Here is a 115343-nt window from a genome sequence, read left to right as displayed (position 1 = left end):
ACGTACTGGCAACATGATGCAGCCACAACTGGCTGAGAAAATTGCTAAGCGTACTCGTAAAGAGTATCCAGACGGCATTGAAGCACACGGTACTGATGCCCTGCGCTTTACCTTAGCGGCACTGGCATCAACGGGTCGCGATATCAACTGGGATATGAAGCGTCTGTCCGGTTACCGTAACTTCTGTAATAAATTATGGAATGCGAGCCGCTTCGTTCTGATGAACACCGAAGGTCAAGATTGCGGTCAAAACGGCGGCGAAATGAGCTTCTCATTAGCGGATCGCTGGATCATGGCGCAGTTCAACCAAACCGTAAAAGCGTACCGTGAAGCGCTAGATACCCACCGTTACGATATCGCCGCGGGCATTCTGTATGATTTCACATGGAATGAATTCTGTGACTGGTACTTAGAGCTGTCTAAACCTGCGGTTCATAAAGGTAATGAAGCCCAAGTTCGTGCGGCACGCTTCACCCTGATTGAAGTACTGGAAGGCTTACTGCGTCTGGCTCACCCAATCATTCCATTTATCACCGAAACCATCTGGCAGCGCGTGAAAGTGGTGAAAGGTATTGAAGCTGATACCATCATGCTGCAAGCATTCCCAGAGTTCGATGCGGCGAAAGTGGATGAGCTAGCACTGAGCGATTTAGAGTGGATTAAAGAAGCGATCATTGCTGTACGTAATATTCGTGCAGAAATGAACATTGCGCCGGGTAAACCACTGGATGTCATGTTACGTGGTGCGTCAGCTGATGCCGCACGTCGCGTTGCAGAAAACGAAAACTTTATCCGTTCTATGGCGCGTTTAGCGAGCATCCGTGTCCTAGCTGAAGGCGAAGAAGCCCCAGTTTCTGTGACTAAATTAGTCGCAGGCGCTGAAGTGCTGATCCCAATGGCTGGTCTGGTTGATAAAGACGCTGAGCTGGCTCGTTTAGATAAAGAGCTGGAAAAAGTGGTAAAAGAAATTGATACCATTGAAAGCAAGCTGGCAAACGAAGGCTTTGTAAGCCGTGCCCCTGCTGCCGTGGTTGAGAAAGAGCGCGCGCGTTTAGCGGAAAATATCGAAGCGAAAGCGAAGATTGAAGCGCAAAAAGTGACTATCGCCTCTTTATAATCATTACGCTTTAAATCTCTAGCCCTGACTCGTCGCCGATGAGTTAGGGCTTTTTTGTATTCTGAGTATTGAAAAGCCTAGGAAGATACTCAATATCATAAATATTGCACCAGTAAATAGTGCAATTAAAAATATAAATAATACAAATAGAAAGAGATATTCTTATGACAACAAACACAACCTCAACCGTTCAAGTTCGTTTAATTCAACCTCAAGATAACCCAGGGATCGCCGCTGTTATTCGTGAGGTTTCCGCTGAACATGGGCTAACCGCAGATAAAGGTTTCGCAGTTGCGGATCCTATTTTAGACACGCTGTATGAAGTGTACAGTAAGCCTCGTAGCGCTTATTGGGTGGTGGAAATGGACGGTAAAGTGGTTGGCGGTGGCGGCATTTCACAAGTCGCCGGTGGTGATGAACACACCGCTGAATTACAGAAAATGTATCTCTCTTCTGTGCTGCGCGGAAAAGGTTTAGCCAAGCAAATCGTCTTAATGTCTTTGGAATTCGCTAAGCAGCAAGGCTACACCCGCTGTTACTTAGAAACCACCAAAGAGCTACAAGCTGCGATTAAACTGTATGAAAAATTAGGTTTCGACTTTATCGACGAGCCTTTGGGTAATACAGGGCATAGCGACTGTGAAATTCGGATGCTGAAAACCCTGTAATTCTCACCGCCTCATTATTCAACATCAAAGAGATATCGCAGCCAATGACGTCACTGTATGAAGATGCACTCTATGAAGACCCGATGCTTGCCCGCTTCTATGATCTAGACAATAGTTTGCAACGGACAGATTATGCGGTCTACCTTAACCGTGCATCTTCTGCACAGCATATTTTAGATTTAGGCTGCGGTACTGGCACGTTACTCACCGCCATTGCGGAGCAATATCCACATACTACTTTGGTCGGTGTCGATCCCGCGCAAGCGATGTTGGATATTGCTCAACAAAAAACAAGTCGCGTTCGTTGGGTAAACAGTACTGCCGAAAAGCTCAATCTGGACATGAAATTTGATTTGATCATTTTATCTGGTCACGCTTTTCAAGTTTTTTTGACTCAAGAACAACGAATTTCCGCATTGCAAGCCATGCAGCGACATCTCACTGCCGATGGCACGATTGTATTTGATAGCCGCAACCCAGCGGTTGAAGAGTGGAGAGAGTGGACGCCTGAATTATCTCGTGAATCCCTCACGACCCAAGAATTTGGCGAAGTCACTCTTTGGAATGATGTTGCTGAGCTGAATGGCATTGTCCGCTATCAAACATTCTACCAACAAGGTGAGAATGGCCCGATATTCCGTGCTGAATCGGATATTGCCTTTCCGACACTCAGCGACATTGCTCAGGCCGTTGAATTTTGTGGTTTACGTGTTCGTTATCTTTACGGTGACTGGCAGTTGAATGCTTTTCAAGAGAACTCCCCTGAAATGGTGTTTACGCTTGAGCATGCCAGCCCTTCTTCGGTGAGCTCATAATGGCCAACTTAATAATCAATCACGACCCGCTCGTCATTGAACCTTTAGAGGAAGCAAGCATTGATAGTGCTAACACGCTATTTTATGAAGCCTTTTCCTCTAAATTTAAAACCATTAGCGATATGCCAGAAGCCCAGCGTCAGGGGGTGTTATCTCTATTTTGGCAGCGCGGTCTGAGTGACCCCTATGATAGGCACTTTCAGGTTAAATTAAATGGCAATCTAGTCGCAGTTTATGGTATCACTTACGGCGTAAAACGCGTTCAAGAACAAGCACCTACTCCCGTTTCATTAATGCAAATCCTGCGTAAAGCGGGCTTCTTCCGCTTTATGAAGATCAGCCGCATTTTTCAGTTATTTGTACACAGACCAAGACCAGATACCGCCTACCTTTCTTACTTATGTGTCGATAACAAGTTACGAGGTATGGGAATTGGTAATCGCGTGTTAGATCACATTGAAAAACAAGCAGCCGCAGATCCTAAGCTCACCCGAGTTTCTTTGTATGTATCTGATTTGAATACCAAGGCAAGAGAACTTTATTTACGCCGTGGTTATACCGATGAGAAATATGAAACGTCTCGCACCACATTACGCTATATGGATATTTATGGATGGCACTATATGGTACGAGAATTAACTGAATGACATAAAAACAAAAAAGCACTGACGATATTCTCGTTCAGTGCTTTTTTATTTTTCAATCTGGCGAGATTATCACCGATTGAAATTTGAAGAATCAATTAGTGAACACGATTTTCGGACTCATCATCCCCTTCGTCGTCACCGTCTTCATCATCATATTCTGCGTCTGGATCTTCAAAATAGGTGCCCCAACCATCGTAGTTCACACCCATTTTTTCGGCTAATTTCATTAACTGTTCAACTTGTGCGTCGATCAGTTCTGCATTTAGCGCACTTTCACTGATGACATCGCAACACATCAGGGTTTCACCTGTTTCAATTTCCAGTTCTTCCGCATCAGTGACTTCATAGCCCAGTTTGAATGCTTCAACAGCCGCTTTTTCTAACAATTCAAAATTGTTTGCAGAAAAGTGATGCTCAATTGCATACAGCGCATCAGGATCACTTCCATCTTCCAGTAACTCTTCAATGATCAGGCGAGTTTCTTCGTACTGCGCATCAAATTCAGCTTTATCTACCATCTCCACACCCCTTATTCCGTGGTATTAGTCTCTGGCTCATTCTCCCATAGGGTCAAGAGTGAAACCATACCTAATAAAATAATTTCTTTTGCATGAGGGGTTGATTTTGAATTTTTATGACTATAAATTGAATATTAATTCAATTATAAAAGGCTGTAATTTATGAACCCCCTACACGGAAAGCATTTTTTAAGATTATTAGATTTCACCTCTAACGATATTCATGCATTATTAAAACTCTCCGCTTGGCTAAAATTAGCCAAAAAATCTGGTACAGAGCCACCTTTATTAGCCGGTAAGAATTTTGCGCTGATCTTCGAGAAAGATTCCACACGGACGCGCTGCGCATTTGAAGTCGGCGCTTTCGACCAAGGGGCAAGAGTTACCTATCTTGGGCCATCCGGTAGCCAAATCGGGCACAAGGAGACCATGAAAGACACCGCCAGAGTATTGGGTCGGATGTACGATGGCGTGCAATATCGGGGTTATGCACAAAGCACCGTCGAAACATTAGCTCAGCATGCGGGAGTGCCTGTCTGGAATGGATTAACTAACGAATTCCATCCCACACAGTTATTAGCCGATTTGCTTACCATTCAAGAACATAAACCCAATACCCCACTTTCACAAATTAAATTTGCTTACTTAGGGGATGCACGCAATAACATGGGAAATTCAATGTTAGAAGCAGCGGCATTAACAGGCATGGAGCTGCGTTTAGTGGCACCAAAAAGCTGCTGGCCAGAGGCTGAATTAGTTGCAGAGTGCCAGAAAATCGCTAAAACCACTGGCGGAAAAATCATTCTGACGGAAAACGTGGCAGAAGGCGTTAAAGACGCAGATTTTCTGTATACCGATGTGTGGGTTTCGATGGGAGAACCTAAAGAAGTCTGGGCGCAACGCATTGCTTTAATGAAACCGTACCAAGTGAATATGGACGTGATCAAACTGACGGGTAACCCAGACGTGAAATTCTTACACTGCCTGCCGGCATTTCATAATGAAGACACTACATTAGGCGCTCAGCTTGCCAAAGAGTTTAATCTTTATGGTGGACTGGAAGTGACGGAAGAGGTGTTTGAATCCCCTTACAGCATCGTCTTCGACCAAGCGGAAAACCGCCTGCATACCATTAAAGCGGTGATGGTGGCGACGCTCGCCCCTGAATTACCAATAAATATACTCTAAATTCATCGACCAAGTAGGCGACCCTACTTGGTCAAACTAACCTGAAACTTATGGCTTCTCACCGTTTGCCAGTCTGCCGTTGATTTCGTCAATCACTCGAGGAAGATCGGACAAGGTATCAATCACATAATGGGCGCCCGCCGCATACAGTTTGTCCGCAGCTTGCTGACGTAATGGAGAAATATCTTCTTGGCTCATGCCTTGATATTCATCCCATGTTTTACCAAATTCATTACCTGAAATCGCTAATCCAATGCTCCACATTCCCGCATTGCGCCCCTCTTCAATTCCCGGTACGGCATCATCCACTTTCACACAATGGGAGACGGAATTGACCGCCAGTTCAATCACATTTTGCAGCGCCATCCACGGCCCTGGACGTCCGCCAGCTGCTAAATCATCACTGGCAATCCAGTAATCGGGTTGATACCCCAATGTGGCCGCCGCTGGAACCAACTTTTCCATCACTGCTCTTGGGTAGCCTGAACAGGAACCAATTTTAACTCCTTGCCCACGCAGCGTTGTAATCGTGCTAACAACCCCATCAATCGGCGCTGCAAAATCAACCACTTTAGCAATCTGTAACGGCATAAAAGTTTGGTAAATAGCATCGATATCTTCGCTGGTCATTGAGCGTCCAAACCTTGCCTGCCACATCGCATCAATCTCTGGTAGTTTTCCTAACGCTTCAATATGCTGCCATTTACCTAACCCCATCGGGATACGGGCTTGAGCCAAGGTGATATCAATATCGAATGCGGATTTAAACGCCTCAATAAAAATTTGAGTGGGGGCGAATGAGCCGAAATCTACCGTCGTTCCCGCCCAATCTAAAATAACAGCTTCAATACGGTTCATCATTAATCCTTCTTTTCCCAATACATCGCATTTTTTATCGCAACCAATAAGGCATCGATATGATGCGGATACACTTCACCAATATTACCAATGCGGAAACAATCGCTCTTCGAAACTTTACCCGGATAGATTACAAAGCCTTGTACTTTGAGCTGCTGATAAAATTGGTTGAACTGATAATCTTCGGCATCTGGCGAATAAAATGCCGTGATAATCGGCGATTGTTGGCTATCATCTAATAATGTGCGAAAGCCCAATTGGCGCATACCTTCCACCAGCTTGCGCTGATTCTGTTGATAACGCTGGAAACGAGCGTTCACGCCGCCTTCTTGCACCAGTTCCTTCAATGCTTGTGCAAAAGCCAAAACAGTGTGCGTTGGGGAAGTAAAACGCCATTTGCCATGGAACTGCTCCATACAGTGCCACTGGGCATAGAGATCAAGTGAAAGCGAGCGAGAGCGCCCTGCGCATTTCTCCAGCTCACAAGTGCGAGCAATCACAAACCCAAAACCCGGCCCCCCTTGAATACACTTGTTTGCAGAGCTGATCAGAAAATCAATATTCATCGCCCCCACATCCAGAGGGATCCCCCCAAAGCTACTCATCGCATCCACGATATAGCGTTTTTGATACCGCTTAGCTAATTCGGCGACTCGCTCAATTGGATTCAAAATACCCGTAGTCGTTTCGCAGTGCACCATAGCGATATGACTAATTTGGCTATCTTGTTGGAGTAGTTGCTCAATCTGTGACACATCAGGTAACGCCACTTCTCCACAATCATAAACATGATGGGAAATACCCATTAATTGCGCCATTTCAGCCATTCGGGCACCATAAGCGCCATTACTCACAATCAAGATTTTATCTTGAGGCTCTAGCACTGAACCCAGTACAGCTTCGACTGCATAGCTGCCACTTCCTTGGAGTAACACACTGGTATACCCCGCTTGGGTTGTCGCCAATTCCACCAGCTGTTGGCGAATACGCTGCACCACGCCTAAGTTATAGTCATCGTCCCATGTGCAGCTATCAAATAGCATCGCCTCTTTTACCGTTTGCGACGTGGTCAAAGGTCCCGGTGTTAACAGCAGATATTGATTCATTGTCATTTAAATTCACCATTGGTCTATACCAGATTAATATTATAATGACGGCAGATGAACAAGAAGGTCAAAGGAAAAGACGCCCTGCAACAAAAAATTCATATTGGCGTGTATAATGGATAAAAAATTTTGCGACGAAAAACGGATACATTATCGATGGATGAACAGCCGCAGTACCTCCTCATCAAAGCGCAATTACAAGCAAGAATTCAGAGCGGCGCGCTGAAAAGTGGCGATAAACTGCCCTCTGAGCGAGAGCTTTGTACCATTTTTAATACCACCCGTGTGACTATCAGAGAAAGCTTGGCACAACTGGAATCCAGTGGCGCAATTTACCGTTCTGAGCGCCGAGGCTGGTTTGTGACGCCCGAGCGTTTATGGCTCGACCCAACGCAAAATACTAATTTTCATAAACTGTGTTTAGAGCAAGGCCGCCAACCAAAAACTACGCTGTTAGAGGGCAATGTTGTGACTGTCCCCGTAGAGGCAATGGCGCCGCTGCAATTACAACCTTTTGAACAAATTTATCTGCTCACTCGCCTACGCTATGCAGATGACCGCCCCGTTTGTTACTCGGAAAACCACTGTCTTCCTGCTCGTGTTCCTGAGTTATTAAGCCACGATCTCAATGGTAGTCTCACCGAAGTGTATGAGCATCAATATGGGCTGATTTATACCAGTATGCATTTGTCTTTTTACCCAACAGCAATGCCACCGCAAGCCGCCAGCGCACTCGGCGTTGCAGTGGGTCGCCCCGCACTGTTACTGCAACGTTTAAACTACGATCAATATGGGCGTATTCTGGATTATGATGTGGAATATTGGCGTCATGATAGCCTGCGTATTGAGGTTGATACTCTCTGATCTTCATTCTTAAAAATAAATTTTTGGTTTCTCGAGCAATTTCATTTTTCTGTCACATAAACCCGTTAGCGTAAAAAATACTGGTATATACCAGATAACTTTAACGACTAACTGGAGATCTGGAGATGAAACGTAAAATGAAGCCTACCCCTCTTGCCGTATTGCTTCTTGCAGCCCTAGGTTCGACCTCGGTTTGTGCCGCCCCTGTCGTCACGGTTTACTCCGCAGATGGTCTCCATGATGGCAATAACAGCTGGTATCAGGCTCAATTTGATGCCTTTACTCAGCAAACAGGGATTAAAGTACAGTACGTCGAAGGCGGCTCCGGTGCCATCGTTGAGCGTTTAGCCAAAGAGCGCACTAACCCACAAGCGGATGTGCTCGTCACCGTTCCCCCGTTTATTCAACGTGCGGCCAAAACCGAATTACTGGCAAAATTCACACCAGAGTCTGCGGTAAGCATTCCTAACTCAACCGAGTATTACACCCCCATTGTCAATAACTACCTGACCTTTATCTATAATGACAAATTGCTAAAAAACCCACCAGCAACGTGGAATGAACTTCTTGATGCCCGTTTTAAAAATAAGCTGCAATACTCCACACCAGGGCAAGCAGGTGATGGCACCGCTGTTATGCTGCAAGTGTTCCATAGCTTTGGTGGCAAAGATGCAGGGTTTAATTACCTCGGTAAGCTACAAGCTAATAACGTCGGTCCATCTGCCTCAACAGGAAAACTCACCGCATTAGTCAATAAAGGTGAACTGTACGTTGCAAACGGCGATTTACAGATGAACCTTTCCCAAATGGAACGCAATCCAAACGTCAAAATCTTCTGGCCAGCCGATGAAAAAGGCGAACGCAGCGCGCTGGTTCTACCTTATGTGGTTGGCTTAGTAAACAACGGTCCTGAAACTGAAAATGGCAAAAAGCTGATTAACTTTCTGTTAGACAAACAAGCCCAAAGCCACGTTAGCGAACTGTCATGGGGAATGCCTGTACGCTCAGACCTGACACCAAACGATCCGCAATTCCACAAAGCCACCGAAACCCTCAAGGGTGTGAAAACTTGGCAACCAAATTGGGATGAAGTTGAAATATCCCTCTCGGATGATATCAGCCGTTGGCACAAAGTCACCGAAAGTGAGTGAGCAGGTTATGTTGATGAAAAGAAATAAAGAAACTCCAAGTCAGCGCACTGAGCATTCCGGCATTGTGCTGGAATCTCTGCGGGTTTCTTACCATAACAATGTGGTGCTTAAACCGTTATCCTTAACTATTGAGCCGGGTGAAATATTGGTACTTATTGGACCTTCAGGCTCCGGGAAAACCACCGTGTTACGGTCCATTGCAGGTTTCGCACAACCGGATAGCGGACGCATTTTAATGGGTGATACGGATATTACCCAGCTTCCGCCTTATCAACGCGGATTGGGCATGGTAGTGCAGAACTACGCCCTTTTTCCTCATATGAAAGTCGAGGATAATGTTGCCTTTGGTCTGCGCGCTCAAAAACAGCCTAAAGCACTAATTAAAGAGCGAGTGGCTGAAGCATTAAACATTGTCGGCATGAGCGACTATGCCGCCCGTTACCCGCATCAGTTATCTGGCGGTCAGCAACAACGCGTCGCTATCGCCCGTGCGATTGCTGTGCGACCCAGAGTGCTTTTGCTTGATGAGCCGTTATCCGCTCTCGATGCCCAGATTCGCCATAATATGGTGGAAGAAATTGCGAGACTACATCGTGAACTTCCTGAGCTCACGATTTTGTACGTCACTCATGATCAAACCGAAGCCCTCGCGCTGGGGGATAAGATTGGCATCATGAAAGATGGCTACTTGGTGGCTCACGGGGAGAAAAATGCACTGTACCATCGCCCACCGAATCGCTTTGCTGCTGAGTTTTTAGGACGCGCCAATATTCTGTCGGCGACCGCTTTGGGCTTTTCCTCCATACCTGCTCAAGTCAGTGTGAGCTGTGGCGGTACGCTCATTGAGGCACAAACTCAAGGTATGCAGAACAACAGCCACAAATTAATCTGTATTCGCCCGCAGCATATTAGCCTCACCCCGCGAGCAGATACCTCAAACCAGCTACACGCCACTTTGCGATCTATCCGCTGGCAGGGGGATATTACCCATTTATTGTGTGATGTCGCAGGGGAGAATGTCACGGTCGCTGTTACCCATTTATCACCGTTACCGCAAGCAGGCGATAAACTCACGCTGTGGTTTTCTCCTTCTGATACTGTGTTGATTGAGGAATAATATGTCGGTTATTCACCTGTCTAAGCCATCATCCATAAACCTAAAACCGTTTTATTGGATAGCACCACCGCTGCTCGTTCTAGCGACGTTATTTTTCTACCCACTGATGCTGATTGGCGAACAAGCCATTCAGAGTCCCACTGGTGGCGTAAGCTTAGAAACGTTCTGGCAAGTAATTGAATCTCGTCGGTTTATTAACGGGCTATTCAATACGCTACAAATTGCCTTTTTTGCCACTCTCGGGTGCTTAGTGCTTGGCTCGGTATTATCGCTGATTTTGGTGTTTATTCCGTTTCCCGGAAGCCGTTTTATTACCCAAGTCATTGATACTTTTATCGCACTGCCGACATTTCTGATCACCCTCGCGTTTACCTTTATTTATGGTTCGGCGGGGTTACTCAATGGCACATTAATGGCGCTGTTTGATTTTGAACTGCCTCCTGTGGACTTTTTATACTCGATTAATGGCGTGATTCTGGCGGAGATCACCGTCTTTACTCCGCTCGTGATGCGCCCGCTAATGGCAGCGCTGCGCCAAATCGATAAAAGCCAATTAGAAGCTGCCAGTATTTTAGGGGCGCACCCTGCCCGCGTTATCAGCCAAGTGATTTTTCCTGCGGCACTTCCTGCATTACTCGCAGGCGGCAGCCTGTGTTTACTGCTGACCACCAACGAATTTGGCATCGTGCTGTTTATCGGGGCAAAAGGAGTAAATACCTTGCCGATGATGGTCTACAGCAAAGCCATTTTGGAATCTGACTACAGCGTCGCGTGCATGATAGCGTTAATTAATATTTTGCTGTCTGTGGGACTCTTTAGCCTGTATCGCATGGCAACAACCCGTTTCGGAGTGAAAAAATAACCATGTTAATTTGGTCTAAAACTGGGCGAGCCATTTCAACCGCCATCGCCATCACGCTATTTTCTTGCCTATTTTTGCTGCCATTAGTGATGATTCTCATGTCCAGCTTTAGCCAGCAATGGAATGGTATTTTGCCCTCCGGCTTTACCTTCGAACACTTTGTGAATGCGTTTCTGGGTCCAGCATGGGAAGCCATTTTATCCAGCCTGATTATCGGCTTTTGCGCCAGTCTGTTTGCACTGTTTTGCGGTCTGTGGGCAGCCCTAGCCTTACGTCGCCATAGTGCCAAAGTACAAAAATATCTGGGTATTGTGTTCTATTTGCCGAGTGCTATTCCTTCGGTGTCGATAGGTTTAGGGATCTTAGTGGCATTTAGCCAAGGCTATTTGCAAATGAATGGGACGTTCTGGATTGTTTTTTCCGCTCATTTTGTTCTGATTTCAGCGTTCACCTTCAGCAATGTCTCCACTGGGTTAACCCGCATTTCCGCTGATATTGAAAATGTGGCATTCAGTTTAGGGGCTTCTCCGTGGTATCGCTTGTGCCATGTCACCCTACCGCTGTTGATGCCATGGATGATTTCAGCGCTAGCACTGAGCCTGTCCTTATCCCTCGGCGAGTTGGGCGCCACAATGATGCTGTATCCCCCAGGTTGGGCGACATTGCCAGTGTCCATTTTCAGCCTGACCGACCGCGGAAATATCGCCGATGGCTCTGCCTTGACTATCGTCCTCGTCGCTATCACGCTGTTATTAATGATGAAGTTGGAGAGAGTCGCGAAGAGATTGGGGCAGAGGTAAGGCAAAGATAAGATTATAAGTAAAAATTTTTCATTTTTCTGTTCGCAAACGCTTGCGCCGTGGAACTACACGCGTATAATGCGCCACAATTTGCCGGGAGAAACCATGAACGCTGCTGCTCTATTTTTGAAAGAGAACACCGACACCGCATTGCCATCACGCGGTCTGGACAGCCTGTTTTTTCCCGCCGTATTGATAAAAAAGCCCCTCATTGAGGGGCTTTTTTTTGGCCTACTAGATAGCAAGTCTTGCTGATACAGGAGAATCACGATGCCGAATCCGTTATATCACCGCGACATAATCTCAATTAACGATTTAGATAAAACCGACCTTGAATTAGTTCTTAAAGTGGCCGCTTCATTAAAGCAGCAACCTCAACCCGAGTTTCTGAAGCATAAAGTTATCGCCAGCTGTTTCTTCGAAGCATCGACGCGTACCCGTCTGTCATTCGAAACCGCCATTCATCGTTTAGGGGCATCTGTCGTCGGCTTCTCCGATAGCGCCAATACCTCATTAGGTAAGAAAGGCGAGACTCTTGCAGACACCATTTCCGTTATCAGCCAGTATGTTGATGCGATTGTGATGCGCCACCCACAAGAAGGTGCCGCGCGTTTAGCTAGCCAGTTCTCAGGTTCTGTCCCAATTATCAACGCTGGCGATGGCTCTAACCAGCATCCAACGCAAACCCTGTTAGACCTGTTTACTATCCAAGAAACTCAAGGCCGCTTAGAGAACCTGAAAATCGCGATGGTCGGTGACCTGAAATATGGCAGAACGGTGCATTCACTGACTCAAGCGCTATCGAAGTTTGAAGGTAATCACTTCTACTTTATTTCCCCAGAAGTGCTGTCGATGCCACCTCATATCCTGAATATTCTGGATGAAAAAGGGGCCACTTACAGCCTGCATAACAATGTTGATGATGTCATTCCAGAAGTGGATATTTTGTATATGACTCGCGTTCAAAAAGAGCGTTTAGACCCATCAGAATACGCCAATGTCAAAGCTCAGTTCATCCTGCGAGCCCAAGACCTGCACAACGCTAAAGACAATTTAAAAGTGCTGCACCCGCTACCACGCATTGATGAAATTACCGTGGATGTCGATAGCACTCCTTACGCGTATTATTTTCAGCAAGCAGGCAATGGAATCTACGCGCGCCAAGCGCTGCTGTCTCTGGTATTAAATAAAGAACTGGCAATCTGAGGAGAACACCATGACACACGACCATAAATTACAAGTTGAAGCCATCCGTTGCGGCACTGTCATCGACCATATCCCTGCTCAAATTGGATTCAAATTGCTAAAGCTGTTTAAGCTCACCAAAACCGATGAGCGCATCACTATTGGGCTGAATTTACCCTCCAGCAATATGGGCAAAAAAGACATTATCAAAATCGAAAATACCTTTTTAACCCCAGAACAAGCCAACCAATTGGCGATGTATGCGCCAGAAGCTACCGTTAATCGTATCGAAGATTATCAAGTGGTGGAAAAATTAGACCTGAAATTACCAGAACAAATCGACAGCGTGCTGGTGTGCCCTAATAGCAACTGTATTAGCCATAATGAGCCAGTTTCCAGCAGCTTCCGCATTAAACAACGAGCAAAACATGTGGCATTAACCTGCAAATTCTGTGAAAAAGAGTTCGATAGAGACGCCGTGATCAATAATCAGTAAGGTATTTAGGCGTAGACTGCGTCTTTGTATGGATGCCGTTCCGTGTCTATAATAGCGTCCAAACCCTTTTTTACGTGATAAACGGAGAAACTATGTCATACGAAATCAGCACTGAAAATGCACCAGCCGCTATTGGTCCTTACGTTCAAGGCGTCGATTTAGGCAGTATGGTTATGACCTCAGGTCAAATTCCTGTTGATCCAAAAACCGGTAATGTACCTGAAGATATCGCAGCACAAACCCGTCAATCACTGGCGAACGTGAAAGCGATTTTAGAAAAAGCAGGTTTGGGCGTTGCCAATATCGTAAAAACGACCGTTTTTGTGAAAGATTTAAATGACTTCGCTACCGTTAATGCCACTTATGAAGAATTTTTCAAACAACATAATGCGCCATTCCCAGCGCGTTCTTGTGTTGAAGTGGCTCGCTTGCCAAAAGATGTGAAAATCGAAATCGAAGCTATCGCGGTGCGTAAATAGTTTTATTCAGTTTCAGATTGTCAGTCTGATAGCCTGCTAACACATTGTCAGCAGGCTTTTTTTATTAGCTTCATTCTAAATATACTTATCAACTTTCAGGTTATTCACTGTATCTCAAGGCGATTTTCTTCTCTTCGTCACGTTTTGCCACGATAGCCCCTTGGATATATCCGCCACCTAACCTTATGGCTCACTAAATTATCGAACGCACAATTTAATTACTGCCTGCACTTTTGATATTCATACAAATTATTTTTTTCCTTGTTTTAAATCAAATTACCGTCAGCTAAAAAAAGGCAATATCCTACATATTGTGCTTTAATTAATTCACTAGACACTACATGTAGTAAAAATTCACATTTCTTTCACAGGGATGCCCCATACTGATAAAAGATAATGGACGCTATCGCCAGTCCTGTGAGGGATTTAATAAGGAGTATGACAGTGAAAACGGTGGTTATAAAACGAGATGGTTGTCAGGTCAATTTTGATCTCCCGCGCATTCAAGAAGCGGTGCGACGTGCAGCCGCGGCGGTAGATGTCAAAGATGATGATTATTGTCTGCAAGTGGCTACGGTTGTTTCTGAACAACTGTGTCATCGAGAAAAAGTGGATATCGCCGAAATCCAAGATGCTGTCGAAAACCAGCTGATGTCTGGACCTTATAAAGATTTGGCACGTGCCTATATTGAGTATCGCCATGATAGAGATAGCGAACGCGAAAAGCGCAGCCAACTGACTCACGAAATCCGCGGCCTAATTGAGCAAAGTAACCTATCTTTACTCAATGAAAATGCGAATAAAGACAGTAAAGTGATCCCAACCCAGCGTGATTTATTAGCCGGGATCGTCGCTAAGCATTATGCCAAACAGCATATTTTGCCACGCGATGTGGTACTTGCTCATGAAAAGGGTGAAATTCACTATCATGACCTCGATTATGCCCCTTTCTTCCCGATGTTTAACTGTATGCTTATCGACCTTGATGGCATGTTAACCAACGGCTTTAAGATGGGAAATGCTGAAATTGAGCCACCAAAATCCATTTCGACTGCCACTGCCGTTACAGCACAAATTATCGCTCAAGTTGCTAGCCATATTTATGGCGGTACCACTATCAACCGAATTGATGAAATTTTGGCGCCTTACGTGGCTATCAGCCATGAAAAACACCTAAAAGTCGCCAAAGAGTGGGGAATTGCTGATGCCGAGGCTTATGCCCAAAGTCGCACTGAAAAAGAGTGTTACGATGCTTTCCAGTCCTTAGAGTATGAAGTGAATACACTGCATACCGCAAATGGGCAAACCCCCTTCGTCACCTTTGGCTTTGGGTTAGGCACATCCCAAGAAGCGCGACTTATCCAGCAATCTATTCTCAAAAACCGCATTGCGGGACTGGGCAAAAACCGTAAAACCGCCGTTTTCCCAAAACTCGTGTTTGCCATCAAAGATGGATTGAACCACAAATACGGTGATCCTAACTACGACATCAAACAGCTAGCTTTAGAATGTGCGAGTAAGCGCATGTATCCAGACATTCTTAATTACGACCGAGTGGTTGATGTCACGGGCTCCTTTAAAACACCGATGGGCTGCCGCAGTTTCTTGGGCGTCTATGAAGAAGATGGCAAACAAATCCATGATGGTCGCAACAACCTCGGTGTCATCAGCCTAAACTTACCGCGAATTGCGCTGGAAGCCCAAGGTAACGAAGATGCATTCTGGGCACTACTTGATGAGCGTTTAGCTATCGCTAAAAAAGCGCTGATGACTCGCATTGCCCGCTTAGAAAATGTCAAAGCCCGTGTCGCACCTATTTTATACATGGAAGGCGCCTGTGGCGTTCGCTTAAAAGCCAATGATAGCGTGGCCGAAATTTTCAAGCATGGGCGTGCTTCTATCTCATTAGGCTATATTGGATTACACGAAACTATCAATGCCCTATTTGGCATCGATACCCATGTGTATGACAGTGAGCAATTACGCGAAAAAGCCGTGGCTATCGTAAACCGTCTGCGCCAAGCTACCGATGAGTGGAAAGAGCAGACAGGCTATGGCTTCAGCTTATACAGCACGCCGAGTGAAAACCTGTGTGACCGTTTCTGCCGCTTAGATACTGCCGAATTTGGCGTCGTGGATGGCGTGACAGACAAAGGCTACTACACCAACAGCTTCCACTTAGATGTCGAAAAACAGGTAAATCCTTACGATAAAATCGATTTTGAGCAGCCGTACCCAGCACTCGCTAACGGCGGTTTTATCTGTTACGGCGAATACCCAAATTTACAGCACAACCTCAAAGCTCTTGAGGATGTATGGGATTACAGCTATCAGCATGTTCCTTACTACGGGACGAATACCCCTATCGATGAATGCTATGACTGTGGTTTTTCTGGGGAGTTTTCTTGTACGAGCAAGGGCTTTACCTGCCCGGCTTGCGGCAACCACGATACTAACCGTGTTTCGGTGATCCGCCGCGTATGTGGCTATTTAGGTAGCCCAGATGCACGACCATTTAATGCGGGTAAACAAGAAGAAGTGAAGCGCCGTATCAAACACTTAGGAAATGGTCAGCTTGGTTAATGAACGCATAGGTTAATTTCGGACAAATGGTATGAATTATCACCAATATTATCCTGTGGATGTGGTTAATGGACCCGGTACACGCTGCACACTGTTTGTCGCAGGGTGTGTCCACCAATGCCGCGGCTGCTATAACCAAAGTACGTGGCGAGTGGACTCTGGCATTCCCTTTACCCAAAAAATGGAAGACCAAATTATCCAAGACTTGCAGGATACGCGTATTCGCCGACAAGGACTTTCTCTCTCAGGAGGCGATCCTTTGCATCCCGCTAATTTGCCAGCCATCTTGCGGTTGGTGAAGCGAGTGAAAGCCGTCTGCCCAGACAAAGACATCTGGATGTGGACAGGCTATAAACTTGATGAGCTAACACTGGAACAGCAGAAAGTCGTCAGCTTTGTGAATACGCTGATTGATGGAAAATTTGAACAGGAACTGTATGACCCCGCGCTGTTATGGCGCGGTAGCAGCAACCAAGTCATTCATCGGCTACGTTAAATATCTTGCGACCAATGGAGTTTGGTACCAAACCCTAATGTGTTATCCACCATTTTCACTGTCTGTAACTGGAGCTGCCACATCGGCAGCTTCGCCTCTATGGCAATAGGGAATCGCCGGCAATAAAATGCTTTCTGCGCATCAGCCTCTTCACCGTCAAATTGGCGAATTTCCCCAACAAATTGAACACCTTGAATTTTGCCCACTTGCTTAGTTTGTGCAGAGATCGTTCCTGCGACACGAGGGTTTGCTTGCATGAGCTGACCATGTTGTGAATCTGGGGATGTCATGAAAATTAAACGCATATTTTGGCGATCAAACGCGTAGTAGCAACTGGCAGCCCAAATATCATCTTGGTAGGAGGTAAACAGGGAAAAAACGTGTTGGCGAGCAATATAGCGCTGGATATGTAGTAAGGTGCTTTCGGGTGTCATTGCGAATGTCCATGTTAGACCGTTCAGAACACGCCCATAAAGATGGCTGGGCGTGCTTAAGCTGTTCTGAACGTTATCTGTACTTAGTTCGCACTACTATAACTTACTCATTCGAATTGCACCTAACATAAGGTTCTATATCAGCAATGCTAGCACTCGAAGCTACTGCTCAAAATCGACCATACTTCCCTTTTAGTTCCTCCTCTCCTCCTCGCTTTTACTCTAAATAATTCGAGTTGTAGCTAGGCGGCAAGCGAACGAGTCGCTAGGATCATACACTAGTATCTGACTAGTGGGAGTGAACGCAGCCAACAACGCTGCGGCTCGAAGTATGACGAGTAAATCTGACGAGTAGAATTATTTGTAGATTGCTGCTGTACCACTCATCTCATTCTCACCGCTTGCAGAAATCACACGGAAAGATTTTGCGCCAGCTTCATCAGCTTTTTTGGCTAATTGTGCAGTCAGGTCATTGACGCCAGCAGCACCACTTACAGTCACATAACCCGCAGCAGGCTCACTAGATTGTCTAACTTCTTCAGCCGCCATTGAACCAAATGATAAAGCACCTAAAGCTAAAGCAGCAGCAAATAATGTTGATTTTTTCATGGTAAACTTCCTCATTGTATGTTTGAAATTAACAGGGGTTTTTCGTGTTTCCCTGTGATATGGATCATACTATGCGCTTTATTTAGAGATGAAAATTAGCTAATTTTGCTATAGTTATTCAAATTTTTTGAATGCAAACCTATATTGAGGTTGCAAATTTGTGACAGCTTTATATCATTTTTTATTTATAATTTAGTATGTTATAAACATTAATGTTCACGAGAAAATTCGCTGCAAGCCAACTGAATTTCCCTTATAAATCAGCACAGAATGCTAAATTTAATCGCAAGAAAAACGAAATGACATCGCGTAATTGGTCGCTTTACTTGATTCGGCAAAAAAATAACGCCTTATATTGTGGGATTACTACGGATGTTCCGCGGCGATTTAAACAACATGAATCGGGGATAGGGGCTAAAGCGTTAAAAGGCAAAGCCCCTTTAACGTTAGTGTTTCATTGTACAGCAGGGGATCGCGCTGAGGCGTCTCGGTTAGAATATCGTGTCAAACAGTTGAGTAAACAGGCAAAAGAAAGGCTGGTCATTGACCAGCCTGATGATTTGCAACATTATTTAGCGGCTTACACGCTATCAAAGTGCGATGAGTAAGTGACTTCGCCTTTATGTTGGTCAATCGCGCCATTTTCGAGTCCATAGACTAAAAAGTGTTTTTGCAAGCTTGGCCATTGGCAACGCAAATCATGATTTGAAGCGGGTTCAAAACCAAAACGTCCGTAATAGCCTTCATCGCCTAATACCACAACAGCACCATAACCAAACTCGTTGAGGCTATCTAACCCCTCATAGACCAGTTTTTCCGCAATACCTTGGCTTTGGTACTCTTTTTTGACGGCTAATGGCGCGAGTCCCACCCATTGAACATCTTCACCATTGACATCGACAGGTGTAAAACCAACATAACCAATCACTTCACCGTCATCGTTGGTTGCTACGACACCGAGGGTTAATAGCCCATCTTCACGAAGATGCTGAACAAGATCAGCCTCCCCTTCAGTGGGAAACGTTTCACGCAATAGCGTGTCGATACCCATGGCATCAACCGGAATTTCTACACGGATTAGCATGAAGTTAACGCTGGCGTTTTATGCTCTGCGTCCTCATTGTCTTGTACGGTTTTAATCACATCAGCGAGTTGCAGTAAGCCGAAACGCAATGGTGCTGGCATATTTTCAAGTTCAAAGGCATCCATTAAGTTTTTAACGTATAAACCTAATTCAGTATCCCCTTCAATAACCAAGCGGCGCTGGAAAAAGAGCGTATCTGGATCCTCTTTACGTGCCGCGATCAATACGAGGTCATTCGCATTGCCGCTGACACTCACATCAGGTTCAGCCTGTTTTTGAACCACCAGCTGACCCTCTTGTAAGCTGATAAACCAAACCAGCTCTAAATCCCGAACCTCAACTTTCAGCCATTTCCCTTCCAGAAAATCGAGTTCGCCTTCTTTGACAGACTCACGAAACTGCCAACTTAATAGTTGTTCGAGTATTTGACGCTGTACGACAAATGGGGTCACTTTCAAAGGAAACTTCAAAAATGAAGGACCTTGGGTGATCAGTTGAGAACGAATTTTACCAAACACAGTGCTAACTCCCGTATCAATTATCTGTCCATTGGGCATTGCTACTGGATAAGTAGCCGCTTGGGCAATTTTAATACCTATAATGTGGACGATTATAGATAACATTGATGTGTAGATATAAAGATATACAGAGATATATCGCCATTTATCCGATATATGGACATATTTTGCCAAAAAATAACGTGATGATACCGATCCTATATCAATCTTTATCCATCTCGCCAATATTTATTTTCAATAATTCCTACTCTTTTATAATAGTCACGAAATAATCATCTTGCCTGCAACATTCCAAGCTTCTCTGCGCTAAATCAAAACCTCAATCTGACCTGTTGACTAGAATGACCAATTGCTAAATTTTTATACAGAGACAACGCGAATGGAATTACTCTGCCCAGCTGGGAATTTACCTGCCTTGAAAGCGGCCGTTGATAATGGTGCCGATGCGGTGTACATCGGTCTAAAAAATGATACCAACGCACGTCATTTTGCAGGATTGAATTTTACAGAAAAAAATCTGCATGAAGCAGAACGTTATATTCATCAACGTAAACGTAAATTACATATCGCAATTAACACGTTTGCCCACCCTGATGGCTATCAACGTTGGCAGAACTCCGTGGATTTAGCGGCTGATTTAGGCGCGGATGCACTGATCCTCGCCGACATTGCGATATTAGAATATGCCGCCAATAAATACCCACATATTGAACGCCATGTCTCTGTACAGGCATCCGCCACGAATACTGAAGCTATCCGTTTCTATGAACGCAATTTCCAAGTTCACCGCGTGGTGCTACCTCGCGTACTGTCGATTCATCAAGTGAAGCAACTCGCCAAAACCAGCCCAGTTCCCTTAGAAGTATTTGCTTTTGGCAGCCTGTGTATCATGGCTGAAGGTCGCTGCTACCTTTCTTCCTATCTCACAGGGGAGTCACCTAATACTGTTGGAGCTTGCTCTCCCGCCCGTTTTGTTCGCTGGCAGCACACTGATAAGGGTATGGAGTCGCGTTTAAATGAGGTACTGATCGACAGCTACCAGAAAAATGAAAATGCGGGTTACCCAACGCTGTGTAAAGGGCGCTATTTAGTGGATGACCATAAATACCATGTTCTGGAAGAGCCCACCAGCCTCAACACGATTGAGCTATTACCAGAGCTAATGCGCGCCAATATTGCGTCAGTGAAAATTGAAGGACGCCAACGCAGCCCCGCCTATGTAACTCAAGTCACTAAAATTTGGCGTCAGGCAATTAACCGTTATAGAACCAATCCCGAGGGTTTTGTAACCGATCCTAGATGGCTTAAAGCCCTTGGTGACCTTTCTGAAGGCAGTCAAACAACCCTTGGCGCTTATCATCGTAAATGGCAGTAACGGATGCGCATTATTCACCAGCATAGAGAATGGGTAAGACAATGAAATATGCATTAGGCTCAGTGCTTTACTATTGGCCAACATCAACCTTACATGATTTTTATCAGCATGCGGCAAACAGTGAAGCAGACATTATCTATCTCGGGGAAACCGTGTGCAGCAAGCGCCGAGACATGAAACCCAATGATTGGATTGACCTTGCCAAGCAACTCGCAGGAAGTGGAAAACAAATTATTCTCAGCACGCTTGCTCTACTACAAGCGCCATCTGAACTTAAAGAAATCAGTAAGTTAGTTGATAATGGTGAGTTTATGATTGAAGCTCACGATTTTGGCGTCATCAACATGCTAACGGAGCGTAAATTGCCATTTGTGGCAGGTCATGGGCTCAATTGCTATAACGCCCCTTCCCTGAATATTTTGCTGCGTCAAGGGATGGTACGTTGGTGTATGCCTGTTGAGCTCTCCCGTGATTGGCTGGTGAATCTGCTCAATCAATGTGAAGACCTTGGTATTCGCGATAAATTTGAGATTGAGGTTTTCAGCTACGGTCATCTGCCCCTTGCCTATTCTGCCCGCTGTTTTACGGCTCGCTCTGAAAACCGCCAAAAAGATGAGTGTGAAACCTGCTGCATCAATTATCCTCAAGGGCGCAAAGTGCTGTCACAAGAACAGCAGCAAGTTTTCACACTGAACGGCATCCAAACTCTGAGTGGCTACTGCTATAACTTAGGTAACGATATTTCATCAATGCGAGATTTGGTGGACATTGTGCGCGTTTCCCCAGAAGACCTTGAATCCCTTAATGTGATTAAACAGTTTAAAGCTAATCAACACGGGCAATCCCCCCTGACTATCCCAGAGCAAAGCTGCAATGGCTATTGGCGTAATATTGCCGGATTGACGCTAGCAGGATAATACTCTTGATGGGAATGAGGGCGGTCTGATCAACGCGGCTTCATTCCCACCGTCAATTAGCTTTCATATAATGGCTAATGACTTCCCATTCCGTATAGCCTCAATAATAAGCCTATAACCTGAATATGCCCCAAAGATATACGGAGTTATCTCCTTTGAATCTGATTGCACTGCTGTAGATTAGATAAGCAATCAAACTCACAGACCTATAAGGAAATGCCCGTGATAAAACGCACCCTACTCGTTATGACAATCTTTTTAGCAGGATGCTCAACGTCCCTTGAATACACCAAAGCGGATCTCGAAAAAAATCAAGACGTCAGTTATTCCGACTCAGGCTATTATCGTGTGGTATTTAAAGGTAAGAAAATTATTGCAGTGCCTGAAAATGCACATATCGTAGCAGGAACCCAAGATAATGCGGTTGGCAAACTAGACAAAGAGAATAAAACAGGTCCATTTGTTATTGCAGGACTCGCTGCCAAAAGTAATGGCAATATTCATTCCCAAATCGGCGGAGATGATTACAACCTGAGCTTCCTCTTAACCGATGAAAATGATTTGCCCCTCTCTTCAGTCAACTACATCATTATTAATGACTGCAACGGTGAAGCCTATCACGGCACCACCAATGCGAATGGACGGACATACTCTGTTTCAACACCTGAAGAGTGCAATTTAAGCCTCAGCCTCGCCGAGGAATAATGGCATAAAAAAAGAGGTTGGAAACCAACCTCTCTTTGACTATTTATGAAGATGTTTGCGCCAACGATGTACAGTCTGGCTAATGTGGCGTAGTTCGCCATCTCGCAGCATGCCAATGAATACCCCAATAAATGAGTAAATCACACCAAGAATTAACATCATCACAATGTCCATCAAGATATCGCTAAACGGTAGCCCCATTTGGTTGATACCTGCCATGGCATTCGTCGCCCATGTGGATGGCAGCGCAGACGCTATCATTCGCACCCAGTCAGGCATTGCTTGTAACGGCCAAATTGTTCCTGACATATAAAACACCGGCGTGGTAATAAATGCCAATGTCAGGTAAATCATTTCAACACTGCGTAGACATTCTGTCACAAGCTTACCTAAACCAATGACTGCGAGTAAGAATGGGAAGGTCAGCATCCAAATTTGGTACAGCGGTGCTTCTTGCCGATAACCCAATATCCACGGCCACAGTGCAAAGAATACGGTCGAAAGAAACAACCAGATTGGCACCAGCGCAGACAAAGCGCCCAGATAGACTGCCAATGGTGGCTTACCTTTTGGTGTAGAACGAATGGCGATGCTGACCCGCACACAAGCAATCAGCAAGGAGTGCTGTAACAGCATCACTAACAAGCCAGGGAAAATAATCGCGGCAAAACTAATACCGGGGTTAAACAATGCCTCCGTTTCACTTCTGACCGGCGCAATAATCACTTTAGCCTGTTCGGGACTGAAACCCGCATTCTCCAATAACTGGGTATTATACGCACTCAGTAAGGTTTGATAGGCTTTCGATAATTCTTGCTGAATTTGCCCACTGGCAAGACGGTTTGTCGCATCGCCGTAGACAGGTACGGTGATGTTTTTCCCACTCAACAGATGCTTTTCAAAATCTGTTGGAATAATCACGATCGCAAATAGCTGCCTTGCAATCATATCCTGCCGAGCTTGCGCTAGATTATCATAGCTGTGTAGCTGCACTTTGGGTGTGGCATCCAAATCGCGGATCAATTCACGGCTCGCGCCAGAGTGATCCATATCGATGACCGCCACCGGTAAATCCCACAGAACAGGACGCGCGTAGACCAAACTCATGATGCATAAAGACACGAGTAGCAACAGCCACATCGGCTTTTCCAGCATCCCTAAAAGCACCTTTTTAAACGTCGCGAAATAGACCGTCATCATACGATACTTCCTTGGGTTTCCAGTCGTTTGACTAGACGCTTACGAATCAAAAATGCCGTGAGTAATGGGTAAATCAACAAAAACAGACAAACTTCGACAATACGTTCAAACGAAATTTCCCGTAAGAATATATCAAACATTGCATTTAAGGTGTGGGTGAGCGGCTCCGCATTAGAAATGATTCGTGCAGGTAACACCATGGAAAGTTCCGGTACTGCCATCCCCGAAAAGGCTAGCGCGATACTCACCAACATCCCGATTAAGCTGTAAGCCATAATGGCACTGGAGGTAAAACTAAATAGCAGTAACCCGATGCTTTGTGCTGCAATCACATAGAAAAAGCCCACCAGCATCATATACAACGGATTCCCAACAACTTTTGCATCAAAGATAGAGACTAACGCTGCTAGCTCCACTATCAGTAATGTCGTGAAAAATAGCGTATACGGTGCCATTTTACCCAGCAACGCCATAGAGAAAGGCTTCACACTCTGTAAGATGGTTCCCCGCGACATCGTATAGATAGTGGCGGTCACGACAAATAATTGCAGCATATGAATGGTAGCAGCAAATTGCTGGTAATAAATATAGCTACCACTTGGGTTAAATAAACTATCGTAAGACAATGTGACCTGTGCCAATGGCGGCAAAGCTTGCCCCATTGATTTCGCCATTTCTTGGCGGTATTTTGCGTTAAGCTCCGCGACTAACCCACTAAAATCTTGAATCGCGTAACTGCCGGATGCATAGAATAATGCATTGTAATACATACGTAATTCAGGTTGACGTCCACGCAGTATATCTTCTTCAAAATTATGAGGAATGTACAATAGGGCATAATCTTTCGCGCTACCCAACTGCTTGATAGACGTCACGAGGTTGCCATCAATCGCTTTCACATCCGCATGTGGACCAGCATCAAGGTCACGAATGATCTGACGCGAAATAGGGCTGTTATTGTTATCTACCACGGAAACAGGGACATCCATCAGGGTCCCCTCTGAAAAGTTAGCACTGACTAACGTGAACAGCATCAAGGGAAATAGCCAGCTCAGCCAGTGAAAGACTGGGCTGCGGATCGCCATTTGAGTTTCGCGGCTAAAGGCATGTTCGAATCCATGCCAAGCGAATTTTAATTTCATGGCGTCACCTGTTATTTATCCCAATGCCACAAGACACTCATCCCCGGTCGCAGTCCTTCAATCGGTTGTTGTGGATAAAGACGAACTTCAAAGGTTTTTAAGTCGAAGTCACCCGTTGCTCGAGTCGCACGCTTGGTCGCGTAATCCCCTTTTGGTGCAATGTAGCGAACTTCTGCTTCAACCGTTTTGTCCCCTAAGGCTGGTACGGTTAATTCGATTTTATCCCCTTTTTTCACACCCACTAAAATGTCTTCACGTAAGTTATACACAAAGTATGCTTGAGGAAGACTAATCAGTGAAATTAATGGGCTACCCGCATTAAATAACTCCCCTATTTCCGCAGGGATTGGTCCCACTTCGCCATCAACAGGGGCTTTAACTTGCAAATCATCCAGTTGGACTTGGAGCTCAGCCAGCTTCTGTTCGGCTTGATTTACCGCAGCTTCATATTGTTGACGTAGCTCAATACGATCACCATTTTTCCCCTCTTCCAAACGCGCTTTTGCACTTTGAACTTGCTGGAAAGCCACCTCTTTTGCTTTACGGGCTGTATCCAGTTCATTCGCTGAAACATAGCCTTTACCAGAAAGGTTACTTAAACGCGTAAATTCGCGAGCTGCATTTTGGTATTGGGAGTTGGCTTGGGCTAATGCCGCTTGCAAGTCTCGTAGGGTCTCTTCACGAGTACCATTTAAGGATTGATCGAGTTGCGCTTGAGCTTGATCTTTCGCTGCTTTTAATGCCGCATATTGAGCTTGTAGCTCAGGGCTCTCAAGTGTGATGAGCAATTGCCCTTTTTTCACATCGTCCCCTCGTTCTACATGGCGTTCCATGACTCTACCTTTGGCTTTTGAAGTCACGATAACTTCAGGCGCATCCACTTCCCCTTGCAATAATAAAAATTGATTATGGGAATGAAAAAGTGCCGCAGCAGCAATTAAGATCAGCATAAGCAAGATCAGTATGATGGTTCTTTTTTTCATTATTTATGTGGGCCTTGAATAATAACGGAGGAAACTACTTTTTTATTATGACAACAAACTCACACGAGCGTTAATAAATTTGTGCGCAAAATCACGCTTCTGAGGTCATTTTTTTAGTCTGAGGGGCTTTTGGCTTTATGTCAAATAATGATGTTTTACTAATTATTAAATGACGATTACTTAACCAGCCCAATAAGATACAATATCCCCCAAAAGTATATGGCTAAATCGACCAAGAGAAGATACCTCTAGGAGCATACACAAGTACGTGACTAGAGGGGCTGAACGTAGTCAACACCCCCATAATGTGAAATATGACGAGCCATGCTCTAAATAGTTCGCATTGTGGGTAGGCGACAAGAGAAGATACCTCTAGGAGCATACACAAGTATGTGACTAGAGGGGCTGAACGTAGTCAACACCCCCATAATGTGAAATATGACGAGCATGTACGAATTCGATCTAATATTACTCCTCTTACAACAAATGTGCGTCTACCTCGTCATCGCTTGGGCGCTCAGCCGCACGCCACTTGTCACCCCACTTCTTAAGGTGACCATTCGCTTACCTCATAAAGTGATGTGCTACCTGATTTTTTCCGTATTTTGCATCATCGGTACTTATTTTGGTTTACATATCAATGACTCCATAGCTAATACTCGTGCTATTGGTGCTGTACTTGGCGGATTGTTAGGCGGTCCTGCGGTAGGTTTTGCTGTCGGGTTTACTGGTGGGCTCCACCGGTACTCTTTGGGTGGGATGAGCGCTTTCGCTTGTATGATCTCTACTATTATCGAAGGCTTAATTGGTGGGCTGGTGCATCGCCACTATATGAAACGGGGGGAAATTAATAAAATTTTTAACCCTGTGACTGCCAGCTGCGTGACGTTTTTCGCTGAAGTCATCCAAATGCTGATTATTTTACTCATTGCTCGCCCTTTCGATGAAGCCTATGAATTAGTAAAAAATATTGCTGCGCCGATGATTATTGCCAATACCGTTGGTGCCGCGATGTTTATCCGCATTTTGCTCGACAGACGCGCTATCGTTGAGAAATACACCACCGCATTCTCTGCTCAAGCCTTAAAAATTGCTCTGTGTACCGAAGGGATTCTGCGTAAAGGCTTCAATGCTGATAACAGCATGAAAGTGGCAAAAATTATTTACCAAGAGTTAGATATTGGCGCTGTCGCCATTACGGATAGAGAAAAAATTCTCGCTTTTATCGGGTTAGGCTCCGATCACCACATTCCCGGCACACCTATCTCATCCATCCAATCACGGCAGGCTATCGATAATAATGAAGTGGTTTATGCCGATGGTAATGAAACCCCGTATAAATGCTCGTTAAGCCCTTCATGCAAACTTGGCTCAACCCTTGTGATCCCCCTGCGAGGTGAGAATCAGCGGGTCATTGGAACCATCAAATTATACCAAGCCAAAAATAGCTTATTCAGTTCCATTAACCGTACCCTCGGTGAAGGGATCGCCAGCTTATTTTCCGCACAAATTTTGGCTGGGCAATACGAACGCAACAAACAATCCTTGCTGCAATCGGAGGTCAAACTACTCCATGCCCAAGTCAACCCGCACTTCTTGTTCAATGTACTGAATACATTACAAGCCGTGATCCGCAAAGATAGCCAGCAAGCAGGTCAGTTAGTGCAATATATTTCGACCTTCTTTCGCAATAACTTAAAACGCCCAGAGCAGAATGCGACATTAGGGGAAGAGATTGAGCACATCAATGCCTACCTGCAAATTGAAAAAGCCCGCTTCCAAGAAAATTTGCAGATCCATTTAGACATCCCTGATGAAGTCAAACAGGTAGAATTGCCGGCATTTACGCTGCAACCCATTGTCGAAAATGCAATAAAACACGGTACTTCACAGTTATTAAATACCGGATACATTACAATACGCAGCTATATTCGCAGTGAACATGTCTATATTGAAATCGAAGATAATGCCGGTTTATACCAACCAAGCGGGCAATCTGATGGCTTAGGAATGGGCTTAGTCGACAAACGCTTGCGCCTGAAATATGGTGAAAAATATGGGATCGGCGTGGAATATGAACCAGAAAAATTCACCCGCGTGAAAATTCGCTTACCTTACATGTCCACCTAATAACATTGCACATAATAAATGATTATAACGCTATGAATGTATTGATCGTTGATGACGACCCCCTAGCTCGCGAAAACGTGCGCTGTTTACTTGAGGAACATGACGATATCGAAATTATTGGCGAGTGTGCCAATGCGATAGAAGCCATTAGTTTAATTCACAAAAAAAAGCCTGATGTGGTGTTTTTAGATATTCAAATGCCTCGCGTGACTGGGCTGGAAATGGTACGTATGCTGGATCCTGAAGAGCGCCCACATATCGTCTTTCTGACCGCATTTAATGAATTTGCGATTCAAGCCTTTGAAGAACACGCGTTCGATTACCTCCTCAAACCTCTTGAACCCGAAAGATTAGCAAAAACCCTAGCGCGTTTACGACAAGGCAAGCACAAACAAAACTTAGAACTACTGGATAATAACGAGCCACTCAAGTTTATTCCTTGTACCGGGCACAGCCGAATTTATCTAATGAAATTAGAGGACGTACAATACGTTACTTCACGTATGAGTGGTGTCTATGTTATGAGTACCCAAGGGCAAGAAGGATTCACTGAATTAACGTTACGGACCTTGGAAATGCGCACACCGTTAGTTCGGTGTCATCGCCAATATTTAGTCAATATGACACAGCTCAGTGAAATTTTATTTGGCGATAATGGGCAAGCTGAATTAGTGCTATGCTCAGGAGAGCATATTCCGGTTAGTCGCCGTTATTTAAAACCATTAAAAGAAGCACTAGGATTGATTTAGCGAATCGTACAGGAGAAGAGGTTATGGCTGATTTTTACCTGCAAATTCGGACAAACTCGATGACGTTGAAAAACCTTGAGACTCACGAGGAGCATAGTGCTACCGGAGAGTTTTCAACCCAGCGAATGGTCGTCGGGGATTTTTTTAATGCTGAATCAGTCCTGTATCAATTGGTGTGTGATATGGGACTAAATGTCCGTCGCCCTTTCGCTTCTCGGCATCGTGTATTGGTACAAGCCCTTGAAATTATTGATGGGGGTGTCAGTCTGGTCGAAGAGCGCCTATTTACAGAAATGGTCTATGGGGCGTTTAATCGCCGCATTAAAAAAGTACTCGTCAGTCGCGATACTCTCCCCATGCCTCAGCGGCAAGCAAAAGCCTTATTAGACTCATAAAAAAACCCGCATTTAAATGCGGGTTTTTTGTGTTTATCTCAGCCACATTTACGTGGCTGGATAGCGCTATTATGCGTTGTGGCTGCTGCTACGACGACGTGGTGCTGCATTGTTACCTTCTTGGCGTGGCGCTGAGTTACCACGCTCACCACGGTTAGCACCATCACGATTTCCACCACGACGGTTGCCGCTGAAACCTTCACGGTCTCCACCGCCACGACGACCATCACGATCGCCACCACGGTCATTGCGACGACCTGCACCGAAGCCACCTTCGCTACCACCTTCACGACGTGGGCCACCACGACGCTCACCGCCACCACGGCGTTCAAATGGCTGAGCATCACCGATCAGTTGCATTTGAGTTGGTTTGTTCAGGATACGTGCACGGCTTAAGTGAGTTAACACGTCAGCTGGCATACCTTTTGGTAATTCAATTGTAGAGTGAGTTCCGTACAATTTGATGTTACCAATGTAACGGCTGCTGATATCCGCTTCGTTAGCAATCGCACCAACGATATGACGAACTTCAACACCGTCATCACGACCCACTTCGATACGGTACATTTCCATATCGCCAACATCACGACGTTCACGACGAGCGCCACGATCACCGCGTTCTGCACGGTCAAAACCATTACCGTTGGTGTTACGACGGTCATTACCACGACGGTCATCACGGTCGTTGAATTCACGACGTGGACGACGCGGTGCATCTGGTGGCAGGATCAGAGCGCGTTCGCCTTGAGCCATTTTCAGTAATGCTGCTGCTAAGGTTTCCATATCAACATCTTCCGATGGAGACATTTTCGCTAACAGTGAACGGTACTGATCTAAGTCGCTGCTTTCTAATTGCTGTTGAATTTGTTCAGCAAATTTAGCCTGACGACGTTGGCTTAACAGATCTGCATCTGGCAGCTCAACTTCAGGAATAGTCAGCTTCATCGTACGTTCAACGTTACGCAGCAAGCGACGCTCACGGTTTTCAACAAACAGTAATGCGCGACCCGCACGACCTGCACGGCCAGTACGACCGATACGGTGGACGTAAGATTCTGCATCCATTGGGATGTCGTAGTTAACGACTAAGCTGATACGCTCAACATCCAGACCACGTGCTGCAACGTCAGTTGCGATCAGGATATCTAAACGACCGTCTTTTAAACGCTCTAATGTTTGCTCACGCAGTGCTTGGTTCATGTCACCATTCAGTGCCGCACTGTTGTAGCCATTACGCTCAAGAGTTTCTGCAACTTCTAACGTTGCGTTTTTCGTACGAACGAAAATAATCGCTGCATCGAAATCTTCAGCTTCTAAGAAACGCACCAGCGCTTCATTTTTACGCATACCGTAAACAGTCCAGTAGCTTTGAGCGATGTCTGGACGGGTAGTAATGCTCGCCTGAATGCGGATCTCTTTAGGATCTTTCATAAAGCGACGAGTAATACGACGGATTGGTTCTGGCATTGTTGCCGAGAACAGCGCAGTTTGGTGTTCTGCTGGGATTTGGCTCATGATGTTTTCAACATCTTCAATGAAGCCCATACGCAGCATTTCATCAGCTTCGTCTAATACTAAGCCTTTCAAGTTAGAAAGGTCTAAAGTACCGCGCTTCAGGTGGTCAAGCAGACGACCCGGAGTTCCTACGACCACTTGTGGTCCTTGGCGTAATGCGCGAAGCTGAACGTCATAACGTTGACCGCCGTACAGGGCAACCACGTTTACACGGTTCATATGTTTAGAGAAATCGCTCATTGCTTCAGCAACTTGTACTGCCAACTCACGAGTTGGTGCAAGAACTAAAATTTGTGGCGCTTTTAGATCAGCGTCGATGTTGTGCAGTAATGGCAAGCTGAATGCAGCGGTTTTACCACTACCAGTTTGTGCCATACCTAATACATCGTTACCATCCAATAACAATGGAATACATTGCTGCTGGATTGGAGATGGTTTTTCGTATCCCAGGTCGCTTAGTGCGTTCAAAATAGATGCTGATAAACCTAGATCAGCAAAAGACATATCGGTCTCAGTCGTCATGTAAAGGTGCCTCATACTTAATGGCGGCCAGTTTACATAACGGAGCGAAAATCATTTCGGTCATTATCATTTAAAATGTGAACTGGCTCAAATTGTGTTATTAAACGAACAAATAAACCCTCACCCATGATGGATGATGGTTTAAGAATTGATAGAGAAATGTTCGTCAGCTATTGCTGGCCCGATTCTAATAGGTCGTCTTGTTCTTGGCCTAACAGCGCCAATTCCAACAATGCGTAGCGGTGCTCAACAAAGCTGTGTGCGTTGTTAGCTACCGTCAGTTTGAATAACGCAGCCGCGCTATCCTTATCCCCCAGACTTAGGTAATGCTTACCTAAATAGAAGTTAGTTTCACTGAGATGCTCAGCGAGCGAAGTGTTATCCGTAGATGTCTCTTTCAAACGCTCCATCAATGTTGTTTCATTGATATTGCCAAGATAGAATTCTACGATATTCCAGCCCCATTGCCCTTTCTCCGCTTGATTGTAGCGGGCTGCAAGATTGTCTTGCGCCATACGCGGGTCTATGTCTTTTTCTACGAGATAAAGCCATAGAGTACGAAAAGGATCATTTGGATCTATCTGATAATACGCCAGCAGATCATCCTGCGCTAATTTGTATCGTCCACCGTAATATAATGCGATGCCACGATTCATACGCGCGAAATTGTAAGTTGGATCAAGCTCTAAAACAGAATCAAACGCTTCATAGGCGGCATCATAGTTGCCAGCCTGCGTAAAATATATTCCTAAAAAGTTAAAGATTTCAGGAATATCCGGACGGATTGACAACGCAGTTGAAAAATCATTACGTGCCAGCGCCCTTAAACCGAGACTATCATACAATACTCCGCGCTCATATAAAAGCTGCGCGTATTCATCATCGGTTAAAGATCGGCTCGCAAGGATTTGTTCCATACGAGCCAGAATCACTTCTTGTTGCAATGAAGGCTGCAATGGAACCGCGAAAACCTCGTTTTTACGCCAATCTTTATTACTACATCCAATAATAATAAAAAAGATAAACGCCGATAGCACACGAACTAAGGTGCGACTATCTAAAAAACGAAAGTTAATACAGTTCTGCATACTACGCCCTTACATTACCACTAGTCAGCAAATTTAGGCTGATAGCGCCCAAGTTTATCAGGCGCTACACTTTAGGTCAGCTTATTCTGCTGATTCCTGCTGTACTGGAGCTTCTTCACCAGCGACAGCTTCTTTCATGCTCAGGCGAATACGGCCTTGACGGTCGATTTCTAACACCTTAACAGGAACTTCTTGACCCATTTGCAGGTAATCAGTCACTTTCTCTACACGCTTGTCAGCGATTTGAGAAATGTGAACCAGACCTTCTTTACCGCCACCGATAGCAACGAATGCACCGAAATCAACGATACGAGTCACTTTACCTTGGTAAATACGACCCACTTCAACTTCTGCGGTAATGTCTTCAATACGACGAATCGCTTCTTTCGCTTTCAGACCATCAGTCGCAGCGATCTTCACAGTACCATCATCTTCGATCTCGATCGTTGTACCTGTTTCTTCCGTTAATGCACGGATTACAGAACCACCTTTACCGATGACATCTTTGATCTTGTCTGGGTTGATGCGAATGGTGTAAATACGTGGAGCAAATTCAGAGATCTCTTCACGCGGGCTATTGATTGCTTGTTCCATTGTGCTAAGGATATGCAGGCGCGCACCTTTAGCTTGGTTCAGAGCAACTTGCATGATTTCGCGAGTGATACCTTCGATTTTGATATCCATTTGCAGTGCGCTGATGCCGTCACGGCTACCCGCTACTTTAAAGTCCATATCACCTAAGTGGTCTTCATCACCTAAGATGTCAGACAGGACAACGAAATCGTCACCTTCTTTCACCAGACCCATTGCGATACCCGCAACAGCAGCTTTAATTGGCACACCAGCATCCATCAGAGCCAGAGATGCACCACATACCGATGCCATTGAAGAAGAACCGTTAGATTCAGTGATTTCAGAAACCACACGTACAGTGTACGGGAATTCTGCTTGTGAAGGCATAACTGCCAGCACACCACGTTTCGCTAAGCGACCGTGACCAATTTCACGACGTTTAGGTGAACCAACCATACCAGTCTCACCAACAGAGTATGGAGGGAAGTTGTAGTGGAATAAGAAGCGGTCAGTGTATTCGCCCATTAATTGGTCGATAACCTGTGCATCACGCTCTGTACCTAATGTTGCAGTAACCAGTGCCTGAGTTTCACCGCGGGTGAACAGTGCAGAACCGTGAGTACGTGGCAGAACACCAGTACGAACGTCTAATGCACGAACCATATCTTTTTCACGACCATCAATACGCGGCTCACCACGGATTACGCGGCTACGAACAACTTGTTTTTCTAAGTGAGCAAGAATGTCTGACACTTCAGAAACATCAACGTTTTCGTCTTCAGCAACCAACGCGCCAATCACTTCTTCTTTGATCAAGTCAACTTGAGCATAACGCTCTTGTTTTTCAGTGATACGGTAAGCATCGCCCATACGGCTTTCAGCCAGTGCAGCAACACGGTCGTGCAGAGCTTGGTTAACTGGCTCTGGCTGCCAATCCCACTTCTCTTTGCCCGCTTCTTTCACTAATTCGTTGATATTCTGGATAACAACTTGTTGTTGGTCATGACCAAATACAACTGCCCCCAGCATTTGTTCTTCGCTTAACAGTTCAGCTTCAGACTCAACCATTAATACTGCGCTGTCAGTACCTGCTACCACTAAATCCAGACGGCTTGATTTTAATTCGTCTGCAGTTGGGTTCAGAACGTATTGGTCGTTAATGAAACCAACACGTGCAGCACCGATAGGACCATTGAATGGAACACCAGACAGTGCCAGTGCAGCAGATGCACCGATCATCGCAACGATGTCAGGGTTAACTTGTGGGTTAACAGATACAACGGTAGCAATGATTTGGATTTCGTTCAGGAAGCCTTCTGGGAACAGAGGGCGTAATGGACGGTCAATCAGACGCGCAACTAAGGTTTCGCCTTCACCAGGACGACCTTCACGACGGAAGAAACTGCCTGGGATACGACCCGCTGCGTAAGTACGCTCTTGGTAGTTAACAGTTAAAGGGAAGAAATCTTGCCCTTCTTTAACTTTTTTCTGTGCCACAGCAGTCACGAATACTGCGGTGTCATCCATGTTTACCATCACCGCAGCCGTTGCTTGGCGTGCGATCATGCCGGTTTCTAATGTAACGGTATGCTGGCCATACTGGAACTTACGAACAATAGGATTTAACAAAATATTACCCTTTTTGTAAGGCTACGAGAGATTCTCACGTAGCATGGTTTATTTTCTGACTACAGCCTCGCGACTAATGAGAGGATTGATATTCCAATCATCAATCCTCTCATTAGCCGCGCGAATCGGATGTAGTTTTCAGTGGTTTTAATTAAAACAGTCAATTATCGATAATAGCTTAACATTTTAGTTAAGTATAATTCGAGTATTACTTCAACTTTCAACTAACTTTTAGAAGAAAAGGGGCCATTTGGCCCCTTTCCTCTGAAACTGACAAGATTAACGACGCAGACCCAGACGCTCGATCAGCGCTGTGTAACGTGCGATATCTTTACCTTTCAGGTAAGCTTGTAAACGACGACGCTGAGCAACCATACGCAGCAGACCACGACGGCTGTGGTGATCTTTTTTGTGCTCTGAAAAGTGGCTTTGCAGATGGTTGATTTGAGCAGTTAACAGAGCGATTTGAACTTCGCTTGAACCCGTGTCGTTTTCACCGCGGCCGAATTCAGCAACGATTTTCGCTTTCGCTTCAGTACTTAGAGACATAATAAACTCCAAAATAATATAAATTTAAGTGATGAGAGCCAATCTCTAATTTAGCATCTCAAGATTTAGCGCCGCCATTCTACGCTGCTTAAGACAGCAAAGCAATAAGCGCCATTATGCGGACGGTTCATTTTCAACGACCAAACGCTTTGGTGCAATACGTCCATCTTCACTAATCAGAGCAATACCGATAAACCGCTGCTCTGAACCGCAAGTGACACGAATCATATCGCCTTCTGCAAGGTCTTTGACATCACCACGCACAGGCTGACCCTGTTTAAAATACGCAGCCGTTTCTTCAGTGATATTCACCGCAGGAAAATGAACCACAGCGGTATCCATTGGCAATAATAGGGAATCGAGTAGGGATTCAAACGAACCTTCACCCGCATCCACTTTTGCCCGTAAAGCAGCTAATTGCTCCAAAGTGACCATACGATCGTAAGGATAATTTGCCACTTGTACACGACGCAGATACGTCACATGTGCACCACATCCAAGCATTTCCCCTAAATCGTCAATGATAGTACGAATATAGGTGCCTTTAGAGCAGTGAATTTCCAGTTCTAATTCATTGTTATCCCAACGAATAAACTGAAGTTCATACACCGTGATAGGACGCGCTTCACGCTCTACCGTAATTCCTTTTCTCGCATATTCATACAGTGGGCGCCCTTGATGTTTCAGCGCAGAATACATAGAAGGAACTTGCAGCGTATCACCACGAAAATGCTCTAGAGCCTCTTCGAGTTGCTTCGCGGTAAAGGTAATGTCACGCTCACAGATAATTTCGCCATGGGAGTCGGAAGTGTCCGTTCGCTGTCCAAGGCGCGCAATCACCCGATAACGTTTATCTGAGTCGAGTAAAAATTGTGAAAATTTCGTCGCTTCACCAAGACAGACCGGCAGCATACCCGTCGCTAACGGGTCAAGTGCTCCCGTATGCCCTGCTTTATTCGCGTTGAAAAAGCGCCGCACTTTTTGCAGCGCATCATTTGAGGAAATATCGGTGGGCTTATCTAACAGCACAACGCCGTCAATATTGCGCCCGCTACGACGACGCCCCATTATTTTTCCTCTTTACTATCTGTACCAGCACGACGTTCTTCGTCACTACGGATCACGTTTGAGACTAAGTTAGACATACGCATACCATCAACCAATGAGTTGTCATATTCAAACGTTAATTCAGGAATAATACGTAAACGCATCGCTTTCCCCAGTAATGAACGAATGAAACCTGATGCTTCATTTAAGGCTTTGATACCGTCAGCCACCATCTCTTCTTCACTTTTTTCATTCGCAAAGTTAAAGAAAGTAACAAAGACTTTACCGTATGCCAGATCCCGTGACAGCTCAACACCAGAAACGGTTGCCATTCCAATACGAGGATCTTTGATCTCACGCTGCAAGATAATCGCAATTTCTTTTTGCATTTCTTGCGCTACGCGCTGAGAACGACTGAATTCTTTTGCCATCGTTATATCTCCTGACAATAAAGGGGGCAATCGCCCCCTCATCAATACTATTTTGTCACCACAATCTCTCGTGGGTACTCACAAAATTAACCGTCGATTGAACGCTTAACTTCGATAATTTCAAAGACTTCGATCATATCGCCGGTACGGACATCGTTGTAGTTCTTAACACCGATACCACATTCCATACCGTTACGAACTTCACTAACGTCATCTTTAAAGCGGCGCAGTGATTCCAGCTCACCTTCGTAGATAACCACGTTATCACGCAGAACGCGAATTGGATTATTACGTTTGATGGTACCTTCAGTAACCATACAACCAGCAATTGCACCAAATTTCGGTGATTTAAATACATCACGGACTTCTGCAAGACCCATGATTTGCTGTTTGTATTCTGGTGCCAACATACCACTCATCGCTTGTTTGATTTCATCAATCAGGCTATAGATAACTGAGTAGTAACGTAAATCAACACTTTCGCTTTCAACTACACGACGAGCAGATGCATCCGCACGGACGTTAAAGCCAAGAATAATCGCATTAGAAGCCGCTGCCAGAGTTGCGTCAGTTTCGGTGATACCACCCACGCCTGAACCAATGATTTTAATTTTAACTTCATCAGTTGACAGTTTCATCAGAGAGTCAGTGATAGCTTCACAGGTACCTTGAACGTCAGTTTTCAGTACAATATTCAGTTCAGAAACTTTACCTTCTTCCATGTTAGCAAACATGTTTTCCAGTTTAGATTTCTGCTGACGAGCTAATTTCACATCACGGAATTTACCTTGACGATACAGGGCAACTTCACGCGCTTTCTTCTCATCACGAACCACGGTAGCTTCATCACCGGCAGAAGGAACACTGGACAGACCCAGAATCTCAACTGGCATTGAAGGCCCCGCAGACAGCACTTCCTTACCTAATTCGTTGCGCATTGCACGAATACGGCCATATTCAAATCCACACAGCACGATGTCGCCTTTGTTCAATGTACCTTCTTGAACTAAGATTGTAGCAACTGGGCCACGACCTTTGTCTAGGTAAGATTCAACAACTACACCGCTTGCCATGCCTGCATAGACTGCTTTCAGTTCTAAAACTTCAGCTTGCAGTAAAATAGCATCTAACAGTTCATCGATACCGGTACCGACTTTCGCAGATACACCGATAAACTGAGTGTCACCGCCCCACTCTTCAGAAATAACGCCGTACTGAGACAGCTCATTTCTGACGCGATCTGGGTCAGCTTCTGGTTTATCCATTTTGTTTACCGCAACAACGATTGGCACACCCGCTGCTTTCGCATGCTGGATAGCTTCGATTGTTTGAGGCATAACACCATCATCCGCAGCAACAACCAGAACAACGATATCCGTTGCCTGAGCACCACGAGCACGCATTGATGTAAACGCGGCGTGACCTGGGGTGTCTAAGAAGGTGATCATACCTTTGTCAGTTTGAACATGGTATGCACCGATGTGCTGAGTAATACCACCTGCTTCACCTGATGCCACTTTCGTTGAACGAATGTAATCCAGTAAAGAGGTTTTACCGTGGTCAACGTGACCCATGATAGTAACAACTGGCGCGCGAGGTTCTCTTACTGCGGAGCCAGTGTCACGGTCATTCATTACCGATTCTTCTAACTCATTCTCACGACGCAAAATAACTTTGTGACCCATTTCTTCTGCAACTAATTGTGCAGTTTCTTGGTCAATCACTTGGTTGATGGTTGCCATTGCGCCCATTTTCATCATCGTTTTAATGACTTGAGAGCCTTTAACCGCCATCTTGTTCGCTAATTCGCCAACAGTGATAGTTTCGCCGATAACGACATCACGGTTTACTGCTGCAACAGGTTTGGTGAAGCTTTGTTGTAAAGAGCTACCTTTACGTTGCTTACCTTTAGAGCGACCTGAACGACCAGCTGCGCGTTCTTCTTCGCGATCCGCTTTTTCAGAAAGTTTATTACCTTTCTTTTGACGAGGTGCTTTTGCGGTACGGTTACGTGAACGACGACCTTCTTCTTTCTCATCACTTTCATCTTCTGCCGCACGAGCGTGAGTAGATGTCGTTGTATGATAGTCGCTGTCTTCTTCAGATTTACTCTCTGAGTTCCAGTCTCCCGCTTTTTCTTCAGCCATTTTACGGGCTTCTTCAGCAACACGACGCGCATCAGCTTCAACTTTACGTTGAGTTTCTTCTTCCGCTTTGCGTTTCAGTTGGGCAGCTTCGGCTTCAAGACGCTGTTTGTCAGCGTTACTTTCTGTCGCCGCTTTGCTTGGTTTTTGATTTTCGCTTTGTTTCACTTTTTCTCTTTCCGCTACTTCGCGCGTAGCTTTATCAGCTGCTTCACGTTTTGCTTTCTCTTCGGCTTCACGTTTTGCGTTAGCTTCAGCGTCACGTTTTGCAGCATCTTCCGCTGCACGTTTCGCTTCAACTTCACGTTTTGCCAGTTCCTCAGCTTCGCGCTGTGCTTGCTCTTCCGCTTCACGCTGCGCCTGCTCTTCCGCTTGCGCTTCTTCAGCGTCGCGGTTCACATAAGTGCGTTTTTTGCGGACTTCAACATTTACCGATTTGCTTTTGCCACCGGTGACTGGAACACTCAGCGTACTACGAGTTTTACGCTGCAGTGTTAATTTACTTGGCTGACCCGCTGCTCCGCCTTGTTCACGGTTTAAGTGGTTCAGTAAAGTTTCTTTTTCAGTCTGGCTAACAGAGTCATTCGCACCTTTCGTGATCCCTGCTTCAGCAAATTGCTGTACCAGGCGTTCAACTGTGGTTTGAATTTCCGTTGCCAGTGATTTTACAGTTTCTGTCATGCCGTTCCTTCCTGCTACAGTGTTTACGCATCGTTTCCGAACCAGCAAATATTACGTGCTGCCATAATGAGTTCACCTGCTTTCTCATTATTCAGACCTTCGATATCAATCAGGTCGTCGATGCCCTGCTCAGCAAGATCTTCCAGTGTACAGATACCGTGAGTAGCCAAATTATAGGCCAGAGTACGATCCATACCATCAAGATTCAACAAATCTTCTGCTGGCTGATTATCACCCAAACTCTCTTTTTGAGCTAGTTCAATTGTGGTGAGGGCAGCTTTTGCTCTTTCACGTAGAACTTCAACGGTTTCTTCATCAAGACCGTCAATTTCCAGAAGTTCTTTAATAGGCACGTAAGCCAGTTCTTCTAATGTCGAGAAGCCTTCTTCAACAAGTGTTGTAGCAAACTCTTCATCAATATCTAGATGCTTAGTGAATGTTTCAATAGAAGCGTGTGCTTCTGCCTGATGTTTTGCATTCAGCTCTTCCGCTGTCATGACATTCAGTTCCCACTTGTCATCACCACGGTGGATTTTCAGTAACTGAGCCGCTAAGCGAACGTTTTGTCCATTACGTCCAATTGCTTGTGCTAAGTTACTGCTTTCAACGGCAACATCCATCGTACAGTTGTCTTCATCAACCACAATAGATGCCACATCTGCCGGAGCCATAGCATTAATAACGAATTGCGCTGGGTTATCATCCCATAACACAATGTCGATTCTCTCGCCGCCTAATTCACTAGAAACCGCTTGAACTCGAGCACCGCGCATACCAACACAAGCTCCAACTGGATCGATACGCTTGTCGTTCGTTTTTACTGCGATTTTTGCACGAGAACCGGGATCACGAGCCGCAGCTTTGATCTCAATGATTTCTTCGCCAATTTCTGGTACTTCGATGCGGAATAATTCAACCAGCATCTCTGGACGAGAACGAGTTACAAAAAGCTGTGCGCCACGAGCTTCAGGGCGAACATCATACAGGACTCCGCGGATACGGTCACCAGGGCGGAAGTTCTCGCGTGGTAGCATATCTTCGCGCAGGATCACAGCTTCTGCATTATTACCTAAATCTAAGGTAATGTTTTCACGGTTAACTTTTTTAACCTGAGCAGTGATGATTTCACCTTGTTGCTCACGGAATTGGTCAACCACCATCGCACGCTCAGCTTCACGAACTTTTTGTACGATAACTTGCTTAGCGGTTTGCGTGGTAATACGGTCAAATACAACTGATTCGATTTGGTCTTCGACGTATTCACCTAGCTGCAATGCAGGATCTTCAAATTGTGCAGCTTCCAGTGTAATTTCACGCGTTGGCATTGTGACTTCGTCAACAATCACCCAACGACGAAACGTATCGAAATCACCCGATTTACGATCGATTTCTACGCGAACATCAATCTCTTGCTCATATTTCTTTTTCGTTGCTGTCGCCAGCGCAGTTTCCAGAGCCTCGAAGATTTTTTCACGAGGGAGGGATTTTTCGTTAGAAACCGCTTCAACAACAGCCAGAATTTCTTTGTTCATCCTAGTTGCCTCATTGAACTTAATTAAAAGTGTGGTACTAAGTTAGCTTTCTGGATGTTGCCGAGGGCGAACACCTCATCCTTACCATCTACAGTAACCGTAATCATTTCACCATCAACGGCTTTGATAATTCCTTGCCATCTACGACGGTTCTGCATCGCTATACGCAGTGACAGAGCCACTTCTTCACCCATAAAACGCTCATAATGAGCGATGGTGAACAGTGGACGTTCCATACCCGGTGACGATATCTCAAGGTTATAAATCACAGAAATTGGATCTTCGACATCCAATACTGCACTCACTTGATGGCTGACATCAGCACAGTCATCAACAGTGATGCCTTCTTCACTATCAATGAAAATACGCAGTGTCGACGTACGCCCGCGAACAAATTCTAAGCCTACAAACTCAAAGCCTAGTGCTTCCACTGGTGCCGAAACCATCTCTGTTAATTTTTGCTCTAATGTGGACAAGCCCACCCCCAGACATAAAAAAAGGGCATAAAGCCCAGTTAATTCGATTGTCAAATAACAAAAAACCCCGAAATTCGGGGCTTTTGTAACTGGACCCATAGTGCATGGGTTTACCGTGCTCTTAGTATACCTTGAAAATCTAGATAAATCGATGAGAAATTACGATAACGATATCTGATATTGTTGCTGCAAGATATGTTTGACTAAGAGAAATGGTTGCGGGAGCTGGATTTGAACCAACGACCTTCGGGTTATGAGCCCGACGAGCTACCATGCTGCTCCATCCCGCGTTCGAAACGTGACTATTTTACACTGACTATTGTGACTTCACAAGTCGTCTAAAATAATGGTGCCGAGGACGGGACTTGAACCCGTACGCCCGTTTTGTAGGCACTACCACCTCAAGGTAGCGTGTATACCAATTTCACCACCTCGGCACTGAGGCGAGGTTACTAATTTATCAATCAATAACCTCAAATTTTTAACTTCTTACTACGTTACTGCTAGTTGAGACTACATTGATGAGAACACAATGCGGTCATCCGGAATCTTTCACACTTAACGAGGAATATCGCTCGTTGGTGTTGCTGGTGCTGCCGGAACGTCTGTTGGTTGCTCGACTTTTGCCGGTTCGCTAATGTTTTCCCACTTACTACCTGCACCAGTTCCATACTTGTTGGCAGTCATGTTGCCAAGAATTAAACTGATAACGAAAAACACAGCAGCCAAGATTCCAGTCATGCGGGTCATGAAGTTACCTGAACCCGATGAACCAAACAGTGTTGCAGAAGCGCCCGCACCGAATGATGCACCCATGTCAGCACCTTTACCTTGCTGTAACATGACCAGACCAATCAGGCCGATAGCCGCGAGCAAGAAAACAACTAAAAGAGCTATATACATTTGAGTTACCTATTCAGTTACGGCGCATAGCCTATGCTATGACCCTTATACTGCACACCTACTCAAAACACTATTACGGAATTGAGCAGGTGCGAATACTAACCAAAGCTGAGCTGACAAGCAAGTCTATTTTGATTTCATTTGACTAATTGAAGAAAAAAACAGCAAACCATCGAAATATCATACTCAGCTTAGTAATTTCTCTCCCTTAGGTCAGTTTTTATCCGCGATAAGGGAGAATGTGCAACATTAACCGGCCGCTTTAACTGCATCGGCAATGCGGTTTGCCATTTCAGTGACAACGTCTTCGTTTTCACCTTCAACCATGACACGGATCAGAGGCTCAGTACCTGACTTTCTCAGTAACACACGCCCTTTACCCGCTAACTCTTTTTCAACTTGTTCATTCGCAGCAACAACCGCTTCACTTTGCAAAGGATCGTGTTTGCCTTTAAAGCGCACGTTAACAAGAATTTGAGGTAGAAGCTTCATACCGCTACACAGGTCATGTAAGCTCATGTGGTTACGAACCATTGCACTTAACACTTGAAGACCAGCGACAATACCGTCACCTGTGGTGGTTTTATCTAATAAAATCACATGACCGGAGTTTTCAGCCCCCATACGCCAGCCTTTTTCTTGTAATTTTTCGAGCACATAACGGTCTCCCACTTTTGCACGCTCAAACGGGATACCTAACTGTTTCAGGGCTATTTCCAGACCCATGTTGCTCATTAGAGTACCGACAACGCCACCTTTTAACTGACCTTGACGCAGCGCTTCACGAGCAATGATATACAGTATTTGGTCGCCATCGACTTTATTACCTTGATGGTCGACCATAATGATCCGGTCACCATCACCATCAAACGCTAAGCCCACATCTGCCTTTTCTGCAATCACACGCTCTTGTAACTTACGAACGTCAGTAGCACCACACTCTTCGTTGATGTTGATCCCATTAGGATCACAACCCATAGTGATGACTTGAGCACCTAACTCACTGAAAACGTTTGGTGCAATATGATAAGTGGCGCCGTTCGCACAATCTAAAACCACTTTAAGGCTGTTTAAGCTCTGTTCGTTAGGGAATGTCCCTTTGCAGAATTCAATGTAACGCCCCGCCGCATCAACGATACGGTTCGCACGACCAAGTTCTGCTGATTCAACGCAAGTGATCGGTTTTTCCATTTCAGCTTCAATGGCTTCTTCAACTTCGTCAGGCAGTTTAGTTCCGTCAATAGAGAAGAACTTAATCCCGTTATCATAGTAAGGGTTATGAGAAGCTGAAATCACAATCCCTGCCTCTGCACGGAAAGTACGAGTTAAGTAAGCCACAGCTGGTGTTGGCATTGGGCCTGTAAATGATGCGGATAACCCTGCCGCAGCTAAACCAGCTTCTAATGAAGACTCCAACATATAGCCAGAAATACGCGTATCTTTACCAATGATAATTTTACGTGAACCGTGACGAGCCAGCACTTTACCTGCGGCCCAGCCTAATTTTAAAACAAAATCAGGAGTAATTGGGCTGTCGCCTACTTTTCCACGAATACCATCAGTACCAAAATATTTACGGTTACTCATACGCTAATTTTTCCTTTTCTGACAGAGTCATCTGAACGACTTGCATTGCTTGTACAGTCTCTTTCACATCATGAACTCGGATAATTTGTGCCCCTTGCATTGCCGCAATGGTGGCACAAGCTAAGCTGCCCGCAAGACGTTCTTGAGGTGGAACATTTAATAATTGTCCAATCATAGATTTCCGTGACAGTCCTGCCAAGAGCGGTAGTCCGAAATCATGAAATTGATCTAAATGCGCTAGTAGCTGGTAATTATGCGACAGGTTCTTGCCAAAACCAAAGCCTGGATCGAGGATTATTTGCTGTTTATCAATTCCCGCCGCCACACAGCGTTCAATTTCACCGGCAAGATAATCTTTAACGTCTTTGACAACATCCACATAATTTGGTGCATCTTGCATTGTTCTCGGCTGACCTTGCATATGCATAATACACACTGGTAGCCCCAGCCTTGCAGCCACTTCAAGGGAACCTGCTTCATGTAGTGAACGAATGTCATTAATAATATGCATACCTACTTTTGCGGCTTCATCCATAACTTGAGCTTTCGAAGTGTCGACAGAAATCCACACATCAAAACGCTTTGCAATAGCGTCTACCACGGGTACAACACGATCGAGCTCCTCACTAATCGAAACTTCAGCAGCACCTGGTCGAGTTGATTCGCCGCCGATATCAATAATTGTTGCGCCGGCTTGGACCATTTTAGCAACATGGTCGAGGGCATCATGATAACGATTATGAGTGCCACCATCTGAAAATGAGTCAGGAGTAACATTCAGAATCCCCATCACTTGAGGGGTTGATAAGTCAAGGAGGCGACCTCGGGCTTTAATATGCATGATTATTTTTCCTTAACGTAAAAAACCCCAGTAACCTGGGGTTTTTAATTATTCAACTTATCACGACAGCTTATTGTGGCTTGCTCTCGTTATTATCGGATGAATCGTTTTCATCTGATTTTTCAGTTGGCTCTTCTGGTTGAGTCTCAGCTGGCTTTGCTTCAGGTTTTGATGTGCTAGCCGCAGCACCAAATGAACCTGTAACATTGTTCACTTTTTTATCCTCATCCCAGCCTGCTGGCGCGCGTACTGGACGGCGATTCATCAGGTCATCAATCATTGGCATATCGATTGTTTCATATTTCAATAATGCATCTTTCATCGCATGCAGAATATCCATATTGTCGGTTAAGGTTTTATGTGCAACCTGATAACCACGGTCGATGATTGCTTTAATTTCTTCGTCAATGATACGTGCAGTTTCATCAGAGTAAGTTGAGCTCTGCCCTGAACGACCTAAGAATGCAGGACCCTCTTCTTCAGAATATAACACTGGACCTAACTTGTCAGAAAAGCCCCACTGAGTCACCATTTTTCTCGCAGTGCTGGTTGCTTGCTGAATATCACCTGATGCGCCAGTTGAGATTTTGTCATAACCGTAGATCAGTTCTTCTGCAATACGACCACCGTATGTACTTGCGATATTTCCTTCTAACTTCTGGCGGCTCGCACTGATTTGGTCGCCTTCAGGTAAGTAGAAAGTCACACCCAGAGCACGGCCACGAGGAATAATTGTCACTTTATGCACAGGGTCATGCTCTGGCATTAAGTAACCAACGATTGCGTGTCCAGCTTCATGATAGGCTGTCGATTCTTTCTGCTCTTCAGTCATCATCAGTGAGCGGTGCTCAGCACCCAGCCATACTTTATCGCGTGCTCTTTCGAATTCAGCCATGGTAACAACACGTTTATTTTCACGCGCTGCAAACAATGCCGCTTCGTTCACTAAGTTTGCTAATTCCGCACCCGAGAAACCAGGGGTAGCACGAGCCAGAATCGTAGTATCAACTGCTGGATCGATTGGCACACGACGCATATGAACTTTTAAGATTTGCTCACGACCACGAACATCTGGCAAACCAACCACAACTTGACGGTCAAAACGACCTGGACGCAGTAATGCAGGATCCAGAACATCAGCACGGTTAGTTGCCGCGATCACGATAATACCTTCATTACCTTCGAAACCATCCATCTCAACCAGCATTTGGTTCAGTGTCTGTTCACGTTCATCGTGACCACCACCTAAGCCTGCGCCACGTTGACGACCAACAGCATCGATTTCATCGATAAAGATGATACAAGGAGCCGCTTTTTTCGCTTGTTCGAACATATCACGAACACGGGAAGCCCCCACACCCACAAACATTTCCACGAAGTCAGAACCAGAAATGGTAAAGAATGGGACTTTTGCTTCACCCGCAATAGCTTTAGCGAGTAATGTTTTACCTGTACCCGGCGGTCCTACCATCAGGACACCTTTCGGAATTTTACCACCGAGTTTTTGGAAACGAGCTGGTTCACGTAGGAAGTCTACGATCTCACCCACTTCCTCTTTCGCTTCATCACAGCCCGCAACATCAGCAAATGTTGTTTTGATCTGATCTTCTGTCAGCATACGAGCTTTGCTTTTACCGAATGACATCGCCCCTTTACCGCCGCCACCTTGCATTTGGCGCATAAAGAAGATCCAGACACCAATCAACAGCAGCATTGGGAACCAGGAAATGAAAATAGATGTCAGTAAGCTAGGCTCTTCTGGTGGTTCACCGACGACAGTAACATTCTTGTTTAACAAGGTGTCTAACAACTTCTCATCCTGCATAGGCAGATAAGTAGTGTAGCGGCTGTTATCCGCTTTTCTGACGTTCAATTCACGACCTGTGATACGAACTTCACGTACCTGATCCTGGGCTAACTCATTGATAAACGTTGAATAATCAACTCTGCGACTATTCGAATCGCTTGGGCCAAAACTCTGGAACAAGGACATCAGAACAACTGCGATGACTAACCAGAGAATTAGGTTTTTCGCCATGTCACTCAAGGGATTAACCTCACCTTACAACTGTGTTAACAAATAACGCTCAGGGTACTATAGTTTTAGTCCTGTCGCTACAATGTATACTTCACGCGATCGTGCCCGCGAAGATTCGGGTTTACGAACTTTAACCTTCGTAAACAGGGAGCGGATATCCCTAAGGTATTCGTCAAAGCCTTCTCCCTGAAATACTTTAACGATAAAACTTCCCCCAGGAGCCAATACCGCACGGCACATATCCAATGCTAATTCAACCAGATACATAGAGCGGGGAATATCCACTGCGGGTGTTCCGCTCATATTTGGGGCCATGTCAGACATAACCACTTGTACTTTTTTATCGCCCACTCGCTCTAACAAAGCAGCTAGCACGGCATCATCACGAAAATCCCCTTGAAGGAAATCCACGCCGACGATTGGATCCATTGGTAGTAAGTCACAAGCAATAATACGACCGTTGTGACCAATTTGACCAACAACGTATTGTGACCATCCACCAGGGGCAGCACCTAAATCAACAACGGTCATACCTGGTTTAAAAATCTTATCACTTTGCTGGATTTCATCCAGTTTAAACCATGCACGCGAGCGGAGCCCTTTCTTTTGTGCTTGCTGAACATATTTATCACTAAAATGTTCTTGCAACCAACGACTGGAGCTTGCTGAACGTTTTTTATTGGCCATTGCACTTTCCAACTATACTAATAGAAATACATTTCCCGACATTCTTCAAGTTACAGAGAGTTAGCTTCATTTTTTCTACCCAAGTCACATAAATAACGCTGTTTACTGGGAAAGTGTTAACGCGCTGCCAACCTGTTACTGGATTACTTTCGGGTAATCATTAGCTGCTTCATTACCATCAAACAAGATTAATAGATGGTGATAGTAATCAGATGGCGGTAGAATATGCCATTTTCAATACTAACCAAGCAAAAAATCGATGAATCTTAACAAAAAACAAATTCAACACCTAAAAAGTCTCGCTCATCACTTAAACCCAGTTGTTATGATTGGCAACAATGGTTTAACTGAGGGTGTTTTGGCTGAAATCGAAGTCTCATTAGCACACCATGAGCTTATCAAAGTCAAAATCGCTGGCGAAGATCGTGAAACTAAAAATTTGATCGCTGAAGCGATTGTTCGCGAAACTGGTGCAGCAAATGTTCAAGTTATCGGTAAAATTCTTGTTCTCTATCGTCCATCAGTAGAGCGCAAAATTAGTTTACCTAAATAATAACTACTCATTTATATAAAAATGCCATTGAACGCATGTTTTATATGACGAAAAAGGCCGCCAGCGGCCTTTTTCTCTAAATCAGTAAAATAATATAACCAATTCAGGGAAATAGGAATCAGATATACTCAACTTTAAGAATTTCGAATTCAACATCTCCGCCCGGTGTCTTAATTGTCACGACATCATCAACTTCTTTACCCACTAACCCACGTGCAATCGGTGAGTTCACTGAGATTAAGTTCACTTTAATGTCAGCTTCATCATCACCTACGATTCGATAGGTTAACTCTTCGTCAGTATCCACATTCAATACAGAAACCGTCGCACCAAAAATGACTCGACCATTATTTGCCATTTTTGTCACGTCAATCACTTGAGAATGAGAAAGTTTAGATTCAATCTCTTGAATACGGCCTTCACAAAAGCCTTGTTGCTCACGCGCAGCATGATATTCCGCGTTTTCTTTTAAATCGCCATGTTCGCGAGCTTCAGCAATCGAAGCAATAATTTCAGGGCGACGGACAGATTTCAGATACTCGAGCTCTTCTCTTAGCTTGTTAGCACCAAATACCGTCATTGGAATCTGTTTCATTTGATAAATACCTCTAATTCAATCCTATCTAAAAAAGTATCTTCCTGATTTTGTAACAACAGTACACCGAACACCAGGGTATGTAGGGGGTGTTCAACAACTTAGGGTGTCAATAACTCAATCAGACCAACTTAATGACTTATCTTATCATACTGTTCGCTATTTTAACTGAGAGTTAATAGCGGATCATCGTTTACTTTATTGGGCATTACACTTTAGTATGTGCACTATGTCTACCCTAATGCGTGAAATATATGTCGCTACTAACATCAACCAGAAAATTAATCTTCACTTTAGGGCTTGCCTTCATCACGTCGCAAGCTTCTGCTATCCCTATCGATGATTACAAGCAGTATCTCCCTGACGGCACTAACCTTGCTCTGGTTGCGCAAAAAGTAGGAAGTAATACCCCTCTTATCGATTATAACGCTCAACAGATGGCTCTGCCCGCCAGTACACAAAAAGTTGTTACTGCCCTTGCTGCATTATTACAACTTGGTCCTGACTACCGTTTTGTGACTAACTTTGAAACCAATGGAAAGTTGAATAACAATACATTGTCTGGGGACTTGGTGATCCGTTTTAGTGGAGACCCAACCTTAACGCGCCAGCAAATTCGAAATATGGTCAATGCCTTGAAACAAGTTGGCATACATAAAGTCGATGGTGACCTTATTGTCGATATTTCAGCTTTTGCTAGCCATGATAAAGCACCTGGCTGGGTATGGAACGACATGACACAGTGTTTTAGTGCTCCGCCGGCTGCCGCAATTATTGATCGAAACTGTTTTTCTGTTTCCCTTTACCCATCAGATAAAGCTGGGGAGATGGCATATATCAAAACAGCGAGTTTCTACCCCGTTAATATGTTTAGTGAGGTCAAAACCCTCGCTAAAGGCTCACCAGAAGCTCGTTACTGCGAGTTAGACGTTGTTCCTGGCGAATTGAATCGCTATACCTTAACAGGCTGCTTAACCCAACGTAGCGAACCCTTGCCACTCGCATTTGCTGTACAAAATGGTGCCAGCTACTCAGGTGCTATCGTCAAAAATGAACTGCAGGTTGCAGGTATTGAGCTATCCGGAGCGGTTAAAAAACGAACTCAACCAACGCCTCAGTCTCAAGTACTCGTCAAAACAGAATCCAAGCCACTGCATGATCTATTAAAAATCATGCTGAAAAAATCAGATAACATGATTGCTGATACTGTTTTTAGAACCATTGGTCGGGATTATTATGGTGTACCGGGTACTTGGCGCTCAGGCTCTGATGCGGTTAGACAAGTTCTCAAACAAAAAGCAGGTATTGATTTGGGCAACACAGTAATGGTCGATGGTTCTGGTTTATCTCGCCATAACTTGATCACCCCTGCGACAATGATGCAAGTTTTGCAATTTATCGCGAAAAATGATCAGCAGCTCGATTACATTTCAATGCTGCCACTTGCAGGGCATGACGGGACATTACGTTATCGTGGTGGCTTGGATGAGGCTGGAGTCAATGGCAAAGTATCAGCGAAAACAGGCGCACTACAAGGCGTTTATAACCTCGCGGGCTTTATTACGACTGCGAGTGGCGAGAAAGTGGCATTTGTTCAGTTTATTTCTGCTTATGCAGTTCCACAAAGTCAATACAACAGCCGCCGGGTACCATTGGTTCGTTTTGAAAGCCGCCTTTATCGCGATCTCTATCAGAAGAACTGATCCTATCAAAGATCCTTTTAGGATCTAGATAATAAAAAAGGCACAACCTTCGCAAGTTGTGCCTTTTTATGTGACTTAAGCATGCTTATTTTTGATAAATGAATTCGACACCTTCGTCGTCATCTTCATCCCAATCATCATCCCAGTCGTCATCAAGATCTTCAGCACCAGAAAGCTGCTCTTTGTGGTAATCATCCCACATGAATTCAACTTTTTCTGGTTGGCTATTTTCATCTTCAACTGCCATATTACGCGGCTGAGTATTCATGAACTCCATGATATCCCAACACAGTGCTTTCACACCTTCGTGGTTCACCGCAGAAATCATATAATACTTATCTTCCCAGCCCATACCTTTGGCAATTTCGGCTGCACGTTTTGCAGACTCTTCTTCACCTAAGATATCCACTTTGTTGAAGACTAACCAACGTGGTTTTTGTGCCAGTTTTTCGCTGTATTTCTCTAATTCACCCACGATGATCTTGGCATTTTCTACTGGATCCGATTCGTCAATTGGGCAAATATCAATAAGATGCAGTAATACACGACAGCGTTCTAAGTGCTTCAGGAATTGAATCCCCAGACCCGCACCTTCTGCCGCGCCTTCGATCAACCCAGGAATATCTGCAACTACAAAGCTTTGCTCGTTATCCATACGTACCACACCCAGGCTTGGGACCAAGGTAGTAAATGGATAATCTGCAACTTTTGGTTTTGCAGCTGATACGGAGCGAATAAAGGTGGATTTACCCGCATTCGGCATCCCCAGCATTCCTACGTCCGCAAGTAACATCAATTCTAATAAGATCTCACGCGTTTCACCTTTTGTTCCCATGGTACGCTGACGCGGAGCACGGTTAACAGAAGATTTGAAACGGGTGTTACCAAGCCCATGGAAACCGCCTTTAGCGACCATGTGGCGTTGATCGTGACGAGTCATGTCACAGAGTACTTCGTTGGTGCCAAGATCGCGTACACGCGTTCCTACAGGGACTTTTACCGTGATGTCTTGACCACGTTTACCTGTACACTCACGGCTTTGACCATTTTGACCACGTTCTGCACGAAATGATTTTTCAAAACGATAGTCAATCAGCGTGTTAAGGTTTTCGTCTGCCTGTAAGTAGACATCTCCACCGTCACCACCGTCACCACCGTCAGGTCCACCTTTCGGGATATATTTTTCACGGCGGAAGCTGACACAACCATTGCCACCATCTCCTGCCACGACCAAAATTTTGGCTTCATCTACAAATTTCATAATTCTTTCTCCGTCTGCTGGCCATTATAGTGCCGAATGGCGGTATTACCCAGAGATGGCGTATTCTGAATATAAAAAGCCCCGCAAAAGGTTTTTGCAGGGCTTTAATTCAAAAATTAAAAGTCAGAAAACTTATTCAGCTTCGATGCTGATAAATTTACGATTGTTAGGACCTTTAACTTCAAATTTAACTTTACCGTCCGCTAATGCGAACAGAGTGTGGTCACGGCCACAACCAACGTTGTTACCTGCGTGGAACTTAGTACCACGTTGACGAACGATGATGCTACCTGCTAATACAGCTTCACCACCAAAACGTTTAACACCTAAACGTTTTGCTTCTGAGTCACGACCGTTACGAGTCGAACCACCAGCCTTTTTGTGTGCCATTAATCTGCTCTCCTAAATCTTAAGCGATGACAGTGATCTTAACATCAGTGAACCACTGACGGTGACCTTGCTGTTTACGGCTGTGTTTACGACGACGGAACTTAACGATTTTAACTTTATCGCCACGACCGTGTGCAACTACTTCCGCTTTCACTTTAACGCCTTCAACGATAGGAGCACCGATTTGGATCTCATCGCCATTAGCAACCATCAGAACGTGATCAAATTCAACAGTTTCACCTGTTGCGATGTCCAGCTTTTCTAGGCGGACAGTTTGACCTTCGCTAACTCGGTGTTGTTTACCACCACTTTGGAAAACCGCGTACATATTAACTCCGCTTTCCGCGTACTCGCTAAATATTTCAATTCCAGAGCACGCTATAAAATATTCACAATAGGGCGCGAATTCTACGCAAAAAAGCAGCAGAATACAAGCCTATAATGCAGTTAGATTACAAAAAATACGACTTTTTTATCAGTCATATCTTTTTCCAGCTGATTTATCAGGAATATCTTGAATTGTTACTTATTTAAACATTTTTTGCATTTCACCCGATAATCTTATTATTAATAGTGTTATGCTTACGTCATTACTGTGATATCGGTTTTCCCATTTTTGACTTAGGGAATTCCCCAAAAACTAATAATATGAATATATTACAATGAATTTAGAATCTATCGTTGAACTGACAGCCGAGGATATGTCAGCAGTAAATGAAGCGATCCTCAGCCAATTAAACTCAGACGTAGCATTAATCAATCAATTAGGTTATTACATCGTGAGTGGGGGCGGAAAAAGGATCCGTCCGATGATCGCGATCCTTGCGGGACGATCCCTTGGCTATTCTGAACACAAACATATCCAAGTCGCTGCATTAATCGAATTTATCCATACAGCCACTTTATTGCATGATGATGTGGTCGATGAATCGGATATGCGTCGCGGGAAGCAGACAGCTAATGCGGTATTTGGTAATGCTGCAAGCGTATTAGTGGGCGACTTTATTTATACACGATCCTTCCAGATGATGACGGATCTGGATTCGATGCGTGTTCTAAAACTCATGTCTGAAGCCACCAACGTGATCGCAGAAGGTGAAGTTTTACAGCTGATGAACTGTAACGATCCTGATATTACTGAAGAGAGCTATATGCAGGTGATCTACAGTAAAACTGCGCGCCTATTTGAAGCGGCATCCCATGCCTCCGCTATTTTAGCTAATGCAACACCTGAGCAAGAGAAAGCATTGCAAGACTATGGTCGCTATATTGGTACGGCATTCCAATTAGTTGACGATCTTCTGGATTATGATGCTGATAATACTCAATTGGGTAAAAATACAGGTGATGATCTTGATGAAGGGAAACCAACGCTCCCACTATTACACGCAATGCAACATGGTAATGAAGAAGAGTCAGCTCTGATCAGGCAAGCTATTGAGCAAGGTAATGGGCGTCATCTGTTAGAAACCGTTCTTAGCACAATGAAACGCTGTGGCTCCTTAGAATACACATACCAACGTGCGCAAGAAGAGGCACAAAAAGCCATTGATGCTTTAAATGCGCTTGAAGACTCTGTTTATAAAGAAGCCTTGATTGGCTTAGCACATGTGGCAATTCAGCGTCATTCATAACCATAGATAGAGCACGACACAAACAATTAAAAGGGTGAAAGTGATTTCACCCTTTTAATTTCCTACTCTTCTTCAGGCTCAATTTTAGCCAATAATGACGATAGCCCGTGACGAAGAATATATTTTACGAACGTTTTCCGCTCAGCTTCAGTCAATTGATAATAAGCTTCAGACCAAATTTGTAGCGCATCAATCCGCTGCACTTGATAAGGTGTCGATGGCTCGTGAAGTGAGAGTTGCCTTTGGATCTCATTTGGTAAACTTTCTACATAGTATTCAACGGCCTTCCCTTGAACGCCTCTTTTTCGTCGATTTTTCCAACCTTCCCTTCTTGCCATCAAGTTAATGCCTTGAGGTGAAGATGGAAGACCTTCTAACCCTGCTAATTCTTTCGCAGTGAACCACAATTTTTTCATAATATCACTTTTACGCTTAGCTTATATTTTGCAACCTGCTTTTGTCGCTATACCAAAGTTATTTTTCTAAAAATTTATTCGATTCAATACAGTATGTAATTTACATGTGATTATTTTGATTAATAAGATCAATTAACGCTAAAGCACCTTTACGCATAATGAAGGATAAAACTGCCACTCGCTCATCATGGGAAAGCTGGTTATACGCTTCTTGCCAAATATGTGCATGCTCATCACGTTTAACGTGATAAATCCTTGGAGCTTCATACATCACGGTTGGTTCTTCGAGATCAATGGGAATCGAACTAATATGGTATTCAAGTGCTTTACCTTGAATCCCCCTTCGCTTTCGACTCAACCAATTTTCTCTCCTTGCCATCGCATTTATTCCCTGAGTACTTGATGGAAGCCCCTGACGACCAACGAGTTCTTTTGCTGTTAACCATTCTTTAATCATTATCGACGCTCCTTGTCATTACGATGACGACTTCGATTAACTAAAAACTTTCCTTATTTTCTTAATCATTTCAATACCTACTTTTAATATTAAAAATAATTGTTACTAAGTTATATAGATATCGGTATTTTCTGTTTTATATCAATAGACTTATAGTATGGATTAAGAAATTCATTCTTTTTAAATAATTCAATACATTATTAAGAAATATAAATCTTCGCGATAAAGAGAATAAATATAAGAAATTATAAAAAATAGAGAGCTAACCACGATGAGTTATTTTTATTTTCAATGCGTTAGCTAAACTCACAATAATTATCTAAATCTTTCTACTATTTTCATAAAAATAACGACAGTTTCATAAAAATGAATTTTAAGAAAAAATTAGAAATTATTATTGGGAAATTCTGTTATTTTATTTCCAATAACAGAACAATTGTACTGAATGTACCACAATATTCTGTTAGATGTACCACTAACTCTACATGATTCTGAGTGAAAAAAGGATTAAAAAATGATGTTACGGAAATCAAACTGGCACCCAGCAGATATCATTGCGGCATTACGCAAACGTGGAACAACTCTTGCCGCTATTTCTCGTGAAGCGGGGCTTAGCTCATCAACTCTCGCGAATGCACTATCGCGACCTTGGCCAAAAGGTGAATGGATCATCGCAAACTTTTTAGGTATTCACCCATCCGAAATTTGGCCTAGCCGCTATTATGACCCCATGACGGGTGAACTCTTAGAAAGAAGGATTCGAGATAAACCAAGAAAAGTCACAGAAATAGGAGAAATAGAAAACAGGGAGCCAACAGAGGAAAACAGTTAAAATTCGTCTTCATTCCTATTCAGCGCTGAAAGATAAAATATATTATTTCTCTCATTAATAATGAGCGGTATTACTCTATTACACCTTCGGGGGATTTCCCCTTATTTTGATAAGTGAAAACTTATAAAACATGAAAATAAAGGGCTGAATTGCATCAAACAATTCAGCCCTTATTTAAGCGTTAAATCTTAACTAGCATTAGCTGTTAATGAATTTTTCACCTAATTCGATATCTGCTTTCAGTACGCCTAACATCTCTTTCAGCGCTTTCTCTTCAAATGCACTTAACTTACCAATTGGTAAATGTTTTTCGATACCGTTTTTACCTAATACAACAGGTTGTGCGAAGAAGCGAGCGTGTTCACCTTCACCTTCTGTGTATACGCATTCAACCACGTTGCTTTCGCCTTGAAGACCACGGACCAGAGATAAGCCCAGACGAGCTGCTGCTTGACCCATAGATAATGTTGCTGACCCGCCACCTGCTTTAGCTTCAACCACTTCAGTGCCCGCGTTCTGAATACGCTTAGTCAGTGCAGCAATTTCTTCATCAGTGAAGCTAACACCTGGAATTTGAGACAATAATGGCAGAATTGTCACACCTGAGTGCCCACCGATAACCGGCACTTCGATTTCGTGGGTTTTCTTGCCTTTTAATTCAGCAACAAACGTATTTGAACGGATGATGTCCAGTGTGGTTACACCAAACAGACGGTTTTTATCATATACGCCCGCTTTTTTCAGGACTTCAGCCGCGATAGCCACGGTAGTATTCACTGGGTTAGTAATAATACCAACCAGTGCTTTCGGGCAGGTGACCGCGATTTGTTGAACAAGGTTACGTACAATGCCTGCGTTCACATTAAACAGGTCAGAGCGATCCATTCCTGGCTTACGTGCAACACCCGCAGAAATTAATACAACATCTGCCCCTTTCAGTGCTGGTGTAGCATCTTCACCCGCGAAACCAACAACTTTAACGTCTGTAGGGATGTGGCTTAAATCAGCAGCAACACCCGGAGTGACTGGCGCGATGTCGTAGAGGGAGAGTTCTGAACCTGCTGGGAGCTGGTTTTTGAGAAGAAGGGCGAGAGCCTGACCGATACCACCTGCTGCACCTAGGACTGCAACTTTCATTCTAAAACTCCTTAATTGTACTTTAAAATATATGAATTCATCTGACTACGCACTAAACATATTACTTATAAAAAACAATTCTTTAACAGTTAGAGAGAAGTGTTAACGCAAGATAAATCACCAACACAATAGGGCTATTCTAAACAAATTCCTTATCTGTTAATGAGATAACGGGCACTTTTTTAACAAATAGTTTTTATTGCTATTGCATTTAACATCAAATGTAATTTTACTTGATGCTTTATTAATCACCGATTAATAATTTAACATTTTTTTCACAGCAACTTATTGTTAAACCAAATTATTTTTAAACTAAATTTCAAACCAACAATTTAAGATAATCACGCGCTTCCTACCAGAAAAACCGTATCTTAAATCGCTCATTAAACCATCAAAACTCAATTATCTTGCATAAAAATGCACTTTTCCACATAATACAGCTCAGTTTAATACCAAAAAGATGGGTTAATTATGCGCACTATGTCGAAACAAGAAGACTTGGTAAAAGCCTTTAAAGCACTCCTTAAAGAGGAAAAGTTCAGCTCCCAAGCAGAAATTGTGATTGCGCTTCAAGAGCAAGGCTTCGAAAACATTAATCAATCTAAAATTTCCAGAATGTTAACGAAGTTTGGTGCTGTACGTACCCGCAACGCAAAAATGGAAATGGTGTATTGTTTACCTACCGAGCCAGGTGTCCCAACTGCTACTAGCCCATTGAAAAACTTAGTTTTAGATGTTGATTACAACCACTCTGTCGTTGTGATCCGTACCAGTCCAGGGGCAGCACAGCTCATCGCCCGACTGCTAGACTCCCTCGGCAAAGCTGAAGGTATCTTAGGCAGCATCGCTGGTGATGATACGATTTTCTCCACACCAACGAATGATTTTACGACTCGCGAACTGTACGAAGCCATTCAGGTTCTCTTTGAACAAGAACTTTAGTCCTTTCCCGTCGCTTTATATATCTAAAAAGAGGGAACTGAGTTCCCTCTTTTCATTTTTGGCACTATAGTGACCCGTCTTCCACTGATTCTTATCGAGATAAACCTGTGTTATTTGAGATCTTAAGAAACATCGTTCACTACGGTTTCCATTTTTTAGTGCCTTTTTTATTTGGCTATTTATTTTGGCGAAAAAATTGGAAGCTTGCTGGATTATTAATGGTCTCAACGATGGTTATCGATCTCGACCATCTTCTTGCGGATCCTATTTTTGATCCTGATCGTTGCGGTGTGGGTTTCCATCCTATGCATACAATTTGGGCGGCAATCGCTTATGTTGTGCTGTTCTTTTTCCCATCTTGGAAATTAAAAGCTATTGCTGTCGGATGCCTGTTCCATCTATTTACTGATTCTGTAGATTGTTATTTAGGCAACGTGAAGAAAGAGATACAGGGTACGGTATTAAGCTGTTCAGGTCCTCCTGCTTCAGCAAATACCGAAATTCTTCAGCAACTATAAAAAAGCCCCAACAAACTGTTAGGGCTTTTATGTGAAGTTTTGATATTACTCTTCCGGTTTTGCTTCCGCTTTACGCTTCAATCCAGCGAGTAGCTTTTCATGGATCCCACCAAACCCGCCATTACTCATGACTAAAATGTGGTCGCCAGGTTGAGCTGTCTCAATCACCATGTTGGCGAGAGCATCAATATCAGCGTGCCAACGCGCTGGCTGCACACAATGCTCCGCAATTTCCGTTACCATCCACGGAATATTGGCGGGTTGGAATAAAAAGACCTCATCCGCACGACCTAAAGCTGGCGCGATATCATTCTTACTGATCCCCATTTTCATGGTATTTGAGCGAGGCTCCAGCACAGCAATAATACGTGAAGTACCACCAACTTTGCTACGTAATGCCTCTAACGTCGCTAAAATTGCCGTTGGATGGTGAGCAAAGTCATCATAAACACTAACCTCATTCTCAACACCGCGTAGCTCAAGACGGCGACGAGCATTAATAAATTTATCCAATGCTAAACAGGCTTCTTTCGCAGGAACCCCAACATGGTGAGCAGCTGCAATTGCCATCAAGCCATTTTGAATATTGTGATTACCCACTTGGGACCAGTTCACTTCACCCACTTTTTCTTGCTGGTAATACACTTCAAACTGGCTACCATCATGATTGAGTTTCACTGCATGCCATTCGCCGTTTTCTCCCACCAGCTCCTGTTCACTCCAGCACCCCATGTTCATGACTTGTTTGAGGTTACTATCATTACTAGGCATAAAGATTTTGCCACTACTAGGTACAATACGAACCAAATGATGGAATTGCTTTTGAATCGCTTCTAGATTTTCAAAAATATCCGCATGGTCAAACTCAAGGTTATTCAAAATCAGAGTTTTAGGGCTGTAATGAACAAACTTGGAACGTTTATCAAAGAATGCACAATCGTACTCATCCGCTTCAATGACAAAGAAAGGACTCTTACCAATTTGGGAAGAAACATCAAAGTTCCCCGGAACACCGCCAATCAGGAAGCCAGGTTCATAGCCACAATCTTGGAGGATCCACGCAAGCATCCCCGCGGTTGTTGTTTTACCGTGAGTACCTGCAACCGCTAATACCCAACGCTCAGGAAGAACATGATCATGGAGCCATTGAGGCCCTGAGGTATAAGGTAAACCGCGCTCTAATACCGCTTCAACACACGGATTTCCACGGGTCATCGCATTCCCAATCACCACCATATCGGGGATTGGCTCTAACTGTGCGGGATCAAATCCTTGAATTAGTTCAATGCCTTGTTTTTCAAGCAATGTACTCATCGGTGGGTAGACGTTTGCATCAGACCCAGTCACTTTGTGCCCTAAAGAACGAGCCAAAATGGCTAAGCTGCCCATAAAGGTTCCGCATATGCCTAAAATATGTATGTGCATTCTTTTCCATCCAATAGCATGAGGTTTGTCACTATTCTACTATTCTACTCATCAATCACCGGTTTATAAATGTATTAGCCTATTAATCTTTTCTTTATTTAGATAAACTCTCCGCCCGAGGGTACAATAAAGACCCGCAAATTTCTGTCAATTTTATTCAGGACCTTCGTCATGAAAACATTAGGCGAATTCATCGTCGAAAAGCAACAAGATTTTCCTCATGCAACAGGTGAGCTGACTGCATTACTGTCAGCGATTAAACTGGGCGCTAAAATTATCCATCGTGATATTAACAAAGCTGGACTCGTTGACATTCTCGGCACTAGTGGTGTGTCGAATGTCCAAGGTGAAGTTCAGATGAAGCTTGACCTGTATGCAAACGAAAAACTGAAAGCGGCTTTGAAAGCGCGCGGAGAAGTTGCCGGTATCGCCTCTGAAGAAGAAGATGAAATCGTCATTTTCGAAGGTGATCGTGCAGAAAACGCGAAATATGTTGTTTTAATGGACCCACTAGATGGTTCTTCGAACATCGATGTAAACGTTTCCGTTGGAACTATCTTCTCTATTTATCACCGTATTACTCCAATTGGTCAACCGGTTACAGAAGCTGACTTCTTACAACCTGGTAACCGCCAAGTTGCTGCGGGCTATGTAGTTTACGGTTCATCAACCATGTTGGTCTACACCACAGGTTTCGGTGTTCATGCTTTCACCTACGACCCATCATTAGGTGTATTCTGTCTGTCTCATGAAAAAGTCATGTTCCCAGCAGAAGGTAAAATGTATTCCATTAACGAAGGTAACTACATCAAGTTCCCTATGGGTGTGAAGAAATACATTAAATATTGCCAAGAGCAAGATGAAGCAACCCACCGCCCATATACCACTCGTTATATCGGCTCTTTAGTGGCAGACTTCCACCGTAACCTGCTCAAAGGTGGTATTTATATTTACCCAAGCACCGCAAGTCACCCTACGGGTAAACTGCGCCTTCTGTACGAATGCAACCCAATTTCATTCTTAGCGGAACAAGCTGGCGGTAAAGCAAGCGATGGTACTAACCGCGTGTTAGACATCGTCCCAACTAAATTGCACCAACGTGTGCCGTTCTTTGTGGGCACGAAAGCCATGGTTGAAAAAGCGGAATCCTTTATGCGTGAGTACCCTGACGCAGAATAATCAACATTCCGTTTGACCTGAAGGCGAGGCTCTCTCGCCTTTTTTGATCGAATTTCTCTCCAACTAGTGAGTTTTACCTCTCTTTGCGGCTATAATGTCCCCCACGTTATTTTAAGCACTCATAAGGATACATTTTAATGGGCCTGAACAATGTACCGGCAGGTAAAGAACTGCCTGAAGATATCTACGTAATTATCGAAATTCCAGCTAACGCTGATCCAATCAAATATGAAGTTGATAAAGAATCTGGCGCATTGTTTGTAGACCGTTTCATGTCTACTGCGATGTTCTATCCATGCAACTATGGTTACATCAACAATACTCTGTCTTTAGATGGTGACCCTGTTGACGTTTTAGTACCAACTCCATACCCATTACAACCAGGTTCAGTTATCCGCTGCCGTCCAGTTGGCGTGCTGAAAATGACTGACGAATCTGGTGAAGATGCAAAATTAGTTGCAGTACCACACACTAAACTGAGCAAAGAATACGACCACATCAAAGATGTGAACGATATTCCTGAGCTGCTGCGTGCACAAATCACTCACTTCTTTGAGCATTACAAAGATTTAGAAAAAGGTAAGTGGGTTAAAGTTGATGGTTGGGAGAATGCGGAAGCTGCTAAAGCTGAAATTATCGCTTCTTTCGAACGCGCTGCAAAAAAATAATTAATCCCTTCCGTGGATAGAAAAAGCACTGGTTTTTGCCAGTGCTTTTTTTTATCTCAATGTTTATCACGCAAGCTGGCTGTATTTCAAAAAAGAGAATTCAATACGATGAGCCACGCTTAGTGCATATGAAAAAACGCCGGTCACTGATACAGTGCCGGCGTTTTTTTATTACGGATTCACTACGGATTACTCTTCTTCATTGCGCTTTAGCCAATCACCACTTTTGATGCGGGGAAGACCTTCAACTGAATGTTTATAGAGATAAATCCACGCATTACCATAAGGTGTCGGGATTAACTCGCGCTCGTAATCTTGCGAATTTTTCTTTAATTCGTCTAACTCAGTTAAGATAGAGGGATTAATGCGATAAACTTCGCATTCAATCGTGCCATTCCCTCGAACAACCGCTGGATAATATCCAAGGTCATACAGTTCATAGCCTTCTAGCTTATGCTCACCTAGCAGCTGAGCATAAGTCATCCAGTGATGATTCCCTTGCTTGCGTCTTAAACTGCCATAAACAATGATACGCATATATTAAAACTCGAATTGGTAAAGCAGGTCTAAAGCCTGATTAACGCCAGAAATTGCTTCTAAATACAGTTTCGGCATGACTCTATAGCGTAAAGTGAGCGTCGCTAGAGAATCAAATATGCCAACTCCATACTTAACTTGCAAGTCGTTCGTAATTTTCCCACTCACAACTACTTGCGAGCTATCACCTACGCCTTGCGTATCAACTGCTAAATCTGACACGCCAAATGTTTCACCAATTTTACCCACTAATTGACCACTTTGAGCAACGCCCAACCCGATCAACATTGAAGTCATTTGTGACCCATTCGCATCCCCGCTATCAAGCCCTTCTCCTCTTAACAGATAGGAAAGTGCTTCTTGCTGTGTTTTTGCGGGCTCAGAGAATATCTCAACTTTCGGCTTATCGGCAAGTCCTGTAACTTTGACTCCAGCGATAACATCATCGGCTGTATTATCTGGGTTACGAATTGCTTCTAAGTTTAAGAATGGCTGATCCGCAGGTCCAGAGAACTGAATTTGCCCTTTACGCACAATCAAATCTTGCCCATAAGCACGGAAACGCCCAGAAGGAATATCCACTTGACCGTTTAAGCTTAACCCCTGCTTATTCTGAACAACTTTTAATAAGCCTGTTAGTTGAGCTTTCAAACCGAACGCATCCAGACGCACATCATGACCAATATTAATATTTAAATTCGTTTGGATTGGGATCGAGGGCTGTTTCGGGTTAATTGGCTTTAATTGATCATCTAACATGACGACATCAGAAGAAGCGCTAACTGCTGACTCAGGCAGTTCTTGTACAGTAATTCGTGCCCATGGAATGGTCACACTCCCATTTAATGTTAGCAACTTCGGTGAAGCCTCTAAAATGAGATCAGGTTGCACATCAATTTTGATCATCGGTGGCAGAGAAACACGTAAATTGTTCCCTCTTGCCAATATTTTTGCTCGCCACGCATCGATATTTCGCCAATCGGCATCACCATCGATATTGAGGTAACCTTCTGGGGTCTTAATCTGACCGACCATCACCGAACTGGTGCCATTAAAGTTAATCGCTAGTTGGCTATTTTGAATATCAAACGGAATCAAACCAGATTTAATTTCTAGGCCAGATAACGTGACATTACCGTTCATTAATGGATTATAAGCCGAGCCACCTACGCGTAAATTTGCATTCAAATTCCCATTTGCAATGTCTTTTTCACCCAGCAGTGGTTTGATTAAGCCCAACGTAATGGCATTGATTTCGATATTACCGGAAAGGAGACGCTTTCTTTCTAGGTCAGAAATTTGTACATTTCCTTTGAATTGCCCATTGTTAGCAATCTTCAATAACCAATTCAGATCCGCTCTACCATTTTTAAGACCAGCATTTAATGTCAGCGTATCAAACTCAATAGGTAAACGCGCACCATCAACAAACTGCACGACTTTGACGCCATCACCATTCAGGTCGACTTTCACCTGTGGCAGGCTACCATCTGCTTTCCAAACTGCGTTCGCTCGCCCAGTAAATACGCCTGTAGCCCGTGTATCACTAGGCATGAAAGGTTTGATCATCGCAAGATCAAAACGCTCTAATACAATATCTGCGCTACCGCTTTTACCGGCCTTAACAGGCTTAGGTACACACAAGCGCGCATTTGGATTTACCCAGCAATGGCTACCAATCAACACTTCTTGCGTGGTGTTGTTGTAGTTCAAGGACATTGCTTGATTAAGACGCCATTCTCCAACTTCAGTATCAAACAAAGTGTTACTTAAATTACCTTTCCAAACCTCAGTCTGGCGATCGAAGCTACCCGCGAGAGCAAGCTGCCCTGAAACCGGTTTTCCCGTTACATTCAATTTTAAGGTGTGCTGTTTTTCGCTACCTTTGGCATCGAGTGTCAGATTGCTAATCGCGAGATCCCCTTGATGCAATCCACGAACTATTACAGACAAGTCACCCTTAATTTGGTCACCTGTTGCGACATTACCTTTAATCGTTGTGGTCTCCACGGTGAGATCTTGCCATCTCACATTGCGAGCCGTTAAATCTGCAAGTGCTTGTGGCGCCTGTAAATCACCGCGAAGTTTCAGATCCCCAATGATTACACCACCTAATCCAGGTAGCAAACCATTGAGTGCTGGCGCATTTATCTTGGCATCGAGATTCCATTTATCTGCCAAGGAGCCTTTTACATTCACGCTGTTCTTACCCAGCATGAGGTTAAAATCTGGAATATCCCATTGCCCAGCCGCATTCCCTTTCGCGTTACCTCGAGCCTTTAAAATATGCGATTTAACATGACCATCTAAAGTAATTTCAGGAATTTCTAGTTGCCAACTTCCGCCATACATACTGCCTCGCGTGGCAACTTTTCCTTCAACTTTTGCAGGCCATTCTGGATATTGTTTTGCTGTATTGATACCCGATAACGTCAGTACCATATTCCAGCTGATGGCTTTACTCCAATCAGCAACACCAGAAAGGTCGGCATTACCTTGCAATGCGGATAAGCGCAGGCGTGTTAAATCAATTTTCTCTTCATTACCTTTTGCATCTAACAACAGTTTGGATGGTGGTAAATCTTTGCCTGTAATGGCTGAACGTAAAGAGAGATCATAACTGGAAGGACGACCATTCAAACGTAGGCGGGTATCATCAAGCTTATATTGGCTTTCCCCCACCAGCGGCCACGTTAATTTTTTACTTTCTAAGGTCAACTCAATTGGAAAGTCAGCTTGTGCTAAATCAGTTTGAGCTTCTAATGTTGCGGTAATTGGACCATTTAGATTCAGTGCCAGCATCAGCTCATCCATCAGCCCACCTTTAAGCATTAAATCGACTTTTTGCCCATTTAAATCTTCAAAGCGGCTTTCACCAATCACAGACAATGCGACAGGCCATTTTTCTTGCAGTGAAATGGATCCTGAAACGGCAACATCCCCTTGAGGTGCATTTACTTTCAGCTGTTTCAATAAAACATTTTGCCCTGTGTTTTCTAACTGCAAATTCAGGCTGTTAATCGTAATGTCCGTATCGCCTTTCAACTGGAAATTAGAGGCATGGATCCCCTCAACGTTCAAATCAACAGGCAGGATAATTTCAGGAAGATCCGCTAATAACGGTTTAGAGAATAATGCCTTAAGCTGATCACCAAGTGATTGCTGCTCACCTTCAGGTACGACAGGTTCAGCAGGTTTGACTTCCGCAGCTGGTTCACTCGGAGGCAGGCTTATTGCTAAATTAATAATATCAGTCGGGGTGATTTCAATGGCTCTTTTTTGCCATGTAATCCCTGTCGCGAACTTGTCGAGGTCAATAACGGTGCCATCTACATTAACATGGGTATCAACCAGTGCCAGTTGCATAAGACGAATCGTCAAAGGTGCGTTTAGCTCAGTTAAAGGCTCTGATGGTGGAGTCTCTTCCGAGGGAGGAAACTGGCTGGTATCTACATTGACCATCACACTTTCTGTTGATAAATCATCGATACAAACTTCACGGCTGGTCAGGCATTTCAAACGTAATGCTAGGTGGATCTTTTTCGCATCCACATCCACACCTGGCATCTGATATTTTACGCCTGAGAGCGTTAAATCATTAATATCACCCTCAATCGAACCGATAGTGAGCTCAGGCACAAAACGCGTGGCTGAATTCAATGCAAAATGCAAACCTGACCTTGTTCCTAATACCCAATATAGAGCGCTAACGACCAGAACTAACAATAATAAAAGGGTGATTGCAATCCATTTTAGCCACTTCATCCATTTCATAGTTCTGTCCCCAATCCGATGTAAAACTGAATTTTATTATTATCTGGATCGCCAATAGGCTTAGCTAAATCCAATTTAATCGGTCCAACTGGAGATACCCAACGGATACCAACACCTGCACCCGTTTTAAAATCACTGTTTTTAAAATCATCAACCGCTTCACCACTATCGATAAACGTGGCTCCCCACCAATTTCCGGTGAAGTTATATTGATATTCAACGGAACCGACGGCTAGCTTGGATGCCCCGGTTAACTTGCCACTACTATCTTCTGGAGAAATCTTTTGATAGCCATAACCGCGAACACTACCGTCACCCCCTGCGAAGAAACGTAAGTCAGGTGGAACTTTGTCAAAGTTGTTAGTTTCAATCCAACCCACATTACCGCGCACGATAAATCGATGCCCTTCCCACGGCGTTCGAATCCACACATTTTTGGCTTGTAAAACGAGGAAGTCGATATCCGACCCCCAGATTTTATTCGAATAATCAATAGAATAACGTTGACTATCCCCCCACGTTGGCATCACGCCGCCTTTCTGGCGAATTCGGCTCACATTTGCGCCCGGATACAGCAACATGGTCGTATTGGTGACATCGGCTTGAGTAAAGTTACTGAGCATCCAGCGCATATTCACGCCATATTGCCATCCGCTTGAATAATCCCAGTTACGCGAAACGTTCAATGTCGTGGTGTTGGCTTGCGTATCATTTAAATCCGTACGTTTAAAGCCCCCTTGAACCGCATAATACTGTTCCAGAGGATTCGCTTTGAGTGGGATTTTATAGCTAGCATCAATAACTTGTTCTGGCTGTGACAGGCTAATATTCGATGTTAGGCTTTGCCCGCGAGAGTTAATCCACGGCTTATTCCATGTTGCTTTGACACGAGGACCAACATCCGTCGCATAGCCACCACCGAGCTCTAAGAAGTTTTGAGCTCTAGGGCTCATGATGCCTTCCATTGGTAATAAATCCGTGTGTTCCTCACGCGCTTTTTGAATATTCGGGGTCACTATTGCAGAGCTAAACCATCCCGTAGAAGCCAACCGTTGATTATACTCCGCAAGCTGTTCAGAAGTGTAATATTCCCCTTCTTTAAAAGGAGACAGATTTTTGAGGTAATCCTCGCGGATTTGAGAGCCTTCAAAGGTTAATTTACCAAAGCGATAGCGCTCACCACTGTTAAAATCAAAATCCCAATACGCGGCATGATGATCAACAGAAATGCCTAGCTGACTTTTTTCCATCATGGCATCGAAATACCCTTTACGGATAGCTAAGCTGCTAAATTTACCTTTGAAGTCTTCATACTCACCATCATTTTGGATGATGCCATATTTAGGTGTATTTTTTTTAATCATACTGGCGTAATCAGGATCTGTTTTCGCCCCACCTTCGAGTACCACATTAACCCCTTGAAGAAGAATGGGTTCACCTGGCAACACCTTAGCGGTTAATATTGAACGAGCCGGTGGCGTTTTTTCTTCATAACTAAATTCCACCGTAGGATCATAATAACCCAGCGGTTTTAACCCTTCACGAATCGCTTTTTCTACTCGAGCACGAAAACGCCCATTTGCAACCACTTCATCTTGTGAAATATTAGAAAGTTGAATACGGACATTCTGATTGAGTTGCCCTTCAAGCCCTTCAATATTAAGGCGTAGGTTCGCAGAAAATGCTGCGGGTACCGCCGTTGTTAGGCATACTACACAAAGGGTAAGATATTTCGACACGCCTGCTCCTAGGGTGATAGACAATTTGACTTATTACTCAGCAACGACTTATTTTGAGTAAAATAAGCCACTGATACAAGTTTTTATCCCAATTTTTACTTTATTTCTATACTGAGTGTATTTAGGAATCGTTATGACTTTTAATCAATTTCAGCCCGATAATGAATTTCAGGCACTGCCTGGTCGTCACACATCAATGGAAGTGTCACCTTATCATGCGGTGACCCATCATTCGATTGAGATTATTCCTAAGAATATGGAAATTGCTTATTTTGCAATGGGTTGCTTCTGGGGCGTAGAGCGATTATTTTGGCAACAAACGGGAATTTTCTCCACATCCGCAGGTTATAGTGGCGGCGTAACTCTGAACCCAACCTATGAAGAGGTGTGTACTGGACTAACAAGGCATACTGAAGTCGTACGGGTGGTTTTTGATCCGCAAATAATCAGTTTTGCACAATTGCTCGCACTATTCTGGGAAAACCACGATCCGGCACAAGGTATGCGCCAAGGTAATGATATTGGCACGCAATATCGTTCTGCTATTTATACGGTGTCAGATGAACAGTACCAACAAGCGGTACAAACTCGTGATGCGTATCAACACGCTATGGCTGAAAAGCAGGACCATCGCCCAATCACAACAGAAATTCGTCCACTTGATACATTCTATTTTGCGGAGGATTACCACCAGCAATATCTGTATAAAAATCCAAATGGTTATTGTGGGCTGGGAGGGATTGGCGTCTGCTTACCTGCCTAAATAATTTTATAATGACGAATATATAGTCATATAAAATAGGCTAGTGCTATACTTAGCGCGATACCCACCGCGCTAAGGCGCTAATTAATATTGAAATGGAATACCCTTACATTGCCTTTAGGATTTCAATAAGTGACGATTCACTACCTAGAGGGTTGGATAATTTATGCTAAACAGTTTACTGATCGTTCTTTTACTATGTGCAATTAGCGCATTTTTTTCGCTGTCTGAAATTTCATTGGCAGCCTCTCGCCGCATTAAATTAAAATTAATGGCAGATGAAGGTAACGTTAACGCAGCTCGCGTTCTCAAACTCCAAGAAATGCCGGGCATGTTTTTTACCGTAGTGCAAATTGGTTTAAACGCCGTCGCAATTTTAGCCGGTATTGTTGGTGAGTCCGCATTCTCTCCAGCGCTGCAAGAGCTATTTATCAAATTCTTATCCCCTGTATGGGCACAGCAAGCTGCATCTATTCTGTCATTTACCATCGTTACCAGCTTATTTATTTTAGTCGCTGACTTAACACCAAAACGCATTGGCATGGTGAAGCCTGAAGCAATTGCGATACGTATTGTTAACCCAATGCGTTTCTGCCTAGTCGTTTTAAGCCCACTCGTGTGGTTCTTTAACGGCTTAGCTAACTTAATTTTCAAACTGTTTAAATTACCGATAGCACGTAACGAAGACATTACCTCTGATGATATCTTTGCTGTTGTAGAGGCTGGTGCCGTCGCTGGGGTTTTACGTAAGCAAGAACACGAGCTGATCGAAAACGTATTTGAGCTTGAGTCACGTACTGTGCCTTCCGCGATGACCCCGCGAGAAAGTATTATTTTCTTTGATAAAGATGAATCAGAAGAGAGCATCAAGCATAAAATTTCCACACAGCCACACTCGAAGTTTTTAGTTTGTGCTGGGGATATTGACCATGTGATTGGTTATGTAGATTCCAAAGAGCTACTTAACCGTGTATTGAATGGTCAAAGCCTGAGTTTACGTGAAGGCGTGCATATCCAAACCACATTAATGATTCCGGATACCTTATCACTGTCTGATACCTTAGAAGCCTTTAAAACCAGTGGCGTTGATTTTGCCGTCATTTTGAATGAATACGCCTTAGTGATGGGGATTATCACCATCAATGACGTGATGATCACCCTGATGGGCGACTTAATTGGTCCAGGTCAAGAAGAGCAAATTATTACCCGTGATGAAAACTCATGGTTAGTTGACGGAGGTACGCCGATTGAGGACGTGCAACGTATCTTGGATATCGACGAATTCCCAGATTTCAGCAACTATGAAACCATCGCTGGCTTTATGATGTACCGCTTAAGAAAAATGCCGAAGCGGACGGATTTTGTAAAATACGCAGGCTACAAATTTGAAGTGGTCGATATTGATAACTACAAGATTGACCAACTGCTAGTAACACGTATTACAAATACGCCATCAGCAGTTGTGATTCAGCCGGGGACTGAAAACAATAAAACGGCTAACGATACATCACACTCATCAGATAAACACTAGTCGCCAAGCCGTTTTTGTTACTTCTACTTTAGAACGAACACGCCACTGAATGTGGCGTTGTTATTCTACAGTGCTTGAAAATCATTAGCCGAACACTTAACTAGCTAATCTCTTTTCTAGCCCAACTCAGCTCGTAATAGCACCACTTGCTTGTTCACTTCATTCATTACATTGTAATGGGTTTTATCGCTCACTTTGGGTGGTAAAATTTTTCCATTATTGAATTCGAAAGCTCCAAAATCCTTAATGTAGAGCCTACCTCTGAATAATGTTTTCACATAAAGAGCAATTTTCGATGGGTTATAATGCTTAAAAATTTTCATTAGAACGAATCTCCATGTTGTTCTGACGATATCCCACTGCATACCGTTCAGTAATCATAGACTAGAAAATTTTTTTTGGTTCTAGAATTGCAATTTTATTCAAAATGCTGACATAACATGACATTGTCAATACTCTGTTAAATTCACCCAAAACCTCCTTTTTATGCTGAATTTTATCAGTTTGTTAATTTTTGTCTTACTACTCATCCGATGAGCTATGCTATAACTAGCAACACCTGAAATCCCCACCCTACACAACAACGACAATGATTTCTAAAGGTACTTTTTATGATCAAAAAACTGTTCTTATTAGCCTGCTTACTCGGTTTATCTTCAACAGGATTTGCCATTAACATTCAATTAAACCAACCCGTCCCTGCCGTGACCGTTACAGATAAAGGTGAACTCCTGTTAGATAACGCAGGTAAGTTCGATTATCAGCCATGGAAGAGCCAACAACTTGCGGGCAAAGTCCGCACTATCCAACATATCGCTGGACGGTCGTCAGCCAAGGAGCTCAATGCCCCGCTTATTGAAGCTATTAAGCAAGCTAAGTTCCCTCATGATAAATACCAAACCACCAGCATTATCAATACTGATGATGCCATGTTCGGTACAGGTGTTTTTGTCAAAAACAGCGTAGAAGACAGTAAAAAGGAGTTTCCTTACTCCCAATTCATAATAGACAGCGATGGCGTAGTGAAGAATGCATGGAGCCTTGCACCAGAAAGTTCTGCCATTATTATTCTCAACAAACAAGGTAATGTTTTATTTTATAAAGATGGCGCGCTCACTCCACAAGAAATTAATAAAGCGATTAGCGTAATTGTCGCAGAATTAGGAAAACAATAAGTGAACCGATAAGGTTTTGTGTATCATAGGCATGCGATATTTTTCTGTGCGCAAAGATGAGCCTGCGCACAGAAACTTCGTTTATCATGATCAAATTTCAGTGGATATTGCCGCAAAATCACATCCCAACAAGATGTAACAATAGTCGATTATTCCGCAGCAATTCCATGCAGCATTACGCATAAAACAAACAAAATTATTCATTCCAATGAATAGTTACACAGAATCCACCTTCGGTAACATTATTAAATGTCACATTAAAATGGTGCAGCTGAGCCACACGTTTAACAATTGATAAGCCTAAACCACTGCCTGTTTTTTCTTGTCCCGGCGGTCGATAAAAACGTTCACCTAAACGAGCCAGCACTTCAGAAGATACCCCAGCACCATCATCTTTTACTTCTAAATAATGGCGATATAAGTTGATCTCCACCTTACCCGATGGCTTACCATAACGAATGGCATTATGAAGCAGATTTCTTAGCAATACGGACAGTAAAAGCGCTTGCCCCTTAAAAGGTGGCGGTGTTTCGATAATCGATACATCCAAAGTCACCTGATTTTGCTGCGCTTCCCGCTCACTCTCTTTTACCGCTTGCTCAATTAAGTCTGACCAGCTCACCTCCCCCACATTGTCCAACTGGTTAGACGATTCTAGGCGAGATAACGTCAATAGTTGATCGACCAGTCGAGTTGCTCGATCAATACCTTCCGAAAGATTCGCGACCGCATGCTGACGAATAGCCTCATCGCTTCCTGCAATTTGTACCACTTCCGTTTGTACTTTCAGTGCAGCAAGCGGGCTACGTAACTCATGGGCAGCATCAGAGGTAAACTGCCGCTCACGCACAAACATTTGGTTTATTTTGGCAAATAATCCATTAAGGGAATCCAAGATTGGCTTAGCCTCACTGGGAATCGTCGGTACCATGACAGGGCTCAGCTCATCCGGCTTTCTTAGTCGTAACTGTTTTGCTACATCCCGCAGCGGTTTTAATGCTCGAGTGAGCAACCACAAAAAGACTATCAACATAATAGGTAATGCCACCAGCCACGGAATTAACTGGGAAAGCATAATACTGTTAGCCATACTTTGGCGATATTCCCATTCTTGCCCAACTGCAATAATATATTGATTATCTATAGATTTTAGCCAAACAAAACGCCACTCATCATCACTACCTTTCAGTGTGCCTTCACTGAATCCTTCACGAGTAAATTGGAACTCAATTTTGCGTCCATTATCTCCATCATTCAGGACCATCTCGCCACTTGGTGTAAAAATCGCAAATGCCAGCGCGTCATCATCTTGGCTACCTCGATTTTTTCGTAATAATCGCTTAGTTTTACTCAATGATGCTTGGGGTAAATCGATATCCGTTGGTAGCACTGACAAGCGTTTTGCAAATACCATTTGTTGAGTATCAAATAATTCGTTAATGGTTTTATAGGTTTGATACCACGCAAGAGAGCTCGCAATTCCCCATGTCATGACGGCAAGGAGCAATAACATTAACGTCAATTTGAGTCTTAAACTGAATGTTTTCATTCTTCATCACCCAGTCGATAGCCAATACCATGAACTGTTTGAATAAATTTGCTGCCTAATTTACGCCGTAAATGGTGAATATGTACCTCAACTGAGTTGCTAGATACTTCCTCATCCCAGTTATATAACTTTTCTTCTATTGCACTACGGGACAGTACCTTTTTCGGGTTATGTAGAAACAGAGACAATAATGCCAGTTCTTTACCCTTTAACTGTACGGGTTTTCCTTGATAAGTCACGGTCATCGCTAAAGGGTCCATCTCCACATCGCCATGCACCAAGGTTGGAGAGAGCTGCCCACTGCGCCGACGAATCAGTGCTTGTAAGCGAGCAGCAACCTCTGCCAATGCAAAAGGCTTACACAGATAATCATCTGCTCCCTGTTGTAGTCCATTCACCCGTTGTTCAAGCGCATCGCGAGCCGTTAAAATCAATACAGGTTCATCGCGCCCTTGCTTACGCCAAAATTTCAAAATATCCATACCATCGATATGAGGAAGAGAGAGATCCAGTACTACGGCATCATAAGGGGCATCAAACAAAGCTTGCTGACCTTGTTTACCATCCATAAACCAATCGAGGGTAAATCCCAATTGGGTTAAACCCACCTTTAATCCATCGCCAATAAGTCGATCATCTTCTATTAATAAAATACGCATAGTTAACCTCCACATCGAATATTGTTATATTTATCTTATTCAATTCACGATGACCAGTGGTGATTGCCCAAATTAAAAATATATTTAATTAATTTGAGTTCTTAAGATCCTGTTAAGATTTACTTGGTTAAATACATCCCATAGACCAAATTTCTGGTTACGCATGGAGAAACAAAAATGAAAAAATTACCTTTAATCACCTTAATCGCTGCACTTGCTACTGCCCCTGTTTTCGCTGCTACTGGTGGTTTTTCAGGTCCTGGTGAAATTGCCAACACCACCAACACCGACACCATGAAAACCCAAGATGGCGGATTTAGTGGTCCTAATGCAAGTGAAACTACCGTCGCTAAAGCGCTTGAATTATCAGACAATAGCTGGGTTGTTTTACGCGGAAACCTCGTCAAACAACTGGATAAAAAACATTACGAATTTACCGATGGTACTGGCACCATTACCGTCGAAATTAGCCAAAAACGCTTCAATGGTGTGAATGTAACACCGAAGGATAAAATCGAAATTCGTGGTGAAGTTGATAAAGATTGGAACTCAAAAGAAATTGATGTGAAACAGCTGCAAATCATTAAATAATTTACCCCCACAAAAAGCCAGCAAATAAACCTTGCTGGCTTTTTGCTATTTGATGCCTATTTCCCCTCTCTGTTTATAGTGCTAGATTATCTTTACCTTGTCTCTGCTTGCACTTATTTATGAAACAACCTCACGTTAGGAATATCAGCGAAAAATTACTGTCAGATAACTGGTATATACTTAAAAAATATACCTATGAACTACAGCGACACGATGGCACTTGGCAGAAGCAAGAGCGTGAAGTGTATGATCGTGGTGATGGCGCCGTGATCTTGCTATATAACAAAGCCAAAAATAGCATTATTCTGATCCGCCAATTCCGTATGCCGATGTACGTTTCCGGATATAAACAATTACTTATTGAAGCCGCAGCGGGGTTACTGGAAGGGTCATCTCCAGAAGCCAGAATTATTGCTGAAGCAGAAGAAGAAACTGGCTATAAAATCGATAATCTCGAAAAAGTATTTGAAGCTTTTATGAGTCCCGGTTCAGTCACTGAAAAACTGCATTTTTATATTGCACAATACAGCGATAAAGATCGCCAAAGTGAAGGCGGTGGGCTGGCTGATGAAGGTGAGGATATTGAAGTCATGGAATGGTCATTTCCTGATGCACTTGCTGCCATCAAACATGGGGAGATCATGGATGGTAAAACTATCATGCTTATTCAACATCTTGCTTTAAGCGGAATTCTAAATCCAAAAAGTAATTAATCCGTAAAGGGTAAAAATATCCTTTTTACCCTGACTATTTTAGAGAGCACTATATAAACATCACTAAATGACTTCTTTACCCTTTATTTTTCTATTTTATTCATTTATTTTTTATACATTACAATTTATTACACTCTCTATTGTTGAGCATCACAACATGATAATAAAAAGAATAAAATAGAGTTTATTTAATCAAAAAAGTATTATCTTTTATCGTATTGATTTTAATCAAAAATATATCAAATCAACTCATCCAAAAACAATCATCAAAAAAAAATCAAAATAGTGTTTTTTCAATAAAACTCTTCAACTTAAAAATATTAACTTTGACCTTATCATTAAAAAACTTTAGATTTGAAGACATCATATTTTCTAAATTTAACTATTTTTTCTCGTTAAGGTAAAAATCGAAACACTGAACATTATCTTAGTTATTACGCAATATTATTAGGAGCTAAATAAGATGATCCGTTGTATTCGTATGTGGACAGGTGAAGATGGTAATTCTCTATTTGAAGAAGGCACTGTTGAGCTTAATGGTGTCGCTCGTGGAGATGACCAAAGCCCTGTCATTGCCGTCAATGAGCTCACGTTTCGTGAAACAGTTTCGGGCGGCTCTTGGGACTGGCACAAAGACCCCGTTCCTCGTTATGTCATCACGCTCACGGGCACATTAGAGTTCGAAACTAAAGATGGCTCAACATTTATTATTAAGCCAGGCGATATCTTGCTGGCTCAAGACAATACTGGAACAGGGCATAAATGGCGTCTGATTGGTGATGAACCTTGGAGACGCGCCTATGTGGTGTATCAAGAAGGCACCGATTTGTGTTTCACTCCCAATAAAAAATAGGTATTTCCATGACAAAACCCATTGCAGAAAATGTTGATATCGCGCTAATTGGCGCTGGGATCATGAGTGCAACACTCGGTACGTTTCTTAAAGAGTTGGAGCCTAATCTCACTCTTGCTGTATTCGAAAGACTGAATGACTGTGCGCAAGAAAGCTCTCATCCATGGAACAACGCAGGCACAGGTCATGCTGCAAACTGTGAAATGAACTATACGCCACCAAATCCTGACGGAACGGTTGATATCAGCAAAGCCCTTGAAGTAAATACCGAATTTGACCTGTCTCGCCAGCTGTGGTCCTACTTAGTCACCAAAGGAAAAATTAAAAATCCACGGGACTTTATCCACCCATGCCCGCACATGAGCTTTGTGTCTGGTGCAGACAACATTAAATTCCTACAGCAACGCTTCCGCCAGATGTCTGCCCATCACTGCTACCAAAATATGGAATACAGCGATGATCTAAAACAGATTGATGAGTGGGCGCCATTAGTCGTCGAAGGTCGTGATCCTAATGACAAAATTGCAGTCACTCGCGTTATCACAGGGGCAGATGTCGATTACGGCGCCTTAACCCATTTACTGATGGCACAATTGAGTGAACAGAGCGGGTTTTCTCTCCACTATAAACATGAAGTTATTGATGTGACACAGACGCCTGACGGGCGCTGGAATGTCGAAGTGAAGAACCTTCTGACTCACGAAAAAACCATTACGTCCGCAAAATTTGTGTTTGTAGGAGCCGGTGGTCGCGCCATTGAGTTACTGCAAAAATCCGGTATTCCTGAAGGTAAAGGCTATGGCGGATTCCCTGTGAGTGGAATTTGGCTACGCTGTGACGATGAAAAAGTGGCGGCTCGCCACCATGCCAAAGTCTACGGGAAAGCCGATAAAGGCTCACCACCGATGTCTGTACCGCATTTAGATACCCGCATCATCGGCGGAAAACGCTCTTTACTGTTTGGGCCATATGCTGGTTTCTCGAGTAAGTTCCTAAAACATGGATCTTATCTGGATCTGTTTGATTCTATCAGACTGAACAATATTGAACCGATGCTTGCCATCGCGAAAGATGATTGGTCGTTGGCTGAATATCTCGTGGGGCAAGTACTGCAAACGTCTGCTCATCAATTCTCTATGCTGCAAAAATTCTATCCTGATGCGCAGCGTGAAGATTGGAAAGAAGTTGTCGCAGGCCAACGCGTTCAGATCATTAAACCGGATCCGGTGAAAAAAGGCGTATTGGAGTTCGGTACTGAGCTGATTACGAGTGCAGATAAATCGTTCACCGTATTAATGGGTGCATCACCAGGTGCATCGACTGCTGCGTTTATCGCCCTCAACGTACTGAAGACCTGCTTTGCAGATCAACTCTCTGCGGATGGTTGGGAAGCTCGCCTGAAGACCATCATTCCAACTTATGGAATTGATTTAAAACAGGATGCAAAAGCGTGTTTAGATATTCGTACTGCAACGGCTAAAGTGCTGCAATTAGATAACTAAACATTAAATCATGTTATTCAAGTCGGGTAAGTGAATCACTAGCTACCCGACTTTTTACTATCTTGCTATTTTCGTGGTCTTAGCGACATTCAAAACCAGGGTTCAAAAAAGACTCTCTCGGTGAATAATCCAGTGTATTTCCCTGCCAATCCACCACGCTCGCCCCTGCTCCTAATGCCACTGCATGTCCTGCGGCTGTATCCCAGATATTAGTCGGTCCAAAACGTGGATATAACTGAGCGCGACCTTCAGCGACTAAACAAAATTTCAGTGATGAACCAATCTCGACCGTACGGTGCTCCGGCAATTGAGATAAGTATGCTATCAATTGAGGATCTTGATGAGAACGACTGATAACAACCACTGGGGGGATCGTGGGTTTAACGTGAATACGCTGTACTTGTCCATTCTCTTCCTTCCACGCTTGTTCCCCTTCGGCGTAATACATCAGCCCTTTTGCCGGAGCAAAAACAACCCCCATGACAGGAATACCTTTTTCGATCAAAGCAATATTGACCGTGAAATCGCCATTACGATTAATAAACTCTTTTGTTCCATCAAGAGGGTCAATAAGCCAATAACGTTGCCAGTGGCGACGTACCGACCATTCAGGTGGATCCTCTTCAGAAAGCTGGGGAATATCCGGAGTCAAACGCAAAAGCCCCGCGTTGATAATTTGGTGAGCGGCAATATCCGCAGCCGTTACGGGAGAATCATCTTGCTTATGTTCAACTTGCAATGGTGCATGACCATTGTAGATATTCATGATGGCATCACCCGCTTCTCGGGCAAGGTTACATAGCTGCTGACGCATTTTATTTCCCCTTATGACATGACGTTATCAAGAGTAACAAGGGCTGAATACTTACGCTAATAAAAAAGCCTCATTAGCTATGCCAAAATAGCAAACTAATGAGGCTATTATTCTTTTCTGTAAGTCGGTCAGAAAATTATAAAATTTCCAGTAACTCAACTTCAAAAACGAGGGTGCTGAACGGAGGAATAGATGCACCAGCACCACGCTCACCGTAAGCTAATTCATGAGGAATGTATAATTCCCATTTAGATCCTACAGGCATCAGAGTCAGTGCTTCAATCCAACCAGGGATTACACCGCTAACAGGGAACTCTGCAGGTTGACCACGTTGTACGGAACTATCAAATACAGTACCGTCAATTAAACGACCAGTATAATGCACGCGAACACGATCAGAACGTGTAGGAATTGCACCTTCACCTTGGTTGATCACAGAGAATTGCAAACCAGATTCAGTGGTTGATACGCCATCTTTCTTTTGATTTTCATCTAAGAATTTTTGACCTTCTACTGCCAGCTCTTTTTGGCGCTCTTGGCGAACCGCGTCTGCACGCTCGTGCATCTCACGCAATGCTTTGTGCAGTGCTTCGACTGGCACTGAAGGCATATTACCTTCTAAAGAATCAGTCAGACCTGCTAAAATTGCGTCTGGAACTAAACCTTCCAGTCCTGATTCTAATAACTGCTGTCCAATTTGTAGACCAATGCCGTAGCTCGCTTGAGCTTCTACTGAATCAAAGTTTTGGTTTGCCATGAAAATACCCATTTCATTTTTTGAGAAAAACCAAGGATAACAGCCCATCTCTTATGGGTAAACCTAAACCCGATAACAGAAGAATAAAACTGCATAAATTATTCAGTGTTCTCCTAAATTAACCTTTAACTTGTTAAGTTACTCATAAATAGTGCTAGTATGCGTTAAAACGTCTGTGATTTATTATTCCTCAAATATAGGAGGGGTCATGCTGAGACTATCCACTTTTCATCGTTATGGAATTGCGATTTTAGCGCTCATTATTATCGCTGCCATCTTTTGGCCAGCTAGCGATAAGCCTAATACAGTGCACAACAAGGATGGCAACATACCAAACCAGCCTATTGTGATTCCTCCAGCTTCACAGTCTAATCCAATACCTGATACGGTTCTGTCACAACCTGAGCAATCGGCAGCCACCTCTACCAATAATTCGCCATCACTGCCCAGTGAACCTGAAATTATTCAAGAGCAGCCAGAAACAGCTCAATCTACACAACAAGCCTCGACAACTACACCGCCAGCAACACAGTCTTCACAACCAACAGCAACTCGACCTTCTGCCAATGAATGGCAAAATTATCGCGTTCAAAAAGGGAAAACCTTAGCTCAGCTATTTCGTGATAATAATTTGCAGGCAAATGATGCGTTCATCATGGCAAAAGTTGAAGGTGCAGAGAAACCCCTTAGTAACTTACAACAAGGGCAAAAGGTTCGTTTAAAAGCGAATACAAAAGGTGAAGTTCAGCAGTTGGAGATCACCGCCGCCAATGGTCAAACGTACAGTTTTACGCGCTTAAGCGATGGAAGCTACTACCGAACACCTTAATTTATCTTTTAACGTCGGTAATTTTATACAATACGCCGACTTTTCTTTTATTTTCAGAATAAAAATTCAATGGAGACGTTATTTGATGACGTCTCTCACCATAAACTACGTATAATCACTGTTCTTTATTACACTTAATGGTTAAACAGGGAAAAGAACAGGAAAATCTATGCAGAAAAATAACAATACCTGCAAAAAAAAGCTGATAAAAATCATTGGCGCCATCATTTTACTTCTCCTTCTTGGAGTCATTGGTTACATTTCATGGATTAAATACCACGCCGATGGGCTGTGGAATATCATTAACCAACAATGTATTGCTATCGATAACGCCGAACAACGTAATCCATCTTGTCTAAAGGTTGATTTAGACCAGCGCTATGTTCTGTTCAAAGATAAAAAAGGTCCAGTGCATAATTTGGTACTGCCAACCGATAAAGTCAGTGGTATCGAATCCCCTTTATTACTTGAAGACAATAGCCCTGATTATTTTACGCTCGCTTGGAATGAGCGTGAGAGTGTTAGCCCTGCGGGTCAACCCGCTATTAGCGATGATAAACTCGCCTTAGCGATTAATTCACAATATGGGCGTTCCCAAGATCAACTTCATATCCATATTGCTTGCCTAAAACCGCAGGTTATTGAGCTAGTTAACCAACATGCGGATGCGATTAAATCTGAGTGGCATGTTTTTCCAGTGCAATTGGAAGGGCATGAATATTGGGCGAAAAAGTTAGATAAGCAAACAAGCCCTTTCAAGCAGTTAAATGAGTATGTGCAAGCGCACAACGATAGCATGGGGAACTATGGACTGGCGGTGACGGAGCTGAAAGATGGTTCGATGGTATTATTAGCGAATCGTATGGATGTTTGGCAATTGAATTTAGGCAGTACGGGGGAGTTACTGGATTATCAGTGTTCGGTAAATCAGTAAGTTCTTCAAATTCTAGATATAAAAAAACACCGGATTACCGGTGTTTTTTTGTGCCACCGAATTAACGATGGCAACTATCATCATTATTGATTACTCAGCAACGATGATAACGTTCAGCTCTGCGAACACATCGCTGTGTAACTGGAAGTGAACTTCGTGGTCACCAGTAGTACGCAGAACGCCGTTTGGCAGGCGAACTTCGCTTTTCGCAACTTTAACGCCAGCCGCAGTAATTGCGTCAGCGATGTCACGAGTACCGATTGAACCGAACAGTTTACCTTCGTCACCAGCTTTAGAAGCCAGAGTAACAGAACCCAGAGCAGTAATAGCTGCTGCACGAGCCTGTGCTGCTGCCAGAACGTCAGCTAATTTAGCTTCCAGTTCAGCGCGGCGAGCTTCAAAGAATTCAACGTTTTTCTTAGTCGCAGGAACAGCTTTGCCCTGTGGTACTAAGAAGTTACGAGCGTAGCCCGATTTAACGTTAACTTGGTCACCCAGGCTACCTAGGTTAGCTACTTTATCAAGCAGAATAACTTGCATTACCTTATCCTCTATTAGTCGTTAATGGACTGTACCAATTACTGATGACGATCAGTGTATGGTAACAGAGACAGGTAGCGAGCGCGCTTGATAGCACGAGCGAGCTGGCGTTGATATTTTGCACGAGTACCGGTGATACGGCTTGGTACAATTTTACCACTTTCAGTGATATAGTTTTTCAGCGTTGCGATATCTTTATAGTCGATCTCTTGAACGCCTTCCGCTGTGAAACGGCAGAACTTGCGACGACGGAAATAACGTGCCATATGGCTAGTCTCCAGAATCTATCAAATCAATCTGCTCGGCATGTAAGACTAATTTACTGATTCCATTACGTCCCTGATGGGTACTAATAAAACCTGTAACAGTAATCAGACTGCCGACCGTTATACTGTGAGTATGGGTTTGTAAGGTTTGTCCGCTGGCAATGACGGGCATTCTGCACCATGCTTGCCGTGACATTCCTGCTTCCTGTTGTCCAGAACGATGTTCTAAAACAAACTGGCAATGAGGAATGCCGGACGGACTCACTTTTCGAATCAGCGCTTTACAGACTGTGCCTGTCAGCACCAGACGATTAGTGATCACCTGAGCAATTACTCTTCAGAATCCCCAGTTTCTTCTGCTTCTTCGTCTTGATAATCATCAGACATGTCACGGCCACGACGTTCGTCTTTGGCTTTGACCATTGGAGAAGCTTCTGTTACTGCGTGTTTTAAGCGCATAACCATGCTGCGGATAACGGCATCGTTGAAGCGGAAGTTAGTTTCCAGCTCATCAATCGCTTCCTGTGGAGCTTCTACGTTCAGCAGAACATAGTGAGCTTTGTGCAGTTTGTTGATTGGGTAAGCCAGTTGACGACGGCCCCAGTCTTCCAGACGGTGAATCTGACCTTGTGCGTTAGTGATAACAGCACTGTAACGCTCGATCATGCCCGGAACCTGTTCGCTTTGGTCAGGATGGACCATAAAAACGATTTCGTAATGACGCATTAGTAGTTGCTCCTTACGGATTATTAGCCTCCTGTCTGGGTTAACCGCGGCCCGCGGAGGCAAGGAACTTGTTGAGTGCGGCTAAAAAATTGACGCGTAACTATACCCATCCCAGATAAAAAACTCAAGAGATGGGGACAAATTAAGCAAAAATTATTTTGTGATGCGTTGACGCACTGCTTCAAACAGGCACACGCCCGTTGCCACCGAAACGTTCAGGGAGGATACTGAACCCGCCATTGGAATGCTGATTAACTCATCGCAATGCTCACGGGTTAAGCGACGCATGCCTTCCCCTTCAGCGCCCATCACTAACGCAACTGAACCAGTCAGTTTACTTTGATACAAGTTATGGTCAGCTTCACCAGCAGTACCCACAATCCACACGTTATATTCTTGCAACAAACGCAAAGTTCTTGCCAAGTTAGTTACGCGGATCAACGGAACATTTTCCGCTGCGCCACACGCCACTTTCTTTGCAGTCGCATTCAGCTGAGCAGATTTGTCTTTCGGGACAATCACTGCATGAACGCCCGCAGCGTCTGCACTACGTAAACATGCGCCCAGATTATGGGGATCAGTAACACCATCGAGGATCAGCAAAAATGGCGATTCGGTGCTTTCCAGTAAATCCGGGAGATCCCCTTCCTGATACTGTTTTCCCGGTAACACCTTCGCAATGATCCCTTGGTGAACCGCACCTTCTGTTTGTGTGTCCATCCATTGGCGATTTGCTACTTGCACCACAATTCCCAACGCTTCGATTTCATGAACGATAGGCATCAGGCGGCGGTCTTCACGACCTTTTAAAATATAGACTTCTTTAATACGTTGCGGAGAACGCTCAAGCAGGGCTTTCACGGCGTGAATGCCATAAATAATTTCGCTCATAAATATCTTTTAGGTTGAGAACATTAAATTGGTTGAAAATCAAAAGGTGACGATCACCGCCACCTTTTATCATGAAACGCACTTATCCCTCTTGTTTTTGGGATTTTTTAGCCACGCGTTTTGCTTTTAACTTGGCACTGATTTTTTTGGTTTTATCTGACGGCTTTTTGCTTTTAGCTTTACCGTTTCCGTTTCCTTTTCCATTTCCTTCAGGCTTTGCGTCTTTTTTGCCTTTCTTCTCTGAACGACGAAATGCAGAATCAGGTTCGAAGTTTTTCTCTTTGCTCACATCCCCTTTCCGACGAGCGGAACGTGTCGCATTTTTAACTTCTTTCTTCATCTTATCACGGGTGGTTTTACCTGGATTTTTTGCTTTGCGCGTCGTTGAGATTAACGCGAAATCAATCGTGCGCTCATCCATGTGAACTGCTTCTACACGGATTTCAACTTCATCACCAAGGCGATAGGTTGTATTAGAAGACTCACCAATTAAGCGCTGTCCAACCGCATCGTAACGGTAATAATCGTTATCGAGGGTAGAAATGTGCACTAAACCATCAATAAACAGGTCATTTAAACGAACAAAGAAACCAAAACCAGTAACGCTCGTGATCAAGCCCGTAAATACTTGACCCACTTGGTCTTGCATAAAGTCACATTTTAACCAATCTGCCACATCACGGGTAGCTTCATCTGCACGGCGCTCGGTCATTGAACAGTGCTCACCTAATTGGAGCATACTGTCCATATCGGAATGCCATCCCCCCGTTTCTGTCCAGCGCTTATCGCCATGACCATGCTCTTTTGCCAGTAAGTATTTAATACCACGGTGCAAAGTTAAGTCAGGATAACGACGGATTGGCGAGGTAAAGTGCGCATAGGATTTCAGACCTAAACCAAAGTGACCGCGGTTTTCTGGATCATAAATCGCTTGTTTCATTGAACGTAAAATCATGGTCTGTAACAGTTCATGATCAGGACGCTCAGCCACTTCGTTCATCACTTGAGCATAATCTTTTGGTTCAGGCTTCATCCCGCCAGGTAATGTTAAACCTAACTCGCTGAAGACAGAACGTAAGTTCATGACGCTTTCTTCTTTCGGACGATCATGCACTCGGTATAATGCAGGTTCTTCATTTTTCTCAACAAAGCGCGCCGCTGCAATATTCGCTAAAATCATGCACTCTTCAATTAATTTATGTGCATCATTACGCTCAACTGGCTCAATACGCTCAATGCGACGCTCGGCGTTGAAGATAAACTTAGCTTCCTCAGACTCAAATGAGATAGCACCACGCTCAATACGTGCCGCATCTAAGGCTTTGTATAATTGGTGCAAATGCTCAATATGCGGAACCAACGCTTTATAGTGCTCGCGTAACTCTTCGTCCCCTTGCAGTATTTTCCATACTTTTGTGTAAGTTAAACGCGCATGGGAGCTCATAACGGCTTCATAGAATTTGTACGACGACAATTTTCCTGATGCTGATACAGTCATTTCGCACACCATACAGAGGCGATCAACGTCTGGGTTCAGCGAGCATAATCCGTTAGACAGGACTTCCGGTAACATCGGAACAACTTGGGATGGGAAGTAAACGGAGTTACCACGGCTACGAGCTTCCGTATCCAAGGCTGTTTGTGGGCGTACATAATAACTCACATCCGCAATCGCTACCCATAAGCGCCAGCCACCACCTTTTTTCGGTGCGCAGTACACGGCATCATCAAAGTCACGAGCGTCTTCGCCATCGATAGTCACTAATGGCAAATCGCGCAGATCCACACGCCCTTTTTTCGCGGACTCGGGGACTGTCTCGCTGAAATCCGCAACCTGTTTTTCAACTTGTGGTGGCCAAGAGTGAGGAATTTCATGCGTGCGCAAGGCAATTTCCACCGCCATACCCGTCCCCATGGTTTCTCCGAGGACTTCAATCACATTACCAACAGCTTGAGAACGGCGTTGCGGTCTCGACACCAATTCAACCACAACCACGTTCCCCATACGGGCTCCGCAAGTTTGGTCTTTCGGAATCAAAATATCAAAGCTCAGACGGCTATCATCAGGGACAACAAACCCCATACCAGCTTCAATAAAATAGCGACCTACAATTTGGTTATTACGCGGTTCTAATACACGCACCACACGCACTTCGGTACGACCTTTACGGTCTTGCCCATAAGGCTGGGCTAAAATAACGTCGCCATGTAAGGCGCGTTTCATCTCGTCTTGAGATAAATAATAATCTTCTTTTTTGCCTTCAACACGTAAGAAACCATAACCATCACGGTGGCCAATAACTTTACCTTTGAGTAAGTCAAGGCGTTCTGGCAGTGCATAACACTTACGACGAGTGAAAACTAACTGACCATCACGTTCCATCGCGCGTAAGCGACGACGTAATGCTTCCAATTCATCTTCGGTAGAGAGATTGAGTAGCTGTGCAATTTCTTCACGATTTGCGGGAGCTGTTCGCTTAGATAAAAGATCTAAAATAAACTCTCGACTTGGAATTGGGGATTCATATTTTTCTGCTTCTCTTTCCTGAAAAGGATCGTTTGACATTGTTACCTCCATTGTCATCAGAGTGATAAATGACTGAGACATTAATCGAGCAATAATTGGTACAGCGGGCTATTGTCTTTCACCATATCCGCTAGCGTATATTGATCTAGTTCTTGTAAAAATTGTTGTATTGCCTTTTGCAAAGCGCCTTTAAGGCGACAAGCTGGCGTAATATGACAAAATTCTCCACTACAATTGACTAGAGTGAGTGGTTCTAATGCACGGACCACATCACCGATACGAATAGATTCTGCCGGTTGACCTAGCGCGATCCCGCCATTTTTACCACGGGTAGCTTTAACATAGCCAAGGTGACTCAGCTGATTAATAATTTTAACCATGTGATTACGAGAAACCCCATATACCTCAGTAACTTGAGTTATACTCGTCATCTGCCCTTTTTCTAGGGCGGCTAAATAGATTAGGGCACGTAACCCATAGTCAGTAAAACTTGTCAGCTGCACAATCACCTCAAAATTTTTGGCGCTACAAATATGTTGTGAAATACTTATCTGCCATTTTCGTTATATTTGTTTTCTGGCTACCATATAAAGTACATTTTTAACGATTTTCTACAGTATATCGCCTTAGTTTCAGTCTAGCCCATCCTTGCCCGTAAAGATGCTTACAATGGCACAGAATGTTCAACTTTATAGGTATTATGTGGAAATTTTAGCGTTTTATCAAAAGGGAATTTATCGGAAGGAAACATGGAATGCTAAAAAAACAGCGCCCTAGTGAGCGCTGTTCATGTGATTACTCAACGTCAAACGGATCACGCAGGATCATTGTTTCTGAACGGTCTGGACCCGTTGAAATAATATCAACTGGGATACCCGTCAGTTCTTCAATACGTTTGATGTAATCTAAAGCCGCTTGTGGCAATAACGCTCTTTCTTTAACACCAAAAGTCGTTTCGCTCCAACCAGGCATAGTTTCATACACTGGCTCTAAGCCTTCCCACTCATCAGCTGCTAAAGGTGTAGTTTCTAACACCGTACCATCTTTACGACGGTAACCTACGCAGATTTTCACTTCTTTTAAGCCGTCTAAAACATCCAGCTTAGTTAAGCAGAAACCTGACAGAGAGTTAATTTGTACCGCGCGGTTGATAGCCACGATGTCTAACCAACCAGTACGACGCTTACGACCAGTAGTTGCACCGAATTCTTGACCTTTCTCACGCAGGAACTCACCAGTTTCATCGAACAGCTCAGTTGGGAATGGACCCGCACCAACACGCGTTGAGTAAGCCTTGATGATACCCAGTACATAGTTCACATAACGTGGACCTAAGCCTGAACCCGTCGCAACACCACCAGCCGTTGTGTTTGAAGAAGTTACATACGGATAAGTACCGTGGTCGATATCCAGCAGCGTACCTTGCGCACCTTCAAACATCACTAATTCATTCTTCTGATGTGCTTTATAGAGCAAATCAGAAACATCAATTACCATGCTAGTCAGCAGATCAGCAACAGACATGATGTAATCTAATGTTTGCTGGTAATCAACCGCAGGTTCTTTGTAATAGTTAACCAGTTGGAAGTTATGGTAATCGATGATTTCTTTTAATTTTACAGCGAAGGTTGCTTTATCGAATAAGTCGCCAACACGCAGACCACGACGAGCAACTTTATCTTCGTATGCAGGACCGATACCACGACCCGTTGTACCAATCGCTTTTGCGCCACGCGCTTTTTCACGCGCATTATCTAATGCGATGTGGTAAGGCAGGATCAGAGGGCATGCTTCAGAGATGCGTAAACGCTCACGAACAGGAACACCGCGATCTTCCAGTTCTTTCATCTCTTTCATTAAAGCATCAGGCGCAAGAACAACACCATTAGCAATAATGCTGATGACATTTTCACGAAGAATACCGGATGGAATTAAGTGGAGAACGGTTTTTTCACCGTTTACAACAAGAGTATGGCCAGCATTATGGCCGCCCTGATAGCGAACTACATATTTAGCACGCTCTGTCAGCAAGTCAACGATCTTGCCCTTCCCTTCGTCACCCCATTGGGTGCCCAGTACGACAACGTTCTTACCCATTTCGAAATACACTCGGTTGCTTAAAAATGAATTCTACCATCAAAAATGAACTGTTCCAGTGATATTTTGGCATTACAAAAATTTTTTTCTAGAAAGCAAGTAAAATGGTAGTTTTATTTCTGTCGTAGACTCAAAGTGAATTGCCTCAACCTGAGCAGCTAAAATTTTCCCTGAAAAATCCGCAACTTAAAACGACAGGCGAAAAAAAGCCCACCGAAGCGGGCTTTTCTTTATTAGATTAACAGTAATTTAAGTTCGTTGCACGTAACTTAAGTTGTTTATCATTTAATCCGTTGCACGTAGCTTAGTCGGTGCTTTCATAAAGCGGAAGAAGTCAGTGTCTGGGCTAAGCACCATCACGTCATCACCACTTTTGAAGCTTTGCTCATAAGCACGCAGGCTACGAATGAACGCATAGAACTCAGGATCTTGGTTGAATGCATCAGCAAACAGTTTTGTCGCCATTGCATCACCTTCACCTCGCAGGGTCAGTGCAGTACGCTCTGATTCTGCCAGTGTCTCTGTTACCGTCTTATCCGCTACCGCACGAATTTTAGTTGCTTCTTCTTGACCTTGTGAACGATGCTGACGTGCTACCGCTTCACGCTCTGCACGCATACGTGCATAGATGGCTTCAGAAACTTCATTTGGTAATTCAATACGCTTGATACGTACGTCGACAACTTCGATACCTAACGCCGCCATACTGTTCGCATTCACAACCAGTGGCTTCAGGTTAGTCTCTTTTTCAACGCGCGCCGCAGCATCTGCAATCGCTGCATCTGCTTCTTTAGTCGCTTCGTCGGTTGCCGTACCTTTGTTCAGTGCATCACGAACATCAACAGTTAAACGACCACGAGAATCAGTGATGATGTCTTTAACACTTAAACGACCAAACTCAGAACGTAAACGGTCACTGAACTTACGTTTCAACAGGGTTTCTGCTTGGAATGGGTTACCACCACCAGTCGCTACATAGTAACGGCTAAAGTCAGTGACACGCCATTTCAGGTATGAATCTACCATTAAGTCTTTGTTTTCACTTGTCAGGTAACGGTCAGCTTGGATTTCTAATGTCTGAATACGTGCATCTAACATTTTCACAGTTTCAATAAATGGAACTTTGAAATGCAGACCCGGCTCATAAACGATCGGTTTGTTTTCAGAATCACGCAGAACTTTACCAAAGCGTAAAACGATGCCACGCTCAGTTTGTGGAACAATAAAGATTGATGCGTAGGCAACTGCCAAAACAGCAATCACTATAAAAATAAACGACTTACGCATGATTATTGTCTCCCTACTCTAACTGCATCACCACGCACAGGGCTGTTTGGCTGTGCAGGTGCTGAACCCACGGATGATGAACCATTATTGGAGTTCGTCATTCTTGCCGATGATGGATTCGATTTTGACGCAGGTGCGACGTTACCATTGGTTCCACGCATGATCTGGTCCAGTGGCAGCACTAACATGCTGTTACTCTTATCGTTCGCAATGACTTTACGTGTATTACCTAATACGCGTTCCATCGTTTCGATGTACAGACGTTCACGGGTAATTTCAGGTGCTGCACGATATTCAGGTAACATTTTCGCAAAGCTTGCGACCTCACCCTCGGCTTTAAAGACGACGCTCGCCTTATAAGCTTCAGCTTCTTCGATCATACGCTGTGCGTTACCTTTCGCGAGAGGTAGAACTTCGTTTCGATAGGCATGCGCTTCACGAATCGTTTTTTGTTCTTCTTCCCTTGCGGAGATTACATCATCAAATGCCGCTTTTACATCTTCTGGCGGACGAGCCGCTTGGAAGTTGACGTCCAGCAGAGTAATACCCATTTTGTATGGTGCAATTGTCGCTTCAAGCTCTTTCTGTGTCACATCACGGATAAAGGCTCGATTCGTAGTCAATACTTGCTCCATGGCAGATTGACCAATAACACCACGCACAGCACTATCTAACGCTTGGCGCAGGCTGTTGTCAGGGTTCGTCACACTGAACAAGTATTGAGCTGGGTCAGTCACACGGTACTGAACGTTCATTTCAACGCGAATCACGTTTTCATCAGACGTTAGCATCATGCCGTTAGTTGCTTGCTCACGAACAGTTTCAACGTTCACAGGAACAACTTGGTCGATAAACGTTGGTTTCCAGTTCAGACCTGGTCCGACGATGCCACTATATTCACCAAAACGTAATACTACGCCACGGTCACTCTCTTTGATGGTATAGAAGCCAGAACCGGCCCATACCACGACAACCGCTGCAAGTGCTAACATACCTAAACGACCGCTGATTGGTGATGACTGTTTATTATTGCCTTCACCACCACCTTTGTTCCCGCCGCCGCCAAGCTTGCTGCCTATTTTACGAAAGAGATCGTCGAGATCATAAGCCCCAGGTTTCCGACCACCTTTGTTCCCGCCAGAGTTGCTGCCTTTATTGCCGCTTCCCCACGGATCGCGGTCTTGTCCGTCATTACCGGGCTGATTCCACGCCATGTTTTAGCTCCATTCTTTATGATTGATTTTTAGGGCTAAGAGCGATATTTCTCATCGTTCATTTCACCAATTGGCGTCTTGAATCACACTGAGGATATTGGGCTCTTAATATCAATTCCATTGCCTAACTGTGTTGCGGTTAATTCAACCAATCGGCTGTTTTAACCTCATCTTTAAACAACATAGTTAGGTAATTGCTGCTCTTGTTTGCATAAACGTCGCCAATCCACCATTGGCATACGCACCTCAAGTCCAATAGTGCCGTCTTCTTCTTGCCATTCACGTTCGATGGATTGAAGTTGATAAAAACGGCTCCGTAAGCGACCTTCATTCGGTGGTAAACGCAATTCAACATGTGCGATCTCACCTGAAAGACGTTCCGTTAATGCTTGGAGCAACAAAGGGATACCTTCGCCTGTTTGCGCTGAAACCCAGACACGAACTGGCTTGTTATCCTCATCTCTGTCAATACGCGGGACAAAATCGTCGAGCATATCAACTTTGTTCATCACTAAAAGTGTTGGAATTTCATTCGCGTCTATTTCTTCCAATACACTGTTAACTGCTTGGATGTTTTCATCTAGACGAACATCAACTGCATCAATCACATGGAGCAATAAATTCGCTTCACGGGTTTCCTGCAGAGTCGCTTTAAAAGCGGCAACCAAGTCATGTGGAAGATGACGAATAAAACCCACTGTATCCGCTAAAACAACCGTTCCAACATCATCAACATCAATACGACGTAACGTTGGATCTAGCGTAGCGAATAGTTGGTCTGCAGCATAAACATCCGCTGACGTCATCCGGTTAAATAAACTGGATTTTCCTGCGTTAGTGTAACCAACCAAAGAAACGGTCGGGATATCCGCTTTGCTTCTTGATTGACGACCTTGTTCACGCTGTTTTTCGACACGCCCTAAACGAGATAAGATCTGTTTGATTTTATCCCTTAATAAACGACGGTCGGTTTCAAGCTGAGTTTCACCAGGACCGCGTAAGCCAATCCCGCCTTTTTGTCGCTCAAGGTGCGTCCATCCTCTCACTAAACGAGTGGATAAATGCCGTAATTGAGCTAATTCAACTTGAAGTTTACCTTCATGCGTACGCGCACGTTGTGCAAAGATATCTAAAATTACCCCTGTACGATCCACGACCTTACATTGGCAAACCCGTTCGAGATTACGTTCTTGGGCAGGGCTAAGAGTATGGTTAAATAACACCACATCCGCGCCACTTGCTTCAACAGCTTCAGCGATTTCTTCAGCTTTCCCTTCCCCAACGAAGTATTTTGGGTGGGGAGCCTTACGGCTGCCAGTCACTATTTGTACAGGTTTTACCCCTGCAGAAGTCACTAGGGACTCAAATTCTGCCAAATTATCCACGTCTTTTTCTTGATCAAAAAAAACATGAACAAGTACAGCTAGTTCACCGCCTTCATACCTATCAAACAAGGTGCAACCTCTTTAGGCTAAACAATAATTGCAAAGGAAAGACATAGGTATAGTCTCCCTACCCATGCTTTCCTTGTTTTTAGCGTACAGTCTTACTCAGCTGATTCGCCATCTTGCCCAGCAGAAGCACCACCGTGGTAGTTGCCATTACCTGCGCCAGCAGTACCAGTACCGCTATGATGAGAAACAGGGCGTGCTGGAACAACAGTAGAGATAGCATGTTTATAAACCATCTGACTCACTGTGTTTTTCAGCAAAATAACAAATTGGTCAAAAGATTCGATTTGACCCTGCAATTTAATACCATTAACGAGATAAATAGAGACCGGAACCCTTTCACGACGTAATGCGTTCAGGAACGGATCTTGCAAAGATTGCCCCTTAGCCATTCTATGTTTTCCTTATTTTGTTGTTTTTAAAATGAGAATCTTACGATTCCTAAAAATTACTACTCAAAAATTACGCTTAACGCTTTAATTGTACACAAAGAATAGCCCTATGCACTAATAACCTGTATAACGGTGTCAAGCGCTTGCTGAGGTTGCTCACTATCTAACCGATGAACATTATCCCAGCTTCTCAACCAAGTGATCTGCCGTTTAGCCAATTGGCGCGTCGCGCAAATCCCTCGATAAACCATTTCATCATAATCTATTTCACCATCAAGATAAGACCACATTTGGCGATAACCTACACAACGAATGGAAGGTAAATCAACATGAAGATCACCCCGTTGGTATAGCGCTTTAACTTCGTCTTCAAACCCTGCATCTAGCATTAAACGAAAACGCTGTTCGATACGCTCATGTAAAATTTTACGATCTTGTGGCTCAATAGCAAACTGAAACACATTATAAGGCAATTCCGTGCCCGCTGTTTGAGTCATTTCAGTCAAACTTTGTCCCGAAATGAGATATACCTCTAAAGCTCGGGATAATCTTTGTGGATCATTAGGATGGATACGTGCCGCAGAAACAGGATCAACGTCCGCTAAACGACGATGTACTTCAGCCCAACCGTGTTCTTGTGCTATTTGTTCGATTGTCTCACGAACCTCTGGTGAAGCAGAGGGCAGCGGCGATAAACCTTCTAATAAAGCTTTAAAATAAAGCATTGTTCCGCCAACTAATAATGGAATTTTACCTTGAGACGTAATTTCATCCATTACATTTAATGCGTCACGACGAAAATCTGCCGCAGAATAAGGCTGCGAAGGATCAAGAATATCAATTAAACGATGCGGAGCTTGGCTAAGTTCTTCTTTATTAGGCTTCGCCGTGCCAATATCCATTCCTCGATAAATCAGTGCCGAATCGACACTGATAATCTCCACAGGCAAATGCTTGCGTAATTCGATGGCTAATGCCGTTTTGCCTGAAGCCGTTGGCCCCATTAAGAAAATGGCATTGGGTCTTTTTTGAGTTACTAAATCACTCATTTGTTAGTGTAGCTACCACAGGTTGTAAATTAATTAATTGTAATAATGTTGGCGGTGGATTTTTTACCCACTGCGGACAAATCCGCTCAACATCAGCCAGCAGTTGAACTGCCTGAGCTAAACTCCAACTTTCTTCGGTTTTTGCCTGTGAAATCGCACTTGCGAGCCATTGTGCGATACTTTCATTTGGAATGCTTTTTTTTGTCGACAAAAACACAATTAAATCAGAAAAAAGCTGCGATAAATTTTGCGTTCTTAACGGTAACGATACCGTATGAATAGTCACTTTTCCATGAAATATCGAAGCATCGATACCAAATAGTGTCAATTGTTCCTTATAACGCTGCAAAACCTCTATTTCGTCACTTTTTAGTGACAATTTTAAGGGGATTAACAACGGCTGAGGCTTTAATCCGCCATTTTCTGGCATCAACTGAGCCAACTTTAATAAGTAGTTCGCTTCATTTAAGGATAACAGGATTATCCCTAATGAAGACTCAATTAATGCAAAGTTTTTTGCGTAAATTGTCAATACTTTACCGAATTGATAGTCATCCGCACTTTTCGCTACAAACTGGTGTTCTACTGGGCTGACATTCAATGGTTTTCTTTCTGGAAATAACGGTTTTTTATCTTCAGGTTCAACCGGAATGGACATTAAGCGCTGATACAGCTCTCCGGTGTTACGTTCATAACTTGGTGCAGGGTTATATGTTCCTATATTGCCCGAAGAAAAAGAACGGTTTTTGCCTATCATCGCCCCACGGTTTTTATCGCCGTAAGAAACTTGAGACTCTTGAGTATGAACATGTTGAGATTGCTGCGGTTTTTGTGTTGTCGTTGCCACTGGAGAAGCAAAATAATTATCTCCGGCTGATGCTCGATTTTCAACTTCAACAGTCACGGGCTCAACTCCAGGAAGTTCACTCTCAGTAAGTGCATTGAGCAATACGGTTCGTACCGCTTGGTAGATAAAATCGTGTACAAGTCTGGCTTGATGAAAGCGTACTTCATGCTTGGCAGGATGAACGTTGACATCAACTTGTTTGGGGTCAATCGTCAAGTACAGTACATAGGCAGGTTGCTGATTATCCTCTAAATGCCCTTCATAAGCTTGACGAATAGCATGGTTGATCAGCTTATCGCGCATCATGCGACCATTCACATAGCAATATTGAATATCATTGATGCCTAACGGGGACGTTGAAGGAGCAACGACCCATCCTTTGATGCCTAAATCACTGTGCTCCCAAGAAAGTGCAAGTGCGCCTTGCATAAACCCTGTGCCGCAGATGGCACCTAAACGGCGCTCTTGCTGGTTAGCATCTTGCGCAGCTCGGTATTGTTTCACCAACTTGCCGTTATGAGACAGATTCATCGCAACATCAGGGCGGGAAAGTGCGATACGCCGCACAACCTCATCAATATGCCCAAACTCGGTTTTTTCTGTACGCATAAATTTGCGACGAGCAGGTGTATTGTAAAAGAGATCAAGCACTTCTACCGTCGTGCCATTAGGGTGTGCGGCAGGTTTCACCGTCACTTGCATGTCACGACCTTCTGCATAAGATTGCCATGCTTCACTCTGTTCCGCAGGCTTGGAGGTTAATGTCAGTCGAGAAACTGAGCTAATACTGGCAAGGGCTTCGCCACGAAAGCCCATGCTCATGATGGCTTCGAGATCATCCAATGTCGCAATTTTACTGGTAGCATGGCGTGCTAAAGCAAGAACCAACTCATCCTTGTTGATCCCGCAGCCATTATCCCGAATGCGGATCAGCTTTTCTCCCCCTCGCTCTATCTCGATGTCGATACGAGTCGCACCAGAATCAAGGCTATTTTCTACTAATTCCTTCACAACAGAGGCGGGTCTTTCGACCACCTCTCCAGCCGCTATTTGGTTTGCTAATTGAGGAGAAAGGATCTGGATTGCCATAACCTAATTCACTTATTTTGGCGCTGCTTGCAGCGGGTTGGCTAAAAAGTACTGGCGTAGCCCTTGATGGATACCATCTGCCACTTTTTCCTGATAGTCATTCGATTTCAGTAACTGCTCTTCTGAAGTGTTACTAATAAACCCCGTTTCGACTAAGATTGATGGAATATCAGGGGAACGCAATACCCCAAGGCTCGCATGTTCTGGTGTTTTCTTATGAATGTTACCAATTTTTCTTAGTTGCTGAATCACATGAACTGCTACATCGTAACCAACACGCTGGGAGTGCCCAAATTGTAAATCCAATACGGCTTGGCTGAGGTATGGATCCGCACCGCTCAATGCATCTCCTGCTCCACCTAAAAGCTCAGATTGTTTTTCACGTTGCTCTAACCAGCTACCTAATTCGCTGTTTGCACGGCGGTTTGATAACACCCATACAGAGGCGCCGCGAGCGCTACTGTTAGGTGCAGAGTCTGCGTGGATAGACACTAACATGTTGGCACCTTTTTTACGGGCAACATCCGAACGACCACTCACTGAAATAAAATAGTCACCGTCCCTTGTCATAACAGGTTTAAACATCGGGTCTGCATCCAATTTCTGGTACAGCTTACGCGCGACACTCAGGGTAACATCTTTTTCTTTATATCCATTTTTACCGATTGCCCCAGGGTCTTTCCCTCCATGACCCGCATCAATAGCAATCACGACCTGCTTGGTGCCTTTTGGCAAAGTTTTAGTCGGTGTTGTTGATACTGGAACCACCGCAGGTGCTGTGGCTGGCGCATTCATTTTTAATGATTTTTCTTGCGCAGGCTGAGCAGGTTGCGAATTTCGTGTGGATGGCGTGACCGCAGACTGTGTTGGCATCACGGTATTATTAAATGAGCTTGATGCCTGTCCTTTACCTGTAGATAAAGTGAATATGACCTGATATTGACCTGAAACCTGCTGAACGGTCGCTTTCGTTTTCGCCGCTTGGGCAAGCTCAAGTACAATACGTTTGTGCTGGCTATCTGGCGCTTGGCTTGCACGTACTTGTTTCACTAAATCCCCTTTAGCGAGCTTTAATGGTAGGCCAATAATTTCACCACGTTGCTGGACATCTATCACTAAACGTTCTGGTGAATGCAGCGGAAAGTACGAATAATCAGGCTTTCCATCAACAAATGTTAATGTAACTTGAGCCTGTGAAGGGCTATTACTGACTTGAATATTAGACAGTGATGCAGCTTTGGCGGTCGATGTCACCAAAGCCAATACAAACATCATCAATAATAGGAAAAAAGAAAAAATACCCTTGGTAGTTATTCTGTTCATCGATGCATTCATCATGAGCTATATGTTCCTTAGAATACCGTTAACGCTTCCAATAATGACTCTCCGGTTGCCGAAAAAGCGACAACGCGAGCCTGACGCCCTTCATTTTGATACGTTAAATGGATCTCAAGATCCGCTTCAGGTAAGAAGCCTTTGCCTTGCTGTGGCCATTCAACCAAACAGACGGAGGTGTCAGAAAAATAGTCGCGAATCCCCATAAACTCAAGTTCTTCAGGATCGGCTAAGCGATATAAATCAAAGTGAAAAACATGTCTATCCGCTAATTCATAAGGCTCAACTAATGTATAAGTTGGGCTTTTAACATGGCCTTTGTGACCCAACGCTTGCAAAAATCCACGGCTAAACGTTGTTTTCCCCGCGCCAAGATCCCCATAAAGGTTAATTATCGCGCCTTGTTTGCAAGCCATTGCAATCGTGCGCCCTAGCGCTACGGTTTGCTCTTCATTAGCAAGTTGTATTGTGCGTTCTTTCATAGTTGGTGCAGCCAATTATAATGATGAGATCTATTCAAGATTGATATTAACGCCTATTTTAACTCAAGCGGATCTATTTTTGTTATTTAACATTGTTGGAACATCGAGATCGGAAATATCCGACTAAGATCGACCCCACAAGATCCGTTGATTTTGAGAAATCAAACGATCGTGTTAGAGTGCCTGCGAATCCACTTTTATCTAGATATTTCCCATGTCCACACGCCTCAATCTTGAACTTCTCGCCCAAAATATTAAGCAATGGGGCATCGATGCTGGCTTTCAACAAGTCGGTATTTGCGATACGGATCTTACCCTTGAGGAACCCAAGCTCCAAGCCTGGCTGGATAAACAATATCATGGCGACATGGAGTGGATGAATCGCCATGGCATGATGCGGGCAAGACCCCACGAATTACATCCCGGCACACTACGGGTCATCAGCGTCCGCATGAATTATCTCCCTGCGAAGGCGGCTTTTGCCAGCACGCTTAACAACCCTGAGCTAGGCTACGTCAGTCGCTATGCTCTCGGTCGAGATTATCATAAGCTATTAAAAAAACGCTTAAAAGTGCTTGGAGATCAAATCTTAGACTATTGCCAACAGTTTGAATGTTCCGATGACATAAACTTTCGCCCGTTTGTTGATTCAGCCCCTATCCTTGAACGTCCATTAGCGGTTAAAGCGGGGTTAGGTTGGACTGGTAAGCACTCATTGGTACTTAATCAACATGCGGGATCTTGGTTTTTTCTTGGTGAGTTACTGATCAACCTGCCACTTCCTGTCGATCAACCCGTTGAAGAACAATGTGGGCGCTGCGTTGCTTGCATGACAACCTGCCCGACAGGTGCGATTGTTGAACCCTATACTGTCGATGCAAGACGCTGTATTTCCTATCTGACCATTGAATTAGATAGTGCAATTCCTGAGGAATTTCGCCCATTGATGGGTAATCGAATTTATGGCTGTGATGACTGTCAGCTCATCTGCCCATGGAATCGCTTTTCTCAGCTCACTGATGAAAGCGATTTTAGCCCAAGGGCTGCATTGCATACGCCAGAGCTATTAGATCTTTTTTCATGGAGTGAAGAGAAATTTCTACGTATTACAGAAGGATCGGCAATCCGCCGCATTGGCTATATTAAATGGCTTCGAAATGTCAGTGTCGCTTTGGGTAACGCGCCCTATCAAGATAGTATTGTCCTCGCATTGCAAAATCGTCTTGGAATGAACCCAATGCTAGACGAACACTTCCAATGGTCTATTGAGCAGCAATTAAAGCGCCGAGCAGAAAATCAAGTCACAATTCAAACTTCGCAACAAAAACGTCTTGTTAGGGCAATTACTAAAGGTTTACCGCGAGACGCCTAAAAAAAGCCCACCCTTATATCCTAAGTAGTAAATTGTCAAACTGATGTGAATAAAATAAAAAAAGGCTTAGCCGACAATAGGTAAAGGATTTGCAAGTTGTGCTTAGCACATTTTGAACAAATATTTTTTTACTTTAATTTCAATAGATTAAAGTAAAAACGATGAACATTCATTTTGTGATAGTCAAAAGTTAACCAACACGCAACCTGTGGATAACTCTGTGCAGTAAAGTGTTTCCGTCTAGGATAGATTGAACCCAGACCCACTCAAATTGTGGATAACTTTCTCATGGAAAGAAATAATAAAAAACGCTGAATTTTACTTAACTAACTAAAGTAAAGTTGGTAAAAAATCAGGTTGAGAAGAAATTTTAGCTGAAATGGCAAAAATAGGATTTTTTACTATTCCGTAGAACGTTCGTCATTTTAGTCGAAGTTCTTATAGAGTGCCCTATTGCTAAGGGGTGGCTATTCTATGGCGCTCTGCTTATGAATGCAAGCAAAAAACTCACTTGGATCCTAAAAAGATCATAAATAATAAAAGGATCTTGGATTCTCATGACAAAAATTGTTTGTGCACAAAGAATAGACGCTAAAAGCCAAAATAAGTATTAATGATTAGCTATAAAACTAAAAATCAGTGAAGTATATTGAGGAGATACTAAGAGAAAAATTTGGAGCGGGAAACGAGACTCGAACTCGCGACCCCGACCTTGGCAAGGTCGTGCTCTACCAACTGAGCTATTCCCGCATTTGGAAGGTACTACTTTTGCTAAAACACTAAGAAAGTTTGGAGCGGGAAACGAGACTCGAACTCGCGACCCCGACCTTGGCAAGGTCGTGCTCTACCAACTGAGCTATTCCCGCATTCCGAAAATAGTGCTCTAGCTAAAACATCAAGAAAGTTTGGAGCGGGAAACGAGACTCGAACTCGCGACCCCGACCTTGGCAAGGTCGTGCTCTACCAACTGAGCTATTCCCGCATAACCAATTCTTGGTGCTTTAATCGTGCCGACAAAACAGTAAAAACTTCATCGGTACGGGGAGCGCATTATACGAAAAATTAAGATACTAGCAAGGGTTTGAACTCAAATTTTTTATTTTTTTGTTCGTTTGATGATAAAACAATCACAATGATGATTTTGTCATCGCTGATTGTTAAATAAGAATTTCAACGTGTTAAGTTTGTTAACCTTTTACTTTCTTATAATGACGTCACCTAATCTTCCACTCTCAAACCATCAACGCTTTCAAACTCGCGAGTGTAATTTGCCATGATGATATCTCCCAAACAATGCCATATAACTTGAGCATATGGCATGCTTAAGATTGCTATAATACTGGGTAATCTAGAGCCCGTTATTTAATAAACGTTTCTCGGTAATAGACCAGCTCGGCAATCGACTCGCGGATATCATCCAGCGCTTGGTGGGTATTTTTCTTGGAGAATCCAGCAAGGATCTCAGGTTTCCAACGGCGGGCTAACTCTTTTAATGTACTCACATCCAAATAGCGGTAGTGAAAATAGCTTTCCAATTCTGGCATATAATTAAATAAGAAGCGGCGATCTTGACCTACGCTGTTCCCACAGATTGGTGATACGCCTTTTGGTACCCATTTTTCTAAAAATTCAAGGGTCGCTAACTCAGCTTCACGTTCACTAATCACACTTTTACGGATTCGCTCGACTAAACCGCTATTGGTATGAGTATTTACATTCCACTCATCCATTAATGCCAGCTGTTCCTCGGTTTGATGAACCGCAATAACCGGACCTTCCGCTAAAATATTCAGGTTACTGTCAGTCACAATAGTGGCAATTTCAATAATACGATCACGAATAGGATCGAGTCCGGTCATTTCTAAATCGATCCAAATTAAATTATTCTCATTCTTTTGCATGATATGCCCTAACTGAATACGGTGGAGTTAAGGTATGATAACACCCTTCGTGCTATCAGTTATAGGTATGTCATTTTTGAACAACGTACCTATCGGTTATAATATAGACGCCAAATTATTTATGTGAGAGAGGTCAGGTGGCTAAGCAGAAACTTTCGAAAGGCCAACAGCGCCGCGTGCAAGAAAATCATCAAAAAAGACTCAAAAAGCAGAAAACGATTGAGATTGATGATAGCCAATTAGGTGAGGCTCAAGAGGGCTTAGTGATTAGCCGTTTTGGTCAGCATGCGGATATTGAAGCCGCAGATGGCACCATACAGCGCTGTAACCTGCGCCGAACCATCTCATCCTTAGTAACGGGTGATAATGTTGTCTGGCGCCCTGCTCTCAATACCCAAAGTGACATTAAAGTGAACGGAATTGTGGAAGCGGTTCATGAACGCCACTCTGTCTTAACTCGCCCTGATTATTATGATGGGCTCAAACCGATCGCTGCTAATATCGACCAAATCGTGGTAGTTTCTGCGATTTTACCCGAATTATCTCTGAATATTATCGATCGGTACTTAGTTGCCTGCGAGACAACAGGAATTCAACCCATTATTGTCTTAAACAAAGTTGACCTGCTAGATGATGAAAATCGTGAGTGGGTTAGCGATTTAATGACAATTTATACGGATATTGGTTATCAAGTTCTCGAAGTGTCCAGCCACACAGGCGAAGGAATGGAAGCACTCACTAACATTTTAGCAGGAAAAGTTTCCGTCTTTGTCGGTCAATCTGGGGTAGGTAAATCCAGTTTATTAAATACATTACTCCCTGATAATACACAGAGCATCTTAGTCAATAATGTTTCCGATATCTCTGGTTTAGGACAACACACCACGACAGCATCTAGACTCTATCATTTCCCACATGGGGGCGATGTTATTGACTCACCTGGGGTACGCGAGTTTGGTCTATGGCATCTCACGAAGGAACAAGTTACTAAAGGGTTTGTCGAATTTAAAGATTACCTTGGCGGCTGCAAATTCCGTGACTGTAAACATTTAGATGATCCTGGATGTTTGCTGCGAGAGGCGATGGAAGATGGCAGGATTGCCGAATCACGCTTTGAAAACTATCACCGTATTTTAGAAAGTATGGAACAAGTGAAACTGCGCGGTAACTTTACCGCTAAAGAAAAATAATCCCCAAAATCAGTCTAAAATAAGTTAGTGGGCGCTTACATTCGATCGATCGTTTCACCCGCTTTCTGAAATAATTCGAAAGCGCATTAGTTTCGGTTACAATAGCGCCCTTTCACTAACTTACCTTTAAAATTCAGAGGTTAACGTGCTAGATAAAATCAAAATCCGCTTGCAGTTTATGCTGCCTAAACAAGGGCTTACCCAACTTGCAGGATGGTTTGCTAGTCGAAATGTGGGCTTTGTCACCCAGTGGGCCATAAAACTGTTCGCTAAAGCGTATAAAGTGAATATGAATGAAGCTCAAAAAAGTGAGTTAACAGCGTATTCAACCTTTAACGACTTTTTCATTCGTACGCTAAAAGATGACGCACGCCCAATTGTGGCAGCCGAACATCAACTTGCACAGCCAGCAGATGGCGCAGTTAGTCAGTTAGGCTCTATTGATAATGATTTGATTTTCCAAGCAAAAGGTCATAACTATACCGTTGAAGCCTTGCTGGCAGGTCAATATGAATTAGCGGATAAGTTCCGTAATGGTGATTTTATCACCACCTATTTATCCCCAAGTGACTATCACCGCGTCCATATGCCGTGTGATGGTTTATTAACCGAGATGATTTACGTTCCTGGCGACCTTTTTTCTGTTAACCCATTAACCGCAGCCAACGTACCTAATTTATTTGCACGTAATGAACGTTTAATCTGCGTATTTGATACCCCTTTTGGTGCCATGGTACAGATTTTAGTCGGGGCAACCATTGTCGGTAGTATTGATACCGTTTGGAGCGGTTGTGTTAATCCACAACGTGAAGGCGTAATCAAACGTTGGACTTACCCAGAGCAAGATGAAGAAGGGGCAATTTTCCTACGTAAAGGGGAAGAAATGGGTCTATTCAAGCTGGGTTCTACTGTCATCAACCTGTTTGAACCAAACAAAATTCGTTTTAATGCATCATTGATCCCTGGCTACGCAACCCGCATGGGTGAGCTGTTAGCAGAGTCTGTTGATGGACAACAACGCACTGAAACTGTTAGCTAATCATTTAAACTATAATTAAGTTATCTATCGCTGAAGGAGCTCCTCACTGTGCGTTTGATTATCAGTTTTTTACTTAGCCTGTTAATCGTTTTTTCATCTTATGCGGCGCCAGCCTCCGTACAAGATGAAGCACAGATTACGCAGGAGCTTAAACAGCTTGATCCAAGCAAAAACCCGAAGGACGCTGAGGTTGCTCAAGCGTTACAAGGGGCATTGAGCTGGATTAATGAAGCCCGTGAGTCAGATAGAAAAGCCAAGTCATACCAAGATGCGATTGATAATTTTCCTAAGATTATCAAAACAATCCGCCAGAATCTGCTCAATGAAGCGGATACACCGCCTGCCATTCCCTCCAGCATTAGCTTAAGCGAATTAGAGCAACGTATTACCCAGCTCAGCAGCCAGTTGCTTGACCAAGGTCGATTAATGCAGCAAGAACAGGATAAAGGGCGCGAAATTAGCGAATCCCTAAATGTTTTGCCGCAACAATTATCTGAAGCGCGCCGCCAGTTAACCGATGCATCAACACGGCTTCAATCGCTCAATACTCCGGGAACACCATTAGCAGAAGCTCAATATACACTAGCTCAAGCCGAAGTAAGCGCCCGCAAATCTACTGTGAATGAGCTAGAAATGGCGCAATTGTCTGCCAATAACCGCCAAGAAATTTCCCGAATGGCGCTTGAGCTTGAGAAAAAGCGTTATCAACGCCTAGAGCTTGAGTTACAACAGTTACGCGATTTCCAAAACACTCAGCGCCAACAGAAAGCCATTTTGGCGTTAGAACACACGGAAATGTTGGCGGAACAAGGTGAATTGACGCCGTTCTTAAAAGAGCAGCTTGATATCAACCGTAAGATGTCTCAAGAGTTGACCGAGCAAGCTCAACGTATGAGTGCCATCACCACCAATCAAACAGAGATTTCCACAAGCATTCGTAATGCACGACAAGCGCTGTCAACGATCCGTGAACAAGCTCAGTGGATCAGCAGCTCAAGCACCTTAGGGGAAGCACTGCGTACCCAGCTTTCTCGACTGCCTGAAATTCCGAAAAGCCAACAGCTTGACCGAGAAATGGCAGATTTACGTGTCCAGCGCTTAAATTACGAAGATATGCTTGAGCGCCTCGCTAAACTCGACGTTTCTGTACAAGAAAGTGCGAATGATTTAAACCCTGCTCAGTCGCAAGTGTACCAATCCTTAATGAAAACCCGTAAAGAGCTATTAACCTCACTTATTTCGGGTTTTGACGGTGAAATGTTGGAGCTAACCAAGCTCAATGTGGCGACAGGACAATTGACTGATGCATTAAAAGAAGTGAAAGATGCATCAAACCGCTATCTCTTCTGGGTTGCGGATGTTCCAGCAATTAGCATCAATTACCCTGTTATTGTGGTCACAGACATGACCCAATTACTATCGCTGGATACCCTCTCCCAGTTGGCCGGGGCACTAGAGGTCATGGTCACCAGCCAAGATTCATTCTTGTATCTGCTGGGTTCTATTATCTTAGTGATTTTTAGTGTCAGTACACGTCGCCATTATCAAGCTTTCTTAGACCGCTCTAGCTTGCGTATTGGCAAAGTGACACAAGACCGCTTTTATCTAACGATTCGTACAATTTTTTGGTCCATTATCGTTGCACTTCCCCTGCCCATGATGTGGTCGGCTATTGGTTACGGGTTGCAAAGTGCTTGGCAATATCCGATGGCAGCCGCTATTGGCTACGGTGTTAGCGCAACCACCCCGCTGCTCTGGCTATTTATGATCAGTGAAACGTTTTCACGACCAACAGGACTATTTATTGCGCATTTTGGTTGGGATAAAGACGCGGTCAAACGGGCAATGCGCCATTATCGTTTAGCGATTTTTGTGATTGTCCCACTTGTGATGGCCATCATCACCTTTGAACACTATAGCGAAAGAGAGTTTTCTGCGACCTTAGGGCGCCTCTGTTTCCTCATTCTGTGTGTCGCATTAAGCTTAATCACCAATAACTTACGCCGTTCTAAAATTCCATTATATTTGGACCGACACGGCTCCGGTGAAAACTTAATCAATACCGCATTATGGTGGCTGATCTTTATTGCCCCTGTGATTGCTGCATTTTTCTCCGTATTAGGGTACTTCTCTACCTCTCAAGCGTTATTAGCTCGCTTAGAAACATCTGTGGCGATTTGGTTTGTGATTTTGATTGTCTATCACACTATCCAACGCTGGATGTCGATGCAACGCCGTAAATTGGCATTTGAACGGGCTAAGCAGCGCCGTGCGGAAATGTTAGCCCAACGAGCCAAAGGGGAAGAAGACGCACAATTTCCGAATGCCAGCGGCGAAGGGAATATTGATATCGAAGAGCAGGTTATCGATCTGGATGCCATCAGCTCCCAGTCTGTGGGATTGGTCCGCTCCATTCTCACGATGATAGCGCTGGTGTCATTAATTTGGTTGTGGTCTGAATTGCATACTGCATTTTCATTCCTTGAAAATATTCGTTTATGGGATGTCACCTCATCTATCAATGGTGTAGAAACTGTTCAAGCCATTACCATGGGGTCGATTTTTATCGCCATCTTGGTCATTATCGTCACTGCACAATTAGTGAGAAACCTGCCTGCACTCTTGGAACTGGCTGTACTTCAACATCTTGATTTAACACCCGGTACCGGGTATGCCATCAGTACCTTAACCAAATACAGTATTACCATTATAGGGACCATTGTCGGTTTCTCCATGTTAGGGATCGACTGGTCGAAGCTACAATGGTTGATTGCCGCAATGGGGGTTGGGTTAGGATTTGGTTTACAAGAGATTTTTGCCAATATTATTTCTGGTTTAATGATCTTATTTGAAAAGCCAATCCGTATCGGGGATACCGTCACTATCCGTAACCTAACGGGCAGTATCACCAAGATTAATACCCGTGCGACCACCTTAACGGACTGGGATAGAAAAGAAATTATTGTGCCAAACAAGGCATTTATTACCGAACAGTTTATTAACTGGTCTCTGACTGACACCATTACCCGTATCGTGATGACTATCCCTGCTCCGGTGGATGCCGATAGCGAAAAAGTCACTGAAATTATCCTTCGTGCAGCGAAACGCTCGACAATGATCCTTGAAAATCCTAACCCTGAAGTCTATTTAGTGGACTTACAGCAAGGGATTCAAATTTTCGAGCTACGGGTGTATGCCGGTGAAATGGGGCATCGTTTACCTGCACGCCACGAAATTCATCAACATATTTTGGAAGCTTTTGCGGAACAAGGAATTACCTTACCATTCCCACCTTTCCAAGCGCGTGTCGATGTGCGTAATAACACACTGCAAAGTGCCACAAATAACCTTTCAGGTCGCAATCCATCACGTGGTACTGGGGAGCTCTAAGTTTTAAGTTTATAGAGGGAGCTTGCTCCCTCATTCTTACTCGCAAAAAAGGCAATATAATGATCCATACAGTGGAAGCCCAAGACGAATCCATCAAATTGAGAATCACGCAATATGAGCGAGTGGGCTCCATACTGTTTTTTCTGATCCCATTGGTGATTTTACTGATTGTTGGCAAAAGCTTTGCCTTTAATACACTCTATCTATGGCAAGGCTTGAGTCTGCTATATTTGGTGGCTTATCGCTTACAAATTCGTCGATTGTCGACCCAAAAGCTACAAATCATGGTGCGTCGAAGCTGGGGATATAATCGGTTTTATCGCTTCTGCTGGGGATATTTGATTCTGTCGATTATTGGATTGACGGGATACCTACTGATATCCCGTTAAATTGAGGTAGATATTTAGCTTTCTTGGTTGTTACCGTAGGTTTTAATGTAATTGTCAGCAAGCTTCTGTGCTTGTTTTAGCTCTTCTGCACTCAGCTGTTCTGCAATTTTTTTCTGTAAGCGCTGACTCTCTTTGTTTCCACTATACACCGCGGTAGACAACCAAGCATAAGCTTGCTGAAGGTTCTTTTTCACCCCTTTACCCTCGGAGTACATAACCCCTAAACGGTCTTGGGAGTTAGCATCACGCTGTTTCGCTGCTTTTCTGAACCAGAATACCGCTTTTTCATTATCTAATGCGACACCACTACCTATCGAATACATTTGCCCAATTTTAAATTGCGCAATGACATTGCCGCTTTGTGCCGCTTTTCTAAACCAATAAGCGGCTTTTTCGAGATCTTGCTTGACCCCTAAGCCCTGTGCATACATGGTTGCCATATTTGTTTCTGCCCGAGTATCACCGTTTTTGGCAGCTTCTTCATACCACAACATCGCTTTATCATAGTCACGGCGCACACCAAAGCCATTAACATACATCGTTCCCAGTCGGAACTGCGCGTCTGAGTTACCTTGATCCCCTGCTTTGATAAACCACTCAGCGGCCACTTTCGAGTCTTGAGAAACCCCCTGACCTTTGAAATAACGCTCACCTAATAGGAATTGAGACGCGGGATCGCCTTTTTCAGCTAACTGCGTGATTTGCTCTATCGTCGTCTGTTCACTTGCTGTTGTAGGTTTCGCCGGTGTAGCAAGTAATAATGAACTATAACAAACAGATCCTAACAACAGCGCTAACGCAATTTTTTTCATCCTAAACAACCCTCAACAGTGCAGTATGGCAATTGGCAACACAGTAATACCCGTTATTATCGGCTGATCTTTCAGATTATACAGCCCAAACTTGCTTTTCATCTGAGTAGTTTAAATTTACTCGCCAACAGACAAAATAGGATAAACACCTTAATTTAGATAAATAGCACTTTTCGTTGCCATTTCATCTCAAAGGCAAATAAAAAGCCAGATAGTTTTTTATTCTATCTGGCTTTCTACTAATGCACATACAAAAACTAATTATTTGTTGTCTAAATATTTACTTCTCAAATAACGCGCTACCGCATCATCTTGGTTAGAACCGATCACTTCCATATGAGGCAATGCATCTTTTAGCAATTGATGAGCATTCTGCATGATGCAGCCTTTACCCGCTAGCGTCAGCATCTCTTTATCATTCATGCCGTCACCAAACGCAATGCTATCATGGGTTCCATAGCCATGTAATGCCGTCACTTGCTTTAACGCTTCCCCTTTAGACACAGAGCCTGCCATCACTTCAAGGCAACTACGTAAGGAGAAAGTCACATGCACTTTATCTTTCCAGCGGCGCTGAATTCGCTGTTGAAGATCCACCAGTAAATCATGATCTTCACTGGTGTAGTACACCTTACAGACTTCAGAAGTTGGAAAATCATGACGATCAAACAACTGATAATTAAAGACGGATTCCTTAAAAAACTCTTTTTGCTCTGGGCTTTCACGGTTAATAAACCAATCATCACCATGATAGTAGTTAGTGATGATTTCTGGATGATCAAACTCCATTAAGCAGAGTTCCTCGGAGATATGAGGATCAACATTATGCTCAAAAATCAGATCACCATTTGTATTGTGAATACGAGCACCGTTCGAAGTGATCATATAGGCATCAATGCCCAGACCATCACGGATCTGTGCAACATCGATGTGATGGCGCCCCGTTGCGAATACAAACCGCACACCTTCTGTTGCCACAAGCTGCTTGAGCGTATCTTTGGTGTATAACGTTAAATCATGATTGGGAGATAAAAGTGTTCCGTCCAAATCGGAAGCAACAACCGGATATTTCATACAGGATCCCTAACTATGGCTAATACTGCTCAAAAAAATCACAAATTGCATTGAGTGCCATGGCTCTCAGTGCATCTATTTCAAATAGGATTTCGTGGTGAGCCCCTTCGATAATGAGGGGTAATTTTTCTTCTCGTCCTATTTGCGCTTTTTGCCGACTTTGACAAAAAGCTTGTAGCTCTCGATTGCTGACCACCTTCTCTTCGCTCGCTTCAAGTAGCATCAGAGGGGTCTCAATCTCTCCCGCTTTCGCAACCAGCTCTTTGCCAATCGCAAAACTTTCTCGTAACCAGTGGTAAGTTGGACCACCGAGACGTAATTCAGGATAATCCGCATAGTAACGTAAGTAACGTCGATAACGTTCTTGGCTATGGGTTAATACATTGATTAAATAAGGTAATGGCTGCCACTTCCCCGTTGATACAGCGTAGTCATTTCGCACACTTCGGCGCGGTTCTGCCCGCTCAACAATAAAGCTTGCTAACCAATGGGGCATCGGTAAATTGACCCCAATCATGGGAGCACATAATGCAGCAGCATCAAATGTCACGTTGTCTCGAAGTAAATAACCCGCGAGAATAGCTCCGCCCATTGAGTGCGCCAGTGCATAGCATTTAAGATAGTGGCGATCTCTGACCTCTAAATCAATGAATTTAGCGAAGTCATCAATGTAATCTGTAAATTTTTCAACGTGTCCTTTTTGCGGATCGGCTAACATACGCCCGGATCGCCCTTGTCCACGATGATCAATAATAAAAACATCAAAACCTAAATGATAAAAATCATAGGCAACTTCAGGGTATTTAACGTAACTTTCACTGCGACCTGGTGAGATAACCACCGCTTTGTGATGCTTTGCATGAATAAAACGCACATAGTGAATAGGAAGCTCATCAACACCGAGAAATTGTCCCTCTTCACGTAACTGCCAAAAATCTAAAAGCGGACCGTTGGTAAAGGCCGAAAACTCAGTTTCTCGATTTAACCAACTGGCTTTTAGACTATCTGGCGACATGGCGTTTCCTCATTCATAACCTTCTAGATGGTCTTGGATCAAGGTCATAAATGCCTCTCCAAAACGTTCTAACTTACGCTCGCCCACCCCATTGATCAGCAAGAGTTCAACCGGTTTAGTTGGGCAATGCTCTGCCATTTCAATTAACGTTGCATCATTGAAGACCACAAAAGGTGGGATATTCTCTTCATCTGCGATGGATTTACGTAATTTACGCAATTTGGCAAACAGCTTCTTATCATAATTGCCATGGTAAATTTTGTTTTGTTGATTCCGGCTTTTGGTGACTAAAACTCGAGGAACCGCCAACTGTAATGGCATTTCGCCTCGGAGTATCGGTCTGGCCGCTTCGGTTAACTGTAATGCTGAAAAATGGGTAATATTCTGGGTGATCATCCCTAAATGAATCAATTGGCGCAATACACTCACCCAATGTTCATTCGTGTGTTCTTTACCAATGCCATAGACTGGTAGCTTATCGTGCCCTAAATCACGGATCCGCTGATTATTCGCTCCCCGTAGCACTTCAACAATATAGCCAATACCAAAACGCTGTCCAACACGATAAATGCACGATAAAGCTTTTTGTGCATCCACTAATCCATCATAGCGTTTTGGTGGATCGAGACAAATATCGCAGTTACCACATGGCTTTTGGCGGTTTTCACCAAAATAATTCAGTAACACCAAACGGCGACACGTTTGTGCTTCTGCAAACGCGGCGATCGCGTTCAATTTATGACGTTCAATATCCTGCTGCATTCCTGCCGGCTTTTCTTCTAAGCACCGACGCAACCATGCCATATCCGCAGGATCATAAAATAGAATAGCTTCCGCCTCGACGCCATCACGCCCTGCTCGTCCTGTCTCTTGGTAATACGCTTCAATATTACGAGGGATGTCAAAATGCGCCACAAAACGCACATTGGATTTGTTAATTCCCATCCCAAATGCGACGGTCGCCACGACAATTTGCAGGTTGTCTTTCTGAAAAGCATCTTGTACCCACTCACGCTGAGCATTTTCTAAACCCGCATGGTAGGCCGCAACACTTAAACCTCGCTTTTGTAATCTTTCTGCGGTTTCTTCCACTTTGCTACGGCTATTACAGTAAACAATACCGGACTTGCCTTTTTGAGCCTTAATGAAAAACCAGAGTTGATCTAACGGCTTATATTTTTCGACTAAAGTATAGCGAATGTTTGGTCGGTCGAAGCTGCTAACATGGATTAATGGGTCGTTCAGTTCCAATAAACGAACAATATCAGCGCGAGTAGTTTCATCGGCTGTTGCCGTCAGAGCCATCACTGGTACATTAGGTAACGCTCGGCGTAATTGACCTAATGAACGGTATTCTGGGCGAAAATCATGGCCCCATTGGGAAATACAGTGTGCTTCATCTACCGCCAGTAAGGCGATATCCCAACTCTCCAACTGTTGAATAAAATAGTCAGTCAGTAAGCGTTCTGGTGCCACATACAAGAGTTTAATTTTCCCTTGGGTGCACTGTTCCATGATTTGGCGTTGTTCGAGAGAAGTTTGCGAAGAGTTCAAACAGGCGGCTTCAACACCGTGTAATTTCAGTTGGTCGACTTGATCCTTCATCAAGGATATCAAGGGAGAAACCACCAATGTTATCCCTTGTTTCACCAAGGCTGGAACTTGATAACAGAGCGATTTTCCGCCCCCCGTAGGCATCAATACTAAGCAATCGCGACCATCGAGGATCCCACCAATGACAGCATCTTGCCCTGGACGAAAGGATTGATAACCAAACGTGCTGTTTAGCACATTTTCAGCGAGTGAAAGTTGATTGATAACGCAAGCGGTAGACACGAATTTCCTCTAGAGGTTGAAACAAATAGCTGCCCGAAAAGAGCAGCTATTGGCAAGATATTACCTTGAATTGACCGGAATGTCTGCCCAGATCACATGATATCGTTCAGCATAACACCGATACCAAAACGCGTTTGACGGTAGTTATAGTCTATCATCGACTCACCATAACCACTAAACAGTTGGGTATAAAGGCGCACATGTTTCGTCATCGGGTAGCTCCATCCCAACTCTGCATTGCCATAACCAGAGTTCCAGTTATAGTGTCCTGCTACCGAAATTACACTTTCGCCAAGGTCATAGCCCACTTTGACGCGATAATAACCAAGGTATTTATTGATATCTGGGTTGTCATCACTGCTTTCGCTTTCAGGAATGCGGTACCACGGTTTTAACTCAACTTGCCAATCCCCTTTTTGTGCCATCGCTCGGGCATAAACTCGATTCCAGCTACGAGATGTAGGATCTGAACGACCGTTCGACTCGTGGTTAAAACCTGTTTCAAACTCACGTAACGTCCAGCCAGCAAATTGGTTATCTAGCGCCCATCCCACAAAAATTTGGGGTTGATAGTTGGTTTCACGAAATGGTGAAGATTCTTTCTTGTTACTTAGTTGCCACCAAGAACGCTGAGTATAAGAGGCGGCGAGCACTGAGTTTTCCCCTGCGATGCCACGCCAAATTGGAAATGCCAAACTCAATTGGAATTTCACTTCATCGTTAAGCGCATCATTCCCCCAATCATAGCTCGCGATAGCTTTTTTATTCATCGACGAAGTATAGGTATAAATGATGTAGTTAGGTTCGTAAGGATATAAAACAAAGGGGTTATCATAATTTTGCAGTAACCCAGAAATAATACTTCCGCGAACGGGGGTATGATTTGCTGCATCCTGCTGTGCCGGTTCTTCGGTATTATCAGATGCAAAGAGTGAAACAGACCAGAAACAGAGCACAGAACTCAACAACATTTGTAAAGCGCGCATTTGCCATTCCTATTTCAACAGCAGTGAAAAAAAATTTGTCTCATTTTACACCGAAACATGATTAACCGTTGAAAGATTATTCATTTGTTTTCTAGATATTAGCACATACATAATGTTAACTTATGATTAACATCATAGACAAGGATCCTAAAATGAATGACCGCATCTATACCTTCGAAGAAGCCAGTAAATTTATGAGTGATGCTTTTATCTACAAAATGCCATTTAATCAACTGCTTGGGATTGAGCTTTTGCAAATGACGGATGACTTAGTTCAATTGTCCGTAAAAAATCGCCCTGAACTTATTGGAAATTTTACCCAAAATATTCTGCATGGCGGTGTTATTGCATCCCTGTTAGATGTGGCAGGAGGCATGGTCTGTATCAATCGGATCCTACAACGCATTGACACTCTCACATATCAAGATATTGCAGATAAGATGTCAAAGATGGGCACTATCGACTTACGCGTTGACTACTTACGTCCTGGTCGTGGTGATGTATTTATTGCGAGCGCCAGCTTACTCCGTGATGGCAATAAAATAGCAGTAACTCGCAGTGAATTGCACAATGAAAAAAACCAACATATTGCGACGGCAACGGCGACTTATTTAATCGGATGAAACATCCCAATAAATAATTAATAACCTCATTAACTAATAGCTTGTAAAAAAACCTGAGCAATGTCACATTAATGGCATCACACATCGAACCATCCGCTTTCTTGGTTTCGATCTCTCAGTTTGACTTTATATCAATTTCAGAGCTATTCATGAGCCAACAAAATACTACCAAAGGCGTGTTATGTGCCTTAGGCGCTTATTTTATTTGGGGTGTTGCTCCCATTTATTTTAAATCTATTAAAGAAGTTCCAGCCGAAGAAATTTTGACTCACCGGATTATTTGGTCATTTTTCTTTATGCTGCTACTGCTCACTATTTCACGCCATTGGAGTTATTTCCGCCAAGTATTAAAACAACCTAAAAAAATCTTAGTCTTAGGTGTCACTGCGGTAACAATTGCGTCTAACTGGTTGATTTATATCTGGGCAGTAAATAATGGGCATATGCTACAAGCCAGCTTAGGATACTTTATCAACCCTCTGGTTAACGTACTGTTTGGTATGCTATTTTTGCATGAACGTTTTCGTAGAATGCAATGGGTCGCGGTTGGACTAGCATTGACGGGCGTGTTAATTCAGCTATGGCAGTTTGGCTCTGTACCTATCATTGGGTTAAGTCTTGCGGTGACATTTGCAACCTACGGATTATTACGCAAAAAATTGGGGGTTGATGCCCAAACAGGCATGACATTTGAAACCTTATGGTTGCTACCTGTTGGTATCATTTTCTTATTGTTCTTTGCAGATAGTCCGACAAGTGACATGACGATGAACAGTTGGCATTTAAATATCCTCTTAATTGCCGCAGGGATTATCACCACTGTTCCATTGTTGCTATTTACTGAAGCTGCCAATCATTTAAGGCTATCAACATTGGGCTTTTTCCAGTATTTAGGTCCAAGCATTATGTTCTTACTGGCCGTCTTTATGTATGGTGAAGTGATGACCCAAGAACTGCTCATCACATTTGGCTTTATCTGGATTGCATTAATTTTATTTACTTTAGATGCGTTATATACACAGCAGAAGCTTAGAAGAAAATAACATTTAATTTTTCCTATTATGGGCATTCGTGCCCATAATATCGGACTTAAATTAGTGCTAACACGCTAATTATATTATTTTGTTTATATAGGTTTCATTTAATGGAACTAGAAAGGTTAAATTATTTTATATAAATAAGTGATTTTTATTAAAATTCAATTTAACTTTTTATCATTTTTATCCCGTTTTCAACCTCTTTAAAGCAAACCTGTTTTATTCTTTTATTTCAATAAATTACAAATATTTTAATCACTTGATTTTAGATAAAAAATGATTCATATTTAACTTACATTAAATTCTACGTTATTTATTTACCTTTCAAACATCAACTCGTTGAAATAAAACAGTATATTTATTTATTGAAATAAATGATTGCTTAATAGGAGCTTGATAATTATATTGTACGCCGCTTGTATTCACCCCAGCGGATGGTAATGGTCCGATTCATTACTGACGTTTCATTAAAGTGCGCACGATGACAGTGATTTTATATTCTGTCCTGGTGCGAGGTTTTCTGAAATTGAATACAAAGCGTCTACCACATACCTAATTCAATAATTAGCGTATGTAAAAAACAAGACATGTAGTGCTATAGCTGAAGTTATATGGCTGCATTTTTAGGTTCACTCGGCCTGTGTATTCAGACAGAGTTAACGTTGTTAAGGGCTTTTGGGAAGGGCTTCAAAATGCAACAGAATACCGTTCAAATGAAACGTGTACTGACCACCCCTGCGTTAGTGTTTTTCGGGCTTGCCTATATGGTACCGCTCGGGATTTTTACCACCTATGGACAAGTTACTGTATTAAGTGAAGGCCACCTGCCTATCGCTTATTTAATTACACTTGCTGCTGTCTTCTTTACAGCCATGAGCTATTGCCGCATGACCAGCGCACTCCCACTTTCTGGGTCTGCCTATTCATATGTGCAAAAAACCTTTGGCGGCACTCTTGGATTTCTTGTTGGTTGGGCACAACTACTGGATTATCTATTTCTTCCGATTATTAACTACATTGCCATTGGGATCTTTGTCCACGAAGCACTCCCCAATATCCCAATGCCAGTGATAATCTGCTCAACCATCGCGATTGTTAGCATCATGAACATTCTGGGTATCAAACTGGTATCTTGGATGAATATGCTGATTATTCTGATGCAATTTGTGTTTATCGCCATCTTCTTATACATCTGCTTCCAAAATGCCTATGTTTTAGATGTCGAAGCACTAATGGCGCCATTAACGGTGATGTCATCACAAGTATCAGGGCTCTTCGCCGGTGCTGCGGTACTGTGCTTAGCCTTCTTAGGCTTTGATGCTATTTCGACGATGGCAGAAGAGACTAAAGATGCTCGTCGTGCTTTACCAAAAGCCATTTTATATACCGTATTTATCGCGGGAGCGATGTTCATTGCTATCTCTTACGGCGCACACTTAATGTACCCGGTATGGCAAGACTTTATCCCGAACACCGATGTTGCCAGTATTGCAGTGATGCAACAAGTGGGCGATAAAATGAAGTGGATCGGCGCATCCTTAATGGCATCAAGCTTTATTACCGCTTATGTTATTGGTGTATTTGCTTCCGCAATGACATCTCAAGCCAGTATTGTGCGTATTTTCTATGCTATGGGTCGTGAAGGTGTGCTACCGCGTTCTATCTTTGCCTATTTACATCCACGCCTGAATACACCGGTATATTCCATTATTTTTGTGGCGGTAGCTTCGCTGCTGTCTCTTGTGCTATCTCTTAGCATGGTTGCCTCCATGATAAGCTTCGGTGCACTGATCGCCTTTACCTTCGTGAATTTATCGGTCATTAAACATTTCTATATTGACCGTAAAGCTTCCTTGGATAATACCAAACTGCTCACGTGTTTGATTATGCCATCGATAGGGGTTGTTTTAACCTTGTGGTTATGGACAAGCCTAGATGCAGAAGCCTTTACAGTGGGTTTATGTTGGTTAGCCGCAGGTGCAGGTTATCTCACTTTATTAACCCATGGTTTTACTCGTCGTCCGCCTGCTATATCCGATGCCGAGACTGAGATGATTATCAATTAATTTTCCCAGTACCTTTCGTTGATTATGGGGAAGCTTATCTTCCCCATTGAGGTTGTTGACAAAGCAGGATATAAGCGTCGTTTTTCCTGCTTTGTGTTATCAGCCGAAAATCAATGAATTGATTTTCCTAATTATTTTCAAAACCTATTCAACCTGCCACCAAACCTAGCCGGTTTGTCAGCAGTCTGTATGGGGAAGTCTATCTTCCCCATTATTTTTTTGGTTCTGGCTCCTTAGGAGCCCCTGATACAGACGGTTTACGATGAATAATAAAATTGCTGATGTGATTTATTTCAACGGTTATATCTATACCGCAGACAGTCAAGATAGCGTTGTTGACGCTATCGCCTTGAAAGATGGTTATATTCTTGGAACAGGGACTTCAAATGAATTGCATCAATATGTAGGTCCAGAAACAGAGAGCATCGATCTTGAAGGCAAAATGATGATGCCAGGGATCATCGATGGACATATGCACCCATTTTGGGGAGGCATTCAGCTTTTTGGCTGCCATCTGAACTATGAATCCCTGACTATCGAGCAAATTTTACAACGC

Annotated in this window: 111 protein-coding genes and 5 tRNA genes (2 of these 116 cut by a window edge); 49 read left to right on the top strand and 67 right to left on the bottom strand. The window is 43.7% G+C overall.

What is annotated here, in order from left to right:
- The 4 genes from PR795_RS05935 to PR795_RS05920 all read left to right on the top strand — a co-directional run.
- On the top strand, positions 1 to 1117 hold the 3' end of the coding sequence (locus PR795_RS05935; protein WP_036967740.1) for a valine--tRNA ligase. 1754 nt of this gene lie to the left of the window's left edge; the window shows 1117 of its 2871 coding nt (coding positions 1755-2871); its start codon lies beyond the left edge, outside the window; the stop codon is at positions 1115 to 1117.
- Between the two features lie 164 nt (positions 1118 to 1281).
- Positions 1282 to 1785 carry a GNAT family N-acetyltransferase gene (locus PR795_RS05930; RefSeq protein WP_036976208.1) on the top strand — a complete coding sequence of 168 codons (504 nt, stop codon included), beginning with the start codon at positions 1282 to 1284 and terminating at the stop codon, positions 1783 to 1785.
- A 44-nt stretch (positions 1786 to 1829) separates the two neighbouring features.
- A complete protein-coding gene (locus tag PR795_RS05925; protein WP_036967627.1) occupies positions 1830 to 2600 on the top strand; it encodes a class I SAM-dependent methyltransferase in 771 nt (256 codons plus the stop codon).
- Positions 2600 to 3247, top strand: coding sequence for a GNAT family N-acetyltransferase (locus PR795_RS05920; protein WP_181480346.1), 648 nt, complete (start codon positions 2600 to 2602; stop codon positions 3245 to 3247). The genes PR795_RS05925 and PR795_RS05920 overlap by 1 nt, the downstream gene beginning before the upstream one ends.
- 95 nt (positions 3248 to 3342) lie before the next feature.
- Here the strand turns inward: PR795_RS05920 and rraB are convergent, their stop codons facing one another.
- Positions 3343 to 3765: a ribonuclease E inhibitor RraB gene (gene rraB, locus PR795_RS05915; protein WP_006657925.1), complete on the bottom strand. Its 423-nt coding sequence runs from the start codon at positions 3763 to 3765 to the stop codon at positions 3343 to 3345.
- 162 nt (positions 3766 to 3927) lie between these two features.
- Between rraB and argF the strand changes: the two genes are divergently transcribed.
- Positions 3928 to 4953: an ornithine carbamoyltransferase gene (gene argF / locus PR795_RS05910; protein WP_154629569.1), complete on the top strand. Its 1026-nt coding sequence runs from the start codon at positions 3928 to 3930 to the stop codon at positions 4951 to 4953.
- A 48-nt stretch (positions 4954 to 5001) separates the two neighbouring features.
- Here the strand turns inward: argF and phnX are convergent, their stop codons facing one another.
- A complete protein-coding gene (gene phnX, locus PR795_RS05905; RefSeq protein WP_006662434.1) occupies positions 5002 to 5811 on the bottom strand; it encodes a phosphonoacetaldehyde hydrolase in 810 nt (269 codons plus the stop codon).
- A 2-nt stretch (positions 5812 to 5813) separates the two neighbouring features.
- Complete coding sequence (gene phnW, locus PR795_RS05900) at positions 5814 to 6923, bottom strand: 2-aminoethylphosphonate--pyruvate transaminase (RefSeq protein ID WP_272516712.1); 1110 nt, start codon at positions 6921 to 6923, stop codon at positions 5814 to 5816.
- Positions 6924 to 7073: 150 nt separating this feature from the next.
- Between phnW and phnR the strand changes: the two genes are divergently transcribed.
- From phnR to nrdG, 11 genes are all read left to right on the top strand, one after another.
- Positions 7074 to 7781, top strand: coding sequence for a phosphonate utilization transcriptional regulator PhnR (phnR, locus tag PR795_RS05895; RefSeq protein ID WP_006662432.1), 708 nt, complete (start codon positions 7074 to 7076; stop codon positions 7779 to 7781).
- A gap of 137 nt (positions 7782 to 7918) precedes the next feature.
- Positions 7919 to 8932, top strand: coding sequence for a 2-aminoethylphosphonate ABC transporter substrate-binding protein (locus PR795_RS05890; protein WP_154633533.1), 1014 nt, complete (start codon positions 7919 to 7921; stop codon positions 8930 to 8932).
- Between the two features lie 7 nt (positions 8933 to 8939).
- Complete coding sequence (gene phnT, locus PR795_RS05885) at positions 8940 to 10049, top strand: 2-aminoethylphosphonate ABC transport system ATP-binding subunit PhnT (protein WP_154630706.1); 1110 nt, start codon at positions 8940 to 8942, stop codon at positions 10047 to 10049.
- Between the two features lies 1 nt (position 10050).
- Positions 10051 to 10911 (top strand): 2-aminoethylphosphonate ABC transporter permease subunit, encoded by an 861-nt coding sequence (phnU, locus tag PR795_RS05880; protein ID WP_036978231.1) that lies wholly within the window; start codon positions 10051 to 10053, stop codon positions 10909 to 10911.
- A 2-nt stretch (positions 10912 to 10913) separates the two neighbouring features.
- Positions 10914 to 11711: a 2-aminoethylphosphonate ABC transport system, membrane component PhnV gene (gene phnV / locus PR795_RS05875; RefSeq protein ID WP_272516711.1), complete on the top strand. Its 798-nt coding sequence runs from the start codon at positions 10914 to 10916 to the stop codon at positions 11709 to 11711.
- A gap of 105 nt (positions 11712 to 11816) precedes the next feature.
- A complete protein-coding gene (locus PR795_RS05870) occupies positions 11817 to 11966 on the top strand; it encodes a hypothetical protein (RefSeq protein WP_181480944.1) in 150 nt (49 codons plus the stop codon).
- Between the two features lie 15 nt (positions 11967 to 11981).
- On the top strand, positions 11982 to 12917 hold the full coding sequence (gene pyrB / locus PR795_RS05865) for an aspartate carbamoyltransferase (RefSeq protein WP_006657935.1): 936 nt from the start codon (positions 11982 to 11984) through the stop codon (positions 12915 to 12917).
- A gap of 10 nt (positions 12918 to 12927) precedes the next feature.
- Positions 12928 to 13392: an aspartate carbamoyltransferase regulatory subunit gene (gene pyrI, locus PR795_RS05860; protein WP_006657936.1), complete on the top strand. Its 465-nt coding sequence runs from the start codon at positions 12928 to 12930 to the stop codon at positions 13390 to 13392.
- Positions 13393 to 13484: 92 nt separating this feature from the next.
- A complete protein-coding gene (ridA, locus tag PR795_RS05855; protein WP_006662427.1) occupies positions 13485 to 13871 on the top strand; it encodes a 2-iminobutanoate/2-iminopropanoate deaminase in 387 nt (128 codons plus the stop codon).
- Positions 13872 to 14315: 444 nt separating this feature from the next.
- Positions 14316 to 16454 (top strand): anaerobic ribonucleoside-triphosphate reductase, encoded by a 2139-nt coding sequence (gene nrdD, locus PR795_RS05850; RefSeq protein WP_272516710.1) that lies wholly within the window; start codon positions 14316 to 14318, stop codon positions 16452 to 16454.
- A gap of 31 nt (positions 16455 to 16485) precedes the next feature.
- Positions 16486 to 16950, top strand: a complete 465-nt coding sequence (gene nrdG / locus PR795_RS05845) for an anaerobic ribonucleoside-triphosphate reductase-activating protein (RefSeq protein ID WP_036963274.1) — start codon at positions 16486 to 16488, stop codon at positions 16948 to 16950.
- Here nrdG and PR795_RS05840 read toward each other — a convergent pair.
- A complete protein-coding gene (locus tag PR795_RS05840) occupies positions 16947 to 17384 on the bottom strand; it encodes a YhbP family protein (RefSeq protein WP_181480349.1) in 438 nt (145 codons plus the stop codon). The two genes, nrdG and PR795_RS05840, sit on opposite strands and share 4 nt — an antisense overlap.
- 357 nt (positions 17385 to 17741) lie before the next feature.
- A complete protein-coding gene (locus tag PR795_RS05835; protein WP_272516709.1) occupies positions 17742 to 17993 on the bottom strand; it encodes a DUF1471 domain-containing protein in 252 nt (83 codons plus the stop codon).
- A gap of 299 nt (positions 17994 to 18292) precedes the next feature.
- Here PR795_RS05835 and PR795_RS05830 point away from each other — a divergent pair, with 299 nt between their 5' ends.
- The gene (locus PR795_RS05830) at positions 18293 to 18601 is read left to right on the top strand and encodes a GIY-YIG nuclease family protein (protein ID WP_006662422.1); all 309 of its coding nucleotides are present in this window, start codon (positions 18293 to 18295) and stop codon (positions 18599 to 18601) included.
- Here the strand turns inward: PR795_RS05830 and PR795_RS05825 are convergent.
- Both PR795_RS05825 and ubiT read right to left on the bottom strand, forming a co-directional pair.
- A complete protein-coding gene (locus tag PR795_RS05825; RefSeq protein ID WP_006657943.1) occupies positions 18574 to 19077 on the bottom strand; it encodes a GNAT family N-acetyltransferase in 504 nt (167 codons plus the stop codon). The genes PR795_RS05830 and PR795_RS05825 overlap by 28 nt on opposite strands.
- Positions 19071 to 19595 carry a ubiquinone anaerobic biosynthesis accessory factor UbiT gene (gene ubiT, locus PR795_RS05820; protein ID WP_006662421.1) on the bottom strand — a complete coding sequence of 175 codons (525 nt, stop codon included), beginning with the start codon at positions 19593 to 19595 and terminating at the stop codon, positions 19071 to 19073. Before ubiT ends, PR795_RS05825 begins: the two co-directional genes overlap by 7 nt.
- 379 nt (positions 19596 to 19974) lie before the next feature.
- On the opposite strand from ubiT, the gene ubiU reads away from it, so the two are divergent.
- The 3 genes from ubiU (at position 19975) to PR795_RS05805 (ending at position 22592) form a co-directional block, all read left to right on the top strand.
- Complete coding sequence (gene ubiU, locus PR795_RS05815; protein WP_006662420.1) at positions 19975 to 20970, top strand: ubiquinone anaerobic biosynthesis protein UbiU; 996 nt, start codon at positions 19975 to 19977, stop codon at positions 20968 to 20970.
- A 41-nt stretch (positions 20971 to 21011) separates the two neighbouring features.
- A complete protein-coding gene (locus PR795_RS05810; protein WP_036967638.1) occupies positions 21012 to 21887 on the top strand; it encodes a U32 family peptidase in 876 nt (291 codons plus the stop codon).
- Between the two features lie 216 nt (positions 21888 to 22103).
- A complete protein-coding gene (locus tag PR795_RS05805) occupies positions 22104 to 22592 on the top strand; it encodes a hypothetical protein (protein ID WP_006657947.1) in 489 nt (162 codons plus the stop codon).
- 39 nt (positions 22593 to 22631) lie between these two features.
- On the opposite strand, the gene PR795_RS05800 is transcribed toward PR795_RS05805, so the two are convergent.
- Genes PR795_RS05800 through PR795_RS05790 form a run of 3 tightly spaced genes read right to left on the bottom strand, consistent with a single transcriptional unit; the run spans position 22632 to position 25917 of the window.
- Entirely contained in the window at positions 22632 to 23789 is a 1158-nt protein-coding gene (locus PR795_RS05800; protein WP_036963376.1) for an ABC transporter permease, read from the bottom strand.
- Positions 23789 to 24934: an ABC transporter permease gene (locus tag PR795_RS05795; RefSeq protein ID WP_006657949.1), complete on the bottom strand. Its 1146-nt coding sequence runs from the start codon at positions 24932 to 24934 to the stop codon at positions 23789 to 23791. The genes PR795_RS05800 and PR795_RS05795 overlap by 1 nt, the downstream gene beginning before the upstream one ends.
- Positions 24935 to 24945: 11 nt before the next feature.
- Positions 24946 to 25917: an HlyD family secretion protein gene (locus tag PR795_RS05790; protein WP_006657950.1), complete on the bottom strand. Its 972-nt coding sequence runs from the start codon at positions 25915 to 25917 to the stop codon at positions 24946 to 24948.
- 447 nt (positions 25918 to 26364) lie between these two features.
- Here PR795_RS05790 and PR795_RS05785 point away from each other — a divergent pair, with 447 nt between their 5' ends.
- Genes PR795_RS05785 through PR795_RS05775 form a run of 3 tightly spaced genes read left to right on the top strand, consistent with a single transcriptional unit; the run spans position 26365 to position 29191 of the window.
- Complete coding sequence (locus PR795_RS05785; protein ID WP_006662417.1) at positions 26365 to 28047, top strand: sensor histidine kinase; 1683 nt, start codon at positions 26365 to 26367, stop codon at positions 28045 to 28047.
- Positions 28048 to 28079: 32 nt separating this feature from the next.
- Entirely contained in the window at positions 28080 to 28796 is a 717-nt protein-coding gene (gene btsR, locus PR795_RS05780) for a two-component system response regulator BtsR (RefSeq protein WP_272516708.1), read from the top strand.
- 23 nt (positions 28797 to 28819) lie between these two features.
- Positions 28820 to 29191: a YjaA family stress response protein gene (locus tag PR795_RS05775; protein ID WP_154630366.1), complete on the top strand. Its 372-nt coding sequence runs from the start codon at positions 28820 to 28822 to the stop codon at positions 29189 to 29191.
- A 69-nt stretch (positions 29192 to 29260) separates the two neighbouring features.
- Here PR795_RS05775 and PR795_RS05770 read toward each other — a convergent pair whose 3' ends face one another.
- The 16 genes from PR795_RS05770 to rlmE form a co-directional block, all read right to left on the bottom strand.
- Complete coding sequence (locus PR795_RS05770) at positions 29261 to 31228, bottom strand: DEAD/DEAH family ATP-dependent RNA helicase (protein ID WP_181480351.1); 1968 nt, start codon at positions 31226 to 31228, stop codon at positions 29261 to 29263.
- A 170-nt stretch (positions 31229 to 31398) separates the two neighbouring features.
- A complete protein-coding gene (gene nlpI / locus PR795_RS05765; protein ID WP_006657957.1) occupies positions 31399 to 32316 on the bottom strand; it encodes a lipoprotein NlpI in 918 nt (305 codons plus the stop codon).
- Between the two features lie 81 nt (positions 32317 to 32397).
- Positions 32398 to 34518 (bottom strand): polyribonucleotide nucleotidyltransferase, encoded by a 2121-nt coding sequence (gene pnp, locus PR795_RS05760; protein WP_006662414.1) that lies wholly within the window; start codon positions 34516 to 34518, stop codon positions 32398 to 32400.
- A gap of 279 nt (positions 34519 to 34797) precedes the next feature.
- Positions 34798 to 35067, bottom strand: a complete 270-nt coding sequence (gene rpsO / locus PR795_RS05755) for a 30S ribosomal protein S15 (protein WP_006657959.1) — start codon at positions 35065 to 35067, stop codon at positions 34798 to 34800.
- Positions 35068 to 35181: 114 nt separating this feature from the next.
- Entirely contained in the window at positions 35182 to 36135 is a 954-nt protein-coding gene (truB, locus tag PR795_RS05750; RefSeq protein ID WP_006657960.1) for a tRNA pseudouridine(55) synthase TruB, read from the bottom strand.
- Entirely contained in the window at positions 36135 to 36545 is a 411-nt protein-coding gene (gene rbfA, locus PR795_RS05745; protein WP_006657961.1) for a 30S ribosome-binding factor RbfA, read from the bottom strand. Before rbfA ends, truB begins: the two co-directional genes overlap by 1 nt.
- Positions 36546 to 36631: 86 nt before the next feature.
- Positions 36632 to 39370, bottom strand: a complete 2739-nt coding sequence (infB, locus tag PR795_RS05740; protein ID WP_006662413.1) for a translation initiation factor IF-2 — start codon at positions 39368 to 39370, stop codon at positions 36632 to 36634.
- Positions 39371 to 39393: 23 nt separating this feature from the next.
- The gene (gene nusA / locus PR795_RS05735; RefSeq protein WP_006662412.1) at positions 39394 to 40902 is read right to left on the bottom strand and encodes a transcription termination factor NusA; all 1509 of its coding nucleotides are present in this window, start codon (positions 40900 to 40902) and stop codon (positions 39394 to 39396) included.
- A gap of 23 nt (positions 40903 to 40925) precedes the next feature.
- Entirely contained in the window at positions 40926 to 41378 is a 453-nt protein-coding gene (rimP, locus tag PR795_RS05730; RefSeq protein WP_006662411.1) for a ribosome maturation factor RimP, read from the bottom strand.
- Between the two features lie 213 nt (positions 41379 to 41591).
- Positions 41592 to 41668 (bottom strand) — tRNA-Met (locus tag PR795_RS05725).
- Between the two features lie 57 nt (positions 41669 to 41725).
- Positions 41726 to 41815 (bottom strand) — tRNA-Leu (locus PR795_RS05720).
- Positions 41816 to 41936: 121 nt separating this feature from the next.
- On the bottom strand, positions 41937 to 42281 hold the full coding sequence (gene secG, locus PR795_RS05715; RefSeq protein ID WP_006658020.1) for a preprotein translocase subunit SecG: 345 nt from the start codon (positions 42279 to 42281) through the stop codon (positions 41937 to 41939).
- A gap of 249 nt (positions 42282 to 42530) precedes the next feature.
- A complete protein-coding gene (glmM, locus tag PR795_RS05710) occupies positions 42531 to 43868 on the bottom strand; it encodes a phosphoglucosamine mutase (RefSeq protein ID WP_006658019.1) in 1338 nt (445 codons plus the stop codon).
- Complete coding sequence (gene folP / locus PR795_RS05705; RefSeq protein WP_006658018.1) at positions 43861 to 44709, bottom strand: dihydropteroate synthase; 849 nt, start codon at positions 44707 to 44709, stop codon at positions 43861 to 43863. The genes glmM and folP overlap by 8 nt, the downstream gene beginning before the upstream one ends.
- Positions 44710 to 44779: 70 nt before the next feature.
- A complete protein-coding gene (ftsH, locus tag PR795_RS05700) occupies positions 44780 to 46747 on the bottom strand; it encodes an ATP-dependent zinc metalloprotease FtsH (RefSeq protein ID WP_036967645.1) in 1968 nt (655 codons plus the stop codon).
- A gap of 57 nt (positions 46748 to 46804) precedes the next feature.
- A complete protein-coding gene (rlmE, locus tag PR795_RS05695) occupies positions 46805 to 47434 on the bottom strand; it encodes a 23S rRNA (uridine(2552)-2'-O)-methyltransferase RlmE (RefSeq protein WP_006658016.1) in 630 nt (209 codons plus the stop codon).
- Positions 47435 to 47693: 259 nt separating this feature from the next.
- Here rlmE and yhbY point away from each other — a divergent pair, with 259 nt between their 5' ends.
- Positions 47694 to 47987 carry a ribosome assembly RNA-binding protein YhbY gene (yhbY, locus tag PR795_RS05690; RefSeq protein ID WP_006658015.1) on the top strand — a complete coding sequence of 98 codons (294 nt, stop codon included), beginning with the start codon at positions 47694 to 47696 and terminating at the stop codon, positions 47985 to 47987.
- 118 nt (positions 47988 to 48105) lie between these two features.
- Here the strand turns inward: yhbY and greA are convergent, their stop codons facing one another.
- Positions 48106 to 48582, bottom strand: coding sequence for a transcription elongation factor GreA (gene greA, locus PR795_RS05685; protein WP_006658014.1), 477 nt, complete (start codon positions 48580 to 48582; stop codon positions 48106 to 48108).
- A gap of 254 nt (positions 48583 to 48836) precedes the next feature.
- Here greA and dacB point away from each other — a divergent pair, with 254 nt between their 5' ends.
- Positions 48837 to 50285 (top strand): serine-type D-Ala-D-Ala carboxypeptidase, encoded by a 1449-nt coding sequence (gene dacB / locus PR795_RS05680; protein ID WP_181480354.1) that lies wholly within the window; start codon positions 48837 to 48839, stop codon positions 50283 to 50285.
- A gap of 85 nt (positions 50286 to 50370) precedes the next feature.
- On the opposite strand, the gene cgtA is transcribed toward dacB, so the two are convergent.
- The 3 genes from cgtA to rplU form a co-directional block, all read right to left on the bottom strand.
- On the bottom strand, positions 50371 to 51546 hold the full coding sequence (cgtA, locus tag PR795_RS05675) for an Obg family GTPase CgtA (protein ID WP_006658012.1): 1176 nt from the start codon (positions 51544 to 51546) through the stop codon (positions 50371 to 50373).
- Between the two features lie 132 nt (positions 51547 to 51678).
- Positions 51679 to 51936, bottom strand: a complete 258-nt coding sequence (rpmA, locus tag PR795_RS05670; RefSeq protein WP_004905922.1) for a 50S ribosomal protein L27 — start codon at positions 51934 to 51936, stop codon at positions 51679 to 51681.
- A 19-nt stretch (positions 51937 to 51955) separates the two neighbouring features.
- A complete protein-coding gene (gene rplU / locus PR795_RS05665; protein ID WP_006658010.1) occupies positions 51956 to 52264 on the bottom strand; it encodes a 50S ribosomal protein L21 in 309 nt (102 codons plus the stop codon).
- A 334-nt stretch (positions 52265 to 52598) separates the two neighbouring features.
- Between rplU and ispB the strand changes: the two genes are divergently transcribed.
- Complete coding sequence (ispB, locus tag PR795_RS05660) at positions 52599 to 53570, top strand: octaprenyl diphosphate synthase (RefSeq protein WP_006658009.1); 972 nt, start codon at positions 52599 to 52601, stop codon at positions 53568 to 53570.
- A 62-nt stretch (positions 53571 to 53632) separates the two neighbouring features.
- Here the strand turns inward: ispB and PR795_RS05655 are convergent, their stop codons facing one another.
- Together PR795_RS05655 and PR795_RS05650 are read right to left on the bottom strand one after the other, a co-directional pair.
- Positions 53633 to 53986, bottom strand: coding sequence for a DNA-binding protein (locus PR795_RS05655; protein ID WP_006658008.1), 354 nt, complete (start codon positions 53984 to 53986; stop codon positions 53633 to 53635).
- Positions 53987 to 54086: 100 nt separating this feature from the next.
- The gene (locus PR795_RS05650; RefSeq protein ID WP_006658007.1) at positions 54087 to 54443 is read right to left on the bottom strand and encodes a DNA-binding protein; all 357 of its coding nucleotides are present in this window, start codon (positions 54441 to 54443) and stop codon (positions 54087 to 54089) included.
- Between the two features lie 514 nt (positions 54444 to 54957).
- Between PR795_RS05650 and PR795_RS05645 the strand changes: the two genes are divergently transcribed.
- A complete protein-coding gene (locus PR795_RS05645; RefSeq protein ID WP_036967652.1) occupies positions 54958 to 55275 on the top strand; it encodes a helix-turn-helix domain-containing protein in 318 nt (105 codons plus the stop codon).
- A 198-nt stretch (positions 55276 to 55473) separates the two neighbouring features.
- Here the strand turns inward: PR795_RS05645 and mdh are convergent, their stop codons facing one another.
- The gene (gene mdh, locus PR795_RS05640; protein WP_006658005.1) at positions 55474 to 56412 is read right to left on the bottom strand and encodes a malate dehydrogenase; all 939 of its coding nucleotides are present in this window, start codon (positions 56410 to 56412) and stop codon (positions 55474 to 55476) included.
- Between the two features lie 471 nt (positions 56413 to 56883).
- Between mdh and argR the strand changes: the two genes are divergently transcribed.
- Together argR and PR795_RS05630 are read left to right on the top strand one after the other, a co-directional pair.
- Entirely contained in the window at positions 56884 to 57354 is a 471-nt protein-coding gene (gene argR, locus PR795_RS05635) for a transcriptional regulator ArgR (protein WP_006662406.1), read from the top strand.
- Positions 57355 to 57461: 107 nt separating this feature from the next.
- On the top strand, positions 57462 to 57872 hold the full coding sequence (locus PR795_RS05630) for a DUF6122 family protein (RefSeq protein ID WP_006662405.1): 411 nt from the start codon (positions 57462 to 57464) through the stop codon (positions 57870 to 57872).
- A 45-nt stretch (positions 57873 to 57917) separates the two neighbouring features.
- On the opposite strand, the gene mpl is transcribed toward PR795_RS05630, so the two are convergent.
- A complete protein-coding gene (gene mpl / locus PR795_RS05625; protein ID WP_036963257.1) occupies positions 57918 to 59297 on the bottom strand; it encodes a UDP-N-acetylmuramate:L-alanyl-gamma-D-glutamyl-meso-diaminopimelate ligase in 1380 nt (459 codons plus the stop codon).
- A gap of 171 nt (positions 59298 to 59468) precedes the next feature.
- Between mpl and fbp the strand changes: the two genes are divergently transcribed.
- The gene (gene fbp / locus PR795_RS05620; protein ID WP_006658001.1) at positions 59469 to 60476 is read left to right on the top strand and encodes a class 1 fructose-bisphosphatase; all 1008 of its coding nucleotides are present in this window, start codon (positions 59469 to 59471) and stop codon (positions 60474 to 60476) included.
- A gap of 137 nt (positions 60477 to 60613) precedes the next feature.
- Positions 60614 to 61144, top strand: a complete 531-nt coding sequence (ppa, locus tag PR795_RS05615) for an inorganic diphosphatase (protein WP_006658000.1) — start codon at positions 60614 to 60616, stop codon at positions 61142 to 61144.
- 189 nt (positions 61145 to 61333) lie between these two features.
- Here ppa and PR795_RS05610 read toward each other — a convergent pair whose 3' ends face one another.
- From PR795_RS05610 to tamA, 3 genes are read right to left on the bottom strand one after another with little or no spacing between them, the layout of a single operon-like run.
- Positions 61334 to 61681 carry a gamma-glutamylcyclotransferase family protein gene (locus PR795_RS05610; protein ID WP_006657999.1) on the bottom strand — a complete coding sequence of 116 codons (348 nt, stop codon included), beginning with the start codon at positions 61679 to 61681 and terminating at the stop codon, positions 61334 to 61336.
- Positions 61682 to 61684: 3 nt separating this feature from the next.
- The gene (tamB, locus tag PR795_RS05605) at positions 61685 to 65455 is read right to left on the bottom strand and encodes an autotransporter assembly complex protein TamB (protein ID WP_036976246.1); all 3771 of its coding nucleotides are present in this window, start codon (positions 65453 to 65455) and stop codon (positions 61685 to 61687) included.
- Positions 65452 to 67194 (bottom strand): autotransporter assembly complex protein TamA, encoded by a 1743-nt coding sequence (tamA, locus tag PR795_RS05600; protein ID WP_181480355.1) that lies wholly within the window; start codon positions 67192 to 67194, stop codon positions 65452 to 65454. The genes tamB and tamA overlap by 4 nt, the downstream gene beginning before the upstream one ends.
- A gap of 133 nt (positions 67195 to 67327) precedes the next feature.
- Here tamA and msrA point away from each other — a divergent pair, with 133 nt between their 5' ends.
- Together msrA and PR795_RS05590 are read left to right on the top strand one after the other, a co-directional pair.
- Complete coding sequence (gene msrA / locus PR795_RS05595; RefSeq protein ID WP_181480356.1) at positions 67328 to 67957, top strand: peptide-methionine (S)-S-oxide reductase MsrA; 630 nt, start codon at positions 67328 to 67330, stop codon at positions 67955 to 67957.
- Positions 67958 to 68123: 166 nt separating this feature from the next.
- Positions 68124 to 69488, top strand: a complete 1365-nt coding sequence (locus tag PR795_RS05590) for a hemolysin family protein (RefSeq protein WP_006657995.1) — start codon at positions 68124 to 68126, stop codon at positions 69486 to 69488.
- Positions 69489 to 69604: 116 nt separating this feature from the next.
- On the opposite strand, the gene PR795_RS05585 is transcribed toward PR795_RS05590, so the two are convergent.
- The gene (locus PR795_RS05585) at positions 69605 to 69811 is read right to left on the bottom strand and encodes a DUF1107 domain-containing protein (protein ID WP_006662401.1); all 207 of its coding nucleotides are present in this window, start codon (positions 69809 to 69811) and stop codon (positions 69605 to 69607) included.
- A gap of 288 nt (positions 69812 to 70099) precedes the next feature.
- On the opposite strand from PR795_RS05585, the gene PR795_RS05580 reads away from it, so the two are divergent.
- A complete protein-coding gene (locus tag PR795_RS05580; protein WP_006662400.1) occupies positions 70100 to 70663 on the top strand; it encodes a YtfJ family protein in 564 nt (187 codons plus the stop codon).
- Positions 70664 to 70859: 196 nt separating this feature from the next.
- Here PR795_RS05580 and qseC read toward each other — a convergent pair whose 3' ends face one another.
- Both qseC and qseB read right to left on the bottom strand, forming a co-directional pair.
- On the bottom strand, positions 70860 to 72212 hold the full coding sequence (gene qseC / locus PR795_RS05575; RefSeq protein WP_181480358.1) for a quorum sensing histidine kinase QseC: 1353 nt from the start codon (positions 72210 to 72212) through the stop codon (positions 70860 to 70862).
- Positions 72209 to 72871, bottom strand: coding sequence for a quorum sensing response regulator transcription factor QseB (qseB, locus tag PR795_RS05570; RefSeq protein WP_006662398.1), 663 nt, complete (start codon positions 72869 to 72871; stop codon positions 72209 to 72211). The genes qseC and qseB overlap by 4 nt, the downstream gene beginning before the upstream one ends.
- A gap of 177 nt (positions 72872 to 73048) precedes the next feature.
- Here qseB and PR795_RS05565 point away from each other — a divergent pair, with 177 nt between their 5' ends.
- The 4 genes from PR795_RS05565 to mqo all read left to right on the top strand — a co-directional run bounded on the left by PR795_RS05565 (position 73049) and on the right by mqo (position 76530).
- Positions 73049 to 73462, top strand: a complete 414-nt coding sequence (locus PR795_RS05565) for a YgiW/YdeI family stress tolerance OB fold protein (protein ID WP_006662397.1) — start codon at positions 73049 to 73051, stop codon at positions 73460 to 73462.
- Positions 73463 to 73581: 119 nt separating this feature from the next.
- Positions 73582 to 74175: an NUDIX domain-containing protein gene (locus PR795_RS05560; RefSeq protein ID WP_006662396.1), complete on the top strand. Its 594-nt coding sequence runs from the start codon at positions 73582 to 73584 to the stop codon at positions 74173 to 74175.
- Positions 74176 to 74638: 463 nt separating this feature from the next.
- Positions 74639 to 75028: a cupin domain-containing protein gene (locus PR795_RS05555; RefSeq protein WP_006662395.1), complete on the top strand. Its 390-nt coding sequence runs from the start codon at positions 74639 to 74641 to the stop codon at positions 75026 to 75028.
- An 8-nt stretch (positions 75029 to 75036) separates the two neighbouring features.
- Entirely contained in the window at positions 75037 to 76530 is a 1494-nt protein-coding gene (mqo, locus tag PR795_RS05550; protein ID WP_006662394.1) for a malate dehydrogenase (quinone), read from the top strand.
- A 79-nt stretch (positions 76531 to 76609) separates the two neighbouring features.
- Here the strand turns inward: mqo and cysQ are convergent, their stop codons facing one another.
- Together cysQ and PR795_RS05540 are read right to left on the bottom strand one after the other, a co-directional pair.
- Positions 76610 to 77344, bottom strand: coding sequence for a 3'(2'),5'-bisphosphate nucleotidase CysQ (gene cysQ / locus PR795_RS05545; protein ID WP_036963250.1), 735 nt, complete (start codon positions 77342 to 77344; stop codon positions 76610 to 76612).
- Between the two features lie 136 nt (positions 77345 to 77480).
- Entirely contained in the window at positions 77481 to 78101 is a 621-nt protein-coding gene (locus tag PR795_RS05540) for a peptidylprolyl isomerase (protein ID WP_006662392.1), read from the bottom strand.
- A gap of 208 nt (positions 78102 to 78309) precedes the next feature.
- Between PR795_RS05540 and PR795_RS05535 the strand changes: the two genes are divergently transcribed.
- Complete coding sequence (locus PR795_RS05535; protein WP_181480360.1) at positions 78310 to 78930, top strand: LysM-like peptidoglycan-binding domain-containing protein; 621 nt, start codon at positions 78310 to 78312, stop codon at positions 78928 to 78930.
- Between the two features lie 169 nt (positions 78931 to 79099).
- Complete coding sequence (locus PR795_RS05530) at positions 79100 to 79864, top strand: CDP-diacylglycerol diphosphatase (RefSeq protein ID WP_154636293.1); 765 nt, start codon at positions 79100 to 79102, stop codon at positions 79862 to 79864.
- A 90-nt stretch (positions 79865 to 79954) separates the two neighbouring features.
- On the opposite strand, the gene rplI is transcribed toward PR795_RS05530, so the two are convergent.
- From rplI to tsaE, 16 genes are all read right to left on the bottom strand, one after another.
- Positions 79955 to 80404, bottom strand: a complete 450-nt coding sequence (rplI, locus tag PR795_RS05525) for a 50S ribosomal protein L9 (RefSeq protein ID WP_006657981.1) — start codon at positions 80402 to 80404, stop codon at positions 79955 to 79957.
- Between the two features lie 38 nt (positions 80405 to 80442).
- On the bottom strand, positions 80443 to 80670 hold the full coding sequence (rpsR, locus tag PR795_RS05520; protein ID WP_000135199.1) for a 30S ribosomal protein S18: 228 nt from the start codon (positions 80668 to 80670) through the stop codon (positions 80443 to 80445).
- A gap of 4 nt (positions 80671 to 80674) precedes the next feature.
- Positions 80675 to 80992: a primosomal replication protein N gene (gene priB, locus PR795_RS05515; protein WP_006657980.1), complete on the bottom strand. Its 318-nt coding sequence runs from the start codon at positions 80990 to 80992 to the stop codon at positions 80675 to 80677.
- 8 nt (positions 80993 to 81000) lie between these two features.
- Complete coding sequence (gene rpsF / locus PR795_RS05510; protein WP_006657979.1) at positions 81001 to 81396, bottom strand: 30S ribosomal protein S6; 396 nt, start codon at positions 81394 to 81396, stop codon at positions 81001 to 81003.
- Between the two features lie 153 nt (positions 81397 to 81549).
- The gene (rlmB, locus tag PR795_RS05505) at positions 81550 to 82287 is read right to left on the bottom strand and encodes a 23S rRNA (guanosine(2251)-2'-O)-methyltransferase RlmB (RefSeq protein ID WP_006662388.1); all 738 of its coding nucleotides are present in this window, start codon (positions 82285 to 82287) and stop codon (positions 81550 to 81552) included.
- 82 nt (positions 82288 to 82369) lie between these two features.
- Entirely contained in the window at positions 82370 to 84853 is a 2484-nt protein-coding gene (gene rnr / locus PR795_RS05500) for a ribonuclease R (protein WP_036963241.1), read from the bottom strand.
- 41 nt (positions 84854 to 84894) lie between these two features.
- Positions 84895 to 85317 (bottom strand): nitric oxide-sensing transcriptional repressor NsrR, encoded by a 423-nt coding sequence (nsrR, locus tag PR795_RS05495; RefSeq protein WP_006662386.1) that lies wholly within the window; start codon positions 85315 to 85317, stop codon positions 84895 to 84897.
- A 292-nt stretch (positions 85318 to 85609) separates the two neighbouring features.
- Complete coding sequence (locus tag PR795_RS05490) at positions 85610 to 86911, bottom strand: adenylosuccinate synthase (protein ID WP_006657974.1); 1302 nt, start codon at positions 86909 to 86911, stop codon at positions 85610 to 85612.
- 285 nt (positions 86912 to 87196) lie between these two features.
- Positions 87197 to 88198, bottom strand: a complete 1002-nt coding sequence (hflC, locus tag PR795_RS05485) for a protease modulator HflC (protein ID WP_006657973.1) — start codon at positions 88196 to 88198, stop codon at positions 87197 to 87199.
- A gap of 2 nt (positions 88199 to 88200) precedes the next feature.
- On the bottom strand, positions 88201 to 89412 hold the full coding sequence (gene hflK, locus PR795_RS05480; protein WP_154630375.1) for an FtsH protease activity modulator HflK: 1212 nt from the start codon (positions 89410 to 89412) through the stop codon (positions 88201 to 88203).
- 173 nt (positions 89413 to 89585) lie between these two features.
- On the bottom strand, positions 89586 to 90866 hold the full coding sequence (gene hflX, locus PR795_RS05475) for a ribosome rescue GTPase HflX (protein ID WP_006657971.1): 1281 nt from the start codon (positions 90864 to 90866) through the stop codon (positions 89586 to 89588).
- A 92-nt stretch (positions 90867 to 90958) separates the two neighbouring features.
- Entirely contained in the window at positions 90959 to 91255 is a 297-nt protein-coding gene (hfq, locus tag PR795_RS05470) for an RNA chaperone Hfq (protein ID WP_006662385.1), read from the bottom strand.
- A gap of 107 nt (positions 91256 to 91362) precedes the next feature.
- Entirely contained in the window at positions 91363 to 92304 is a 942-nt protein-coding gene (gene miaA / locus PR795_RS05465) for a tRNA (adenosine(37)-N6)-dimethylallyltransferase MiaA (protein ID WP_006657969.1), read from the bottom strand.
- Positions 92297 to 94240, bottom strand: a complete 1944-nt coding sequence (mutL, locus tag PR795_RS05460; RefSeq protein ID WP_154636296.1) for a DNA mismatch repair endonuclease MutL — start codon at positions 94238 to 94240, stop codon at positions 92297 to 92299. Before mutL ends, miaA begins: the two co-directional genes overlap by 8 nt.
- Before the next feature lie 12 nt (positions 94241 to 94252).
- A complete protein-coding gene (amiB, locus tag PR795_RS05455; protein WP_036976265.1) occupies positions 94253 to 95578 on the bottom strand; it encodes an N-acetylmuramoyl-L-alanine amidase AmiB in 1326 nt (441 codons plus the stop codon).
- A gap of 14 nt (positions 95579 to 95592) precedes the next feature.
- Positions 95593 to 96057, bottom strand: coding sequence for a tRNA (adenosine(37)-N6)-threonylcarbamoyltransferase complex ATPase subunit type 1 TsaE (tsaE, locus tag PR795_RS05450; RefSeq protein WP_006657966.1), 465 nt, complete (start codon positions 96055 to 96057; stop codon positions 95593 to 95595).
- 214 nt (positions 96058 to 96271) lie between these two features.
- On the opposite strand from tsaE, the gene queG reads away from it, so the two are divergent.
- Positions 96272 to 97429: a tRNA epoxyqueuosine(34) reductase QueG gene (queG, locus tag PR795_RS05445; protein WP_036977931.1), complete on the top strand. Its 1158-nt coding sequence runs from the start codon at positions 96272 to 96274 to the stop codon at positions 97427 to 97429.
- A 674-nt stretch (positions 97430 to 98103) separates the two neighbouring features.
- Here the strand turns inward: queG and PR795_RS05440 are convergent.
- The 4 genes from PR795_RS05440 to orn form a co-directional block, all read right to left on the bottom strand.
- Positions 98104 to 98179 (bottom strand) — tRNA-Gly (locus PR795_RS05440).
- 40 nt (positions 98180 to 98219) lie between these two features.
- Positions 98220 to 98295 (bottom strand) — tRNA-Gly (locus tag PR795_RS05435).
- A gap of 40 nt (positions 98296 to 98335) precedes the next feature.
- A tRNA-Gly gene (locus tag PR795_RS05430) sits at positions 98336 to 98411 on the bottom strand.
- A gap of 376 nt (positions 98412 to 98787) precedes the next feature.
- On the bottom strand, positions 98788 to 99330 hold the full coding sequence (gene orn / locus PR795_RS05425; RefSeq protein WP_036963232.1) for an oligoribonuclease: 543 nt from the start codon (positions 99328 to 99330) through the stop codon (positions 98788 to 98790).
- Positions 99331 to 99467: 137 nt separating this feature from the next.
- On the opposite strand from orn, the gene rsgA reads away from it, so the two are divergent.
- The 4 genes from rsgA to PR795_RS05405 all read left to right on the top strand — a co-directional run bounded on the left by rsgA (position 99468) and on the right by PR795_RS05405 (position 105338).
- Positions 99468 to 100520 (top strand): small ribosomal subunit biogenesis GTPase RsgA, encoded by a 1053-nt coding sequence (gene rsgA / locus PR795_RS05420; RefSeq protein ID WP_036963230.1) that lies wholly within the window; start codon positions 99468 to 99470, stop codon positions 100518 to 100520.
- 145 nt (positions 100521 to 100665) lie between these two features.
- Positions 100666 to 101559, top strand: a complete 894-nt coding sequence (asd, locus tag PR795_RS05415) for an archaetidylserine decarboxylase (RefSeq protein WP_006662380.1) — start codon at positions 100666 to 100668, stop codon at positions 101557 to 101559.
- A 48-nt stretch (positions 101560 to 101607) separates the two neighbouring features.
- Complete coding sequence (mscM, locus tag PR795_RS05410) at positions 101608 to 104949, top strand: miniconductance mechanosensitive channel MscM (RefSeq protein WP_036963227.1); 3342 nt, start codon at positions 101608 to 101610, stop codon at positions 104947 to 104949.
- Between the two features lie 59 nt (positions 104950 to 105008).
- Positions 105009 to 105338: a hypothetical protein gene (locus PR795_RS05405; protein ID WP_006658167.1), complete on the top strand. Its 330-nt coding sequence runs from the start codon at positions 105009 to 105011 to the stop codon at positions 105336 to 105338.
- Positions 105339 to 105352: 14 nt separating this feature from the next.
- Here PR795_RS05405 and PR795_RS05400 read toward each other — a convergent pair whose 3' ends face one another.
- The 5 genes from PR795_RS05400 to pldA form a co-directional block, all read right to left on the bottom strand.
- A complete protein-coding gene (locus tag PR795_RS05400; RefSeq protein WP_006658168.1) occupies positions 105353 to 106150 on the bottom strand; it encodes a tetratricopeptide repeat protein in 798 nt (265 codons plus the stop codon).
- A gap of 261 nt (positions 106151 to 106411) precedes the next feature.
- Positions 106412 to 107224, bottom strand: a complete 813-nt coding sequence (gene yigL, locus PR795_RS05395; protein ID WP_006658169.1) for a sugar/pyridoxal phosphate phosphatase YigL — start codon at positions 107222 to 107224, stop codon at positions 106412 to 106414.
- A gap of 19 nt (positions 107225 to 107243) precedes the next feature.
- Positions 107244 to 108239, bottom strand: coding sequence for a lysophospholipase L2 (pldB, locus tag PR795_RS05390; RefSeq protein WP_006662377.1), 996 nt, complete (start codon positions 108237 to 108239; stop codon positions 107244 to 107246).
- 9 nt (positions 108240 to 108248) lie between these two features.
- The gene (gene recQ, locus PR795_RS05385; protein WP_006658171.1) at positions 108249 to 110075 is read right to left on the bottom strand and encodes an ATP-dependent DNA helicase RecQ; all 1827 of its coding nucleotides are present in this window, start codon (positions 110073 to 110075) and stop codon (positions 108249 to 108251) included.
- Between the two features lie 92 nt (positions 110076 to 110167).
- Positions 110168 to 111061, bottom strand: a complete 894-nt coding sequence (gene pldA, locus PR795_RS05380; protein WP_006662375.1) for a phospholipase A — start codon at positions 111059 to 111061, stop codon at positions 110168 to 110170.
- A gap of 152 nt (positions 111062 to 111213) precedes the next feature.
- Between pldA and PR795_RS05375 the strand changes: the two genes are divergently transcribed.
- The 4 genes from PR795_RS05375 to PR795_RS05360 form a co-directional block, all read left to right on the top strand.
- Positions 111214 to 111684, top strand: a complete 471-nt coding sequence (locus tag PR795_RS05375; RefSeq protein ID WP_036963225.1) for a thioesterase family protein — start codon at positions 111214 to 111216, stop codon at positions 111682 to 111684.
- 149 nt (positions 111685 to 111833) lie between these two features.
- On the top strand, positions 111834 to 112727 hold the full coding sequence (gene rarD, locus PR795_RS05370) for an EamA family transporter RarD (protein ID WP_006662373.1): 894 nt from the start codon (positions 111834 to 111836) through the stop codon (positions 112725 to 112727).
- Between the two features lie 686 nt (positions 112728 to 113413).
- Positions 113414 to 114787 (top strand): APC family permease, encoded by a 1374-nt coding sequence (locus PR795_RS05365; RefSeq protein WP_036963223.1) that lies wholly within the window; start codon positions 113414 to 113416, stop codon positions 114785 to 114787.
- Between the two features lie 262 nt (positions 114788 to 115049).
- A protein-coding gene (locus PR795_RS05360; protein ID WP_181480361.1) for an amidohydrolase crosses the window boundary here: on the top strand, positions 115050 to 115343 show its beginning. It continues 1428 nt past the right edge of the window; 294 of the gene's 1722 nt are visible here — the first part of the coding sequence; it begins with the start codon at positions 115050 to 115052; its stop codon lies off the right edge, out of view.

This window comes from Providencia sp. PROV209, assembly GCF_028479485.1.
Taxonomy (GTDB): Bacteria; Pseudomonadota; Gammaproteobacteria; order Enterobacterales; family Enterobacteriaceae; genus Providencia; species Providencia alcalifaciens.
Note: the sequence above shows the minus strand (reverse complement) of the source record. Positions and strands in the feature narration are given on the sequence as shown.

What these genes read in the sequence shown, in the direction of transcription:
- PR795_RS05930 (WP_036976208.1), top strand. Translation starts at nt 1,282, where the DNA reads ATGACAACAAACACAACCTCAACCGTTCAAGTTCGTTTAATTCAACCT.
- PR795_RS05925 (WP_036967627.1), top strand. Translation starts at nt 1,830, where the DNA reads ATGACGTCACTGTATGAAGATGCACTCTATGAAGACCCGATGCTTGCC.
- PR795_RS05920 (WP_181480346.1), top strand. Translation starts at nt 2,600, where the DNA reads ATGGCCAACTTAATAATCAATCACGACCCGCTCGTCATTGAACCTTTA.
- rraB (WP_006657925.1), bottom strand. Translation starts at nt 3,765, where the DNA reads ATGGTAGATAAAGCTGAATTTGATGCGCAGTACGAAGAAACTCGCCTG.
- argF (WP_154629569.1), top strand. Translation starts at nt 3,928, where the DNA reads ATGAACCCCCTACACGGAAAGCATTTTTTAAGATTATTAGATTTCACC.
- phnX (WP_006662434.1), bottom strand. Translation starts at nt 5,811, where the DNA reads ATGAACCGTATTGAAGCTGTTATTTTAGATTGGGCGGGAACGACGGTA.
- phnW (WP_272516712.1), bottom strand. Translation starts at nt 6,923, where the DNA reads ATGACAATGAATCAATATCTGCTGTTAACACCGGGACCTTTGACCACG.
- phnR (WP_006662432.1), top strand. Translation starts at nt 7,074, where the DNA reads ATGGATGAACAGCCGCAGTACCTCCTCATCAAAGCGCAATTACAAGCA.
- PR795_RS05890 (WP_154633533.1), top strand. Translation starts at nt 7,919, where the DNA reads ATGAAGCCTACCCCTCTTGCCGTATTGCTTCTTGCAGCCCTAGGTTCG.
- phnT (WP_154630706.1), top strand. Translation starts at nt 8,940, where the DNA reads ATGTTGATGAAAAGAAATAAAGAAACTCCAAGTCAGCGCACTGAGCAT.
- phnU (WP_036978231.1), top strand. Translation starts at nt 10,051, where the DNA reads ATGTCGGTTATTCACCTGTCTAAGCCATCATCCATAAACCTAAAACCG.
- phnV (WP_272516711.1), top strand. Translation starts at nt 10,914, where the DNA reads ATGTTAATTTGGTCTAAAACTGGGCGAGCCATTTCAACCGCCATCGCC.
- PR795_RS05870 (WP_181480944.1), top strand. Translation starts at nt 11,817, where the DNA reads ATGAACGCTGCTGCTCTATTTTTGAAAGAGAACACCGACACCGCATTG.
- pyrB (WP_006657935.1), top strand. Translation starts at nt 11,982, where the DNA reads ATGCCGAATCCGTTATATCACCGCGACATAATCTCAATTAACGATTTA.
- pyrI (WP_006657936.1), top strand. Translation starts at nt 12,928, where the DNA reads ATGACACACGACCATAAATTACAAGTTGAAGCCATCCGTTGCGGCACT.
- ridA (WP_006662427.1), top strand. Translation starts at nt 13,485, where the DNA reads ATGTCATACGAAATCAGCACTGAAAATGCACCAGCCGCTATTGGTCCT.
- nrdG (WP_036963274.1), top strand. Translation starts at nt 16,486, where the DNA reads ATGAATTATCACCAATATTATCCTGTGGATGTGGTTAATGGACCCGGT.
- PR795_RS05840 (WP_181480349.1), bottom strand. Translation starts at nt 17,384, where the DNA reads ATGACACCCGAAAGCACCTTACTACATATCCAGCGCTATATTGCTCGC.
- PR795_RS05835 (WP_272516709.1), bottom strand. Translation starts at nt 17,993, where the DNA reads ATGAAAAAATCAACATTATTTGCTGCTGCTTTAGCTTTAGGTGCTTTA.
- PR795_RS05830 (WP_006662422.1), top strand. Translation starts at nt 18,293, where the DNA reads ATGACATCGCGTAATTGGTCGCTTTACTTGATTCGGCAAAAAAATAAC.
- PR795_RS05825 (WP_006657943.1), bottom strand. Translation starts at nt 19,077, where the DNA reads ATGCTAATCCGTGTAGAAATTCCGGTTGATGCCATGGGTATCGACACG.
- ubiU (WP_006662420.1), top strand. Translation starts at nt 19,975, where the DNA reads ATGGAATTACTCTGCCCAGCTGGGAATTTACCTGCCTTGAAAGCGGCC.
- PR795_RS05810 (WP_036967638.1), top strand. Translation starts at nt 21,012, where the DNA reads ATGAAATATGCATTAGGCTCAGTGCTTTACTATTGGCCAACATCAACC.
- PR795_RS05805 (WP_006657947.1), top strand. Translation starts at nt 22,104, where the DNA reads ATGCCCGTGATAAAACGCACCCTACTCGTTATGACAATCTTTTTAGCA.
- PR795_RS05800 (WP_036963376.1), bottom strand. Translation starts at nt 23,789, where the DNA reads ATGACGGTCTATTTCGCGACGTTTAAAAAGGTGCTTTTAGGGATGCTG.
- PR795_RS05795 (WP_006657949.1), bottom strand. Translation starts at nt 24,934, where the DNA reads ATGAAATTAAAATTCGCTTGGCATGGATTCGAACATGCCTTTAGCCGC.
- PR795_RS05790 (WP_006657950.1), bottom strand. Translation starts at nt 25,917, where the DNA reads ATGAAAAAAAGAACCATCATACTGATCTTGCTTATGCTGATCTTAATT.
- PR795_RS05785 (WP_006662417.1), top strand. Translation starts at nt 26,365, where the DNA reads ATGTACGAATTCGATCTAATATTACTCCTCTTACAACAAATGTGCGTC.
- btsR (WP_272516708.1), top strand. Translation starts at nt 28,080, where the DNA reads ATGAATGTATTGATCGTTGATGACGACCCCCTAGCTCGCGAAAACGTG.
- PR795_RS05775 (WP_154630366.1), top strand. Translation starts at nt 28,820, where the DNA reads ATGGCTGATTTTTACCTGCAAATTCGGACAAACTCGATGACGTTGAAA.
- PR795_RS05770 (WP_181480351.1), bottom strand. Translation starts at nt 31,228, where the DNA reads ATGACGACTGAGACCGATATGTCTTTTGCTGATCTAGGTTTATCAGCA.
- nlpI (WP_006657957.1), bottom strand. Translation starts at nt 32,316, where the DNA reads ATGCAGAACTGTATTAACTTTCGTTTTTTAGATAGTCGCACCTTAGTT.
- rpsO (WP_006657959.1), bottom strand. Translation starts at nt 35,067, where the DNA reads ATGTCTCTAAGTACTGAAGCGAAAGCGAAAATCGTTGCTGAATTCGGC.
- truB (WP_006657960.1), bottom strand. Translation starts at nt 36,135, where the DNA reads ATGGGGCGTCGTCGTAGCGGGCGCAATATTGACGGCGTTGTGCTGTTA.
- rbfA (WP_006657961.1), bottom strand. Translation starts at nt 36,545, where the DNA reads ATGGCAAAAGAATTCAGTCGTTCTCAGCGCGTAGCGCAAGAAATGCAA.
- infB (WP_006662413.1), bottom strand. Translation starts at nt 39,370, where the DNA reads ATGACAGAAACTGTAAAATCACTGGCAACGGAAATTCAAACCACAGTT.
- nusA (WP_006662412.1), bottom strand. Translation starts at nt 40,902, where the DNA reads ATGAACAAAGAAATTCTGGCTGTTGTTGAAGCGGTTTCTAACGAAAAA.
- secG (WP_006658020.1), bottom strand. Translation starts at nt 42,281, where the DNA reads ATGTATATAGCTCTTTTAGTTGTTTTCTTGCTCGCGGCTATCGGCCTG.
- glmM (WP_006658019.1), bottom strand. Translation starts at nt 43,868, where the DNA reads ATGAGTAACCGTAAATATTTTGGTACTGATGGTATTCGTGGAAAAGTA.
- folP (WP_006658018.1), bottom strand. Translation starts at nt 44,709, where the DNA reads ATGCATATTAAAGCCCGAGGTCGCCTCCTTGACTTATCAACCCCTCAA.
- ftsH (WP_036967645.1), bottom strand. Translation starts at nt 46,747, where the DNA reads ATGGCGAAAAACCTAATTCTCTGGTTAGTCATCGCAGTTGTTCTGATG.
- rlmE (WP_006658016.1), bottom strand. Translation starts at nt 47,434, where the DNA reads ATGGCCAATAAAAAACGTTCAGCAAGCTCCAGTCGTTGGTTGCAAGAA.
- yhbY (WP_006658015.1), top strand. Translation starts at nt 47,694, where the DNA reads ATGAATCTTAACAAAAAACAAATTCAACACCTAAAAAGTCTCGCTCAT.
- greA (WP_006658014.1), bottom strand. Translation starts at nt 48,582, where the DNA reads ATGAAACAGATTCCAATGACGGTATTTGGTGCTAACAAGCTAAGAGAA.
- dacB (WP_181480354.1), top strand. Translation starts at nt 48,837, where the DNA reads ATGTCGCTACTAACATCAACCAGAAAATTAATCTTCACTTTAGGGCTT.
- cgtA (WP_006658012.1), bottom strand. Translation starts at nt 51,546, where the DNA reads ATGAAATTTGTAGATGAAGCCAAAATTTTGGTCGTGGCAGGAGATGGT.
- rpmA (WP_004905922.1), bottom strand. Translation starts at nt 51,936, where the DNA reads ATGGCACACAAAAAGGCTGGTGGTTCGACTCGTAACGGTCGTGACTCA.
- rplU (WP_006658010.1), bottom strand. Translation starts at nt 52,264, where the DNA reads ATGTACGCGGTTTTCCAAAGTGGTGGTAAACAACACCGAGTTAGCGAA.
- ispB (WP_006658009.1), top strand. Translation starts at nt 52,599, where the DNA reads ATGAATTTAGAATCTATCGTTGAACTGACAGCCGAGGATATGTCAGCA.
- PR795_RS05655 (WP_006658008.1), bottom strand. Translation starts at nt 53,986, where the DNA reads ATGAAAAAATTGTGGTTCACTGCGAAAGAATTAGCAGGGTTAGAAGGT.
- PR795_RS05650 (WP_006658007.1), bottom strand. Translation starts at nt 54,443, where the DNA reads ATGATTAAAGAATGGTTAACAGCAAAAGAACTCGTTGGTCGTCAGGGG.
- PR795_RS05645 (WP_036967652.1), top strand. Translation starts at nt 54,958, where the DNA reads ATGATGTTACGGAAATCAAACTGGCACCCAGCAGATATCATTGCGGCA.
- mdh (WP_006658005.1), bottom strand. Translation starts at nt 56,412, where the DNA reads ATGAAAGTTGCAGTCCTAGGTGCAGCAGGTGGTATCGGTCAGGCTCTC.
- argR (WP_006662406.1), top strand. Translation starts at nt 56,884, where the DNA reads ATGCGCACTATGTCGAAACAAGAAGACTTGGTAAAAGCCTTTAAAGCA.
- mpl (WP_036963257.1), bottom strand. Translation starts at nt 59,297, where the DNA reads ATGCACATACATATTTTAGGCATATGCGGAACCTTTATGGGCAGCTTA.
- fbp (WP_006658001.1), top strand. Translation starts at nt 59,469, where the DNA reads ATGAAAACATTAGGCGAATTCATCGTCGAAAAGCAACAAGATTTTCCT.
- ppa (WP_006658000.1), top strand. Translation starts at nt 60,614, where the DNA reads ATGGGCCTGAACAATGTACCGGCAGGTAAAGAACTGCCTGAAGATATC.
- PR795_RS05610 (WP_006657999.1), bottom strand. Translation starts at nt 61,681, where the DNA reads ATGCGTATCATTGTTTATGGCAGTTTAAGACGCAAGCAAGGGAATCAT.
- tamB (WP_036976246.1), bottom strand. Translation starts at nt 65,455, where the DNA reads ATGAAATGGATGAAGTGGCTAAAATGGATTGCAATCACCCTTTTATTA.
- msrA (WP_181480356.1), top strand. Translation starts at nt 67,328, where the DNA reads ATGACTTTTAATCAATTTCAGCCCGATAATGAATTTCAGGCACTGCCT.
- PR795_RS05590 (WP_006657995.1), top strand. Translation starts at nt 68,124, where the DNA reads ATGCTAAACAGTTTACTGATCGTTCTTTTACTATGTGCAATTAGCGCA.
- PR795_RS05585 (WP_006662401.1), bottom strand. Translation starts at nt 69,811, where the DNA reads ATGAAAATTTTTAAGCATTATAACCCATCGAAAATTGCTCTTTATGTG.
- PR795_RS05580 (WP_006662400.1), top strand. Translation starts at nt 70,100, where the DNA reads ATGATCAAAAAACTGTTCTTATTAGCCTGCTTACTCGGTTTATCTTCA.
- qseC (WP_181480358.1), bottom strand. Translation starts at nt 72,212, where the DNA reads ATGAAAACATTCAGTTTAAGACTCAAATTGACGTTAATGTTATTGCTC.
- qseB (WP_006662398.1), bottom strand. Translation starts at nt 72,871, where the DNA reads ATGCGTATTTTATTAATAGAAGATGATCGACTTATTGGCGATGGATTA.
- PR795_RS05565 (WP_006662397.1), top strand. Translation starts at nt 73,049, where the DNA reads ATGAAAAAATTACCTTTAATCACCTTAATCGCTGCACTTGCTACTGCC.
- PR795_RS05560 (WP_006662396.1), top strand. Translation starts at nt 73,582, where the DNA reads ATGAAACAACCTCACGTTAGGAATATCAGCGAAAAATTACTGTCAGAT.
- PR795_RS05555 (WP_006662395.1), top strand. Translation starts at nt 74,639, where the DNA reads ATGATCCGTTGTATTCGTATGTGGACAGGTGAAGATGGTAATTCTCTA.
- mqo (WP_006662394.1), top strand. Translation starts at nt 75,037, where the DNA reads ATGACAAAACCCATTGCAGAAAATGTTGATATCGCGCTAATTGGCGCT.
- cysQ (WP_036963250.1), bottom strand. Translation starts at nt 77,344, where the DNA reads ATGCGTCAGCAGCTATGTAACCTTGCCCGAGAAGCGGGTGATGCCATC.
- PR795_RS05540 (WP_006662392.1), bottom strand. Translation starts at nt 78,101, where the DNA reads ATGGCAAACCAAAACTTTGATTCAGTAGAAGCTCAAGCGAGCTACGGC.
- PR795_RS05535 (WP_181480360.1), top strand. Translation starts at nt 78,310, where the DNA reads ATGCTGAGACTATCCACTTTTCATCGTTATGGAATTGCGATTTTAGCG.
- PR795_RS05530 (WP_154636293.1), top strand. Translation starts at nt 79,100, where the DNA reads ATGCAGAAAAATAACAATACCTGCAAAAAAAAGCTGATAAAAATCATT.
- rplI (WP_006657981.1), bottom strand. Translation starts at nt 80,404, where the DNA reads ATGCAAGTTATTCTGCTTGATAAAGTAGCTAACCTAGGTAGCCTGGGT.
- rpsR (WP_000135199.1), bottom strand. Translation starts at nt 80,670, where the DNA reads ATGGCACGTTATTTCCGTCGTCGCAAGTTCTGCCGTTTCACAGCGGAA.
- rpsF (WP_006657979.1), bottom strand. Translation starts at nt 81,396, where the DNA reads ATGCGTCATTACGAAATCGTTTTTATGGTCCATCCTGACCAAAGCGAA.
- rlmB (WP_006662388.1), bottom strand. Translation starts at nt 82,287, where the DNA reads ATGAGCGAAATTATTTATGGCATTCACGCCGTGAAAGCCCTGCTTGAG.
- rnr (WP_036963241.1), bottom strand. Translation starts at nt 84,853, where the DNA reads ATGTCAAACGATCCTTTTCAGGAAAGAGAAGCAGAAAAATATGAATCC.
- PR795_RS05490 (WP_006657974.1), bottom strand. Translation starts at nt 86,911, where the DNA reads ATGGGTAAGAACGTTGTCGTACTGGGCACCCAATGGGGTGACGAAGGG.
- hflC (WP_006657973.1), bottom strand. Translation starts at nt 88,198, where the DNA reads ATGCGTAAGTCGTTTATTTTTATAGTGATTGCTGTTTTGGCAGTTGCC.
- hflK (WP_154630375.1), bottom strand. Translation starts at nt 89,412, where the DNA reads ATGGCGTGGAATCAGCCCGGTAATGACGGACAAGACCGCGATCCGTGG.
- hfq (WP_006662385.1), bottom strand. Translation starts at nt 91,255, where the DNA reads ATGGCTAAGGGGCAATCTTTGCAAGATCCGTTCCTGAACGCATTACGT.
- miaA (WP_006657969.1), bottom strand. Translation starts at nt 92,304, where the DNA reads ATGAGTGATTTAGTAACTCAAAAAAGACCCAATGCCATTTTCTTAATG.
- mutL (WP_154636296.1), bottom strand. Translation starts at nt 94,240, where the DNA reads ATGGCAATCCAGATCCTTTCTCCTCAATTAGCAAACCAAATAGCGGCT.
- amiB (WP_036976265.1), bottom strand. Translation starts at nt 95,578, where the DNA reads ATGATGAATGCATCGATGAACAGAATAACTACCAAGGGTATTTTTTCT.
- tsaE (WP_006657966.1), bottom strand. Translation starts at nt 96,057, where the DNA reads ATGAAAGAACGCACAATACAACTTGCTAATGAAGAGCAAACCGTAGCG.
- queG (WP_036977931.1), top strand. Translation starts at nt 96,272, where the DNA reads ATGTCCACACGCCTCAATCTTGAACTTCTCGCCCAAAATATTAAGCAA.
- orn (WP_036963232.1), bottom strand. Translation starts at nt 99,330, where the DNA reads ATGCAAAAGAATGAGAATAATTTAATTTGGATCGATTTAGAAATGACC.
- PR795_RS05405 (WP_006658167.1), top strand. Translation starts at nt 105,009, where the DNA reads ATGATCCATACAGTGGAAGCCCAAGACGAATCCATCAAATTGAGAATC.
- PR795_RS05400 (WP_006658168.1), bottom strand. Translation starts at nt 106,150, where the DNA reads ATGAAAAAAATTGCGTTAGCGCTGTTGTTAGGATCTGTTTGTTATAGT.
- yigL (WP_006658169.1), bottom strand. Translation starts at nt 107,224, where the DNA reads ATGAAATATCCGGTTGTTGCTTCCGATTTGGACGGAACACTTTTATCT.
- pldB (WP_006662377.1), bottom strand. Translation starts at nt 108,239, where the DNA reads ATGTCGCCAGATAGTCTAAAAGCCAGTTGGTTAAATCGAGAAACTGAG.
- pldA (WP_006662375.1), bottom strand. Translation starts at nt 111,061, where the DNA reads ATGCGCGCTTTACAAATGTTGTTGAGTTCTGTGCTCTGTTTCTGGTCT.
- PR795_RS05375 (WP_036963225.1), top strand. Translation starts at nt 111,214, where the DNA reads ATGAATGACCGCATCTATACCTTCGAAGAAGCCAGTAAATTTATGAGT.
- rarD (WP_006662373.1), top strand. Translation starts at nt 111,834, where the DNA reads ATGAGCCAACAAAATACTACCAAAGGCGTGTTATGTGCCTTAGGCGCT.
- PR795_RS05365 (WP_036963223.1), top strand. Translation starts at nt 113,414, where the DNA reads ATGCAACAGAATACCGTTCAAATGAAACGTGTACTGACCACCCCTGCG.